This is a genomic window from Fodinibius roseus (genome assembly GCF_900129315.1).
GTDB classification, from domain to species: domain Bacteria; phylum Bacteroidota; class Rhodothermia; order Balneolales; family Balneolaceae; genus Fodinibius; species Fodinibius roseus.
Genome location: NZ_FQUS01000002.1, coordinates 115,343 through 230,685, shown reverse-complemented (window position 1 = coordinate 230,685; position 115,343 = coordinate 115,343). Strand labels below are relative to the sequence as shown.

At 49.4% G+C, this 115,343-nt stretch carries 93 protein-coding genes and 2 tRNA genes (2 of these 95 running past the window's edge); 36 read left to right on the top strand and 59 right to left on the bottom strand.

Annotated features, from left to right (window positions below):
* A protein-coding gene (locus BUB16_RS02845; protein ID WP_073059312.1) for a FecR family protein crosses the window boundary here: on the bottom strand, positions 1-262 show its start. 812 nt of this gene lie to the left of the window's left edge; the window shows 262 of its 1,074 coding nt (coding positions 1-262); its start codon is at positions 260-262; its stop codon lies off the left edge, out of view.
* A gap of 430 nt (positions 263-692) precedes the next feature.
* The gene (locus BUB16_RS02840; protein WP_073059311.1) at positions 693-1,268 is read right to left on the bottom strand and encodes an RNA polymerase sigma-70 factor; all 576 of its coding nucleotides are present in this window, start codon (positions 1,266-1,268) and stop codon (positions 693-695) included.
* Positions 1,269-1,746: 478 nt separating this feature from the next.
* Here BUB16_RS02840 and BUB16_RS02835 point away from each other — a divergent pair, with 478 nt between their 5' ends.
* From BUB16_RS02835 to BUB16_RS02825, 3 genes are all read left to right on the top strand, one after another.
* Positions 1,747-2,175: an Hsp20/alpha crystallin family protein gene (locus BUB16_RS02835; protein ID WP_073059310.1), complete on the top strand. Its 429-nt coding sequence runs from the start codon at positions 1,747-1,749 to the stop codon at positions 2,173-2,175.
* Positions 2,176-2,619: 444 nt separating this feature from the next.
* Complete coding sequence (locus tag BUB16_RS02830) at positions 2,620-4,107, top strand: Do family serine endopeptidase (protein ID WP_073059309.1); 1,488 nt, start codon at positions 2,620-2,622, stop codon at positions 4,105-4,107.
* A gap of 259 nt (positions 4,108-4,366) precedes the next feature.
* The gene (locus BUB16_RS02825) at positions 4,367-5,386 is read left to right on the top strand and encodes a DnaJ C-terminal domain-containing protein (protein ID WP_073059308.1); all 1,020 of its coding nucleotides are present in this window, start codon (positions 4,367-4,369) and stop codon (positions 5,384-5,386) included.
* A 169-nt stretch (positions 5,387-5,555) separates the two neighbouring features.
* Here BUB16_RS02825 and BUB16_RS02820 read toward each other — a convergent pair whose 3' ends face one another.
* Complete coding sequence (locus tag BUB16_RS02820; RefSeq protein WP_084087986.1) at positions 5,556-5,915, bottom strand: DUF2784 domain-containing protein; 360 nt, start codon at positions 5,913-5,915, stop codon at positions 5,556-5,558.
* 230 nt (positions 5,916-6,145) lie between these two features.
* Between BUB16_RS02820 and BUB16_RS02815 the strand changes: the two genes are divergently transcribed.
* Complete coding sequence (locus tag BUB16_RS02815) at positions 6,146-6,922, top strand: S1/P1 nuclease (RefSeq protein WP_073059306.1); 777 nt, start codon at positions 6,146-6,148, stop codon at positions 6,920-6,922.
* A 234-nt stretch (positions 6,923-7,156) separates the two neighbouring features.
* Here the strand turns inward: BUB16_RS02815 and BUB16_RS02810 are convergent, their stop codons facing one another.
* Positions 7,157-7,693, bottom strand: a complete 537-nt coding sequence (locus BUB16_RS02810) for a macro domain-containing protein (protein ID WP_073059305.1) — start codon at positions 7,691-7,693, stop codon at positions 7,157-7,159.
* Between the two features lie 550 nt (positions 7,694-8,243).
* Between BUB16_RS02810 and clpB the strand changes: the two genes are divergently transcribed.
* Positions 8,244-10,877, top strand: coding sequence for an ATP-dependent chaperone ClpB (gene clpB, locus BUB16_RS02805; RefSeq protein ID WP_073059304.1), 2,634 nt, complete (start codon positions 8,244-8,246; stop codon positions 10,875-10,877).
* Positions 10,878-11,112: 235 nt separating this feature from the next.
* Here clpB and alr read toward each other — a convergent pair whose 3' ends face one another.
* From alr to BUB16_RS02760, 9 genes are all read right to left on the bottom strand, one after another.
* Positions 11,113-12,270 (bottom strand): alanine racemase, encoded by a 1,158-nt coding sequence (gene alr, locus BUB16_RS02800; RefSeq protein ID WP_073059303.1) that lies wholly within the window; start codon positions 12,268-12,270, stop codon positions 11,113-11,115.
* Positions 12,271-12,285: 15 nt separating this feature from the next.
* Positions 12,286-14,274: a hypothetical protein gene (locus BUB16_RS02795; protein WP_073059302.1), complete on the bottom strand. Its 1,989-nt coding sequence runs from the start codon at positions 14,272-14,274 to the stop codon at positions 12,286-12,288.
* A gap of 37 nt (positions 14,275-14,311) precedes the next feature.
* The gene (locus tag BUB16_RS02790; protein ID WP_073059301.1) at positions 14,312-15,526 is read right to left on the bottom strand and encodes an ATP-grasp domain-containing protein; all 1,215 of its coding nucleotides are present in this window, start codon (positions 15,524-15,526) and stop codon (positions 14,312-14,314) included.
* A 224-nt stretch (positions 15,527-15,750) separates the two neighbouring features.
* Positions 15,751-16,692 carry an ABC transporter permease gene (locus BUB16_RS02785; RefSeq protein ID WP_073059300.1) on the bottom strand — a complete coding sequence of 314 codons (942 nt, stop codon included), beginning with the start codon at positions 16,690-16,692 and terminating at the stop codon, positions 15,751-15,753.
* Positions 16,689-17,636: an ABC transporter ATP-binding protein gene (locus tag BUB16_RS02780; RefSeq protein ID WP_073059299.1), complete on the bottom strand. Its 948-nt coding sequence runs from the start codon at positions 17,634-17,636 to the stop codon at positions 16,689-16,691. Before BUB16_RS02780 ends, BUB16_RS02785 begins: the two co-directional genes overlap by 4 nt.
* Before the next feature lie 2 nt (positions 17,637-17,638).
* The gene (locus BUB16_RS02775) at positions 17,639-18,820 is read right to left on the bottom strand and encodes a COG1470 family protein (protein WP_073059298.1); all 1,182 of its coding nucleotides are present in this window, start codon (positions 18,818-18,820) and stop codon (positions 17,639-17,641) included.
* Between the two features lie 212 nt (positions 18,821-19,032).
* On the bottom strand, positions 19,033-20,136 hold the full coding sequence (locus BUB16_RS02770) for an aminopeptidase (RefSeq protein ID WP_073059297.1): 1,104 nt from the start codon (positions 20,134-20,136) through the stop codon (positions 19,033-19,035).
* Between the two features lie 322 nt (positions 20,137-20,458).
* The gene (locus BUB16_RS02765) at positions 20,459-24,955 is read right to left on the bottom strand and encodes a translocation/assembly module TamB domain-containing protein (RefSeq protein ID WP_073059296.1); all 4,497 of its coding nucleotides are present in this window, start codon (positions 24,953-24,955) and stop codon (positions 20,459-20,461) included.
* Positions 24,955-26,895 (bottom strand): BamA/OMP85 family outer membrane protein, encoded by a 1,941-nt coding sequence (locus tag BUB16_RS02760; RefSeq protein ID WP_170864261.1) that lies wholly within the window; start codon positions 26,893-26,895, stop codon positions 24,955-24,957. Before BUB16_RS02760 ends, BUB16_RS02765 begins: the two co-directional genes overlap by 1 nt.
* 460 nt (positions 26,896-27,355) lie before the next feature.
* Here BUB16_RS02760 and BUB16_RS02755 point away from each other — a divergent pair, with 460 nt between their 5' ends.
* The 7 genes from BUB16_RS02755 to crcB all read left to right on the top strand — a co-directional run bounded on the left by BUB16_RS02755 (position 27,356) and on the right by crcB (position 33,733).
* A complete protein-coding gene (locus tag BUB16_RS02755) occupies positions 27,356-28,615 on the top strand; it encodes a M14 family metallopeptidase (protein WP_073059294.1) in 1,260 nt (419 codons plus the stop codon).
* Between the two features lie 122 nt (positions 28,616-28,737).
* Positions 28,738-28,893: a DUF3309 family protein gene (locus BUB16_RS02750; protein ID WP_073059293.1), complete on the top strand. Its 156-nt coding sequence runs from the start codon at positions 28,738-28,740 to the stop codon at positions 28,891-28,893.
* A 189-nt stretch (positions 28,894-29,082) separates the two neighbouring features.
* Entirely contained in the window at positions 29,083-29,463 is a 381-nt protein-coding gene (locus tag BUB16_RS21140) for a hypothetical protein (protein ID WP_139240166.1), read from the top strand.
* A 306-nt stretch (positions 29,464-29,769) separates the two neighbouring features.
* On the top strand, positions 29,770-32,070 hold the full coding sequence (locus BUB16_RS02740) for a TonB-dependent receptor (RefSeq protein ID WP_084087985.1): 2,301 nt from the start codon (positions 29,770-29,772) through the stop codon (positions 32,068-32,070).
* 30 nt (positions 32,071-32,100) lie between these two features.
* A complete protein-coding gene (locus BUB16_RS02735) occupies positions 32,101-32,691 on the top strand; it encodes an SCO family protein (protein ID WP_084087984.1) in 591 nt (196 codons plus the stop codon).
* A 2-nt stretch (positions 32,692-32,693) separates the two neighbouring features.
* Positions 32,694-33,161, top strand: coding sequence for a copper chaperone PCu(A)C (locus BUB16_RS02730; protein ID WP_073059289.1), 468 nt, complete (start codon positions 32,694-32,696; stop codon positions 33,159-33,161).
* Positions 33,162-33,355: 194 nt separating this feature from the next.
* The gene (gene crcB, locus BUB16_RS02725; protein WP_073059288.1) at positions 33,356-33,733 is read left to right on the top strand and encodes a fluoride efflux transporter CrcB; all 378 of its coding nucleotides are present in this window, start codon (positions 33,356-33,358) and stop codon (positions 33,731-33,733) included.
* Positions 33,734-33,939: 206 nt separating this feature from the next.
* On the opposite strand, the gene pafA is transcribed toward crcB, so the two are convergent.
* From pafA to BUB16_RS02700, 5 genes are all read right to left on the bottom strand, one after another.
* Entirely contained in the window at positions 33,940-35,586 is a 1,647-nt protein-coding gene (gene pafA / locus BUB16_RS02720; RefSeq protein ID WP_084087983.1) for an alkaline phosphatase PafA, read from the bottom strand.
* Between the two features lie 280 nt (positions 35,587-35,866).
* Positions 35,867-37,600 carry a SulP family inorganic anion transporter gene (locus BUB16_RS02715; protein WP_211483069.1) on the bottom strand — a complete coding sequence of 578 codons (1,734 nt, stop codon included), beginning with the start codon at positions 37,598-37,600 and terminating at the stop codon, positions 35,867-35,869.
* A 267-nt stretch (positions 37,601-37,867) separates the two neighbouring features.
* Complete coding sequence (locus BUB16_RS02710; protein ID WP_073059286.1) at positions 37,868-39,271, bottom strand: MBL fold metallo-hydrolase; 1,404 nt, start codon at positions 39,269-39,271, stop codon at positions 37,868-37,870.
* A gap of 33 nt (positions 39,272-39,304) precedes the next feature.
* Positions 39,305-39,730, bottom strand: coding sequence for a DUF6691 family protein (locus tag BUB16_RS02705; RefSeq protein WP_073059374.1), 426 nt, complete (start codon positions 39,728-39,730; stop codon positions 39,305-39,307).
* Positions 39,731-39,748: 18 nt separating this feature from the next.
* Positions 39,749-40,309 (bottom strand): YeeE/YedE family protein, encoded by a 561-nt coding sequence (locus BUB16_RS02700; protein WP_073059285.1) that lies wholly within the window; start codon positions 40,307-40,309, stop codon positions 39,749-39,751.
* A gap of 652 nt (positions 40,310-40,961) precedes the next feature.
* On the opposite strand from BUB16_RS02700, the gene BUB16_RS02695 reads away from it, so the two are divergent.
* Together BUB16_RS02695 and BUB16_RS02690 are read left to right on the top strand one after the other, a co-directional pair.
* Entirely contained in the window at positions 40,962-41,765 is an 804-nt protein-coding gene (locus BUB16_RS02695; protein ID WP_073059284.1) for a GntR family transcriptional regulator, read from the top strand.
* 372 nt (positions 41,766-42,137) lie between these two features.
* Positions 42,138-43,178 (top strand): zinc-dependent alcohol dehydrogenase family protein, encoded by a 1,041-nt coding sequence (locus BUB16_RS02690; RefSeq protein ID WP_073059283.1) that lies wholly within the window; start codon positions 42,138-42,140, stop codon positions 43,176-43,178.
* 434 nt (positions 43,179-43,612) lie between these two features.
* Here the strand turns inward: BUB16_RS02690 and BUB16_RS02685 are convergent, their stop codons facing one another.
* The 9 genes from BUB16_RS02685 to BUB16_RS21700 form a co-directional block, all read right to left on the bottom strand.
* The gene (locus tag BUB16_RS02685) at positions 43,613-43,951 is read right to left on the bottom strand and encodes a P-II family nitrogen regulator (protein WP_073059282.1); all 339 of its coding nucleotides are present in this window, start codon (positions 43,949-43,951) and stop codon (positions 43,613-43,615) included.
* 28 nt (positions 43,952-43,979) lie between these two features.
* On the bottom strand, positions 43,980-45,812 hold the full coding sequence (locus BUB16_RS02680) for an efflux RND transporter periplasmic adaptor subunit (protein WP_073059281.1): 1,833 nt from the start codon (positions 45,810-45,812) through the stop codon (positions 43,980-43,982).
* Between the two features lie 101 nt (positions 45,813-45,913).
* Positions 45,914-47,392: a TolC family protein gene (locus BUB16_RS02675; RefSeq protein ID WP_073059280.1), complete on the bottom strand. Its 1,479-nt coding sequence runs from the start codon at positions 47,390-47,392 to the stop codon at positions 45,914-45,916.
* On the bottom strand, positions 47,392-51,201 hold the full coding sequence (locus BUB16_RS02670) for an efflux RND transporter permease subunit (RefSeq protein ID WP_073059279.1): 3,810 nt from the start codon (positions 51,199-51,201) through the stop codon (positions 47,392-47,394). Before BUB16_RS02670 ends, BUB16_RS02675 begins: the two co-directional genes overlap by 1 nt.
* A 141-nt stretch (positions 51,202-51,342) precedes the next feature.
* The gene (locus tag BUB16_RS02665) at positions 51,343-51,765 is read right to left on the bottom strand and encodes a hypothetical protein (RefSeq protein ID WP_073059278.1); all 423 of its coding nucleotides are present in this window, start codon (positions 51,763-51,765) and stop codon (positions 51,343-51,345) included.
* Positions 51,766-51,850: 85 nt separating this feature from the next.
* A complete protein-coding gene (locus BUB16_RS02660; RefSeq protein WP_073059277.1) occupies positions 51,851-54,370 on the bottom strand; it encodes a heavy metal translocating P-type ATPase in 2,520 nt (839 codons plus the stop codon).
* Positions 54,371-54,570: 200 nt separating this feature from the next.
* Positions 54,571-54,816: a heavy-metal-associated domain-containing protein gene (locus BUB16_RS02655; RefSeq protein ID WP_073059276.1), complete on the bottom strand. Its 246-nt coding sequence runs from the start codon at positions 54,814-54,816 to the stop codon at positions 54,571-54,573.
* A 305-nt stretch (positions 54,817-55,121) separates the two neighbouring features.
* Complete coding sequence (locus BUB16_RS02650) at positions 55,122-55,712, bottom strand: AraC family transcriptional regulator (protein ID WP_073059275.1); 591 nt, start codon at positions 55,710-55,712, stop codon at positions 55,122-55,124.
* Positions 55,713-55,983: 271 nt separating this feature from the next.
* Positions 55,984-56,124, bottom strand: coding sequence for a hypothetical protein (locus BUB16_RS21700; RefSeq protein ID WP_211483068.1), 141 nt, complete (start codon positions 56,122-56,124; stop codon positions 55,984-55,986).
* A gap of 160 nt (positions 56,125-56,284) precedes the next feature.
* Here BUB16_RS21700 and BUB16_RS21365 point away from each other — a divergent pair, with 160 nt between their 5' ends.
* Positions 56,285-56,458 carry a hypothetical protein gene (locus BUB16_RS21365; RefSeq protein ID WP_170864260.1) on the top strand — a complete coding sequence of 58 codons (174 nt, stop codon included), beginning with the start codon at positions 56,285-56,287 and terminating at the stop codon, positions 56,456-56,458.
* Positions 56,459-56,627: 169 nt separating this feature from the next.
* Positions 56,628-59,993: a PVC-type heme-binding CxxCH protein gene (locus tag BUB16_RS02645; protein ID WP_211483067.1), complete on the top strand. Its 3,366-nt coding sequence runs from the start codon at positions 56,628-56,630 to the stop codon at positions 59,991-59,993.
* Positions 59,994-60,304: 311 nt separating this feature from the next.
* Here the strand turns inward: BUB16_RS02645 and BUB16_RS02640 are convergent, their stop codons facing one another.
* On the bottom strand, positions 60,305-60,910 hold the full coding sequence (locus BUB16_RS02640; protein WP_073059273.1) for a hypothetical protein: 606 nt from the start codon (positions 60,908-60,910) through the stop codon (positions 60,305-60,307).
* A gap of 232 nt (positions 60,911-61,142) precedes the next feature.
* Here BUB16_RS02640 and BUB16_RS02635 point away from each other — a divergent pair, with 232 nt between their 5' ends.
* From BUB16_RS02635 to BUB16_RS02605, 7 genes are all read left to right on the top strand, one after another.
* Entirely contained in the window at positions 61,143-63,392 is a 2,250-nt protein-coding gene (locus BUB16_RS02635) for a TonB-dependent receptor (RefSeq protein WP_073059272.1), read from the top strand.
* 30 nt (positions 63,393-63,422) lie between these two features.
* Positions 63,423-64,082: an HmuY family protein gene (locus BUB16_RS02630; protein ID WP_170864259.1), complete on the top strand. Its 660-nt coding sequence runs from the start codon at positions 63,423-63,425 to the stop codon at positions 64,080-64,082.
* A 123-nt stretch (positions 64,083-64,205) separates the two neighbouring features.
* Positions 64,206-65,168, top strand: coding sequence for a sirohydrochlorin chelatase (locus BUB16_RS02625; protein ID WP_170864258.1), 963 nt, complete (start codon positions 64,206-64,208; stop codon positions 65,166-65,168).
* A gap of 34 nt (positions 65,169-65,202) precedes the next feature.
* Positions 65,203-67,533 (top strand): TonB-dependent siderophore receptor, encoded by a 2,331-nt coding sequence (locus tag BUB16_RS02620; RefSeq protein ID WP_211483066.1) that lies wholly within the window; start codon positions 65,203-65,205, stop codon positions 67,531-67,533.
* A gap of 31 nt (positions 67,534-67,564) precedes the next feature.
* On the top strand, positions 67,565-68,332 hold the full coding sequence (locus BUB16_RS02615) for a DUF4198 domain-containing protein (protein ID WP_073059270.1): 768 nt from the start codon (positions 67,565-67,567) through the stop codon (positions 68,330-68,332).
* A gap of 10 nt (positions 68,333-68,342) precedes the next feature.
* Positions 68,343-68,528, top strand: a complete 186-nt coding sequence (locus BUB16_RS02610) for a DUF4374 domain-containing protein (protein WP_073059269.1) — start codon at positions 68,343-68,345, stop codon at positions 68,526-68,528.
* Positions 68,529-68,766: 238 nt separating this feature from the next.
* Positions 68,767-70,014, top strand: coding sequence for a PepSY-associated TM helix domain-containing protein (locus tag BUB16_RS02605; protein WP_073059268.1), 1,248 nt, complete (start codon positions 68,767-68,769; stop codon positions 70,012-70,014).
* A 35-nt stretch (positions 70,015-70,049) separates the two neighbouring features.
* Here the strand turns inward: BUB16_RS02605 and BUB16_RS02600 are convergent, their stop codons facing one another.
* The 4 genes from BUB16_RS02600 to BUB16_RS02590 all read right to left on the bottom strand — a co-directional run bounded on the left by BUB16_RS02600 (position 70,050) and on the right by BUB16_RS02590 (position 71,800).
* Complete coding sequence (locus BUB16_RS02600) at positions 70,050-70,736, bottom strand: type 1 glutamine amidotransferase (protein ID WP_073059267.1); 687 nt, start codon at positions 70,734-70,736, stop codon at positions 70,050-70,052.
* A gap of 38 nt (positions 70,737-70,774) precedes the next feature.
* The gene (locus BUB16_RS21360) at positions 70,775-70,921 is read right to left on the bottom strand and encodes a hypothetical protein (protein ID WP_170864257.1); all 147 of its coding nucleotides are present in this window, start codon (positions 70,919-70,921) and stop codon (positions 70,775-70,777) included.
* Between the two features lie 30 nt (positions 70,922-70,951).
* A tRNA-Cys gene (locus tag BUB16_RS02595) sits at positions 70,952-71,021 on the bottom strand.
* Between the two features lie 29 nt (positions 71,022-71,050).
* The gene (locus BUB16_RS02590; RefSeq protein ID WP_073059266.1) at positions 71,051-71,800 is read right to left on the bottom strand and encodes a hypothetical protein; all 750 of its coding nucleotides are present in this window, start codon (positions 71,798-71,800) and stop codon (positions 71,051-71,053) included.
* A gap of 108 nt (positions 71,801-71,908) precedes the next feature.
* Here BUB16_RS02590 and BUB16_RS02585 point away from each other — a divergent pair, with 108 nt between their 5' ends.
* The 5 genes from BUB16_RS02585 (at position 71,909) to BUB16_RS02565 (ending at position 78,116) form a co-directional block, all read left to right on the top strand.
* Positions 71,909-72,805: a LysR substrate-binding domain-containing protein gene (locus BUB16_RS02585; RefSeq protein ID WP_073059265.1), complete on the top strand. Its 897-nt coding sequence runs from the start codon at positions 71,909-71,911 to the stop codon at positions 72,803-72,805.
* Positions 72,806-73,280: 475 nt separating this feature from the next.
* A complete protein-coding gene (locus tag BUB16_RS02580; RefSeq protein ID WP_084087980.1) occupies positions 73,281-73,745 on the top strand; it encodes a carboxypeptidase-like regulatory domain-containing protein in 465 nt (154 codons plus the stop codon).
* A complete protein-coding gene (locus BUB16_RS02575) occupies positions 73,742-74,896 on the top strand; it encodes a PepSY-associated TM helix domain-containing protein (protein WP_073059263.1) in 1,155 nt (384 codons plus the stop codon). The genes BUB16_RS02580 and BUB16_RS02575 overlap by 4 nt, the downstream gene beginning before the upstream one ends.
* A gap of 374 nt (positions 74,897-75,270) precedes the next feature.
* Complete coding sequence (locus tag BUB16_RS22010; RefSeq protein ID WP_073059262.1) at positions 75,271-77,490, top strand: TonB-dependent receptor; 2,220 nt, start codon at positions 75,271-75,273, stop codon at positions 77,488-77,490.
* A 71-nt stretch (positions 77,491-77,561) separates the two neighbouring features.
* A complete protein-coding gene (locus tag BUB16_RS02565; RefSeq protein ID WP_084087979.1) occupies positions 77,562-78,116 on the top strand; it encodes a thioredoxin family protein in 555 nt (184 codons plus the stop codon).
* 194 nt (positions 78,117-78,310) lie between these two features.
* Here BUB16_RS02565 and BUB16_RS02560 read toward each other — a convergent pair whose 3' ends face one another.
* Together BUB16_RS02560 and BUB16_RS02555 are read right to left on the bottom strand one after the other, a co-directional pair.
* A complete protein-coding gene (locus BUB16_RS02560) occupies positions 78,311-78,967 on the bottom strand; it encodes a metal-dependent transcriptional regulator (RefSeq protein WP_073059260.1) in 657 nt (218 codons plus the stop codon).
* Between the two features lie 223 nt (positions 78,968-79,190).
* Positions 79,191-81,725 carry a PP2C family protein-serine/threonine phosphatase gene (locus BUB16_RS02555; protein ID WP_170864256.1) on the bottom strand — a complete coding sequence of 845 codons (2,535 nt, stop codon included), beginning with the start codon at positions 81,723-81,725 and terminating at the stop codon, positions 79,191-79,193.
* Positions 81,726-81,979: 254 nt separating this feature from the next.
* On the opposite strand from BUB16_RS02555, the gene BUB16_RS02550 reads away from it, so the two are divergent.
* Positions 81,980-82,756, top strand: coding sequence for an NRDE family protein (locus BUB16_RS02550; RefSeq protein WP_073059258.1), 777 nt, complete (start codon positions 81,980-81,982; stop codon positions 82,754-82,756).
* Between the two features lie 30 nt (positions 82,757-82,786).
* Here the strand turns inward: BUB16_RS02550 and BUB16_RS02545 are convergent, their stop codons facing one another.
* The gene (locus tag BUB16_RS02545; RefSeq protein WP_073059257.1) at positions 82,787-84,520 is read right to left on the bottom strand and encodes a Na+/H+ antiporter NhaC family protein; all 1,734 of its coding nucleotides are present in this window, start codon (positions 84,518-84,520) and stop codon (positions 82,787-82,789) included.
* A 154-nt stretch (positions 84,521-84,674) separates the two neighbouring features.
* Positions 84,675-86,162 carry a glutamate--tRNA ligase gene (gene gltX / locus BUB16_RS02540; protein WP_073059256.1) on the bottom strand — a complete coding sequence of 496 codons (1,488 nt, stop codon included), beginning with the start codon at positions 86,160-86,162 and terminating at the stop codon, positions 84,675-84,677.
* Positions 86,163-86,449: 287 nt separating this feature from the next.
* Here gltX and BUB16_RS02535 point away from each other — a divergent pair, with 287 nt between their 5' ends.
* The 3 genes from BUB16_RS02535 (at position 86,450) to BUB16_RS02525 (ending at position 90,133) form a co-directional block, all read left to right on the top strand.
* Positions 86,450-87,754: a M23 family metallopeptidase gene (locus BUB16_RS02535; RefSeq protein WP_170864255.1), complete on the top strand. Its 1,305-nt coding sequence runs from the start codon at positions 86,450-86,452 to the stop codon at positions 87,752-87,754.
* Between the two features lie 325 nt (positions 87,755-88,079).
* Complete coding sequence (locus tag BUB16_RS02530) at positions 88,080-88,745, top strand: WbqC family protein (protein WP_073059254.1); 666 nt, start codon at positions 88,080-88,082, stop codon at positions 88,743-88,745.
* A 239-nt stretch (positions 88,746-88,984) separates the two neighbouring features.
* Positions 88,985-90,133 (top strand): aminotransferase class V-fold PLP-dependent enzyme, encoded by a 1,149-nt coding sequence (locus tag BUB16_RS02525; RefSeq protein ID WP_073059253.1) that lies wholly within the window; start codon positions 88,985-88,987, stop codon positions 90,131-90,133.
* Between the two features lie 167 nt (positions 90,134-90,300).
* On the opposite strand, the gene BUB16_RS02520 is transcribed toward BUB16_RS02525, so the two are convergent.
* Positions 90,301-92,805, bottom strand: a complete 2,505-nt coding sequence (locus BUB16_RS02520) for a zinc-dependent metalloprotease (RefSeq protein WP_073059252.1) — start codon at positions 92,803-92,805, stop codon at positions 90,301-90,303.
* Between the two features lie 262 nt (positions 92,806-93,067).
* On the opposite strand from BUB16_RS02520, the gene BUB16_RS02510 reads away from it, so the two are divergent.
* A complete protein-coding gene (locus BUB16_RS02510) occupies positions 93,068-93,676 on the top strand; it encodes a class I SAM-dependent methyltransferase (protein ID WP_170864254.1) in 609 nt (202 codons plus the stop codon).
* 311 nt (positions 93,677-93,987) lie between these two features.
* Here BUB16_RS02510 and BUB16_RS02505 read toward each other — a convergent pair whose 3' ends face one another.
* Both BUB16_RS02505 and glmS read right to left on the bottom strand, forming a co-directional pair.
* Entirely contained in the window at positions 93,988-94,305 is a 318-nt protein-coding gene (locus BUB16_RS02505) for a phage holin family protein (RefSeq protein WP_073059249.1), read from the bottom strand.
* 408 nt (positions 94,306-94,713) lie between these two features.
* On the bottom strand, positions 94,714-96,552 hold the full coding sequence (gene glmS / locus BUB16_RS02500) for a glutamine--fructose-6-phosphate transaminase (isomerizing) (protein ID WP_073059248.1): 1,839 nt from the start codon (positions 96,550-96,552) through the stop codon (positions 94,714-94,716).
* 131 nt (positions 96,553-96,683) lie between these two features.
* Here glmS and BUB16_RS02495 point away from each other — a divergent pair, with 131 nt between their 5' ends.
* Entirely contained in the window at positions 96,684-97,889 is a 1,206-nt protein-coding gene (locus BUB16_RS02495) for a putative sugar nucleotidyl transferase (protein ID WP_073059247.1), read from the top strand.
* 13 nt (positions 97,890-97,902) lie between these two features.
* On the opposite strand, the gene BUB16_RS02490 is transcribed toward BUB16_RS02495, so the two are convergent.
* From BUB16_RS02490 to BUB16_RS02480, 3 genes are all read right to left on the bottom strand, one after another.
* Entirely contained in the window at positions 97,903-99,417 is a 1,515-nt protein-coding gene (locus BUB16_RS02490; protein ID WP_073059246.1) for an SLC13 family permease, read from the bottom strand.
* 63 nt (positions 99,418-99,480) lie between these two features.
* Positions 99,481-99,897, bottom strand: coding sequence for a PIN domain-containing protein (locus tag BUB16_RS02485; protein WP_073059245.1), 417 nt, complete (start codon positions 99,895-99,897; stop codon positions 99,481-99,483).
* On the bottom strand, positions 99,894-100,142 hold the full coding sequence (locus BUB16_RS02480; protein ID WP_073059244.1) for a DUF6364 family protein: 249 nt from the start codon (positions 100,140-100,142) through the stop codon (positions 99,894-99,896). Before BUB16_RS02480 ends, BUB16_RS02485 begins: the two co-directional genes overlap by 4 nt.
* A gap of 300 nt (positions 100,143-100,442) precedes the next feature.
* On the opposite strand from BUB16_RS02480, the gene BUB16_RS02475 reads away from it, so the two are divergent.
* A tRNA-Leu gene (locus BUB16_RS02475) sits at positions 100,443-100,526 on the top strand.
* Positions 100,527-100,675: 149 nt separating this feature from the next.
* Here the strand turns inward: BUB16_RS02475 and BUB16_RS02470 are convergent.
* The 13 genes from BUB16_RS02470 to BUB16_RS02410 form a co-directional block, all read right to left on the bottom strand.
* The gene (locus BUB16_RS02470; protein WP_073059243.1) at positions 100,676-101,356 is read right to left on the bottom strand and encodes a protein kinase domain-containing protein; all 681 of its coding nucleotides are present in this window, start codon (positions 101,354-101,356) and stop codon (positions 100,676-100,678) included.
* A gap of 292 nt (positions 101,357-101,648) precedes the next feature.
* Positions 101,649-102,368, bottom strand: a complete 720-nt coding sequence (locus BUB16_RS02465; RefSeq protein ID WP_073059242.1) for a head maturation protease, ClpP-related — start codon at positions 102,366-102,368, stop codon at positions 101,649-101,651.
* 79 nt (positions 102,369-102,447) lie between these two features.
* The gene (locus BUB16_RS02460; RefSeq protein WP_073059241.1) at positions 102,448-103,758 is read right to left on the bottom strand and encodes a phage major capsid protein; all 1,311 of its coding nucleotides are present in this window, start codon (positions 103,756-103,758) and stop codon (positions 102,448-102,450) included.
* Between the two features lie 86 nt (positions 103,759-103,844).
* Positions 103,845-104,261 (bottom strand): hypothetical protein, encoded by a 417-nt coding sequence (locus BUB16_RS02455; RefSeq protein WP_073059240.1) that lies wholly within the window; start codon positions 104,259-104,261, stop codon positions 103,845-103,847.
* Between the two features lie 2 nt (positions 104,262-104,263).
* Entirely contained in the window at positions 104,264-104,731 is a 468-nt protein-coding gene (locus tag BUB16_RS02450; RefSeq protein WP_084087977.1) for a phage terminase small subunit P27 family, read from the bottom strand.
* Between the two features lie 124 nt (positions 104,732-104,855).
* Positions 104,856-105,071 (bottom strand): hypothetical protein, encoded by a 216-nt coding sequence (locus BUB16_RS02445; RefSeq protein WP_073059239.1) that lies wholly within the window; start codon positions 105,069-105,071, stop codon positions 104,856-104,858.
* 204 nt (positions 105,072-105,275) lie between these two features.
* On the bottom strand, positions 105,276-105,986 hold the full coding sequence (locus BUB16_RS02440; protein ID WP_139240164.1) for a hypothetical protein: 711 nt from the start codon (positions 105,984-105,986) through the stop codon (positions 105,276-105,278).
* 209 nt (positions 105,987-106,195) lie between these two features.
* On the bottom strand, positions 106,196-106,486 hold the full coding sequence (locus BUB16_RS02435) for a helix-turn-helix domain-containing protein (protein ID WP_073059237.1): 291 nt from the start codon (positions 106,484-106,486) through the stop codon (positions 106,196-106,198).
* A gap of 99 nt (positions 106,487-106,585) precedes the next feature.
* A complete protein-coding gene (locus BUB16_RS02430; RefSeq protein ID WP_073059236.1) occupies positions 106,586-107,203 on the bottom strand; it encodes a hypothetical protein in 618 nt (205 codons plus the stop codon).
* 44 nt (positions 107,204-107,247) lie between these two features.
* A complete protein-coding gene (locus BUB16_RS02425; protein ID WP_170864252.1) occupies positions 107,248-107,493 on the bottom strand; it encodes a MerR family transcriptional regulator in 246 nt (81 codons plus the stop codon).
* Positions 107,494-107,505: 12 nt separating this feature from the next.
* The gene (locus BUB16_RS02420; RefSeq protein WP_073059234.1) at positions 107,506-107,703 is read right to left on the bottom strand and encodes a hypothetical protein; all 198 of its coding nucleotides are present in this window, start codon (positions 107,701-107,703) and stop codon (positions 107,506-107,508) included.
* An 11-nt stretch (positions 107,704-107,714) separates the two neighbouring features.
* Complete coding sequence (locus tag BUB16_RS02415; protein ID WP_139240163.1) at positions 107,715-107,981, bottom strand: hypothetical protein; 267 nt, start codon at positions 107,979-107,981, stop codon at positions 107,715-107,717.
* A 77-nt stretch (positions 107,982-108,058) separates the two neighbouring features.
* On the bottom strand, positions 108,059-109,258 hold the full coding sequence (locus tag BUB16_RS02410) for a site-specific integrase (protein ID WP_073059232.1): 1,200 nt from the start codon (positions 109,256-109,258) through the stop codon (positions 108,059-108,061).
* Between the two features lie 634 nt (positions 109,259-109,892).
* Between BUB16_RS02410 and BUB16_RS02405 the strand changes: the two genes are divergently transcribed.
* The gene (locus BUB16_RS02405) at positions 109,893-111,179 is read left to right on the top strand and encodes a glucuronyl esterase domain-containing protein (RefSeq protein ID WP_073059370.1); all 1,287 of its coding nucleotides are present in this window, start codon (positions 109,893-109,895) and stop codon (positions 111,177-111,179) included.
* Between the two features lie 160 nt (positions 111,180-111,339).
* Here BUB16_RS02405 and BUB16_RS02400 read toward each other — a convergent pair whose 3' ends face one another.
* The 4 genes from BUB16_RS02400 to BUB16_RS02385 all read right to left on the bottom strand — a co-directional run.
* On the bottom strand, positions 111,340-111,993 hold the full coding sequence (locus tag BUB16_RS02400) for a hypothetical protein (RefSeq protein WP_073059231.1): 654 nt from the start codon (positions 111,991-111,993) through the stop codon (positions 111,340-111,342).
* A gap of 22 nt (positions 111,994-112,015) precedes the next feature.
* On the bottom strand, positions 112,016-113,359 hold the full coding sequence (locus BUB16_RS02395; RefSeq protein WP_170864251.1) for a Gfo/Idh/MocA family oxidoreductase: 1,344 nt from the start codon (positions 113,357-113,359) through the stop codon (positions 112,016-112,018).
* 70 nt (positions 113,360-113,429) lie between these two features.
* Entirely contained in the window at positions 113,430-115,094 is a 1,665-nt protein-coding gene (locus BUB16_RS02390) for a RagB/SusD family nutrient uptake outer membrane protein (protein ID WP_073059230.1), read from the bottom strand.
* Between the two features lie 32 nt (positions 115,095-115,126).
* Positions 115,127-115,343, bottom strand: the 3' end of a protein-coding gene (locus BUB16_RS02385) for a SusC/RagA family TonB-linked outer membrane protein (RefSeq protein ID WP_084087974.1). The gene runs 3,164 nt beyond the window's last position; 217 of the gene's 3,381 nt are visible here — the last part of the coding sequence; its start codon lies beyond the right edge, outside the window; the stop codon is at positions 115,127-115,129.

Here is a 115,343-nt window from a genome sequence, read left to right as displayed (position 1 = left end):
ACGATTTCCATCCAGGATCGCCTGCACCGTCCCGGAGGTTCATCTGCGTATGCCGGTTCTGTCGTAACCGTTTTTTAACCTGCTCATATCCTGCGGATATTTCAGGCTGAAATTCATCCCTGGGCTCAACATCCCATATTTTTTTCATGTTGCGCAACAAATTCCGGTTCTCCTCACTTTCGGAAATCCAGGATCGTACCTTTCTCTTTTCTTCTTCCGTGCACTCCCCGGAAAGATATTTAGACAGCAGTGAAGCCTCCATCGTGTGATCTATTGATTGTTATTATTTTCCGGCCTGCATATCGGACCATAGCGCAAGACAAGCGCTGACCCGATTTCTCACTCCCGGGCATTCGCGAATTCTCAATGCAACACATAGAACCATTTCACGGCCCGGTTTTTTCGGAGCGTATGATGCGTGCTAAAATCGCTCGATAACACATCAATACGAATGAAAACCCCGACCCCCTAAATATTTTTATAAATAATTTTTCAGAATATACGGGCACGTATTTTCCATACAATAGGAAGAGGGGGGTGCAGGCTTCTTGAATGGCTCTGCGAGTGGTTGGCTGCAGGAAAGGCGGGACAAGCTACCCCATAGTGCTTACGGCAACCATCTATACGGAATATTCAGGCAGCGAGAATGGAGGAATACATAGCAAGGGGCAAGTAGTATACAATCCCGTTTCTCATAAATAAAGGGCTGAAAGACTGTTTTCGAGTTCCTGACGCAACATTTCAAGCGCTTTCGTGATATGATACTCCACGGTTTTAGGTGAAATATCCAGCACATCAGCGATCTCATTATACGTCAACCCATCTTTGCGGCTGAGTTTATAAATACGACGGGTTTTTGGAGGCAGGTTTTCTATCTGCTCCTGGACAAGAGACCAAAATTTTTGTTTATCAAGGGAAGAGTTCTCAGGGTGGGTCACCGTATCACGGGTAACTTTGAGACGAGAGAGCTTGTCACGCACGATTTTTTTATGTTCGATGTAATCCAGGGCCTCGTTGCGAACCGACTGATACAGGAAAGAGCGTATGTTCCGGCCGGGATCCAGCTGATCCCGCTGCTTCCATACGTTGACAAACACCTCCTGCGTCAGGCTCTCAGCAACCGTTTCGGATTGAACATAGCGATAGGCAAAACGCGAGAGTCTGCTATAATATTTGGCAAATAATTGCTCGAAAGCCGATGAATCTCCATGGTTAAGAGCCTCTACCCATTTTGAATCATCACCATCCATTTTTTCCTCAGAACCCATCAGGCACCTTTTAGTACGAACTCCAGCGTATTGTTTTACTTAACATCCATCGAAAGCTTTGCAAAACCGTTCTTTTGGCTAATATACTTAATTTATCAAGCGTTATTTAGTTTATTTCAACCATACAATGTACTTTTTTGCCCTTTTTTGTCAGCATCTGTTGGTTAAATGCATATAAAAATTTTATCTCTCTGTTCCCCCGGAGGTGAACGCTACCACTCGATGATTCATATCCTGTTGTGGTAGTATACGGACGACCGGATTCACTGTCACAAAAACAGCCTCCTGTCGCTTTGACGAGCAGTGAATGACAACTTTTCCATCCTCTTGTCTTTTTCTGTAAAAACCGCAGTTCATCACTGGCTGAATGTCAGCCTCATTCCCTGAGACAGGTCTTGGCACAGCTGTTGCTTCTATAAAAGTGAGTTTGATTCAATCAAGTAACTTTTTTTAACAAAACGTTCAGGAGGTATTTATTATGACACTCGCAAGATATAATCGATCCAGTGATGACCTGATGTCAAAACGGTTTTCCGATATCATGGACGAGTTCTTCAATGAAGCCGTAAGTGCGCGGCGCAACAATTTTACCCCCAGCATTGATATTTCCGAAACGGATAATCAGTTCCTGATTTCCGCTGAACTGCCGGGCATGAAAAAAGAAGATATCAACATCAATCTTGAAAACAGCCGGTTAACGATCAGCGGTGAGCGCAGCTTCAAAAAAGAAGAAGAAGGCAAAAAGTTTCATCGCGTAGAAACACGATACGGTTCTTTCAACCGTTCGTTTCAACTGCCGGACAATGTGGATGAAGAGAGCATCGAGGCTTCCTATGAAGACGGTTTGCTGAACATCAGTATCGACAAGGATGAGGAAAAGGTGAAAAAACAAATTGAAATCAGCTAACGAAACAGGTGTAGACCCTTAGCTCCCTAAGACGGAAACTCCTGTGACAGGGAGTTTCCGTTTTTAATTTTATTGAGAGAAACCCGCTGTGCGGTTGGATTCCAAACAAGCCCCGGCACCCGTAAGAGCTGCAGCTCTTGCTTAGATATAAGACGCTGGGAGGGATAAACCCCCGTTAGCATGCTGTCAACACAGTTAACCGCACAACGCATGAAAAGAGGCTTTGAAAATTAAGGAATTGCCCAATGCCAAGGCCAGAGGGAGGTTGAAGACGTAGTAAACAGTCCGTATGAGAGGATTACAAGCGATATGGTCAAAAGACTGATTTTATAACCTCTTCAAAAATCAAGTTGCGGTAACCATACAATAATTACTCTCAAAAACGGTTTATTGAACTATCAGAACTTATAAAATTTATTAATTTTACTTAAAAATGGTGTTGTTATGAAAAATATACGTTCGTCTTACCTTCTTTGGGCGCTGGTGGCGATACTGCTTGTAGGTTTTTATACCATCGATCTCGATTCGGGACAGGCATCTGTGTTTACGATGCCCGACTTTAGTCCCACTACCGAGGTTGAGAAAGCCGACCAGCAGTCCGTCCCCACCCTCAAAGACTTTAATGATGCGATTGTGAATATAGCCGAGGAAACCAGTCCCACGGTCGTAACCGTTACCGTGACCAAAACGATAGAGCGGCAAAACCCGCTCATGCGCTTCTTTGGCAATCCGCAGGGAGAGCCTGAGCGGTACCAGCGACAGGGACTCGGTTCCGGGGTGATTGTCTCGCAGGATGGTTATATCCTGACGAATAATCATGTGGTGGCCAATGCCGACGAGGTCGAAGTCCAGTTTTACAATGATGAACGGGCCACTGCCAAGGTGGTGGGGACCGATCCCCAGACCGATATTGCGGTGTTAAAAGTGGACAAAGAGGATCTGAATGTTATTGAGCTGGGAAACAGCGAGCAGATCCGCGTGGGAGAGATGGTCCTCGCTATCGGGAGCCCGCTTCAAGCCGATCTGGCGCACTCCGTATCCAAGGGGATCGTCTCGGCCAAAAACCGGAACATCGGCATTCTCGCAGAGCAGGGAGGCTATGAGCGATTTATCCAGACCGATGCCGCTATTAACCCCGGCAACTCCGGCGGGGCGCTGGTCAATATGGATGGCGAGCTGATTGGCATCAATACCGCTATCGCTTCGCGCTCTGGCGGCAATGACGGCATCGGCTTTGCAGTGCCCATCGATATCGCTAAAAGCGTTATGAAATCGATTATCGAACACGGCCACGTGGTGAGGGCCTATCTCGGCATCTCAATGGGCGGCGAAGTCGATGCTACCATGGCGAAGGCCCTGGACCTTGGTAAGCCCTATGGAGTTATTATAGGAAGCGTTGCGGAAGATGGTCCCGCCGAAGAAGCCGGCCTGCAGGAAGATGATGTCATTCAGGCCATTGACGGCGAAGCGGTGCGAAGCTGGCCCGCATTCCGGACGGCTATCGGTACCGCTTCGCCCGGAGATGAGGTAACCCTGACGATCAACAGGGATGGCGAAACGAGGGACATTACCGTTACCCTGGGCGAAATGCCCGAGGAGATGATGGCACAACAGAACAGGCCGGCGAATGACCAGTCGATGGACGACCAACTCGGCTTCAGCGTTCGCGAGCTCACGGCGGATATCGCCCGGCAGCTGCAGCTCGATCCGGGACAACAGGGCGTGGTCGTCACGGAAGTTACCGACGGAAGTAATGCGCAGCGCCAGGGACTTCAGCGGGGCGATGTGATCACAGAAGTCGGTCGCAATAACCCCGTAACTTCTGTTGCGGAATTCAGGGAGGCGATCAGCGCGATCGCAGAGGATGACGGAGTCGTGCTCCTGCGGGTACTTCGACAAGGCAACAAACAATATATCGCTTTTGAACTCTGATGCGTTTGAACAGCAGCGGTTAACCTGCAAAGGCCCCTCTGGATGAGCGTTCGGAGGGGCTTTTCTTATGGACGCACGGAACCCCGCCTATTTGATAGATAAGGTGAAATTATGACACCGTATGGACCGTAGGTATTGTTTTTGCATATTTATTATTTGAAAGGCGAATGAATGTGCGATTAATGGTTGTCTATTTGTTACTTTAATGATATCCGATATTCGTTAAGTAACTGATATTTAACGAGTTACAACAAACGAAATGGAATACAAAAACTATTACGACATACTGGGTGTTTCCAAGAACGCTTCGCAGGATGAGATAAAAAAAGCCTACAGGAAGAAGGCGGCCAAATATCATCCGGACAAAAATCCCGATGATGCCTCCGCCGAAGACAAGTTCAAGGAGGTCGGGGAGGCCTATGAAGTACTGAGTGATCCCGAAAAGCGTGATCTCTATGACAAAGTGGGCAAAGACTGGAAAAAGTACCAGCGGGCCGGCGGCAATGGCGGGGGCGGCTTCGACTGGTCGCAGTATGCCCGGCAGCAACAGCAGCAGGGGCGGGGCTTCGGCGGTGGAAGACGGCAATCATACCGGGTGAACATGGATGACTTTTTTGACGGGGAAACCTCCTCCGGGGGAGGAAGTCCCTTTTCCAGCTTTTTTGAGACCCTGTTCGGAGGCGGCGGAAATCCGTTCGGGCAAACCCAGGCCCGGGGACAACAGCAACGAACCGCCCACTCGTCCCGCCGCCGGCAAAAGCAAAAGACATCCAGAGATATCAAGGCGGAGGTCACTATTTCACTGCAAGAAGCCTATGAGGGGACCTCCCGAACCGTTCGGGTGGGCGGTGAAAAAATGAAAGTTAAGATACCGGCGGGCATCAGCGACGGACAGCGACTCAAGCTTAAAGGAAAAGGAGCTTCCCAACGCCGCGGCGCTGCGCGCGGGGACCTGTACCTCACGGTTCGAATAACCATGCCGGAGGGCTATGAGCGAAAAGGTGACAACCTGTATATCGACCATGCGGTGGATTTGTACACGGCCGTGCTCGGGGGAGAGACGATCGTACAGACCCTGGGCGGAAAAGCAAAAATCAAGATCCCGGCCGGCAGCTCGGGCGGCAAGCAGTTTCGCCTGAATGGAATGGGCATGCCCAAGTTTAAATCTCCTTCCAAAAAAGGAGACCTGTTGGTCCGACTGCAAATCCAGGTGCCCGAGAAATTATCGGCGGAAGAGAAAGAACTGTTTGAACAATTATCCGGAAAACAGTCAGCGTAGCCGACAGTCTCCCGGACGTAGCAGATCGTGTGAAAAGCGAGGCAAGGATTTGGGCCCTTTTTTGGAATCTTTTGAGTCGACCCGGCGGATCTGTTTAACGAAAAAAATGGGCTGAAAGATAGCCCCATTCGACCCCCTCGCAGTAGATTTTGTTACCTGCCCCCGGCTCCTATTTCCTGACGTTGACAGCAATAGAAACGGCCAGGGCCATGAAAAAACAGACCGCCGTGCCGGTATCTACCAAGGCAGCACTGAAATCCAGGCCCGTCAGCTCCCGTATCAGGAACTTGATGTAGGAGTCAGGCATATCGGAATAACCCAGCTCCCGCTGCACCAGCCAGTGCCAGTGGGTACTGGGACAGTATCCGAATCCATACCAAATTCCCAGTATGAACCATGAAAAAGCGGTAGCTGTCAGCGTCAAAAGATTCCACCGACGCGTGCGCTTCCAGATCCATCCGAAAAGGTTGAACAGTATCAGTGCCGTATGGAAGACGATAAAAGCTATATTTAAAAATTCATACATCATATATCCAAAAAAATAGTGCGGTCGTTATATTAAGAAAGTTTAAATCTATTTTTTTAGCCTTTCAATCCATATTTTCTGGTCGCCCGGGCTTGCTTACTGCAAGGCGCTCAGGGAAGACCCTCACGACTGACTCACAGGCGAGTCCCGGTGCCTTCTCCATAATCTTTTGTGAACTGTTTTGGTAAGGGTTCTGACCTGAGCATTAAAACTACCGAATAATCTCTGTTTATATGAAACACATCCTTGTTCTCCTTACGCTTCTGTTTACGTTTTCTGCCACCCATCTCGAAGATAACAGGTGGGGAAAGACCGGCCATCGCATCACCGGCGATATTGCCGCGGATTATTTGAACGAAGAGGCCCAAACGGCCGTGAAGAACATCCTTGGCTTCGAATCCATGGCTATCGCCAGCACCTGGATGGATAAGATACGATCGGATTCCCGCTACGATTACACTCATGACTGGCATTGGGTGACCATTCCCGATGGAAAGAGATATGAAGCAACCGAAAAAAATCCCAATGGCGATCTGATAAACGCCCTGCACTCGATTATTGAGGAGCTGAAAGGAGGCTACCTGTCGGATAAAGAAGAAGCGGAAAAGTTAAAAATGCTCATTCACCTGGTCGGCGACCTCCATCAGCCGATGCATATCGGAACGGGCGAGGACCGCGGCGGAAATGATACCCGCGTCGAGTGGTTTTATGAGCCGTCGAATCTCCATCGCGTGTGGGACTCCGAAATGATCGACGAGACGAAATTAAGCTACTCGGAATTCTCGGAGGCGATCAATCACCCCACCAAAGAACAGCTCTCCAAGTGGCAGCAGGGCAAGGTGCTGGATTGGGCTCATGAGACGATGGAGCTGCGGGAAAAGGTTTATGAACTGCCCGACGACCGGCAGCTCGGCTACCGCTACCAGTACGTCCATCGTCCGACGATCGACCGGCAATTGCTAAAAGCAGGCGTCCGGCTGGCCTACCTGCTCAACCGGATTTACGGGTAGTTTATCAAACGCCCTGTCTATGCAGCATGACAACAGAAACCGCTGCTCATTTAACTCGGATCATCACCAAGGCCATTCCCGATCTCCCGCTAGAATGTAACGGAGCGACAGGGATGGTTGGCAGGTCTTTAATTATATCGTATGGCTATGATCCATGCCTTCTGCGAGGGACAGAACATTTTTTCCTTATACATATAATTTAATTTTATGTACAGCATCAACCGGGGACAACCGTCAGCTGAAAACCTCATCCATCACGTCTTGATGGATCCTCATCGCGTCTTCTCCCCACAGCACAAAGCGTAGGAGTTTCACCGACTGTAGCTGGGGAATTTCGTTTTGGATCGTTGTAAAAGCCACATGTGCGGCATCCCGGGGCGGATAGCCAAATGCGCCGGTGGAGATGGCGGGAAAAGCGATGCGCTCTATGCCGTGATCCTCCGCAACCTTTAGGGCATTCTTATAACAAAATCCGAGCAATTTATCCTCCGGTTTATCCCGACCGTAGACCGGACCCAGGCAATGGATGATATATTCATTGGGCAGCTGGTGTCCCCCCGAAATCACGGCCTCTCCCGGCTTTATCGGGGCCATGGAACACGTCTCTTCCGAGAGTTCAGGTCCCGCCGCCCGGTGAATAGCCCCGGCTACTCCGCCCCCCGTTCGGAGCTGGGCATTGGCCGCATTGACCACCGCATCCATATCCGGTTGATTGGCGATATCCCCGCGCCTGAGTTCCAGTTGTACCTCATCCACTCGTATTTCTTTCATAACGTATCTCTCTTTTTTTCTAATTCCAATGGAATTAGTATAAACGCGTTGTGCGGCTGACTTTTAAACAACCTGTCAGCATCTGTAGAACCTGAAAGCGTTGAGACGTTAACAGGAACCAGCATTCGTTGGCACACTGTCAGGTCTTTTGTTATTTTTATTTCTAACCTCTCAACGGTTAGTATAACAAAAAAACAGGTTGAATAATTCTTATTATATTCCTTACCAAAAGTAAGAGATACAAAATCATTCAGTATGCCAAAAGAAAAAACTGGTGGGCATCCGGCTCTCTTCGTTCTCCTTACTGAAGTAATACTTTGATGCCCTTGCTTATCGCCATTCTTTATTTTACTGAAGAAAAGGCACTACTGTGACATCCTTTTGGGCACCTGTCCTGCCCTTTTGATGCATTCCGAATTCCACAATGTCAAATTGGAAAATTTCGGTTCTACAGCCTGTAAAATCGGCAGTTTACCGGTTTCGGTACGATATTGGCACCAATTATTAACAGAAAACAAAAACAGAATGATGATCTTAATCTTCAACCATTATGAATTTAGACAAATTCACGCTCAAAGCCCAGAAAGCCGTCCAGGCAGCGGTTGATGTAGCCTCCGGCAACAACCACCAGGCGGTAGCCCCGACCCATATTCTTATGGCACTGCTTACCGACACCGATAATGTGGTCCATACCATCCTCAATAAAGTGGGGGTGCGAGCGCCACAGCTGAAATCGGAGCTGGAGAAACGTATCGACAAGCTTCCGGTTGTCAAGGGCGCTTCCGTCTCCGGACAGTATCTTGCAAATGATTCCAAGGAATTGTTTGACCAGGCCCAGTCGTCGGCCAATGAAATGGGAGACGAGTATATCAGCTCGGAGCATATTCTGATCGGAATGCTCAAAACCCAAAGCGAAGCGGGACGGCTTCTGAAGCAGCACGGCGTAACCAGGGACAATGTCCTGCAGGTCATGCAGGATGTCCGCGGCTCGCAAAAAGTCGACGATCCCAATGCGGAAAGTCGCTATAACGCCCTTAAAAAATATGCCCGCGATCTCAATGAAGAGGCCGAAAAGAATAAGCTGGATCCGGTTATCGGGCGCGACCAGGAGATCCGGCGCGTCATGCAGATTCTCTCCCGGCGTACCAAGAATAACCCGGTATTAATCGGAGAGGCCGGAGTAGGAAAAACGGCCATTGCAGAAGGAATGGCCTTGCGTATCAACCGCGGGGATGTGCCTGAAAGCCTAAAATCCAAGCGCATTGTAGCTCTTGATATGGGGGCCCTGATGGCGGGAACAAAGTTCCGGGGCGAGTTTGAGGAACGCCTGAAAGCGGTGGTCAATGAAGTGCAGGATTCAGAGGGAGAAATTATTCTATTTATCGATGAAATCCATACGCTTGTTGGAGCCGGTGCTTCGGAAGGCTCCATGGATGCCGCCAACATCCTCAAGCCCTCGCTGGCCCGCGGAGAACTCCACGCTATCGGGGCCACAACCCTCGATGAGTACCGCAAGTATATCGAAAAGGACCGCGCCCTTGAGCGCCGTATGCAGAAAGTGCTGATCAATGAACCCAGCGTGGAAGATACGGTTTCAATTTTACGCGGGCTTCAGGAACGCTATGAGCTCCATCACGGGGTGAAAATCCGGGATGAAGCCCTGGTGGCTGCTGCGGAACTGTCGCACCGGTACATCAGCGAACGGTTTCTGCCCGACAAGGCGATCGACCTGATTGACGAGGCCGCTTCCCGCCTGCGGCTGGAGATTGACTCCATGCCGGAAGAACTGGACCAGGTAGAGCGGCAAATACGTCAGCTGGAAATCGAGCGCGAGGGCCTGAAACGGGAACAAAACGAGGAAAAAATTGAAAATATTGAAAAAGAACTGGCCGACCTGGAAGAAAAGCGGTCGACCATGCGCAACCAGTGGGATACCGAACGGGACCTGATCAAGAAAACACGCGACCTCAAGCAGGCGATAGAAACCTCCCGCAACGAGGCCGAAAAGGCCGAGCGCGAAGGAAAGTATGAAAAGGTGGCCGAGCTGCGATACGGCACCATCAACCAGCTGGAAAAAGATCTCGAAGAAACCAAAGAACAGCTGGAGGAAGTGCAGGAAGGCCGCGCCATGCTCAAAGAGGAGGTCGAGTACGAAGATATCGCCGATATTGTATCGCGGTGGACCGGCATCCCGGTGCGCAAGATGCTGCAGAGCGAGCGGGAGAAACTGGTTCATTTGGAAGAAGAGCTGCATAAACGGGTAGTGGGACAGGATCCCGCCGTTGAAACCGTTTCCAATGCCGTGCGGCGTTCGCGCGCCGGCCTGCAGGATGCCCAGCGTCCCATCGGGTCGTTCTTCTTCCTGGGATCAACAGGGGTCGGTAAAACCGAGCTTGCCCGTTCGCTGGCCGACTTCCTCTTTAACGACGAAGACGCAATGGTCCGTATTGACATGAGTGAGTACATGGAGCGACACAGCGTAAGCCGACTGGTGGGGGCTCCTCCGGGCTATGTAGGATATGACGAAGGGGGACAGCTTACCGAAGCTGTGCGACGCAAGCCGTACTCGGTCATTCTGCTGGATGAGATCGAAAAGGCGCATGCCGATGTATTCAACATGCTCCTGCAGGTGCTGGACGAAGGACGCCTTACGGACAACAAAGGGGTAACGGTGGATTTCACCAATACCATTATCATCATGACCAGCAACATCGGTTCGCACCTTATCTCCGATAAAATCGAAGAGACCGGCGGGGAGTTCACGGATGACGTGTATAACAAGCTGCAGGATCAGCTGATGGAGCAGCTCAGGAAGCAAATTCGTCCGGAGTTCCTCAACCGCGTGGATGATGTCATCGTATTCCACCCGCTGGAGAAAGAGCATATCCGGGACATTGTGGATATCCAGCTTCGACGGGTACACAAGATGCTCGACAAGAAAGATATCAAGCTGTCAATCTCAGACAACGTCAAGGACTGGCTGGCCGAACGCGGCTACGATCCCGTCTACGGGGCGCGACCGCTCAAGCGGCTGATACAGACCCAGATTATCGATAAGCTTGCTACCGAACTGATTAAACGCGAGGAGGACAAGCGGGTTGAATTTGAAGCGACCCTCGGCAAAGAAGGAGAAACCATCGAGTTTGCCGAGGTCTTCAATGACGCCGAAGCCTGGGCGGGCTAATAACGATAAAAACACAGGAGAATAGCAGTAGAAGCCCTTCTATTTCTAATGAAGGGCTTCTTTTAGTTAATTCATCCTTCCATCTCTTGCTCAACTACCAGGACATACCCATTGCAATTGCCACCATATTCCTTACCGGGAAGCCATATCCGGTTCATCATCTAAAGCTGTACCTGCCTGAGCTTTCATTGTTGAGATTCGTCTGCATGTGAAGGAGTTTCATGAACTCCCCGTATTATGGTACTACCTGCCGGTTTATGGCTGCAGGCAAGCGGCTTATAAATTCATTATTTATAGCATCGGCAACTTCAGTGAAGGATTTAATAGTAATGGCATTTTTTTCCTGGTGTCCAACCATTACGACTTCATCCCGGATCTGCACGTTTTCGATATCCGTCACATCTACCATAAAAACATTCATATTGACAGCTCCCACAATAGGAGCTTGCTTTCCGCGGATGAGTACATGTCCCCGGTTCGAGAGGCTGCGGGTATAACCATTTCCATATCCCACCGGGATCACCGCTATCTGCATATCACGAGATGCACAGTAGGCTGTCCCATACCCGATAAACTCGCCCTTCGCTACTTCCTTGAGATGCATAATATCGGTCTTCCAGCTTAATACCTGTTGAAGAGGGTTATCAGACACCTTGTTTTCCTCCAGCAGGTGCAGGTTGTAGATGTCAGGACTGGGCCACAGTCCGTACTGCGCCGTACCTATTCTAACTAAATCCATAACGGTTTCCGGAAAAGCAAGAGCTGCCGCTGAACAGGCCGTATGCTGCATTTTTGGGTTAATACCCGATGATTTGATACAATCGACCATTTCCCCAAACTGCTTTCGCTGCTGCTGGATACGAGGCTGATTGGAAAGTGATTCTATTCCCGCGTAATGGGTGCAAACTCCTTCCAGTATAAGTTGGTCTGCATGCTTTTTAATCTGTTTGATCACCGCATCCAACTGCCCCGTTTCCAAACCGGTACGATTGCCCCCGGTCTCCAACTCCAGATGAATACGAGCTTTCTTATCTATTTTTTCAGCTACTTCTATCACACGTTTTAACCGGTTGTAATCATAGACGAAAAACTCAACCTGCTGCTCAATAACCCAAGACAGATCCTCAGGATACAATATCCCCATGATCATAACATCTGCATCGGTCGTGCGGGCTTCCAACACTTCCTCCGCTTCATAGCTTGATGCTACCGCAAAATGGCGAATGCCACACTTTTCGGCCATAGGGACAAACTCTGGTATACCGTGTCCATAGGCATTGGCCTTTACCACGGAAGATATAATCGCATCCTCGCCGGTTTTTCTACGGATAAAATCAAGGTTGTTTTGCAGCGCTGACTGACTTAATTCAATTCGGGATGAATGACGTTGCATAACAGATAAATTTATTTAACCCAGTTGACCAGACCACGTATAGGAATGGCCCCAACTGCTGCGTGCCATGTCAATAATTCGGTTTACTTCGTTATCCGGAACAATCTGTGGATCAACCAGATCAGCCTTAAGATAATGGAACGCATATATCCGCGAGGCAAATTGATAAAAGGGAAGAGAGGATTCCCCATACCGCTCACCTTTCCCGACCACGGTAGGTTCCAGTCCTGGTCCCCATGTCTGCCGACCTTCGTTATTGGGATTTAGAAAATAAACACGCACCTCTCCCGCATGTTCGGCGACGCGGAGAATAGAAACTGCATGAAACCCCAAAAGCTTACCGCTTGATGAGGTGATAAAGATTCCTACCGGATTTGGATAGGCAAGGTCGTGGCCACCGTTATAGGATGGGTGATGGGTAGCATAAAACGTTCGAATAAACTCCTCGTAGTTGGTAATAGCATCAGTCGTTACATTATAGGCCGACAGAAATCCATTCGGGATCCAGTGCCCGTACATTGCAGGATTCACCCACTTGTGACCATCCTCGGGACGAAGTGCACAGCGTCTCATCATTTCATTATACAGGCGGTCCAGGTGGGGTACCAGTACAATGGAAACCATATCCAAATGGTAATCCAGCTCCTTGGCCAGCCCCTCCAGCAATTCAGAAGAATTCAATTCGGTTCCTTCGAAACGCATGGAGAGATTATTCTCAGTGGCAGCGGAAATAATCATATTTAGCAGCTTCCCTGGAGCATGACTGCTCCATAAACTAATCCCCCGGGCTGACTGACAGGTAGGATTCCATCCCTGTCCGACGCCAAGCGGCTGGCCCAGCACACTTAGGGTATCGGCCGTAAGTAGTGCTTCCGGTGCCGGATTATCCGACTTAAGGGCAAGGGTTGACTGAAGGATCTTTTCGCTGACGGAAGGATCCATCTTCAAATCCAGAAGTCGCTTTAATCCGGTTTCCACCGGTTGGTGTGACAACAGGTTCCTTTCCAAAAGTCGACCCAGCCCATAAATACAACGATGGGTAGCCGGGTTTATAACACGGGTGATCAGCTCCTTAACAAATGCTTTATGTTTCATTAGCTCTGCCTTTCCGGATTGATTCAAAGCAAGAGCCTGGTGGATTCGTATCGGTTGCTCTACAATCTTGTTAAGTAAAACACTACTCCAAGGACTGGTTAGACCGGTTGAACTCATTGACTGCCCCATTTGAAGGCATTCTGACTTAAGCTGTTCATCATCGGCCTGATCGAGATATTCACCGTAGGCTTCCGGTGATAACTCCGGGTTATCATGCAAATAAAAGGTAGGGCTGTACAGGCAGTCCACGTATTCACGAAGACTGTGATCTGTGGTCAATTCTGAATTGAGGTTTAGCTCTTCTTTGACAAACTGAAGAATACGCTGTGCGCGATCGGTTACAATCGGGCGCTGGGCACAGATCATTTCTACTTCTTCCAGAAGATTTTCCTTTATTCCTTCCAGTGGAATTTCCTCTACCAGCAGTTCAAACAACTGCCTGATCTTTCTCCACTGTTCTTCCGATGTCTTGCGGGCTTCTTCCGTACTCTCCGGGAAAAGAAATTCCAAATTATTGGCCAACACTTTCTGCAGAAAGCCTCCTGCTTCAGCAGCAGTGATATCTTCATCTTCGATACGGCCATTGGCAATGGCAAGAAGACGCAACTCACTCAATATCTCAAAGTCTGCTGCTTCGCCTCCTGCCTTTAATGTGCCCCCTACCAGGGTGGGTACCAGCGAATGGGGGTCCTCCCAGGCGGATCCCTGAAAAATATGAACATCATGAAGCTCTTCAATACGACTATGAAGAAACTGAAGACCTTTCGGGCTCTCCAACAAGCGATGAACGGCACTCATAAGCCGGGGTTTATACTGTTCTATACCAAATGATTTCGCTTCTCTCAGATTTTCAAGTGCCTTATCAAATTGAACAATAATCTTTTTAGGAGCGTCAACAGATATCGCCATTAAATAGGGATCAAACTTAAATTCATATTGCTATTGTTTATACGTAAAAATCAACCTCCCGGTAATGACGCAATAATTCCTGCATTCGTTTAGGTTCTTCACCCTTAAAAAAGATAGTGCCATAATGGTTCCCGAATCCTTCGCGGTCGCTCACTTTATGCGGACTTGGCGGATAAAGCGTATGCTCTTCAAAGTACGAGTCTTCTTCCAGCTCCTTCGGAACTTCCAGCTTGGTAATATGGCCTCGTTTTGGATACACCATCAGACTGCCGTGATAGACATCAGTTGTTGTATCGTTGGGGAAAAATTCGTCCAGTTCCTCCGAAGTTGTACCGGGATCGCTGCTTAGAATAAGAGCCTGAATGGCATCAAATCCATACGATTTGCTTACCAGTTCCAGAATATGCCCCCCCGGTATGCGACAGGCTACCTCCCCAAAGCTCAACTCATCATTTTCCGTGAGAAACCATTCCGGATGAATCATTCCGTATTCTATACCAAACGAATCTACCAACTTTTGCATCGCCTTTTTGATTGCCGGGCGTTTTTCCTGCAATTCTGGTCCCGCCGGTACAAAATTGGAGTATCCGAGGCGAACATATTCAGTAATATTCAGAAATTTAATCTCGCCTTCATGGACAAAAGCTTCGCAGGAAAATTCCTTCCCGGGCAGATGACTCTCCACCAGACAGGGAAAATCCTTATCAACAACTTTATCCTGTATATCACTACGGGAGCGCAGCAGCTTATGACCCACGGTCCCGGCTGCTGCAAAAGGCTTCAGATGTATCCATGCATCCTCTTCCCCCTCCAGCTGAAGATTTGCTTCATTGAGACGGTCCATAAATTGATGGATTTGCGAGGTATTGTAAACTTCATCAAATAAACCGACACGCAAACCGGCCAAAAGCGCCTTCCGCTTCATCATCGCTTTATTTCGGAACAGGTAAGACCGGTTCATTAGCCTGGGATCATCCCGTAGAATCGAATTTAATGCTCCGGCCCACTCTACCGTTTCCTCAAAAAGAGGCACTGCATAGCCCACATCAAAGGCTTTTAGTTTTTCAGCAAGCTGCAGAGAGTTTTGTGTTTCATCCCAGTGATTAAAATCCCAGCTTACAAAAGGAATGTCATGTTCGTTGGCATAATTTTCAAAATCGGAAAAACTGACAACGACATAAGGTTTGTCCAGTTTTTCTACGCTTTCAATGGCAGGGAGACTCCATCCAAGCAGGGCAACACAATTTGACATAAGCAATAATTTGATTTGATTTAAATATCCCGCGATCAGGTAATAGAACTAATTTTATGTACTTATCGTTTATGCCCTTTCATTAAGCAATGCCGAAAATTTCTGCCTCTGATAGACAGGCAAAAGCTATAATCAGGTTTCTGGGGATTAAAACTTACTACTGGATGATAAGAGTACAACCCTATGTGTTTACGACAAGCCGCCACTCCCCAACGCTACGCCCTTCACGCCCTGATCTCCTGATTCATGAACAACATATAGGAGATACCGAAACAGATTAATGTACCCGCCACCAAAGCAGTGATATTCGGCCAGACCAGGAGCATACTTTGTCCCAGCGGCAAAGTCGAAGGAATCGTACCGGATACCTGTTCGAAACTCAATCCCCCGAGGCTCCTGATGGAGGGGGTAAGCAGGATGGTCGTCAGTTCGTTAAACAAAAATTCCGGCGATATCCTGGACAGCATCACCGTAAGAGTCCGGGCCGCATAATTGCTATAGGTGGTGGCACCGACCAGAAAATTGACCAGCATCGAATAAAAAACGCTGAAAAAAAGCCAGATGGCCAGCGTACAGAGTGCGGAGGTTGATGACTGGCGAAACACAATGGAAAAGGTGATGCCAAGATTTAGCCAGAAAGCTACGTATACGCAGGTAAAAACCAGGAATGCGATAATGCGCAGCAGTTCTTCGGCGGCAGGCGGGAGACCGACATACAGGATACCCAGACCCAGCACCAGAAAACCCAGGGCAAAAATGAGGGCGAAGATTACGATCAGAGCCCCCACGAACTTGCTGTTGATAAAATAATCCCTGGGAATAGGTTGGGAGATAACCCGGCTCAAGGTCCCTTTGTCCCGCTCCGCGTTCACGGCATCAAATCCCAGGGCGATCCCGACCAGCGGTCCCAGGAAGCCGATAAGCGTTATAAACGGGGGCAGGTTATTGATCGATTCCGTAAATATCTTTAAATAGAGAAACGTAGTGTCCGCACTGAGCTGGGCCGGGTTATCCTGAATAACCGATAAGATCGTGTATATGGATCCGCTGGTCGTCAACACAATCAGGGCGACGAGGATTACAAACCGCCAGCTCCTGACGTGATCCGAAATTTCCTTTTGAACCATCACCCAGAACGGTCTCACGGTATCGCTATCCACGGTCATTGTTTTACTCCACCTCCTTCGAAATAATATTGATAGATTTCATCCAGTCCATATTCTTTATACGAAAGCCGGTATAAATCCCCGCCGTTGCGCACAATCGTTTGCGAAATCAGGGGGGCCGCCTCCCGCTTTCCCCTTATCCTGATGGTCTCTCCATCCCTTTCAACGGTTCGTATCGATTCCGTTTGCTTCAATTCTCTGATCAAGCTATCGGTCACGGGATCAACTTCCGCCGTAATGGAGGCCTCCCGGTCGCCAAACAGCTCATCGGCCAGCTCGTGGATATCCCCCTCCGCCAGCAGCTGTCCCTCTACCAGTATGCCTACCCGGTCACATATCTTCTGGACCTGGTGCAACAGGTGGGAGCACAAGAGCACGGTAATCCCCTGTTCTTTGCTCCAGCTCCTGATCATGTCCAAAAACTCATTAATGCCCTTGGGATCGATGCCGATGGTGGGCTCGTCAAGCACGATGATTTCCGGCTCCGTAATAAGCACATCAGCCAGTCCCAGCCGCTGGATCATTCCCTTGGAATACGTCTTTGTTTTCTGGTCTCCGACCGCTCCCAGGCCCACAATATCCAGCAATTCTTTTGCGGATTCGATTGCTTCCTCCCGTGGAACCCGGTTTAACATCGCCGTATAAACCAGGCTTTCCAGTCCCGTACTACTTCCGGAAAATCCCACCTCGTCGGGCAGGTAGCTGGTGACGGTTTTTACCCTGATCGGTTCCGAGGTCGCATTGTAACCTTTGACCGTAACTCTGCCCGCTGTCGGTTCCGTAAGTCCCAGCAGCGTCAGGATAACGGTCGTTTTTCCAGCTCCGTTGGGACCAAGCAGCCCATAGATCTCTCCCTTTTCAATCTCCAGGTCCAGGTGATCCACGGCCCTGGTATCCCGGTAATCCTTTACCAGATTTTCAATCCTGATGATGGGATCGCTCATGGCTATCTCCTCCCGTACTTTTTAAACAGGTAAGCAATTCCGCCGGATACCAGCAGGATGATAAAAATTCCCGCTGATCCCCAGGCAATGGATTTGCTGACGGTTACCCGGAAGGTGGCCTCCGACGAAGCCTCCGGGGTGCTGGCGTCCATCTGCAGCCGGTAATCACCGGCTATGGCTTTGCTGCTGGCGGCTATGGTCGCATCCACCGTGGTGGTCTCTCCCGGGTCCAGCCGGGTTACCTCGTCGTTCTCAAAATTGACCTTCCACTCAGCAGGAGTCGATGCATCCAGCGAGATATCCCGCAGCGGGACCGTGCCGCTGTTTTCCAGCAACAGTTCGATCGTTTGCTCACCCCCGGCCGTCACCTCCGTGCTCAGCCGGCTGGAGGGAGTTGTCAAATTCAGATCATATTTCCCTTTTATAACCGCTTCCAGCGTATCCCGGGCCGAAGTGCTGCCGGAAGTGGCCCGGATGACAACCTCACTCGTATCGGCCTCTGTCTGCTCAGGTGGGGTTACCTGCACCGATATATTCTCGCTCTCGTTGGTGCCGATGCTAACAGAGGTGGCGTAGTTGCCTCCCACCCGAAAGCGGACATCCCAGCCCGGCGGTGCTGCGGAAGAGAGGGCATAGTTCTGCTCCCGGGCAGTCTGATTATTCAGCGTGAAATTATAATTAAAATCGGAATCTGCGTATCCCTCCATATTGGCCTGATCGATCTGCATTTCGGTCCGGAACACCCCCTGCTCGGTAACCTGAATGCTCAGGGGCAGCAGGTATTCCATACCGCTGTCTGTTTCGGCAAATAATTCGAAGGTGTAATATCCTTTACTGATTTTTAGTGGAACATTCAGCTTGAGGTCAACCTCTTTGGCATTCTCCGATTCAACCCCCTTTGGTTTTACCGCGATCTTTTGGATGCTGTTGGTTCCGGCCGTCAGGGAGGGTGCCCAACTGTTGGGGACACCCCGTAGCGAAAGATTTACATTTTGTATCCCTTCTGTTTGATTGATGACTTCAATATTGTAGGTCACCGTTTTGCCCGGCGTTACAGACTGACTCGTATAGGCCGTATACAGCAGAATACCCTGATCGGGGGGAGCGGCAAGAATCAGCAACGGGGACAGGCAAAAGGTGAGCGATAAGACGAGTTTTCTAAATACAGAAGCTTTTTTTTCCATATCTAAAACAGATCTTCTTATTATTTAATAAGTAAATATGTTCCCAACTTTAACTATATAAATACGAACATCTGAACTATTTATTATGTGAGGCCTTGAAATCCAAATTCCCTGGTGGACAGTCCGGGCTACATACCGTTTTTGGGCAATCAAAAATAGAGAGTATGACAACCCCTTAAAAGAAAGGAGTTATCATTATTACAATGTATTGCCTACTGCATCAGATTTTCCGGATTCAGTCCCTTTAAATCATCTGTGATAAAGGTGCGGCCCTCTCTCACTTTTTCGCCATCCAGATACACATCGGCGCCGATACAAACCAGGTCCCAGTGAATGTTGCTTTCATTGCCGTTTGGGGCTATCTCATAGTCGTTGCCAAGCGTCAGGTGATTGGAGCCGTAGATTTTTTCGTCAAACAGAATATCATGCATCGGCTCTTCAATTACGGGATTGAGTCCGAAGCTGAACTCGCCGAACTGGCGAGCACCGGCATCGGTATCCAGAATCTCCTCAAGAGCCTCATTATTGGATGAGTCGAAATCGACCACAACCCCGTCGCGCACGTCCAGCTTTACAAAATCAAAAGGCTTGCCCTGGTACACCGAGGGAGCATAGCTGATATAACCGTTTACGGAGGATCGTATGGGCGAGGAAAAAAGCTCTCCGTCAGGGATATTGCGCTTGCCGAAGCAGGGAATCCAGGTCTGATCTTCGACCGAAAAATCGATGTCGGTCCCCTCTCCCTTCAATCGAATGTGTTCCGTTTGTTCCAGCCGGTCCTGCAGCGGTTTCATGGCCCCGGCCAGCTCCTCGTAGTCCAGCAGGCACGCTTTGTAATAGAAATCCCGAAATCTCTGCGTCGGCATCCGGGCGTTCATGGCAAAAGCTTCCGAGGGATAGCGGAGCACCACCCAGCTGGTATTATTCACGCGCTCCTTGAAGTGGACCGGATCGACAAAATAATCGGCATACGCTTTATTTGCTTCCCTGCTGACATCCGCCTGCTCGTAAATATTCAGTGAGGCGCGAATACCCACAAAGGCATCCATCTTCTTCATTAAGGGAAGCTGGTCTGCCTCCGCCTGGTTTTTCCAAAAATTCTTGTCGCCGGTTTCAGAAAGGATACGACGAATCTCAGTATCTTCTATCCGGATAAACGGGTTTGCGTTCATGGCGCGGGCCTCTTCTACGAGGGCCCGCAAGAGGCCGATTCCATTGAGTCCCACCAGCTGAAGCATCACATTTTGTCCCTCTTCCAGCTCACAGCTGAAGGTTAATATTTTTTGAGCTAACTGCTTGTCTTTTCTGTTATACATATTTGCAATTATGGGGATTAGCAATTCGTTTTTTCCATTTCACAAAATAACAAGCTATTCCACAAAATCCACCACAGATTAGCGAGAAGTAGATGTTGAAAAATCGTCAAATAGTTCATTTTGTCCACCGATTAATACTTCAGTCCTTACGACCACAGCGCGAATACTCGGACGGTATTACAGGAGCCTTTGAAGACCCAGGGATTTTGGTCAAGGTCACGACCAGAGGAAGGTAGCCCTCGCAGCATATAGCTCATATGCGAGGATTTCAACCGACCGATATCGCCGACATTGGGCAGAAGAGCGATTTTGCAAAAGGCTTTTAATAGTCATACTCCCACTGCATATCGATCCCCTGGCGGTTGTCGACCCCCTGGCTCAAAATAAGCCTCAGATTCTCTTTTAAATAATATTCAAGGTAAAAGCCGGTCGTCGGTGTTGAGCCGGTAATCACGTTCTGAATCGCAAAAAACACCCTGGGGTTGATATACCAACCGGTGCTGATCGAGGTACCGCTCTCCCCGCCTACACGGGTATTTTCAATACGCACCACATCGATGCCGAGGTGACGCGTTGCCAGCGACTCCACCCGGTCCATCAGCACATCCAGGGCAAAATCAGCGGCTGTATTACTGCTGCTGGTACGCGCTACGCTCTGCTCTGCGGGATTAAGCTTATAGAAAGGCTGTCCAAACAGCGTATAGCTGATAATGCCCGCCAGGTCCATCGGGGGACTGCTTTCATATTTGAACTGGGGGGCTTCTACTGTACCCTCAATAATGTACCATATCTTGATCTCCTGATCGGTCTGTGGCGGCTCATATAAAGTCCGTATGTTGACCTCCGGGTTATCAACCGGACCGGAAAAGGCCAGGGCTCCCTCCTCGAGCTCAAAGCGTTTCCCCAGAGGCTCCGCATAACCATCGGCCGTGGTCAGGTTTCCAAACATTTGCAAGTCGTCGCCGGGATCCTTTAACAGGTCAATTTGTCCCTCCAGTTCCAGCTCCATCTCCAGGTAGCGCTGGTTACGCACAAAAAACCGGCGATTAAATCCGACATCCATATCCAGGCTCAGCGAATCGTACAGGCTGATCTCGGGTTCCGGTGCCATGGCTGTGTCAAGGCTCACCTCTTCGACCGATTTTTCTCCAAAATTGTCCAACTCCACAAAGCCGTTAATCACATCCAGGGTTCCACTTAATCTCGGTTGCGACAGGCTGCCCCCCACATCCACATTGAGATTAATAATCCCGTTATATTCATCCGTATTGGCCACCTTAAAATTTTTGGCGCTGATATTCATCTTTACAGCCCCCGGAACCAGTTCATTGAGCGACACCGTTCCCCTCGCATTCAGGGTTCCGCTCCCGCTTCTCATGCTCAGTTTAGTCAGCTCAATCTCATCGGGTTTGAACCGGATGGTTGAGCCGATATTATCCAGCCGTATATTCGCCGGAACCACCCTTACCCCCCCATTTTGCAAACTGAATTCCCCTGATGTTTGCAAACTGTTGCGGGGACCTTCTATGTTAACCATACCGTTTATACGTCCTTGCAAATTACGTACCATATCCCGGCCCAAAAAATCATTCAGGGCTTTCAGGTTAAACTGGTTGGTCAGTACCGCCACCGAAAGGCTGTCCCCGGGCCCGGGCAATCCAACCTCCCAGCTGCGTAAATTGACATCCAGCGGCATCCGGGCGTCCACCTGCAGCGCTTTCTGATTAAGAGAGGTGAGCGTGGCATTCAGGTTGAGATTCGATTGCGTGTGCTGGTATTCCAGGGAAGCGACGAGAGAATCAATCGGCACTCCCGAGAGCATTGCCTCGCTGAGATGAAAAGTGGCGTCCATTTTCGGCTCCCCGGCTTCTCCTTCCAGCGTCCCCTCGAATTGCAGGATCCCCTTTGTGTTTTCATATCCGGCCTGCTTCAGCAGGGTTTCAAAACGCCCTAATGTTATTGCATGCAGTACCAACTTGCCGCTTACCGGCTGTTCAAAAAAACGTTCCTCCAAAAGCTCCGGGTTCTCTGCCCTAAACGGGATATCCAGATCCCCCTCGGCGATGAGCTCCCCTCCCTGGTGCAGTTCCATCATACCTTCAAGTCGTTTATTGTCAATGTCAGTCTGAAGCTTGAACGTATCCAGCACCGTTTCTTCGTAGTGAACATTTGACATCGACAGATGCCCGGAGGCCACCAGGCTCGTATCCGTCCGGTCGGCACGGAACTCACCCATAAGCACTCCGTCAAGGTAGGAATTGCCCAGTATCGCATCCTGAATGGCCTTCAGATTCAATTTTTGTGCTCTGAAATACCCCTTTTGATGCAGCGAATCGGCATGAGGAACCGCCAGCTCCATATAAGAAGATCCATCGCTGGAACGGATGTGCAGGGTATCCGTCTGCAAGGTACTGTTGGACCATGTGATATGAAACGGCTTTTGCAATGACAGCGTACGCAAGCTACTCGTCAGGTCGAAAGTGGACATTTCCACCATCAATGAATCTTCGCTCACCCGGTATGCACCGGCCTGGTCAATGCGATTTTGGTGCTGGCCGGCGAGCTCAAGTTCATACGTGCCGTTGGCTGTGTTGCCCGAACGCTGTCCTTCTGTTTTCAGCCTGATATTTTGCAAGTCAACAGACGCAATGACAGGACGAACGATTTCGAAATCAGCCACATATTCCGGTTCTTCAGTCAGCCCCAGGCGAAGTGCACCGGATACTCGCGGAGCTGTAAACCGGTTATCGTAATTTACCTCTTCGAGATCGGCTTTTCCCTCGAATACAATCAGATCCTGTCCATTTGGCGTCAGTTTACCGTTTATGCTGCCGGCAGCCCGCAGTACGTCAACTCCGGCAACAGATGCAAACGATGAGAGATCCTTGAGTTCTATTCCCATGTTCAGGGAATTACTTACATCATAGGGATCGTCCAGGTGAAAACGCCCGCTGAAATGGCCGTCAGCGATATCACTTTCCAGCATCCCGTTTTGGACCGTCATTACCGTGTCGCTTACCTGCAGGTCCACGTCAAGACTACGGATAGCCTCTCCCAGGAAGATCGATGAGTCCACGCGCACCCTGCTTTGCAGCTCCAGGTTTTGAAGCCTGCCGCCCTTCCCTTTTCCTTCGACAGTAGCCGAAACAGAAGAAGGATATTCCTCCATGCCGGCAACATCAGCAACATTGAGATCGGAGGCGGTCAGACTATAGGAGAAAGCGGGCCTGGTCCGGAACTGACGGATATCTGCCTGCAGGTGCAGCTGGCTTTTGTTAATCGCAAGCCGGGATTCATTGGTTATCGCATCCTGGTTCAACCTTCCCGCAAAGGTCGCACGGTCCACCTGCTGGTCCATCAGCCGGCTATTGCGAACCGTAAGCCGGTAATTCCAGAACGCTTGTCCCGACCCGGGATACCAGCCGTTCCCGCTCATCCGGCCGTTAAAGGTAAGGTTCCCGGTATACGCTTCATCCCGCAGCCAGCTGGCGGGATTGATACTTGTCCCCCGAACCGCAACACCAACCGATGGTTTTTCACTCCAAATGTTCGACATCTCCACATCAGCCATGAGCTTTTCACGGCCAACAGCAGGTTCCAGATGCAGATGGGCCTGTGCGTCCCCGAGGGTAAATTCGCCCCGCAGTGCATCCAGCCGGTATGGGCCCTGCCGGAGGTTGTCGGCCGACAGCGTCCCTTCCAGCCGCGCGTTGCGGTAGCCACCCAGCGGCACTGTTCCCGTCCCCCGTACCATCATATTCTGAAGGGCCGGCATGGTCGTATCGCCCGTGAATACCGCCAAATCCAGCCGGTCTGCCGATACGTCAAATGAAGAAAGCTCGAGGGTTGAATCGCGATGGAAATGACTATTCATCCTGAACTGTTCTATGCCATCCGCCCGGGCGTTCAGGCGGACCCTGACATCGGTTGCCGTGGCTTCGAATCCGAGCGAGATATCCACATCTTCCCGCACGGGCATATTCTCATCCTCCATATACACCGCCAGGTCGTGCCAGCCCAGCGGTGATGCTTCTGCCTGAAGTTCGGCTGTTGAGTCGCTCAGGTTAGCGCGTCCCGCTGCGGTTACCATACTATAGCCGGTCGCAACAGCCAGTTTTTCAAGCGTAACGGATGTCTCATCTGCGTTGCCGGAAGTTGTAAAGGAAACAGGCGTATCGAGACGCGTATTCATGATTTTAAAGCTGAAATCATCCACCGTTGCATCATAGCCGGAGGACAGAAAACCGATGCGGCAGGAAAAATTCATATTATCAACCACAAAAGAGGAATCTGCTCCCAGCGACGGCATGGAAACATCGACCTGACCCTGTTCCATCGATAAATCAGAAAGCAAAAAATGGAAATCAGCGGCCGTGGTATCTCCGGCAGAGGTATCGCCGTCCAACCAGTGCCCGGCATTCCAGCTGCTGTCCGGCTGCTGACTCAGTTTGATAAAAGGGCGGCTTAGCCGCATCTTCTCAATGACGAGGGCGTCACTAAAATAGCTTAACGGGCGGTATTCAATCTGCAGGGTATCGATGGAAGCGACGACCGTATTATTCTCGTCGGTTAGCGCGATACCGGTCAGCGTGACCCCATGCCACAGATCCCCCGACAGCGTTTCGATAGAAAGCCGTGGGACTAACTGCTGATTCGCTGCATCCACAATCATATTTCGGGCCCAGTTCCCGGCTCCCCCCGTCATCAGGGCCAGCCGTGCCCCCCCTATAACCACGAGAACACAAAGCGGGATTACCCACGGCCATTTTCGCCGCGACGTCTTATCCTTTGATTGATCTGTTTTATTATTCGTACTCATCAAAATGCCTGTCCAACACTAATATGAATTCCTATGCGATCCCATGCATTTCCAAAATCACGTCCCCGGTATCTGTTGAGATCCGCATCGGATGGGTTTACCTTGTAACCTACATCAAGCCGGACCGGGCCGATGGGAGAATTATAGCGAACGCCGCCGCCGACACTAAATTGCAGGGGCCTGTCCTCAATATCCGGATCCTTGCGCCAAACCTGTCCCCCGTCCAGAAAGGCAGTAAGCCCGAAACCGTTAATCAGCGCGTCGATATCCTGTCTTAATTCCAGGTTAAACGCAAAAAATGTACGTCCCCCCGCGGGTATGTAGCGGCTAAAGGCGGTAGTGTCGGATACGATTTCTCCGCTGTCATTTTTAAGGGTGTCGGTCACCGCCCGTTTCGGTCCCAGTTGATAACGTCCCCAGCCCCGAATGGAACTGGTCCCCCCGAGATAATAGCGTATGTTGTTGGGCAATGAATCTTCCTGGGTCGCAAACAGCTTCCCCGCCTGCAGGCGTGTGGCCAGGGTTGTGGTTGTTGTCAGCGGGGTATACCGGCGAACATCGAGCGAAAATTTCTGGAATTTAAAGGTTGACGACCCTAAAAATCCGGATATCTCGATATAGGGCTGGATGGCCCATCCTTCCTGCCCTCGCCGGCCTAATGACTGATTATAATAACCGCTTAACTGGATAGAAGAAAGATCGTAGTTTTGGGTCGTATCGGGCAGGTTTTCATCCAGCTGCTGTGAGAGCTCGCTGTTCCTGGTAAACTGGTACGATACGGAGCCGGTCATATTTTGGCTATAGCGATAAATAAAACTGTTCGTGACGCCCAGCCGGTAAAGCTCGTAGTTGTCTTCCAACAAATGCTGGGCAAAAGGAGAAATGACGACGCTGCTTTTCGTATTGTAAACATACGGAATCAGATAATCAAAGTTGAGCGTCTGTTCAATAAATGATGCTCTCGCCGTGCTGGTAAATTGATGTCCGTATCCAAAGGCGTTGCGGTGGATCCATCTTACCTGTCCCCGCAGGTACTCGTCCGTTCCGAAGCCAGCCAGCATTTGCACAGTACGCAGGGAATTCTCGCGAATCTGCATCTCCAAATTCAGCGTCGAATCCCGGGGCTGATCAGGGATATTAATAGTAGCAAATCGAAAAAGATGATGGTTGAAAATCTCACGCTGCGCATCCTGCAATGCATTGATGCTGTATTGCTGCCCTTTTTTTAGTCCCGACTCGCGAATGATATAATCGTCACTGACCGTGCTGTCTCCGGCAACCGAGATCGTATCAAAATAGGTCATGGGTCCCAGCGAGCAGTGGATCGTCAAATCGGCGGTGAGCCGTGTGGTATCGACCTCTGACCCGACAGCAACTTCGGCATATGAAAAACCCATATTTTTGAGCAACTGTTCATAACTGCCCACTACTTCCGGCTCTTTTATGGTTTCGTATCGCTCTCCCCCCCGGAATTCACTTTGCCGGCGGACCCGGGCAAAGGCAGGGCTGTCCAATACCATTTCACGGTGACGGTCATCACCGGTAAATTCATAGTTAATTTCGCCAATTCGGATGGGAGCCTGTTCGTTGATGATAAAAACCACGTGTTTTTTCCAGGGCTTGTTTCCATCTTCTATGCGGTATTCTACCTGCACATCTGGAAAACCCCGCCTGTTGTAATAATTGCGAATACGGACGACATCCTTTTGAATGGTTATTTCACTAAGATTGTGTCCCCCGTGCCTCCAGAACTTCAGTTTGTCCCAAAAAGTAACCGCTTCCGTTGCAATCTGATCCCTGATAATGATATCTGAAAAACTATCATTACCCTCTACATCCAAATCCCACACCTGCGGGGACCTCTCATCATCATAAGAAGGTGAACCACCCCTCTGTTGTGCCTCCACAGAATAACACCAGCTGCACAGCAGCAATCCCATAAAAAATAATGCTCGCAAATTTAACACCTGTGCAGTTCCTTTTTGTGATCGTTAACCCATCACTTCCCGCTTCACTTCTGCGTGTATACGCTTAACCGATGTAACAATATAACAAGAAGTGAGGCAATGAATGAAAAACCCGGAAACCGGCTTCCAGAGGCTATCGATTATTTCTTGTACAGCAAATCCTTCCACTACGTTATGAGCTGTAATTTACAAGTGATTAATGATACTATTTAAAGGCGAAGCAAAAAAGACAGATATTATGTACCGTAATCGGTTCATAACATAGTGGTATCTTATACCCTCAAACCGGTTGTCCCCTGAGCGCCGTATTTTTTCGCCGGGGGGAGGTCAAATTAGTGATCCCGGGTAGAAAGTTTGAGATTGGAAACAAGAAGTGTAACTTTTAACGAATGATTCCATATCACTCATGAATAATTCCGACGTAAAGTAACGTATGCCCTCTTCCCGATTTTTTTGGTTTCTCCTGCTCGTGTTCCTCATGTTCCAAAGTTGCAAGAGCAGCGAAGAGTTTACCGGCTACTCTTACGATCCCGAAGGAGTAACCAATACTGCTGATAAAGAAATCCAGTTCCAGTACAGCCGTACGATTGGTGTCGCAGCCGAAGGAATATGGATAAGCAATGAATTCGAAGGAGCACGGATGAATGACTTTTACCGGGTCAGTGATTCCCTGTACCGTGCAGTCATCGAACCTGAAAATCATCCAATTAACAACAGTCCCTGGTATTCCTTTAAGATGCACAGTAATTCCCCCACTACGATTAACCTCCAACTCTCCTATAAGCACGGTAAACACCGCTACCTGCCTAAGCTGAGCAGGGATGGGAAGAGGTGGACAAGGATCGATTCTTCCGACATCCGGGAAGACACCTCCGGCACGGCTACCCTGACCCTTGATCTGAATAAAAATCCCCTATGGATTTCAGCTCAGGAACTGCTTACCTACCGTGATATGGTAGCGTGGATGGACTCCATCAGCACCGCCACCCCGACGCAGCTGGATACCGTCGGCTACTCGCACCAGCAACGACCTGTCATAAAAATGACGATCGGCAGCGCTCCCCCGGACCACAAACAGGGCGTACTCGTAATCACCGGTCGGCAGCATCCGCCCGAAGTTACCGGGGGACTGGCGAGCCGGGCGTTCATCGAGGCGCTGACAGCAGATACGGAACTTGCCGGCACCTTCCGAAAAGAATTTGAAATATGGAGCTATCCGCTGGTCAATCCGGACGGGGTGGCGGAGGGACACTGGCGTCACAATGGGGCGGGTATCGACTTGAACCGCGACTGGAAAAACTTCAACCAGCCGGAAACCCGGGCTATCCGTGACGACCTGCTGCCGATTAACGAACGTCCGGAGCGGCGGGTGTATTACGGGATTGACTTTCATTCTACAAAATCGAATATCTTTTATCCCATAAAACGGGATATATCCACCTTCCCGGAAGATTTTACCTACCGCTGGATAGAACCGCTGCAGGAACAATTCCCGGAGACCCCCTTCAACGTGGAGCCCTTCGACACCAATTCTCCCATTGCGAAAAACTGGATATACCAAACCTTTGGAGCGGACGCTGTTACCTATGAGGTGGATGACCGGGCCGACCGCCAGAAACTGAAAGAGGTATCGCGGCAAGCGGCTCAAATAATCATGCGGCACTTACTTGCGGAAAAGAAAAAAAGGCCATAGCCAGCCTTCTTTATCATAATTTTGCCAACCCCGCCGGGAACATTTCAGGTTTACAGCCCTTTAAAGAGGGACCAATACAGATTTACCGGTGATTCACTCATCTTAATTCATTGAGGTCTGTTATGTTAGGTACTATTCTTGTTATCGTCGTTCTCCTGATGCTTATTGGTTCTCTGCCCAGCTGGCGCTATAGCCGTGGTTGGGGATATGGTCCCAGCGGTATTCTCAGCACGATACTCATTATCATTCTTATTTTTTGGCTGCTGGGCCACATTTAAAAAGGGCTTGGCAAAATAATAGACGGGCAGTTTTTTACACCCAAGAATGCTTTTACATACAGCTTTATTAGTTTCTCAGCTGTCCCGATCCACGGGATCCTGCAGGCTGTATTTCAATGTCCTTACAGCAAAGGGATTTCCTAAAAGGGGTGTAGATTAGGTTGAGGGATTTCCTTACCTTAACGGGTGATGAAGAAAGGAATTTCTCTCATATTGATTTGCGCTCACCTAACGGCCGTATTTCATTTTACTGTGCCTTACCTGAGCTATTACGCGAATTTTACCTATTTTGCTACGGAAGCGTGTATCAACCGGGATAACCCGGAGATAGCGTGTAACGGCAGCTGCAAGCTCGACGAGATGGTGCAACAGGAGCATCAGAGAGACAGGCATTCGAGCACGGCTCACCATGTCGATCGCGCCCCTAAAATTCATTTCTATTTTCAGCACAGCTATCGTTCTCTTCATCTGATACATCATCATGCCGGGCAAACTTTTCTTATAGAATCCGAAGAGTTTGATTCTCTCTGGCAGGCTGAACCCTTCCCTCCCCCACCACAGGTTGTATAGCTATCGGGACAGTCTTTGTGGAGGAAGCCCTCTTATGATTTCGCCGCCAGGCGGCCTCTTTCTCTCACTGTCCCCCTAAAGTGATTAGGATCTGCAGGCCGCAGCGTAAATAAAACGCTTTACTATAAGCGTCTGCGCATGCCCCTTCTACCCTACTGACGGGAAAAACGTGCTTGCGTACCGTACAGCCTGAATCAGTCGTTCGGATCCGGACTATAACTTCGGGCAAAACCCCGGCTTGGCTTAATCATTTAGGTGCTTGCATTAACCATTCTCCAGCTATTCAAAATTTAATAATGAACTATCATGAACAAGATGATGCGTTATCTCTTATTATTAGTATGTACTCTTGCCGTAACCGCCGGTCCGACCACCGCCCAGCAACACAAGATTCTTACAGGCACCGTACTGGACCGGGAAACAGGGCAGCCTATCTCGGGCGTAAATGTCTTTTTTGTCCAAACGACCATCGGTACAACCACCGACGAAGAGGGATTCTTTATCCTGGAAAAAATTCCGGAGGACACCCGGGAGCTGGTCTTTTCCGTTGTCGGATACCGGACATATACGAAACAGCTACCGGCCGAAACTTCGCAGTTCGGCCCGCTTCGCATTGAGCTGCAACCCCGGATATTGTTGCTGCAGGGCATCCAGGTTACGGCGCTGCAGCCCGATTTAAAAAGATCGCAATTGGCCCGGGAAGAAATCCAAAAGGCAAATCCCCGTGATTCGGGTGAACTGTTGCGCGACATTGATGGGGTGGACGCCGTACGCCGCGGTGCGGTGGGACTTGATCCGGTGATTCGCGGCCTCAGGGAGACTGAAGTCGGCACCTTCCTGGACGGCACCCGCATTTTCCCCGGCGGTCCCGCTCGCATGGACTCCCCCCTGAGTCACCTCGATCCTTCCTCCATCAAAACCATTGACGTGGTTAAGGGACCGTATGCCCTGACCTGGGGCGCCGGTACCATGAGCGCCGTCCGCGTTCAAACCCAGCCGCTCACGGACCTTCGGAAACCTTTTGGCGGGACGATCTCCAGCGGGTATGACTCCAACTACAATGCGGTGGAAGAATCCGCCTCGGCCTTTGGCAACACGGGGAAAGCAGGCTACTGGATCCACGGAGCGTGGCGTAAAGGAAACAATTACAGATCCGGAAACGGGACCACCATACCCGCTGATTTTCTCTCTCGCGAGGTGCGGGGTAAGCTGGGGTATGCGATAACGGGAAACGCCTACCTAAATGTCTCACTGGGCTATCAGAACCAAAAAAATATCGACTACCCCGGGCGGCTTCTGGATGCGGAATACTTTGACACGTATAATATGTCCGCCCGCTGGCAGTGGTCCCCGGACCATGAAACCATCGAAACAATGAAAGCCTCTGTCTACCGCAACACGGTGGATCACGGAATGACCAACGACGGCAAACCCACCGCGCAACCCGATCCCGACCGCATGCCTCCCTTCGGGCTGGATGTAGGGGTCGATGCCCATATGTATGTGACGGGAGGCGCCTTTTCCTCGAGCTTCTCTGGCGGTGAGTCGTGGGACTGGAAAATAGGCGGCGACTATTACAGCGCGAACCGCAAGGCAGTGCGCACCATCGAGCGGCGTGATAACGGCATGCAGATGTTTGAGGATCTGATGTGGCCCGGTGCCACCATCCGGGACGGAGGGGGCTACCTGCAGGCCGATTACACTTTTTCCGATCAGCTGAATGCGCAGGGCACGCTCCGCCTCGATTTTGTCAGCGCCGACGCAGATACGGCAAGTGATTTTTTCAGGGAAAACATAAGTTCCGACCTGCGCTCCTCAGAGACCAACGTCAGCGGATCGGCCACCATGAGCTATATTCCCTCCGACCACTGGACCCTGGGGGCCGGAATCGGATCCGTAGTACGCACTGCTGACGCCACGGAGCGCTACTCCGACCGCACCCCCGCCAGTAAAGCCCAAACCAGTGCCGAGTTCGCAGGCAACCCGGCCCTCCGTCCCGAGCGAAGCACCCAGGCCGACCTATGGATCAGCGCCGCCTATCCCAAATGGAATTTTTCCTTCAATGCCTTTATACGCCGGATGGATAATTATATCACCATAACCTCCACGTCCCTGCCGAAACGCCTGCCTTTGAGCCCCGACACCGTTTTCCAGTATATTAACGGCTCGGCCCTGTTCCGTGGATTCGATGCGGCCGCTTCTTACAGCCTGCTGGACGCTTTACAATGGAAAGGGGGACTCAGCTACCTCTGGGGCGAAGACCGTGAACTCGACCAGCCCGCGCTCGGAATCTCCCCGCTGACCGTCAATACCGGTTTCCGCTATGAATCTCCGCAGCGACCCTTTTTCGTAGAGGGAACGGTTCATTTTGTGGGGAAGCAAGACCGGATTGCTGCTCTAAAAGGCGAGACATCCACCGACGGGTACACCACGGCTGATCTTCAAATGGGTGCTACCATACTGCGACAGCTATCCCTGCAGGCCGGAGTCAAGAATATTATCGGGACGCAGTATGTTAACCACCTGAACGCCAGGAACCCGTTTTCCGGCCGGCCGATCCCTGAACCGGGGCGCGTCTTTTTTGCCGATCTGCAATTTACTTTTTAACCACGCGGCAGAGTGCTATATTTACCTGTTATGAAACCAATCAATCTGATGCTTTGGACTTTTGCAGCCCTGGGGATATCGCTATCACTGGCTGCCTGTAACAATCCCGATACGATCATTGATTTGAATAATCATTCCTACGAGCTGCTCAATGAGGACAGTTCTGCGGTACGCTTTCCCGGCGATTACAGCGGAAAGACCACCCTCATTACCTTCATCTACACCCACTGCCCGGATGTATGCCCCGTCATCACGGCAAATATGAAGAATATCCAGAGCGAGCTGGCGGATACCAGTGGTATTCGTTTTGTGGAAATCACTTTTGACCCCGAACGCGACACGCCCTCCGTGCTTGCGGAATACAAAGATGTCTACAGCCTGAATCACCAGTTTTCACTGCTTACGGGTCAGCCTCCCGAGATCGACTCGCTACTCTCAAAACTCAATATCGTTGCCGAGAAAGCGCGGATCGATTCCCTGCAGCAAGATAGCAGCGATTATTTTATGAGGCACTCCAATACGATCTATATTATGGATAAACAGGGACGGATCAGGACCGAATATCCGGCAAATGTCGTCCCCCCTGAAAATGTGATCGAAGACCTTCAAAAAATACGCTGATTATGCCTGTTTATCGTTATTGTCTGTTGACCTTAGTCTGTCCACTGCTGCTCTTTTGGGGATGCGGTTCCGGCGAAAACCATCAGAAAGAAGTGGTCGCTTCCGGTACCATTGAGCTGACCGATGGGTGGGCGCGTCCCGGCGCAAAAGGCATGATGAGTGCTGTTTACCTGACGATCCGCAACAAAACAGCCTACCCGGATACCCTGGCAGGAGTATCCAGCGATGTCGCCCGGGAAGCCGAGGTCCATGAATCATACAAAGGAGAAAACGGCATGTCGGCTATGCGTCCCGCACCCGACCGCGTTATAAAATCCGGTGACAACCTGTATCTTCAGCCGGGCGGACTGCATATTATGTTGATAAAACTGAAAGATGACCTGGCAGCGGGGGACTCGGTGAATGTGCTGATGGAATTCAGGCACTCCGGAGCCCGGAACGTTCGCCTCCCGGTTCAGGCTCAAAGATAATGTGATAAGGGAATGAATTCACTCTCAACTGCTCCGAGGATGATGTCTCCTTCCCATCACGCTGCAATGCCTGTTTATACACCCATTGCTTTGAATAGTCCGACAGGAATGAAATGTTCTGCAAATAACAAGGCCAGCGGTCAGCGACTGTTGTAGGCGCTAATAAACTGTTAATAACTGACCTGTTACGAATAATGACGTTGCAATCTATTTTTATAGTGGGTATCGGGGGATTTGTCGGAAGCGCACTTCGCTACGTGATATCCTACTACATGAATATAAGCTGGTCTATCCTCTATCCCCTGGGGACTTTCACCGTGAATCTAGCCGGCTCCTTTCTTATAGGCATTATTATCGCCGCTACTTTGACCGAAGATCTGAACCAGCAGGCACGTCTGCTCCTGGCCACGGGATTTTGCGGGGGGTTTACCACTTTTTCTACGTTCTCCTTTGAGTTTTTCTCGCTGCTGCAAAACGGGCATACCGGCTACGCTTTTTTGTACGCCCTTGGCAGCCTGGCGCTGGGATTATTTTTTGTGTGGTTCGGATTCAGCCTGGGCAGGCTTCTATAAATTTAGCCGTATACTGAGAGAAGTACGCCCAAAAAACGTTTGTAACGCACCGGAACCGGTTACTTTCCCCGGTAATAATGAACAGGCCGGGTTTTGCCTGGGATATTTTCCTCTTTTTGGCCACGCTAAAAGGCGTACCACGCAGTGCCTGTTTTTCTGTCCCGGAAATCGTGAACTTGCCAGGGATTAAAAGCCCTGATCCGACCTTATTTGAAATCGAGAACCTGAGCCGGAGAGCCGGTGGGAAAACCGATATCCAGCATCATCGAGAGGGTCGGTGCAATTTGCGGGATGACCGTTCTCTCGGTTGTTTCTCCCCGGGGCACTCCCCACCCGTAAAAAAGAAGCGGCACATGGGTATCATAATTATACGGCGAGCCGTGCGAGGTGCCCGTATCGGAACGACTATCCAGCCAGCCCGGCTTCAACTGTATATAAACGTCCCCCGACCGGTTATGCTGAAAACCCCGCTGGTACATCGCCTGGTAGCCATCAGCATAATATTTGTTCCGGAAATTGTAGGCCGTATTCGTAGAGGCCACGGCCTTGAACTGCAGTAAAAAATCTGCTATCTCCTGCTGCATTTTTTTCAGCAAGTGTTTCCTGCTCCGCACCAGCTCACGGTTCAGGTATACCTGCTGGTTGGCATAGGCCTCCACCCATTCGCCTTCGCCGTATTTTCCATCCAGATATCGCTCAAGGACCTCAATGACGCCGTTGCTATTGAAATAACCGCCCGGCAATTTTTTGTCCATTAATTCGGCGGGGACATCCACCGCCCCGTGGTCGGACGTCAGCATAACCAGGTAGTTGCCCTCTCCGACTTTTTGGTCCAGGTACTCCAGCAGGTCCGCCAGATCACGGTCAAGCCGCAGATACGTATCCTGCAGTTCGACAGAATGAGGGCCGAACTTATGTCCCACATAATCGGTGGATGAAAAGCTGACGCTTAAAAAATCAGTGGCCTCATCTGCTCCCAGCTTTTCAGCCTCCAGGGCCTGCTTGGCCAATTCTTTTACGAGCGTATTGCCGAACGGCGTGGAATTGATAATACCGTAAGCGTCCCCCCTGTTTTCGGCCAGATTATGGGGGAAAACAGGCTTTTTTTCCTTTTCAAAGCTTCCTTCATACGGCGTATTATCGGGATTACTCTCCGTATACTCTTCTATCGGCAGCAAGGTGGCCCAGATTTTATTGCTAAGTTCTTTAGCGAGTCCCTCTTCGTTGAATTGCCGGACCCAGTCCGGCAATGCATCGGCATACCAGGAACTGGTAATAAAATTCCCCGAAGCTCCTTCGTACCAGTAGGCCCCGTCGCCCAAATGTCCCGCCGGTAGCACAGCCCCGCGATCTTTCGTTGATACCGCTACTACCTTGCTTTCCTGATCGGCGGACTTGAGCTCATCGGTTATCGTGGTGCTCATCAGGTTGGCCGGGGACATTTTTCCCGTCTCTCCATCCGTCCCCACGGGCCGGGCGGTCGAATCGGAAACCACATACATATCCTTCCCGATCGATCGATCGTACCAGGAATTTCCCACAATACCGTTCACCGAAGGTGTGGTTCCGGTATAAATAGCTGCGTGGCCGGGTCCGGTGTAGGTTGGAAAATAATTATAGTGATGATTTCTAAAATTATATCCCTCGCCGACCAATCGCTTAAAGCCCCCCTCCTCAAACTTATCCCAGTACCGGGGCAAATAATCGTATCGCATCTGATCTACTACAATGCCCACCACCAGCTTGGGCCTGTCTTCTTCAGATCCGTATCCGTTATGATCCTGGGCCCATCCTCCCTGCAGCGCAGCAAAGAACAGCAGCAAGCTAATTCCAATTGTTTTAATTGTCTTCATATCTCGGGATTTACTGAGTGAAAATTTCCACAGGGAAAATAACTTCTTTTGGGTAAGAATCGAATTGCGATTCTGTAAAAATTACCTCCCCTTTCAATCTTCTCCGGAACCAAATTCATCCAATTCGATGCGCAACGTCTTACGTGGATTATGGAGCCGAAAAGTTTGCCCGATACGATGTTGGAACAAAACATCACGCTGTAACTTGTGTCTGTTTCCGGCTGACTCCGGAAGCGGCGGCGGACTTTATACATAGCCGGTGTCATTATGAACATAGCCATCAGCAGTTGGTCTGCAGCGGGGAGTATTCAACATCCGGATCCAAATTCCTCTCCTCGTGGTAGGCCGACATTGCATCATTCACATCAAAGAAAAAGTTATGCTGCCCCATTCTGCTTACCACCTCGGAGGTCTTAAGCTTATCGCGGACCGGGCCTATCGCCCCGGCTATGAAAAACGTTATCCCCTTGGCCTTCAAATCTTCAATTAACTCTTTTAAGGTATGGATTCCGGTTGAATCTATATCATGAATGGCGGAGGCATCTAAAATAAGCAGTTCCAGCTTATCCCTCCGGGCGGCAATCATATCTTCGAGACGATCCTGAAAATACGTTACATTTGCGAAGTAGAGCTGTGAGTCAAACCGGTAAACAAGCACGCTGTCTTCTGTTTTCGCTTCCGGGTACCGGTTTATATTCCGGAAATTTTTGGTGTCGCCCAGACGTCCCAACTCTGTACTGTGCGGCTTCGTAGAGCTGTATATAACGACCACCAGCGAGAGCACGACCCCCACTAAAATACCTTCTTCGATACCCAGGACCAGGGTTGCCAAAAAGGTCGTGGCAAGCATTGCCAGATCTTTGCGATCGGTTTTCCAAAGGGATTTCATCTCCTTAAGATCAAACAAACCCGCTACCGCCACAATAATTATTGCGGCCAGTACCGCCATGGGCAGGTAATAGAAAAGCGGTGTCAGCAAAAGTACCGTCAGTGCAATAATTGCAGCGCTGATGATGGAAGCCATTCCTGTTTGAGCTCCCGCCTGGTCATTGACCGCCGTGCGAGAGAACCCGCCGGTCGTAGGATATGATTGAAATAAGGCCCCGCCGATATTGGCGACGCCCAGTCCGATAAGCTCCTGGTTGGGATCTACTTTATAGCCGTGTTTGTTAGCGATGGCTTTGGCGACCGCAATGGATTCCATATATCCCACAAGCGAAATCACCAGGATGGTAGGCAGCAGCTGCTGAAGAGCTCCCGGGTCAAAGGAAAGAACTTCCAGCGACGGAAGTCCTCGTGGAATTTCTCCCACGACAGCCACCCCCCGCTGATCAAGTCCGAATACGGCCGTAACTGATATTCCGATAACGACGACCGCGAGCGCCGAGGGAAAGGTCCGGTTCCATTGTCGTATCATCGCAATCAGGACAATCGATCCCAAACCGATAGCGGCGGTATAGGGATCAATATTGCCCGCCTTATCGATGACCCCGGCCATAATTTCGTGGATGTAATTGGTACGCGGCAGATCAATACCCAGCAGGTTTTTAAGCTGACTGGCACCGATGATCAACGCGGCAGCCGACGTAAAACCGCTGAGTACGGGATGGGAAAGAAAATTTACCAGAAAACCCATCCGGAATACGCCCATCAGCAGCTGAAACACGCCCACACCCATGGCTGTCATAATGGCCAGCTGGATGAACCGGTCACTGCCTATCTCGGCAAACTCACCCACCCCGGCGACCACCAGCAGGGAAACCATGGCCACAGGTCCCACTGCCAGCTGGCGGGAAGTCCCGAAGACAGCGTACAGAACCAGAGGTACAATGGAAGCGTACAACCCATAAACAGGCGGCAAGCCGGCCAGCACGGCATACGCCATCCCCTGCGGAATAAGCATAATACCGACGGTCAGCCCGGCATTCAGATCCCCCTTGAAATGATCGGAGGAATAGTTTCGGATCCACTCCAGCATCGGTATGAACTGCGATATGTTAAAGGAATGTTTCACTGGTAATCGTTTTTATATCCTTTGCCGTTTTCAGTTACACTTGCCCGTAAACGTTAAATTACGCATGTATATAACTCCCTGTTTTGAATCCCGCCGGAAAATCCTGGCCGACTTCTTCCTTATCCCTTTCGGGTGATCGGGAAGGTTCCACGCAGCGGCCGACCAGGCTCTGCCTTCCCATTCAACGTTCCGGGAGCCTGTCGGGCTCCCCGGCGGAGCAATACGGGTTACGGGGGGACACCGGTTTTACCGCCGGGGACCGAATCGTCAGTCAGACTCAACATTTTCGTAGTCGTCATCAATAAATATGACATCGTAGCCGTTGCCGGCCAGGAAGGCCGAAGCCACCGAAGAACGTCCCCCGGTCTGACAATGGACCAGCAGTGTTTTGTCCGCGGGTATCTTATCCAAGTTTTCCGCCAGACGCGTATGGGCGAAATTCAAGGCTCCCTCTATATGACCTTCCTCATATTCAGAGGCCTTGCGAACGTCCAGCACTATGTAGTCCGGATTATTTTTCTTTTCGCGGACCGTCTCGAACGTACCTACTTCCAGCTTCTCCAGCGCTCCCCGCTGCTCTGCGTACATCTGCAGGTCGGCCGGCGTTACATATCCGCCGATATTATCCAGTCCGATGCGGATCAAATCGAGCACCGCTTCCCGCACATTGTGTTCATCAACCACCAGGTAGATGGTCTCCTCCTCAGTTATATAGGATCCGGCCACCGTATTGAACTGCCTGTTAAGCGTGGAAAGCAGCGAACCAGGCAGGTGTCCCCCGGAATAAGCCTCTCGGGATCGTGTATCAAGCAAGGTGCCCCGATTTTCCGCCACAATAGTGTTCAACTGGCCCAGGGTCAGCCGGTCGGGCTGAGGGATGCCATCGAGCAGCTTTGGACCCATTTTGTTATCGCGCTTCATGCGTGCAAAATAGAGTGGTGGTTCCGGCTGACCATCGAGGATAAAACGCACAAACTCCTCTTCCGAGGTAGCGGACTTCAGGGAGTTGTTGTACCGGAGTTCATACCCTACGGTGCTTTCGGGAATGGCCCCCAAAGCCTTACCGCAGGCGCTTCCGGCGCCGTGTCCCGGCCATACCTGCAGGTATTCAGTCTCCTTTTTAAACTCTTCTACCGACTTGTAAAGCGTGCGGGCGGAGGGCTCCATCACATCCTTCATGCCCGCCGCCGATTCAAGCAGGTCGGGCCGCCCCACATCCCCCACAAAGATAAAGTCCCCGGTGGCGATGCCTATCGGTTCACCGGCAGCGGCTCCATCGGTGATATAGTAACTCAGGTGTTCGGGGGTGTGTCCCGGTGTATGCCAGGCTTTAAAGGTGATGTTTCCGATGGCAAAGGTATCGCCGTCGTGAAGCAATTCATATTCGTACCTGCTGTTGTTAAGCCACTCATATTTCCAGTCTTCATCGCCTTCGTCCGACGCATAGACCTTCACGCCCCGCTCGGCAAACTCGCGCAGCCCGGAAATATAGTCCGCATGAATATGCGTATCGGCTGCCGCCACAATGGTCAGGTTTTCTTTGGCCGCCGCATTAATATACTGGTCAATATCCCGCATCGGGTCGATAACCACGGCTGTTCCATTAGCCTGACAGCCGACCAGATAGGCGTATTGCGCTAATTTTTCATCAAAAAATTGTTTGAAATACATAATCGTTCTCCTTTTTGGTTAATAAATACTCTTTTAATGGGGTAATTTAGGTCGCAGTACCCCGTAAACATAGGTTCCGAGCAGGGCCGCAGCGATCGGTACGATCATTACGGTAAGGCCGCTGCCGAGCAGGGCGAACATCGGTCCGGGACATGCACCCAGCAAGGCCCAGCCCAGGCCGAAAATACTCCCTCCGACCATGTAACGGGTAACCTGCGATGAATCTTTGGCCGGTATGGAAATGAGATTCCCGTTCACGTCCGTCATATTATACCGCTTTATTAATTGCACAGAAATCATGCCAACGATTACTGCAAGACCGATGATTCCGTACATATGAATGGAATCAAACCGGAACATCTCCTGAATACGAAACCAGGATACAACTTCCGACTTGACTAATACGAAGCCGAAGCCGATACCTATAGACAAGTACTTCAGATATTCTGTGAGTTTCATGGTGTTCTTCATTTCAGATTATAGGATCAATGGATAAATGAGATACGTCATGAGCAGTCCGCCAATAAAAAATCCGAAAACGGCCAGCAGCGACGCCAGCTGCAGATCCGAAAGACCCGAGATTGCATGTCCGGAGGTGCATCCCCCGGCATACCGCGCACCGAAGCCCACCAGGAAACCACCGAGTCCCAGTACCGTCAGTCCCGTTGCCGTCCCGAGTGAACTCCAGACAAACAGGTCATCCGGTACAAGACCGTCAAAGTCCCGGATTCCCAAAGCCTGTAAATCAGCTATCGTTGCGGAAGACAGGTTAATGGGATCGGGATTGGCAAACACGTGTCCCGCCAAAAAGCCGCCAATTACGGAACCGGCCAAAAAAGTAAAATTCCATCTGCCGGCCGTTTTCCAGTCGTAGTTAAAGAAATCGACCTTCCCGAAGGTGCAGGCCGCACAGGTGTGACGAAGATTGGCCGAAACGCCGAACATTTTGCCGCCTGCCAACAACAGAAGGGGGACTGTCAAACCGATAACAGGTCCCGCTATATACCATGGCCAAGGTTCATATAATAGATCCATCATATTGTTTTATTTTTTGGAAAGCCTTGCAAAACCGTTCGTTTGACCAATTATTGCATTTCGCGTATTCAATATCCCCGAAGTTCCATTATACATGCTGCGGTTTTGGATTTGCTCCGGTTTTGATATTGATCAAAATTCCTGGTTTGACAGAGCCCTCTTTTAGTTGTCATTGTATCAATAACCGTTGATTCTCATACGCCATTGATCTGTTTTCTTATCTCTTATTAAAGTAAGTGTTTATATCCAACTTGTCAATACAAGTAAATACAAATAAATGCATTTATTCTTTATCAACCGGATAGATTCTGTTTATGCCCCCCGCTGCACGGACGGGGATACTGACCGAATATAGACATTATATCGTTATGTATCGGTATAGCGCCCATTATCATGCGTATTATAGCTGACAGGAGCCTGTCAAAGGTAGGGGACGCGGGGATAATCAGACAGTTTGAGTCAGATTGAGGGCAGCTTTTGAGGCGAATAGTGGACCTGTTTTACGAAGAAAAGTCCGAAATCCGACGGAATCGCAGTACATTTTGCTAAGCCAGCAGGCTCACAGGATCAAATAATAAGAACAGTTAATATTACTTGTTATTACATGTATAAAATGGTACTTTGAAAATAGTCAGACATCACTAATCACAACTCCATGCTGAAAGAAGGAATCCCCAGACATACCCAAATTTCGGAGTGGCTGCGCAGCCGGATTGATGAGAGTCACTATGAGGCGGACGAAAAACTTCCCTCTGAAAATGAGCTGTGTGACAAGTTTGATGTGAGCCGTGTCACCGTCAGGCGTGCCCTCCAGACCCTGGAAAATGAAGATCTTATCTACCGCTGCCAGGGACTCGGTTCTTTTGTGACGGACCACCGGTCCCATCACTCCTTTTCCACGCTCAACGATTTTTCTGAAGAGTTGGCTGAATCGGGGATGAAAGCAAGCTCAGAGGTAGTGTCTTTTACCCAGAAGGATATTGCCGGTCAACATGATATTCTCTCCTCCCTTGAAATGCAAAACAAGAGTCTGGCTGTTGAAATTGAGCGCATCAGGCTCGGTGACGGTCAGCCTATCGCATTTGACAGTACATGGCTGCCCATCTTTTACGGGCAGCTCATAGAAGGCTATGATCTCCGGCATCAAACGATTTTCACTATCCTGGAAGAAGAATTTGAAATACCGATAGAGAGGGGCTGTTACAGAATTGAGGCGGCTCTTGCCAACAAGAAACTGGCCACTCACCTGCAAATCAATATCCATGCTCCCGTTCTATTGATCACACGGATTTCATATACGGTGGGAAACAAGCCGGTGTATTATCAACAGCGGTATTACCGGAACGATAAAATGGTTTTTGAGATGATGGCCGATCGTACCTCTGCCTCTTCTTCGACCCAAAAGGAAAACAATATCACCCTGAAGGAATTTACGCCGGTCTTTAAGGAAGAAAAATAATATATCCGGCGGCTGTACCATCGAATTTTTTCTTTCCAGCTGCTGTCTATATTCAATCATTTTTTACAGGTTATCATTGCAGCCCTGCAAATTAAAAGCTCCCCACCGTTGCAATCCTGCAAGCTTCCCGGCAAGACAGCACATCCCACCGATAATTTACTCTCCTTTATCACTGCCTGAAGAGGGCCGGCAGCCCTTAAATAAGCACCTGCTAACAAAACGGTGGTACCGGTCACATGTGGTACAACAATTGCATTAATACAACCTATAGCAGATGCTGCCGAAAATATCCGGCGACCGGGTGCAGGCAGCACATAAATAGTAATAACAATATTTACACAGCCCATTTAACTTATCTGAGAGGTACCTATTATGAAAGCACTTGTCTATCATGGTCCGAATAATCGCGCATACGAGGAAAAGCCCAAACCCGAAATACAGGAATCAACAGACGCCGTCGTTAAAATTACTAAGACGACGATTTGCGGCACGGACCTCCATATTATGAAGGGAGATGTGCCCACGGTGACTGACGGACGCACCCTCGGTCACGAAGGAGTGGGCATTATTGATGAAGCAGGAGAAGGAGTCTCCAACTTCAAAAAGGGAGATCCTGTCCTGATAAGCTGTATCACCGCTTGTGGAAAATGCCCGAACTGCAAGAAACAGATGTATTCCCATTGCGAAAACGGGGGATGGATTCTCGGAAATACCATTGACGGTACCCAGGCCGAGTATGTTCGCATTCCCCATGCCGACACGAGTCTTTATCACATACCCGAAGGGGCTGATGAGGAAGCTCTGGTGATGCTCAGCGATATCTTGCCGACAGGTTTCGAGGTGGGGGTGCTCAACGGGAAAGTAAAACCGGGCGATGTCGTTGCGATTGTGGGAGCCGGACCCATCGGTCTCGCCGCACTGCTGACGGCCCAGTTCTATTCCCCGGCTGAAATTATTATGGTGGACCTGGACGACAACCGGCTGGAGGTATCCCGGGAATTTGGCGCTACCCAAACGGTCAACAGCAGCGACGGCAACGCCGTTGACAGTATCATGGGGCTCACCGGCGACCAGGGAGTTGATGTTGCTATCGAAGCGGTAGGAATCCCGGCTACTTTTGATATCTGCCAGGATATCGTTAAAGCCGGGGGACATGTTGCCAATGTAGGCGTTCACGGCAAGAGCGTAGATCTCAAACTTGAAAAGCTATGGGTTCAAAATATCACGCTGACGACCGGGCTGGTCGATACCTACACCATCCCGATGCTGATGAAAACCGTGGGATCCGGAAAACTGCAACCCGATCAGCTCATAACACACCACTTTAAACTGGATGAGATCATGGAAGCTTATGACACGTTCGGCAATGCGTCTGAAGAGAAAGCACTGAAAGTAATCCTGGAGAATGAATAAAAGCTGAATTAGTAGTGTGGAAATTAATCCTCCACGCAAAATATAGATAAGCTTGACTTTGGAAATTAACCATTCCTCGTTCACATTTATTTATCTGATTAGTCAGCAACTAAAATCAATTAAAAAGCCTGCAGGAATATTTCGGCAGGCTTTTTTAATGTTTAATGCTAAACTTTCTGCCAATAGATAGATACTCAGACCAGCCTTCCTTTGGCCAGCTGACTTTCTGCTTCAGTTTCCTTATTCTTTCCATCAGAGTCCATGGCAATGATGGTTTAGTTATGATTTTAAGCGATCAATTAAACATAGCCATGGCCTTTCTTTTTCCCACTCACCTATTTTTACAGAAACTAGTATACACAGCGTCTACGGGCATCAGACTCTCGAATTCCAGTAAAATACCTGAACAAATAATTATTCACTGAAGGAATAAATTAAACCGTGTATCTCCGCTCCTCCCCATCCCGGACACGAATACTCCGTTCCACCGGCAGTACCACCATCAGGCCGTCTCCGGGATGTCCCGTACTGGCATTTTCATGGATAACCTGAACGATGTCATCTACATGTTCAGCTTCCGAGATCATTTCCAGCTTCACCACTTTGGAATGCAGCGCCGGAAATTTCAGGGAGCTATGCTGATCTTTCGGATCACTATAGCTGCCCATTCCTTCGGCCTCCATTACCGTCATGCTTGTATATCCTTCTTTGTTTAGAGCCCTATGTACTGTCTCAAACATATCGATACGAATATAGGCTTTAATTAATTTCATAATGACAGAGTATATTTGATGACTAATGCTAAATTGTTATTTCTTCGATAATTTCACCGCACGATGGCATTTTCTTCCCTAAATAGGGATTGCTAATTTCCTTCTCTTCGCTAAGCCAGTAGGCGCCTTCCTCCCCAAAAGCCATCGGACAGAACTGGTAGTATAAAATACCATCAATACTGAATTCGCGGACACTTTCCACCAGTACTTCTGACAACAGGAAAAAAGCTTTTCGTTGAGTTTTGAGGGCATTATATCCGGCAATTTGTTCGGCCCCTCGACGTAATTTTTCGTGCAACTCCATCCAGCGATCGTGCGGCTTCTTTTTCGACAGCGACATATCAGCATGGTCCAGTTGGCTAAGGAAACGTTCGGCCTGGTTCGAAACTTCTCCTGGATTGGAGTCTTCCACCAAAGCATCTTTAAGATCCAGATATTCGCTAACAATCTGTCGTAACTGGTTGCGAAATTCTTGCGGTACTTCGGCGTTGACTCCACGTATCTCCGACCGATTATCAGTATGCTCGCTATGGTCTTCTTCCTGTTGTATCCTCCGTTCTTCCATTCCGCTGTGATCATGGCCCGCACGATTTGCTCCACTCCCCGGCTCACGGTTCATCATACTAAGATTATCCGCCAGCTGAGCAGCGCTGTCGAGCTTGAAATTGCCGTGAGTAACCACTTCTTCGCCCTCTTCAACTCCTTCCTCAATCACGTAGTAATCTCCCGCACGCTGTCCCAGCGTTACCAATCGCGGTTCAAAAGAGGGAACTTCACTATCCGGCTGTTTAACAAAAACAATCGAACGCTTACCGGTCCACATAACGGCTGATTGCGGGACCATGAGCTTTTCACCATGATCAGCTGTTCCGCTTACTATGCCCCGTGCAAGCATATCCGGCATTAACGTGCCACCCGTATTATCAACTTCCCCCCGTACACGGGCCGTCCGTGTTTGCGGATCTATAAATGGATCGACATACGTTATTTCTGCTTCAAAGGATTTGCCGGGATAACTGCGGACGGTAAAATTGACTGTATCTCCCTGATCGATGGCTCCGATATCCGTTTCATAGGCATCGAACAGTACCCAAAGCGTTGAGAAATCAGCAACTTTGTACATTACGGATCCTTCATCCACATAATCCCTTGCATCAACATTTTTCTGGGTCACATACCCACTGCGTGTCGCCACAATGGGAAGCGTATCAGATACTTCTCCGGATGATTCAATACGCTGAATTTCACTTTCCGGAAGTCCCCAAAAGCGTAATTTTCTGAGTGTTGATTCATACAATCCCGGATTAGTTTGCTTGTTCCTGGCCGCTTCAAGCAGTTCCTGTTGTGCAGAGATCAGTTCCGGAGAGTAAATAGTAGCCAGCTTTTCACCCTCTTCGACGTACGTCCCTTTGAAATCGACAAAGAGTTCTTCAATGCGCCCCGGAAATTGTGCAGTAATGGAGGATACCCGTCGCTCGTCGGCAGCCACACGACCCGGCAGACGAATTTCCATTTCAGGAATGCGTCGTTCAACGGTCGACGTTTGAATTTGCGCCAACTTAACGGCGGCCTCAGTCATGGTAAAGACTGTTTCTGCCTGCTCTTCTGCCTGGTCCACGGGGATAAGCTCCATCCCGCAGATGGGACAATTGCCCGGCTCATTTTGTCGGATCCGGGGATGCATGCTGCAGGTGTACACGATATTACCCTCCTCGTCGGTATGCGTTTCTTCCACATGCTGTTCTACATTTGTCGCCTTTTCTCCGGCAGAGCCGCCAAAGAACAGCCAACCCAGGAAAAAACCCACCAACAAAATCCCGGCTATTTTCCCGGTCTGTTTATAATTGAATTCTTTTTTCATGATAGTATGGTATTTTAGCTTTTAATCAGCCATTAGCTGAATGCCGACAGCTGATAACTTTTAATCAGGATTAATATGTATCGTACGTTCTAACTACTCTATTACTCTATTTCCATCTCTTCCGGTGTTGCATTATATTCCCCCGCCAGCGCCTCTATTTCAGCTATAGCAATATTTTGCTCCACGTAAGCGGTGTTTAGCATCATTTCATATTTTAGCAGCTGCTGCTGTAACTGAATGATCTGTTCAAAGTCGCCGCGTCCCCCGGCATATTCAGACAATGCTATTCTGAGCGCCTGGCGGGTCTGCGGAATCAACCGCTCTTCATGGAGAGCAATTCTGCGATCGGCATCACGGTACTGCTGCAACAGGGATTCTGTCTCGGCGGTCAAACGGTCCGTAACCTCCTGCTGCTCTTCGCGTGCGATCCGGGCTTCAATGCGAGCTTCTTGCCGTTGAGCGCGATATTTGGAGCGCGATAGTGGAAGACGTATGGTCAGGGATCCGGTTAATCCCGCTCGTTCGCCGGACATCAGGGGCATATACATGAAGTTCTTATTCATAACCATCAGCCCCAGGCCGAACGACGGGCGACCCTCCAGGCGCGCCTGTTCTTCGGCAACCAGGGCGGCTTCTTCCTGAAGCTCTCTTCCGCGGAGCTCCGGATTGCGATTGTAGATCACCTGCCGCAGGCGTTCCTCACTCCTTGCCAGCTGTGAACTGTACATTACATCCGGTATATACACCTCTGCCTCAGCCGGTCGGTTCAGCAATGAATTAAAGTGAACTTTCATCGCCTCCAGCTCCTCTTCGGTATTAACAATCCTCGTTTCCAGGTTGTCCTGTTCAATTTGAATTCGAAGCAGATCCACCTGGCTGACATCCCCGCTTTCATACCGCCTTTGCACCTGCCGTTTCAGCTGGCCCAGCAAATCCATGTTCTGGCGGAAGATCATTAAATGATGGTGTAATTCATGTATTCGATACCAGCGCTTTTTTACTCTCTGCACAATTTCATTGCGCGCCTCTTCAAAAGCCGTCCACTCCACATCGGCTACCTTTTTCACCCGTTCCTCTCGCTTATTGAGCGTTCCAAACCACGGAAACCGTTGTGTGGCACTGACCGTAGTTCGGGTCAGGGGATTACTCTGCTCCATCGGATTAATATGATATTGAAACATAATTTCGGGATCCGGCAGGGCCCCAACCTGCGGAACCTGCTCCATCCGGGCATAATATTGCTGAAACAATCCTTCAATTTGTGGATTATTGGCCAAGGCTTCTTGTATGTACCTGTGTAGGACCAGGCTGTCTTCAACCGCATCCCCGGATCCCGGTGAAGGGGGATCCTGTGCCCGGGTATTTTGTGCTATTCCCAAAACGAATACGGAAGCAAACAGAATGATTGTCCAGCCAAGACAGCGTAAAAAAGTTTGCATCATTTCCCTTGATCCCTGCCCTGTCGCTATAGCTGTGAGGCGCCGGCGACCTTCGAAAGGGGACTTTTCACGGTATTTTTCCGGTAGATTGAGGGAAAAGTTTGATTCCGTTGATGTTATAATTTCTGATGACATATCCATTAGTTTATTCCATTATTAGTATTTTCTGTCAGCGGCATCTGCTCCATTTTATCTTTGATCTTCCATTTGGATTCATGCCAGACCGCATAGAGTACGGGCACCACGAAAAGCGTGACAATAGCAACCATCATGCCGCCGAAGGTGGGGATGGCCATGGGGATCATAATATCGGCTCCCCGACCGCTTGAAGTAAGAATCGGCAATAGTGCCAGCGTAGTGGTAGCGGTGGTCATCAGGGTGGGACGAATACGTAAACTCCCGGCTTTTATGATAATTTCATGGAGTTCCCCGACACTTTCAGGTTTATGCCGGTCCATCAGCTGGTGGATATAAGTGGCAATAACAACAGCGCCGTCGGCTGCAATGCCGAATAGAGCAATAAACCCAACCCATACGGCAACACTGAGGTTTACGACCCCCATCTGGAACAGATCGCGCATATTGGTGCCGAACAGTTCGAAATTCATAAACCAGGGCTGTCCGTACAGCCAAAGCATGATAAAGCCCCCCGCCCAGGCCACAAATATGCTGCTGAAGATCATGGCCGTAGTGGAGATAGATCGGAACTGAAAGTAGAGAATAAGAAAGATGATGAGCAAGGTAACAGGCATTACGACCGAAAGGCGTTTCTCGGCCCGTACCTGGTTTTCATAATTCCCGGCAAATTCGAAGCTGAGTCCCGAAGGCACCGAGAGCTCTCCCTTGTCAATCTTTTCATTGATAACCTTCCGGGCCGCTTCCACAACCTCTACTTCAGAAAACCCATCCCGCTTGTCGAAGGTCACATAACCCGTCAAAAAGGTATCTTCACTTTTAACGACCTGCGGACCCTGCCGGTACTTGACTTCTCCGAGCATACCCAGCGGGATGTTTGTCCCCGACGCTGTAGCTACGAACATCCGCTCGATCTCTTCCGGGCTGTCCCGGTACTCCCGGGCATATCTGACCCGGACGGGGTACCGCTCGCGGCCCTCCACTGTTTGGGTCAACGCCATTCCGCCCATAGCAACTTCCAGGTACTGCTGGACGTCCGCAATTTTTAACCCGTACCGAGCCAGAGCTTCCCTGTCCCATTCAATTTCCAGATAGGGTTTGCCCACAATGCGATCGGCGAAAACAGTCTGGCTTTGCACCCCGGGCACTTCCCGAAGCACTTCCTCCATCTCAAGTCCAAACGATTCAATGGTTCCAAGATCGGGGCCTTTAACCTTGATGCCCATGGGAGCACGCATCCCGGACTGCAGCATAATCTGCCTGGTTTCAATCGGCTGCAATTTGGGGGCTGAAGTCAAGCCCGGCACACGACTGGCATCAACGATTTCATTCCAGATATCATCCGGACTTTGGATATGATCGCGCCACTGCCGGTAATACTTCCCGCCTAAGTCGGGGATTAATTCCCCGGATTCATTGCGCACATATTCTCCCTCTTCATTGACCGCAAAGCGAATGCGCCGCCCGTCTTCATCTCGTTTATACTCACTTTTATACTGGATTATATTTTCATACATCGAAATCGGAGCGGGATCCAGCGCAGTTTCCGCCCTTCCGAGCTTTCCTACGACCATATCCACTTCAGGAATCGATGTGACCGCCATATCAATTTTTTGCATATAATCTTTTGCCTCTTCGACGCCCACGTGTGGCATGGTAGTGGGCATCAGCAGAAAAGTGCCTTCATCCAGCGGCGGCATAAATTCTTCCCCGAGCCCGGGAAAGGTTTCTTCCATGGCAGTCCAGGCCGCTGTTTCCCCCACCGTTACCCCTGCCGAGTCTAATCCTTTTTCCATCCACCCGAACATGGTACCGTATCCCAGCCAGATGGTAACGCCCAGGAGCACCAGCACCAGTGGAAGGGAAAGAAAGGTTTTCCGGTAGTACAGCGCCCACTGTAGAATGGGACGGAAATAGCGGATAAAGAGGAAAAAGATCCCGATCAAAACCGCAGCGATACCGCCTACAAAAATGAAATTTGCAAACAGGGATACTTCCGGGCCCAGTGGCAGCCAGGCTTTTGTCAGCAGCCATGTGACGACGATGGCGGCTATAACATTGTTAATCCGAACAGCCTGCCGCTCGTCGTATGCTTCTCCATATAGGGATGCAAGCGTATTGGCTCCGAATAACAGCAACAGCCATCCGGCCCAGGGAAGTACGGAGAAAATGATGCTTATTAATCCCAGTACAACGACCAGTCCGTTCCAGGCGATTTTCAGCGGACGCTTTTTGATGCGTACCGAAAAGAACCAGTGGGCAAAGGGCGGTATAATGATCAGGGAAATAATAATAGAAGCAATCAGCGCAAACGTCTTGGTGTAGGCCAGCGGAATAAACAGCTTGCCCTCGGCGGCCACCATCGTAAAGACCGGCAAGAAACTGATAACAGTAGTTGAAACAGCGGTAACCACCGCCGAAGCAACCTCACTCGTTGCTCTGAAAATCACCTCCAGCAATGGCTCCTCATCGCCGGCCTCGTCGATATGCCGGATCATATTTTCGGTGAGAATCACCGCCATATCCACCATGGTACCGATAGCAATAGCAATACCCGTCAGCGCCACGATATTGGCGTCCACGCCGCCGTATTTCATGGAGATGAAGGTCATTAACACGGCTATGGGAAGTAAGCCGGAAATCAACACCGATGATCGCAGGTTCATCACCATGACAATAACCACAATAATGGTTACCAGGATCTGTAAAAACAGGGCCTCTTCCAGGGTACCCAGCGTCTCCATGATGAGTTTAGTGCGATCGTAAAACGGCACAATGGTAACCTTTGATTCCGTGCCGTCCTCCAGCGTTTTGGAGGGCAAACCCGCAGAAATTTCGCTAATCTGCTCTTTGACATTCTGGATCACCTGCAGCGGGTTCTCCCCCTGTCGTGCCACAACCACGCCACCGACCGCTTCGGCGCCGGACTTGTCGAGAGCACCTCTCTGCATGGCCGGACCATAAGTAACATGGGCTATATCCTGAATACGGACAGGCGTATTATCTCTGCTTACCACCACCGCCTTTTCCAGATCCTCGAGGCTCTTGATGTAGCCCAGTCCCCGCACCAGATACTCCACATTATTCATCTCTACCGTTCGTGCACCCACATCAACATTACTGCCGCGAACCGCCTCAAAAATCTGCTGCATGGTGATACCGTACACCTGCATTGCTTCCGGATCAACGTCCACCTGGTATTCCCTGACATATCCTCCAACGGGAGCTACCTCGGCTACCCCCTGGGCTGAAGTCAGAGCGTAATCCACCGTATAATCCTGGATGGTACGCAGTTCCTGCGGATCCCATCCGCCGGCCGGGTCGCCGTTTTCATCCCGTCCCTCCAGGGTATACCAGAATATCTGTCCGAGCCCGGTGGCATCAGGTCCGAGTGATGGTTGTACGTCCCCGGGCAAGGTGCCAGAGGGAAGCGCGTTAAGCTTTTCCAGGATACGGGACCGGCTCCAGTAAAATTCAATATCCTCCTCAAAAATCACATAGATGGTGGAAAGACCGATCATAGAACTGCTTCGTACACTTTTAACTCCGGGAAGCCCCAGCAACTCTGTGGTCAGCGGATAGGTTATCTGATCTTCAATGTCCTGTGGCGAACGTCCCGGCCATTCCGTATGAACGATCTGCTGGTTTTCACCCAGATCCGGGATGGCATCCACCGGCACCGGATCGCGGGGAAAGATTTCGTCAAGCTGCCAGTTAAAGGGAGCCACGGCCATTCCCCATCCTACAAAAAGAAGCAGCAGGAGTACTGAAATGAGCTTATTCTCAAGGAAAAAACGTATAATTTTGTCAAGCATGGGCGTTCTGAATTAGCAAACAATAGTCAAAGTGGGTGATAAGAAATACGAAATACGATCAACGCTTTCTTATCAGCATTAACTGTTTCGTATTACGTACCTGTCAGGCAATAAAAAAGAAGGGCCTGTTGGCGGGAATCGCTAATTCAGAAAAACGCTGTTTAACAAAAAGATAGGCAGATTGGAGCTTGCTGTATTCGATTCTGGCGGTGAAAACTTCAACCCGGAGTACACGGACATATGAACAAAACTACCGGTCTGACCAAGTACGGCCGCAACGCCCTGGCTTAGCTGGGGAATGGCCTCTGTTTCATCCTTTCGAATGGTTACGGCTTCTTGACAGATCTGCTGGTAGCTGCATACCTCATTATCCGACAACATATCGCCTGAATGATCAGAGGATTGAACGCCGAAACAAGTGTGTACTCCGCTCCGGCCGGTCCCCATTTCCATATTACAAAACAGGCCGGCCGCAGACAGGCCGACAGGCAGAATAAGACTGTTAAGAAACAGGATCAGCACAAAGGCTGAAAGGCAGCGATATGTCTTGTTGATAATTTTCATCTGATCAGCTTGATAATATCAAAATAAACGGTTTTCTCAAAGGTCAATAGATGACACGGTTGAAGAATCATTAACAAGCTTCGTCTTATAATTGGATATTTTTCCTGTTCAGCCGGCGGGAGTTCGCGATCACATTCACCGAACTGAAGGCCATGGCCGCTTCGGCCAGCAGCGGATGCAGCATGCCAAAGATCGCCAGCGGTATCATCACGACGTTGTAAAAGAAAGCCCAGAACAGGTTTTGCTTGATTTTGGTGAACGTAGCCCGGCTTAATTTCACGGATTTCACCACCGCGCTCAGGTCCCCTTTCACCAGCACAATATCGCCGGATTCAATGGCCACGTCTGTCCCGGTACCGATGGCGATGCCGACGTGAGCGCGGGTCAGCGCCGGGGCGTCGTTAATCCCGTCGCCCACCATCGCAACGATCTTGCCACGTTGCTGCAGTCGCTCGATTTCACCGGACTTCTGATCGGGCAGTACGCCCGCAATCACCTCGTCGATGCCGACCTCGGCAGCTACCGCCCGGGCGGTTCGCTCGTTGTCTCCGGTCATCATCACCGGGGTGAGGCCGAATTCCCTGAGCAGTGAAATAGCCTTCCTGCTGTCCTCCTTCACGGGATCCGCCACCGCAATAATGCCGGCCGTCTTCCCATCGACGGCAACCAGCACAGCCGTTTTGGCCTGCTTCTCCAGGCGATTCAGTTGTTCCTCCGTCTCGCTATCCAGCACGACATCCGATTCCCTGAGCAGATCTCTTGTCCCCACTAAAACACTCTTCACTTCCGCACCGGCAGCTTCAATGACGGCCTCAATGCCTTTCCCCGTGACCGCTTCAAAATTTTTCAGCGTATCAAGCGGGATATTCCGATCCCCGGCATAGCTCACAATCGCCTGTCCCAGTGGATGTTCCGAACCACTCTCCGCCGAAGCCGCAAGCCGGACCATCTCCTCTTCCGACGTCCCGTTGAGTCCGATGACGTCCGTAACGCCCGGTTTACCTTCGGTGATGGTCCCGGTTTTATCCAGCACAATCGTATCCACATCCTTCATTATCTGGATTGCTTCTCCATTTCGGATAAGTACACCGTTCTCAGCCCCCATGCCGGATCCGACCATCAGCGCGGTCGGGGTTGCCAGTCCCAGTGCACAGGGACACGCAATCACCAGCACCGCGATGGCGGCGTAAAAGGCCAGGGCAACATTACCCATACCCGGATTAATCCACGGCAGAAAACCCGAAGCCCAGACCGCAATACCCCCGAAAAACCCGGGGAACAGCGTCCAAAGTCCCAATGTAGCAACCGCTACGCCCAATACCACCGGAACAAAAACCGCCGTAATGCGATCGGCGAACTCCTGGATGGGCACCTTGGATCCCTGGGCTTCCTCCACCATCCTGATTACCTGGCTCAAAAAGGTATCCTCCCCTACCCTGGTGGCTCTGACTTTCAGCATTCCGTTTTTGTTGAGTGTAGCGCCGATCACTTCATCCCCCGGCTCTTTCTCCACAGGCATCGATTCGCCGGTGGCAATGGACTCATCCACGCTGCTTCTCCCATCCGTTACCTCGCCATCGGTGGGAATTTTTTCGCCGGGACGAACGACCATCAGATCACCGGCCCGCAGCTCCCGCACCGGGATTTTAATCTCTTCTCCATCGCGTTCTATGGTCGCTTCTTTAGCCTCTAAGGTCAACAGCTTCCGGATGGCATCAGATGCGCGACCCTTCGCCTTGGTTTCGATATACCGGCCGGTCAGGTGAAAGGCCATAATCATACCGGCGATACCGGCAAAGCTGTGAAAAGGCGGCGCCACTCCAAATTGATGAAGTAACGCTACAATACCCGTCGAAAGAGCCGCCAGCCCACCCATGGCGATCAGCACATCCATGTTGGGCGTCCTGTTTTTCGCGGATTTCCAGGCACTTAAGACCGTTTCCCAGCCGGGCACAAAAATCACGGCGGCCGAAAGAGCGATCAACCCGACTTCAAAACCGACTTCGCCGAGGAAGGCATAGTCCCAGATCATTTCCGGGATCATCCACAACATAATGGGGATCGTCAGTGCCCAGGACCACCACATATTGGACCTGGCCTTGCTCATCTTTTCCTGCTCCCGTTGTTGGCGGGCCTCACCTTGCGACTGACCGGATTCCGATTCTTCCCGCAGCAGCGAATAACCAGCCTGTTCGACCGCTTCCCCAAAGTCATCCAGCGACAGATCACCGCTGTAACGCACCGTTGCCGTTTCAGCAGCGAGGTTGACCGAAGCCTCCCGTACCCCATCCAGCTTTTCGAGCATTTTCCGGACCGAATTCACGCAGCTGGCGCAATGCATGCCTTCGATTTTGAGCGTACGGCTTTGTACCTGCTCGTTGGCTATCGTATATCCCGCTGCCTCAACCGCCTCCACCAGCTCCTCTTCGGTGACCTGTTGCTCATCGTAAGCAACAGAAGCCGACTCGGTTGCAAGGTTCACGGAGGCCTCTTCCACACCCTTTTTGTTACGGAGCGATTTTTCGACCGCCGACACACAGCTTGCACAGTGCATGCCCTCAATCTTAAGTGCCTTCTTTCTTAGTTGCGTTGTTTGCTGGTCCATAATAATATAAATAAGGCTTAGCCTTAAAATTGTTGTTGTATGAAGGTTGTAACTTTAAAGCTGAAGATGAAGGTCGCAGGTTACAAAGTCACAGGCTATAAAAGCTGCTTAAAATCAGCTGGGTCAGCTTCGCCATTCTGAGTTCAACCTTTGACAGGTATTTGCACAACAATAAGCTATTGCCCACTGCCCCCTCTTCATTACCGTCTCGCGCCTTTAAATCCATATCCCGCCCCCTGTACAGCCCGCTCAAAGTCATCCTCCGTAATCGCATTCGGATTATAAGTTACGGACGCCGAGTTATTCTCAAGATCCACGGCTGCCTCTTTCACCCCGTCAATATTATCAAGGGCCTGCTGAACAGAAGCGGCACAGCCACTACAGGACATTCCGCTGATATTTATATCTATTGTCGTCGTTTTTGTCGCACCTGATTGCTTATCCATTATATATTGATTTAGAGCGCTGTTTATTTTTCATTCCAAAGTTATGGAAGAGGAACAGAGAATCTGTTACGGAATTGTTGGTGATTGTTGTGGAATTTTTGTCAGTGTTACAGACTCCGGAATTCTAAATTCCTCCACCTGCAACCTGCCTCCCACTTCTATCCTTCAAATTGAATGGGCAGCTATATGAATATTGAATATGAAATAAACGCTGAGCCTGAAAAGAATTTTATTATCCCTCCATGCTTAGCCCCGGCGAGAGTCAGGGATGCAGGCGCGGGTTGGGCCGGCCCCAAAAATTCGAATCACTCCTCAATCCCATCCAGGTGCTTGCGGAACGAATCGCGGGCTTTTTTATAGTCGGTCACCGACATCCCGGTAACCTGTTTAAACTGGTTCGAAAGATAGGCTACGCTGCTGTAATTCAGGCGATAGGCGATCTCGCTCAGCGTCATCTCTCCATAGGAAAGCAGTTCCTTGACCCGCTCAATTTTGAGGTGGATCAAATATTTTTCAATCGTCGTATCCTGGCTTTCGGAAAAAGCAGAACTCAGCGAAGAATAGTTTTGATGCAGCTCTCCGGCAAGATATTCCGAAAGCTTCGGACTTTCCTCCGACTGTTCGGACTCCTGTACATAACGTATCAGCAGCGTTTTAATCTGCTCTACAAGCTGCCGGTTCCTGCCCCGAATCAGTTCAAAGCCGTATTCTCTGAGTTTTTCTTCCGTTCGATCCAGTGGGACCGGTTCACCGGCCTGAACAACAGCTTGTCCCAGTTCCACCTCCAGTACCTCGAACCCAAGTTCTTCGAGGGTCTGCCGCACCACCATCACGCAGCGGGGACACACCATGTTTTTTATATGCAGGGTCGTGGGTTCAGAAGCAGGCGTATTCATTTTTAGAAATTCTATTCTTTTAAAATCGTTGTGGGTTGACTTTTAAACAACCTGTCAGCATCTGTTAGGACCTGAAAGCGTTGAGACGCTGACAGGAATCAACATCCGTTGTTGGTACACTATCAGATCTTTTTTTATTAATCGCACAACGGCTTTTTATATAAGATGTTATCAACAACTATATAAAATACCATTAAAATGGACTCGGCAAAATAATCGTTACACGAAAAAATTACTTATCATCCTGTTAATCTTTGATGGCTATTCTTCTTTATGTTCCATTTTTGGAACGACGAAAATCCCGACGGTAGTACCGGACCAGCAGAGCTGGAACCATCAAACCCAAAAACGTCGCCGGAAGGATGGTTATCCTTTTCTCAAAATCATGTCCGTACTCAAAAGAGATCTTCATAGTAGGATTAGGACAGATCATTATTAAAAGAGTAAACACGGCCTTGAACATAGGACGAGCCGCTTAGGCAGAGGAGGTGCGAAGAATCGGGTAAAAGAAAAACTGTCTGAGGCGCCTCCGGCGGTGAGTTTTTTTCTTTTATTCGGAGTACCTCCGGCGCATGGCCGTTCCTATTTTCTCAGCCTTGATCTTTTTCACACCTTTTGGATCAAGCCAAAAAGGTGTAAAAGATTTTTTAGCAAAGGCGCAGGAATCGCCAGCACCATTTATTCAGCAGGTGATTTTTTTGATTACTTTTTCCATCAATGAAAAAAGTAATGAGAACCTTCGATGACAAAAAAGACAAGTACCATATTAACAAAAACAGTTAATTGCTAAGAATCGGAAATTGTTATTTATTATATCAATTAAGTGTGAGTTTAACTTTTAACAAAGCAAAAATGCGTCTGCCCCACCGATCAAAGAAGATCTTCTTCCCATATAGCATATGTTGCCTACCGGCCTTGTTTATCGTTATTCTGGCAGGCTGTGGCAATGAAGAACTTTCAACTAAAGAAATCAATACGCTTGACCCTCAAAAGTCGGCGGAACTCGCAGCCAATATTGAAGAAGAGGTGCCTGTAGAACTGGCAGAAGGATTTGAATTGAATCTATGGGCCTCGGAGGAGCTGATTAGCGACCCTGTCGGACTGGATGTAGATAACAAGGGTCGCCTTTTTGTGACGAATACGACCCGGAGCTGGAGCTCCGAATTTGATATCCGGGATCACCGCAACTGGATGGATGAAGCCATGACGTGGAGCAGTGTTGAGGACCGCCGAGATTTTTTGCATCGCGAGCTCGCTCCGGAGCGAAGTGATGAAAACGAAAGCTGGCTCCCGGATCGCAATGAAGATGGTTCTCACGACTGGAAAGACCTGACCGTTCAGAAAGAAAAGGTGTACCGGGTAGACGATCGGGACGGGGATGGCGTGGCGGACCGGTCTCAATTGTTCATCGAGGATTTTCATTCCGAAGTGACGGACGTCGCCGGGGCGATCCTTTCTTTTCACGATACCATCTACCTGGGCGTAGCTCCCGATATGTGGCGGTTAAAAGATACGGATGGCGACGGGATGGCGAACGAAAAGGAATCCATCAGTCACGGCTACGGAGTGCATATCGGGTTCAGCGGACACGGGATGTCGGGGGCTACGTATGGTCCAGACGGACGCATTTACTGGGGCATCGGGGATATCGGCTTCAACGGAAAATCGGACGGACGGCACTGGAAGTACCCAAATCGCGGCGTCATTGCCCGCAGTGATCCCGACGGAAGCAATTTTGAAATCTTTGCCATGGGCGTACGGAATACGTTTGAGTTCTCCTTTGATAAATACGGCAACCTGATCAGCGTAGATAATGACGGTGATCATGCCGGGGAATCGGAACGACTGGTGTACCTCGTGAAGGGATCGGATACGGGCTGGCGGCATAACTGGCAGTTCGGCAAATATGATGATCCGAACAATAATTCGTACAAAGTCTGGATGGATGAGGAGATGTATAAACCCCGGCAAGAGGGACAAGCGGCCTACTTCATCCCCCCTGTCGCCAATTATCATAACGGTCCCGCCGGCATGGCCTATAACCCGGGTACAGCACTCAGCGAAAAATGGAACGATCATTTCTTTGTAGCGGAATATACCGGTTCGACGGCCCGCTCCCGCATTCATGCGTTTACCCTGGAGCAAAGCGGGGCGGGGTTTGAGCTGGAAACAGACCAGGTAGTGGAACAGGGCATACTGGCAACAGGCATGGACTTTGGTCCCGACGGCGCCCTCTATTTTGCCGACTGGATCGAAGGATGGCAAACCAACAGCAAAGGGCGTATCTGGAAACTCGACACCCCGGCAGCGGCAGATTCCGCCATCCGCAAAGAGACCCAACAGATCTTAGGCGAAGAGTTCGACTCCCGCCCGGAAGAGGAACTGCTGACATTGCTGGGGCACCGGGATATGCGGGTCCGCATGAAAGCCCAGTTTGAACTGGCCGAACGGGAAGAGGCCGGAGCCCAGGCCCTTCAAAAAGCTATTGATTCGGATCATCAGCTGACGCGGCTGCACGGTATCTGGGGGATTGGGCAGTTGGCACGTGATGAGGCTTATTTTGCGAAGCCGCTTATTGCTGTCCTTAAGGACAACGATCCCGAAGTGAGGGCACAGGCGGCCAAAGTATTGGGTGATGTTCAGTATGAACCGGCAGGCGATCAACTCATTCCTCTTTTGAAAGATGATGAAGCACGTCCCCAATTCTTTGCAGCCCAGGCGCTGGGAGAGTTAGCATACGAGCCGGCCGTAGATCCCATTATTGAGATGCTCGAAGCGAATAATGACGAAGATGTCTACCTGCGTCATGCGGGGACGCTCGCCCTGGCTCAAATCGGACAAGCGGAGCCTATTCTCGCATTGGAAGACAGTCCTTCACGAGCCTTGCGTATTGCCGCGGTCGTAGCCCTGCGGCGAATGGAACACCCGGGCATAGCTCGCTTTTTAGACGACGAAGATGAATATATCGTAACGGAAGCGGCCCGGGCGATCAATGATGATTGGTCCATTGAAGAAGCTTTGCCGGCTCTGGCGGCGGTTCTGGAGCACAATCGTTTTGACAGTGAAGCGCTCCTCCGGCGTGCTATAAATGCCAATCTCAGGATCGGGGGTCCGGAAGCAACAAAACGATTAGCTGACTATGCGGTTCAGGAAGGAGCTCCCGATTCCATGCGGGTTGAAGCTATCTCAACGCTGGGCGTATGGTCAAATCCCCCGGAGCTGGACCGGGTTACCGGACGATACCGGGGCCAGCCGGATTTGAATCCCGACCACGCTCGAGAGGCGCTCGCCACCATTATCGACCCCCTGCTGGAGGCCTCAAACGAACAGCTCAGAATAGCATCCCTCCAGAGCATCGGTAACCTTAATTATCAGCCCGCCATTAAAAAAATCTTTACTCACCTTCAGAATGACACCTCTCCCGAGGTGCGGGTAGCTGCTCTAAAGGGACTACAGGCCATGGACTTTAACCAGATTGAAAAAGCTATTCAGATAGCTCTGAATGATCAAAGCCAGCAGGTGCGAATGACCGCATTGGGACTGACTCCCACCCTTGATCTTTCTGATCAACAGATTGTTGATTTGTTATCCTCGGTATTGGGTAAAGGAGAGAACCGAGAGCAACAGGTAGTGCTGGAGACCTTGGGAGAAATGAGATCTCAGCCGGCCAACGAAGTACTGGTAGAGGAGCTGGATAAACTCCTTGCCGGTAATTATCCAAATGAGCTACAGCTTGATCTCATTATGGCTGCCAGGACAAGCCATGCGGACTCCCTCGTAACCATGCTTGAGCAGTATAAATCTTCTAAATCATCCGATGATGTGGTCGCTGCCAATCGGGAACTCCTGTATGGAGGAAATGCTGAAACCGGACGTGAATTGGTATTCGGCCATGAGGCCGCCCAGTGCATGCGTTGTCACGCTGTTGGGGGAGATGGGGCGAGCGTGGGACCGGACCTGGCTAATATCGGTACCACTTTAAGTCGCGAACAACTCCTGGAGTCCCTTCTCGCCCCGAATGCGCGCATCGCTCCGGGATATGGTACCGTTGCCGTAACGCTGGAGGATGGGGAAAAAGTAAGCGGCGTCGTTCGGGAAGAAACCGATACCCAGCTGGTTCTACAATCGGCAGATGGCAGCAGCCATGAAATTGAAAAAAATAGTATTGCAGAACGCCAATCCGCCCCGTCGAGCATGCCTCCGATGGGAACTCTCCTGGAAAAGCGTGAAATCCGCGATATGGTCGAGTTTTTGTCCACGCTAAAAGGCCGGGGACAGTAACCCAGATACGTTTAAACAAGCCTGTTTACGGACAATCGTTATAACATCCTGTGTTTGTCTTTGTTTGCCATTAAAATGGTTGTTCCGTTTTTTTCAACGACGCAAAAACGGAACGCCGCCCAACGGGCTGACTTTTCAAGGCCGGTGAGTTTTTTCCTCTCCCGGGTAATAGAGACCGGTCCCGCCAGTGCGCGATCAGGAACTCAACAATCAAATATTCAGAACAATAATTATAGTTGATCTGATTAATAATCCGACCTGATAGTCATGAAAATTATTTTTTTTGATCTGTTATTACACTTCGGGCTTGACTAAAAGAGCGGGTGTTTGCGAATGATCTTCAGGATCAGATGATACAACTCTTCCTGGTCGTTGTTATATCGAAATTCCGATTCCTTGAGATGCAGAAAGTACGTGTGAGAATGGATGCCCTTAAACTTCTCCATCCGGGTTTTTGCATATCCCCAGAAACCGTCGATGCGATTTATCTTAGCTTGGTCATTTTTTTGTAACCGTCCCCGGTCTCCTGTCCATATTTTCTGATCTTTTTTGAGATCGATGATCACATCCATTTCTTTTGACTGGGGATCCATAAGATCATTTTTCTCCCCAACTTCGGTATTTCTATTCATAAGCTGGACACAGATCACCCCTTCCTTTTCGATGATTCCAAGATACCTGATATCTCCCTCTACCCTTTGATTCGGAGAGCTGGCATAGCCTGTAACAGGACCGGTTATTTCACAATACTCAGCCAGGCGCTTCCTGATCTCCTTGATATATCGATTGACGGTATTTCGGTTAAGTCCCGACAGTTTAGCTATCTGGGTGGCCGTCAGATCCAGGGCAAATAACTTCACCAGCTCCCGAAATTTCGCCTCTGATATCTTTGAACGATTTACATACTTGTTATCCATTGTGTATCAAAGAGTTATACAATTTTAAGAATTCTCGTTTTAGTCAAGACCAGCCCATTTATCCATCCGGGTTAAACCAAATTTCGAAAATCGATTACCTTTGGCCTTTCTATTTAGAATGAATCTAAATTATATTCTGGTCCTTATTTAAAGATGGTTTAAATAAAAGTCAAATTTTAAAACAAGAATGAAAGTTGTCCAACCCCTTTGTCTCCTATTCCTGGGACTAACCATGGCTGCTCAAGCCAACGCTCAAAGCAGAGCTACCGTCCGGGGCAAAGTCCTCACTCAACAAGGAGAGCCGCTGGCAAAGGCTCACCTGACCTTTCGGGATCTCCCGGTGCATACGGTTACAAATGACAATGGTGAGTTTACCTTTACTCAACAACTTCCGGCGGGCACATACAACCTGAAAATCAGCCATGTCGGCTACCGGACCCTGCAACAAACCATAGAAGTTGACGATTCATCAAGAGAGACGCTCACTTTTAAACTCAGGCCAAAGCGATATGTATCGCCCTCCGTTGTGGTGACAGCCACCCGAAGCCGCCGGGATATCGAGGATGTCCCGGAACCGGTAACCGTCATTTCCGACCAGGAGATCCAAACGTCCGGCAGCACCCGGCTCAGCGAAATTCTGGCCGAACAGACGGGACTAACGCTTACCTCTGACCACGGGACCGGCATCCAGGTGCAGGGGTTTGCCTCCGATTACACAAAAATCATGATTGACGGTCAGCCACTCATCGGTCGCACCGCCGGTACCCTCAACCTCGACCGCATTTCGGTGGGAAATGTACGGCAGATAGAGATGATCAAGGGTCCCTCTTCGGCACTCTGGGGGAGCGATGCCCTGGCCGGCGTTATCAATATTATTACCCGGAAGGGAGAGCGGCCTTTTGAGCTGGGCATCAACTCACGGTACGGCAGCAATCAGACCGTGGATCTGGGTGTGGATCTTTCCGCTCAAAAAAACGGCTGGCAAAATAATCTTTTTCTCAATCGCAACAGCTCGCAGGGATACCACCTGCGGCCGGACGCTATTTCCCAGACCGTCCCCGAGTATCAGAACTATACGGCTTCTTACAAAACCACCATACCCCTTTCGGATCCCGTAAAAATTGAATTCCAGGGGAGATACTATCGTGAAGATCAGTCCAGCACCGATTATCTGGGATCCCGGGAAAATCCTATCCTTCTCGACGGGGAGGCCCTCCAGGAAGACTACAGCCTGTCGCCGTCACTGCATGCCGAGCTGGGAGCCGGACTCAGTGCTGAACTTTCCCACTACTACAGCCGCTATCGCACCGACACCCGCTATCATTACGTGGAGGGGGACAGCCTGTATGAGCATTCCGAATTTGATCAGCACTATAACAAATCGGAATTCCAGCTTAACAAGCGTTGGAATACCGAACATATTTCGACGCTGGGCAGCGGCTATATGCATGAACAACTAAAAGCAGAGCGTTACGCCAGCGATCCTGCTTTTGAGAGCTACTTCGTGTTTGTCCAGCACGAATGGAGGCCCGCTGAAAAATGGAATGTTATCGGGGGACTGCGTTATGATGGTCACAGCGAGTATACCTCGCAACTGAGTCCCAAGCTTTCGGCCCGCTACAAACTATCCTCCTGGCTGCACCTTCGCGCTTCGGCCGGCAGCGGGTTCAAGGCGCCCGACTTTCGTCAGCTGTTTCTGAACTTTACCAATCCCACAGTCGGCTATACCGTGGTCGGTTCCAGCAATGCAAAAGAACAAATTCAGCAACTTCAGGATCAGGGACAAATTGACCAGGTTTTAATACCACTCGATCAGCTCCGGGAGATCAGGGCCGAGCAGTCGTGGGCCTATAATACAGGAATTGATTTCTTCCCCATAAATGATATGGAACTGCGACTCAATCTCTTTTATAACGATGTCAGCGACCTGATCGAATCTGCTCCTGTGGCCACCAAAAATAACGGGCAGTCGGTTTACACCTACTTCAACCTGGAAGAAGTGTACACCCGTGGTATTGAAACACAACTCCGCTGGGAGCTGTCTGACCGGTTTGAGGTAGCTGCCGGCTACCAGCTGCTGGATGCGCGCCGCAAGATTGAAGGCACACGCACGGTACAGGATGAAGATGGCGAGATCATTGAAAAAGAATTCAGCTCCTACGAGCTGATGTTCAACCGGTCCAAACACTCGGCGAATATCAAAATGTATTATTTCTGGGATGCCCTCAATGTGGATGCCAACCTGCGGGGCAGCTGGCACGGTAAATACGGACGCGCCGACGCTAACGGGAATAGCTATGTAGATCCCGGTGAATATGAAGATGGATATATGGTATGGGATGCTTCGATTGCCAAGACCGTAAATGAGCGGTACACGCTGCGTTTGGGGGTCGACAATATACTGGATTTCACACGACCTTCGGGCCTTTCATATCTGCCCGGACGACTATTTTACGGGCAACTTTCACTGCAACTTTATTAGTCATAAACCCCAAAAAATAAAATGGAAGCTATGTTACGAACAACAAAAAAACTACACTCACTTACGCTCATAGCTGCGGCTCTTGCTTTTGTCTTCACCGCCTGCAGCGACGATACCACCGGTCCCGACGGGGAAGAAGAATTCCAGCTTGAAACGCATACTGTGGAAAATCTCGATACCGGATATGGCGGACGAACGGCCCCTAATGATACCGCCTATTACAGCCTTAGAGAAAATAACAGGATAGAAAAGAGCGATTCCGCCTCTACCCAATGGGATATAGCCTTTTCGGGCACTACCATTTATATCAACAGCGGCAGCAGTGGACCAGGGGATGGCGGAGCCATCGTACTGGACCAGTCGTTTGACGCTACGGTTATCGCCCCATCCGAAGGCTATGCCATAGATACAACTGCTACCAGCCTAGCCATCCCAACGGGGAGTGATAACGGCTGGTACCATTATACAGGGGATGAGGGCACTCCACCCCATACAATTATTCCTTTAGAAAACACCACGCTCATTGTTAGAACAGCCGATGGCGAACGCTACGCCAAAATGAAGATTATCAGCTGGTATAGAGGTAATCCTGACTTGTCAAATGAGGATTTTAATACTGAGGATCATCCCTCGGGACATTACACCTTCGAATATGCCATCCAGCTCAATGGATCAAGAGAACTGAACTAAACAGGATCCCTGCGATCCTCTGTCCGTCCCCCCATGCCGGAGGGGAGTCTTCTTACCCTGCTCCCCTCCCGGCGAAGGGGCGGATTAATCGAAATTCAAAGCACAATCCCTAAACGCATTACCATGACGAACCACAACCGATTTTTCCTCGTCCTTACCCTGTTACTCTTCTTCCAAATTTCCGCCGTCTCTTCCCAGGATACGGGCGTTCTCGTCCTGGCCCACGGAGGCAGCGAAGAATGGAATGAAGCGGTTATAGAGGCCGCAGAACCGCTTAAAAAAGATCACAAAGTCGAAGTGGCCTTCGGGATGGCCAACTACGTGACGATGCATAACGGCATCAAAAAGCTGGAGAAACAGGATGTTTCCAGGATTGCCGTGGTGCAGCTTTTTATCTCCAGCTACAGTCCGATTATCCGCCAGAATCGGTACCTGCTTGGCAAACGCGACTCGCTGCCGGAGCGCCCGATGCCGCTGATGCACCATATCGACGAGTATAAGGAAATGATGAATATTGAAGACGATTCGGCGGGACATTCCTCCGGCGACCACCGCTTCTACATGCCGGAGAACCTGCAGCCGATTCCCACTGAAGCCGAGATCACGCTGGCCCCGGCCCTGGACGACCATCCCGTGGTGGCCGAAATACTCAACAAGCGAATCCGGGAGCTCAGCACCGATCCCGCCCATGAAACCGTGCTGCTGGTAGCCCACGGACCCAATGCCGAAGATGACAACGAAAAATGGATTGATACCATGGAGAGCCTGTCCCAAAAAATTCAGTCCGCTCAAAAAGAAGACGGGACTCCCTACAAACAGATTTTTGCTACTACGGTGCGTGATGATGCTTCTGATGAAATCTTCAATCAGGCCAAAGCGAACCTGCGTGCCCTGGTTCGACAGGCCGGCCAGTTTGGCGATGTCGTTGTCGTTCCGCTCTTCCTCTCTTCAGGGGGACGCGAGCAGGCGGTGGCCGAGCGGCTCGAGGGACTTGATTACAAGTGGAGCGGCAAAACCCTGCTGCCCGATCCGCTCATCACCGATTTCCTGCGGCAGTCGGTGGAAAAGGCTTTCTCTCAACAATAAAACTACTAACCTAATTAATCATCATTCTGATACAATGCATTTCAACATATCCATTCCCCGTATTACCGGTTTAATTTTCTTTGTACTAAGTCTCTCATTTAGTCAGGCCCAGGCTCAAACAGGCACCGTAAAAGGACAGGTAACCCATGAACAGGACCGGTCGCCCTTGTCAGACATCAACATTGCCCTTGAAGGGACCCATTACGGGACGGCCACCGGCAGCGATGGCACCTATACGCTGGATGAGATCCCCGCGGGTGACTACTCCGTGGTGGCTTCCGGCGTGGGATATGTCAGAAGCAGTGAAACGATAACCATTGAAGCCGGTGAAAGCGTCGTATTGAACTTTAGTATGACTGTTTCAACACAAGAGCTCTCGGAGGTAACTGTCACAGGACAGGGGGGCTACAACACCTCCATCTCCTCATCCTCGCTCAAAATTCGAGGCTCTCTCCTGGAAACACCTCAAAATATCCAGGTCATAACCGGCGATCTCATCCGCGACCAGCAGATCTTTAATATGGTGGAGGGGATCGCCCGCAATGTAAGCGGCGTTCATCGCGAAGAGCACTGGGATAACATGTATGCCCGCATTTATATGCGCGGGTCCAAGATTCCCGCTTTCCGCAACGGCATGAATGTGGAGATGCCCTGGGGACCGCTGGCCGAAGATATGTCGATGGTCGAGCGGATAGAATTTGTCAAAGGTCCGGCCGGTTTTATGATGGCGAATGGCGAACCCGCCGGTTTTTATAACGTGGTCACCGACAAGCCCACCGGCCAAACGCGCGCTTCTGCGTCTCTTACGACCGGGAGCTTCAACACCTTAAGAGCCACGGCCGACTTTGACGGAAAGCTGACCTCTGACAACACCCTGTTGTACCGCCTGAACGTGATGGGACAGCAGAAAGACTCCCACCGCAAGTTTGACTATACCAATCGCTATGCGGTCGCGCCGGTTTTGCAATACAACTTTGATTCCCATACCTCACTGACGGCCGAATATACCTATCAGTCCTCCGAATTCCACCAGCCCGGCGGCTACGTGGCCTCACTCGATGGGTATGGAACGCTTCCGAGAGACTTTACGGTATCGGATCCCAAAATCGGTCCCTCTGAGATCAAGGATCACAGCTTGTTCCTGACGCTCGAACACCGGCTCAGCGAGCAGTGGAGCCTGACTGCCAAGATGGCCTATTTCGATTACAGCGCTATCGGACAGTATGTATATCCCGGCGGGGAGATTGACGAGCAGGGCAACCTGGCGCGCACTGTTTCGGTTTGGGATGGTCATTCCGAGAATAAACTGGGACAGGTGTTCGTAAACGGAAATATCAAGACAGGCGCTGCAAGGCACGAAATCCTGGGCGGACTGGATCTGAGCGATAAGCAGTACATAGCCGTATTCGCAACCACGGGACAGATTCCGGACCTGAATATCTATGAGCCTGAATACAATATTTCCGCGGATACCATCCCCGAATATAATCCCGCCAAAAGCCTCAACAACCGGGCGGGCTGGCGCGACAATCTCTCGCATCGCGCAATCTATATCCAGGATGAAATCCATCTTTTTGATGATAACCTGCGACTGACCCTGGCCGGACGCTTTACCGATTCCCGGTCCGATGAGACTGAAGAGCAGGTGTTTACCCCGCGAGCGGGACTCAGTGTCAATCTTGACGACAATACGTCCGTTTACGCTCTCTACGACCAGGCCTACCTGCCGCAAGGGGGACAAAATTTTGAGGGGGAGAGTTTTGATCCCGTTACCGGTCATAATATCGAAGCCGGTCTGAAGCGGCAATGGTTCGGCAGCCGGTGGAACTCGACCGTTTCAGCGTATCGCATCACCAAAGAAAACGTGCTTACGACCGACCCGGACCATCCCGACTTCTCGGTTCAACTGGGACAAATACAAACCCAGGGAGTGGAAGTGGACGTGAGGGGTCGCCTGGCAAGAGGACTGAACCTGGTGGTGAACTATGCTTTCACCGACTCGAAAGTAACCGAAGACACGAATGAAGAGGTGGAGGGAGAGCCGACGCCCGGCGCCATTCGTCACCTCAACAATGCTTGGCTTTCCTACCATGTCCCGGGCGGTGCGCTTGAGGGAGTAGGGCTTTCCCTGGGGTACATGTGGAAAATCGGGCGTACCTCCTGGTTCTCCGAACAGAATTCGCTGCCGGATTACTTCAAGCTCGACGGGGGGATATCCTGGGAGAACGACCGGTTCAATCTCTCCCTCAACGTCAACAACCTGCTGGATGAGTACCTGTACTCCGGCTTCCCCTCCGGTGAGAAATATATCTGGATAAGCGAGCCGCCCCGGAATTTCCGTCTGAGTGTCGGATATAAGTTTTAACATCTAAATCTAACTATCAAATTGACATATTATGCATACTAAACAGTTATCTCAAATAGCCATCCTATTATTCGCTCTCACCCTGTTCACCCTCCCGGCTTCCGCCCATAACCTGTGGATTGAAACCAGTCCCAACGCTGAAGTCGGACAAGTCCAGGAAGCTTATATCTATCTCGGAGAATATGCGTATGGCGTGCGCGAGGATGTTTCTACCCAAGATCATCAGGAAATGCTTGGGGAGATATCCGTTTTTCTGATCAAGCCGAATGGCGAAGTGGAGGAGCTGGAAACTACCATCGGGACCAACCGGTTTGTAGCCGAATTTACCCCCGAACAGCAGGGTCACTACCGGCTGGCACTCAATGTGACCAACGCCCCGGTGGTCGACTGGCGGGAATATGACCTGGGCATTCTGAAGACGAATTTCTTTGCTTTGGCTACGGTCAGTGTAGGATCGCCCGGCCAAACCGAACTTTCGGCGGAGCCGCTTGCAGAGACCAATGAATTGATTATTCAGTCAACGAAAACCACCTCTTTTCAACGACAGTCTCCCGTCCGGTTTCAGGTAATGTTTAACGGCAAGCCGCTGGCAGAACAGGAAGTAAATGTGGGGTACAAGGATCAATGGTTCAAAACCCTCTATACCGATGAAGAAGGCCGGATAAGTGTGTCCCTGCCCTGGGACGGACAATATGTAATCGAAACGGTGTACACCGAAGATCATTCCGGAACCTTTGAGGGAGATGATTACGAGGCTATCCGGCATACGGCCACGCTTACTATTCCGCCGGCAGAATAGATAAAGAGAGATGGGATCCATCGCGGCATTCCTCTCGGAACCATGGCGGGAATACCGGACAAATGATCGCGGGCAACTTCCGCAGGATGGCAGTTATGTGTACGCCATTGATATAGCATCGGCTACCGCTACACGGGGGCTTGAAGTCGAAGGCGGGAGCATTACCTCTATTAAAAAGCTGGAACCTGTAGAATAATTTACCCTTTGCGCAGTCTCGTTTGACCGCGGGACTGTGCTTTTTTAGTACCCAAACTAACCGAATAACCGCCGACATGTATTCTGAGAAGACCATACTAAACTGCATGACTTTGGCTATCTGCCGGCTAATTTTCCCGCTGATTTCGCAGATAGCATCTTCTCCTACATCATAAAATCTGCGTCGTCTGTCTATATGAAAATAACTGGAAAAAAGTCATCCTAACTAAATAACGGTCATGTTCAGCTTCAAACCAAAGAAAAAGAAAAACCGCTCGCTTCTGTATAAAATATCAGCCTGGCTGCACTTGTGGCTCGGACTGATTTCCGGTATTGTCGTATTTATCGTGAGTATTACCGGGGCTATCTATACTTTTAAGGATGAAATCCAGCTGCTGATCGAACCTTTCCAAACGGTAGCAGTCGAAGAGAATGCCACTATGCTTCCGCCCTCCGAACTAAAAAATGCCGTCCGGGAAGCCTATGACTACCCTTCTGTCTGGAGTGTAAACTATCGCGGGGAAGGTAAAAGTGCGATAGTCCCCTATTATTCCGATCCTTCCAATTACCAGGTGGGGTACGTTAATCCATACACGGCGAAGCCGCTGTACAATCGACACCTGGATGGAGATTTTTTTAGATTTATCCTTATGGGGCACTACCAGCTGTGGCTGCCCCGCTGGATCGGCAAGCCGATTGTGGCATATGGCACGCTCCTATTTGTAATCCTGCTGATCAGCGGACTGGTACTATGGTGGCCCAAACGCTGGTCGAAGCGCTACCTTAAAAAAAGCCTGACCATGAGCTGGAAGTCCAACTGGCGACGTATTAACTACGATCTGCACAATGTAGTCGGATTTTATACGCTCTTGATTGCGCTGATCCTCGCCCTTACCGGCATGGTCTACGGCATGAGCTGGTTTAAGGATGCCGTGTACTGGACCGCCTCGGGGGGACAGCAGCCCGAGACGGAGCAGGTCACCTCCGATACGACACTGGCAGCCAATAGTTCTCAGGAAGAGGAAGATATTTTGTTCAACGACTTGGTGCAGTCGGGCGTCAATCCTTCGGAGAATCAGATTAATATTAGGTACCCCCGTGGTGAAGAGGGCGTCTGGAATGTCAGTGTAAATCCGGTTCTGCATAACAGGTATCTCAGCAGGAGCACCTATTATGAGCAGCATTCGCTGCGGCAGCTAAAAAAAGAAAAAGCATTTTCCGAAGTTAATGGAGGCGAACAGCTCAGCCGCCTCAACTACGACCTGCATATCGGCGCCATCGGCGGCATATGGACCAAAATCATTGCCTTTATCGCCTGCCTGGTCTCGGCCAGCCTGCCGGTTACCGGCTTTATTTTCTGGTGGGATCGAGAGCGACGGCAGCAGCAAGCCCGGCAAAGGCGAGCGGCAAGAGCCAGGAAAAAATCGTTAAAAACAAACGGGGAGAAAACCGCCAGGAAGAACAAGTCAGCAGAACAGGTAACCTGATACTCAGCATTCAAAAGAAAATGCAGCAGCTATTGCTACTGTATGAACCGATCAAGCAATTGCCCCATTGTGTCATGATTCTGCTCAAAATATCCCTCGTTAAGCATCTGTTCAGCATTTTGCACAAATTGACCATTGTTTATTTCATTCCGGCAATTTTCAATCAACTCTGACAAGCCCTCTTGGGTCATTTCCAGATGAAATTGCAGGCCAAGTACATAATCACCAAGCATAAAGCCCTGGTTTTCGCAGCCCTCACTACATCCTAAATTGATAGCACCGTCCGGACGGTAAAACATATCTCCATGCCAGTGAACAACTATTTGTTGAGGAGGAAGAAAATCCAACGCAGGATGATTACGTGCAGATGGGGTCCACTGTATTGGAAACCAACCAATCTCTTTTTCAAAGAGAGTCACTACCTCTGCCCCTAAAGCGTCAGCGATAAGTTGTGCTCCCAAACAAACGCCCAACACTTTTTTCTTGCGATTAATACACTCCTTTATGAACGTTTTTTCTTTTTTCAGCCAGGGGTAATCCTGCTCGTCATAGACTCCCATCGGACCACCCATTATAACCAAGGCTTGGATATCCCCGGGTGCAGGTAGCGTTTCAGAATTAAATAGGTGCGTACCCGTTAGCTCGTGGCCCCGCTGTTTGGCCCAGGTTTCAATATAGCCTGGTCCTTCGAAAGAGACATGTTGCAGATAATGTATTTTCATTTCAATCTAATTTCGATGTATCTATAATTTAGGCTGCTTTATTCGGACAGGCGACTGGGTGAATATGATGCTGAGTTAATGCCCGGCCAGTAATAGGGATCAGGGGGATCGCGTCCCACTCGCCGACAGGCCTGAATAATGCGATTTTCAACCTGTTGAATATGCTGTTTGATGGTATTCCTCATATTAAGATATATAACTTTCAAAATAAATAGAGGCGATGGGTGGATTCGAACCACCGTAAGAAGCGTTGCAAACTCCCACCTGCCACTCGGTCACATCGCCCTCCTGATAAAATTATTACCAGTTAACTATTACTGTTGTACCGAATAAGGCAAGCTCAAATCACCCGATGATACCTTAAATACTTTGTAAACACCCAACATAGGCTGGCCCTTCTCGGTTGAAACTTCCATATAAGCAGTTGCTCCGTCATAATTGAATGACGTCTCATTGCTTACGCGTTGCGCCGGTACAACAACGCTCAACATATTATCATCAAAGACTACGGGGAAACCCGGTGAATCAAGGTACATCGGCATACCGGGATTAGTGGGCGGAAGTATCACGCTCTGATCTTCCTTTTTGAACTCCCTTACGGAAAGCCCGCCTTCAACACGATTATCTTCCCCAAGCACCACCCAGTGCGTATGATAGCATTTCCCGTCATTTTCGTAATTGTGGTCCCCGTTTTCATCCCAAAGCGGCGTATCATCAAAATCCGGGTGAGAGGTTATGGCAAGAGCCAATATTCCTTTCACGTCCCCAAACCCGACCACTGTTGGGCTAAGGGTCGTCGGAAACACGTAACCAAGGACAGGCGCACCATTGAGCTGTCCGGCCGGTTCGGGTTTAGTCTCTCCGGCTATACCATCGACTGCCATCCGGAAGATAAGTTGATCTTGTGTTCCCTGGTAGACAACCCGGGCTTCCGTAATATTCATATCTGTTGTATTCAGCTGTTCAATCTGTTGGCCGGTAGCTTTCTGGGCATACACAACGACTGAGGAGAACAGGATAATTGCAAAGATCAAAAGGACAAAGGGTACATTTCGTGGTTTCATAGCTGGATTTGCAGGTTTAATTTTTATTAAGCCTAAAGATGGCTGGATTTTGGATATAAGTCTATCGATATTTACTTCTGTTTATCATAAGTAATACTTATATCAATAATGGAGTTACGGCAATTCAAATATTTACTTTCGATTGCTGAAGAGGGTACCTTCACTGCAGCGGCAGATAAGCTTTATATTTCACAATCAGCATTATCCCAGCAGGTGAAAAAGATGGAGCAGGAACTGGGCGTACCGCTATTCGATCGTTCCGGCAACAGGTTACAATTTACAGAGGCCGGTCGGTTGCTACACCAGCGCGCTAAATATATTGTTAAGGAAGTAGAAAAAACTAAAACGGCTATCGATGAACTGGAAAAACTATACCGGGGCAGCCTCACTATCGGGGTGGTGCAAACGGTCAACGCTTATCTGATGCCTCGGGTAGTTTCGTTGTTTTCTTCCCGCTTTCCTCAAATAACTATTAAAGTCAAGGAGCTTTCCGCTCCTCAGTTAGAAGAACAGCTATACCATCATGAGCTGGATCTGGGAATAAGCTTTAAACCAGAAGCCTATCCCAGGCTTGTTTTTGAAGATCTTTTTAAAGAAGAACTGATCCTTATTGTTAACAAAGAGCATCCTTTGGCCGGGGAATCCGAACTCCGCATTAATAAGCTGGATGAACAAAAATTAATTTTGTTACCTGAGGAATATTGCACCCGGCGCATCTGGGAACGCTGCGTAGAGAAGTCAGACATCTATCCTAAAGTCCAAATCGAGATGAATACCATTGCTGCTTTGCTGACTGCTGTTCAAACCAACAGCTCGGCAGGAACCGTATTGCCGGCACTGACTATGGAGATGGAAGCGGCAAAAAACCTAATCCCGGTCAAATTGCATAAGCCGACGCCCTGCCGAACAGTCGGCATTCTTTGGAGAAACGGCAAATACCAAAGTTCCGCTTCCGAGAAATTCTCGGAAATTATACGGGATACATATGGAAATCTTAATTCATAATGTTGCTACCCGGCTGATAATACAATTTGGATAACAGAACCTTCACAGAAATATTTTACATCCGGTTCCTCCCCTGATTACCTATTCCCCGTCAAAATTTATTGTCTCACCAATTAAGTTAAGAGCCGAGGGATCCCTGCTTATCTTGTTTGACGCTTATCCTGTCGTATGTTGAAGGCGCATCCTGATTTAAAAACATCTCTGCCAATATGACCAATACCCGGGTCCCCTCTCACTCCCCGGGGTCATCCATCCTTCTTATATCAATATTATACGGGCTGTAAGCTGTTCGCGAACAATCTAAGTCAAACTCAACCCAGGCAGGATAATTATTTGCTTTCAACATTGTTATTTAGATTAAATCTACATACTATTGACCCCTATTTATAATTGGTTTAAATAGATCGGTAGGTAATGCAAAACCTCCTATCATTAAAACGCTAATACATTTGGATTCTTAAATTTTCATCGCGCTATGAACCTCATCGCACGTATTCCAAAAAGATTACTTTTGGCAGCTGGAATCTTTTTAAGCGTAGCAACGGCCGCCCTTGCACAGGGACAACTTGAGGGGACCGTCACGGAATCCGAAAGCGAGTCAGCCCTGCCCGGTATCAATATCGGTATTGAAGGCACTACCCTGGGCGCGGCAACGGACGCTGACGGAACATTTTTGATTGAGCGCATTCCCGCCGGATCTCACACCATCCGGGTTTCGGGGATCGGTTACCGGGAAACAGAACGGGACATTACGATTCGGGATGGAGCTACCACGAATATCACTGTTGAACTCGAAAAGGATATTCTGGGTATGAACGAAGTTATCGTTTCCGCCATCCGCAGCGCCGAAACAATTGATGAAGTTCCGGCTTCCGTAAGCGTAATCAACTCCCGCCAGATCGACCCAGGAATTGGTTCGGCAGCTTTTATCTGTCTATGAATAAACGATTTCTTCTTTCCATCCATAAGTGGCTCGGTCTGATAGCCGGCATCTTTATTCTCATCATGGGGTTAACCGGCTCCATACTGGTTTTTGACGATGAAATCGAACACTTCATCCAGCGCGATATCATCTACCAGCCGGATTCCGACCAGCCGGTATCCCTCGACAACGCCTATGCTTCGATTATGCGGAAACACCCCAACTGGGATGTCCGGTTTACGGCTGTTCCCGACAAGGCGGACCGGGCTATCGAGGCGGAAATCCGCCGGCCCGATGACCGGCGATACTTGTACCTGCACCCGGTGACGGGGGACATCATGCGGGACCTCGACAGTGAGAGCACCTTCTCCTACTGGATGCTCAAGCTCCACTACCAGCTGCACTCCGGCTTTGCAGGCGAAGTTATTCTGCTTATCGCCGGACTCATGTTTATCTGCTCCCTCATTACCGGTTTTTGGTTTTACCGCAAGGCCATTAGAAAAGTACTTACCTTTAAAATACGACCCCGTTTCCGGAACCTGCAGTCTACTTCTTCAGAACTTCACCGGTCCGTGGGCGTTTGGGCTCTCATCTTTAACCTGATAACGGCTATAACGGGCGTTGTCATTTTACTGATTATCGTCCTGACCCATGTGCAGTCAGATGGCGAGCCCCCTCCCCTTCCCGATCCCCCCGCGGTGGAAGCCTCCCTGGACAACATGATGGAAACGGCCCGGGAATCTTATCCCGGTTTTGATCCTTCTTACGTTCGCATGCCGGCCCAACCGGATCGCCAGATTACGCTCTATGGTCACATGGATACCGACCTGCCCATCCACTACGAGTTTTCGAATTATGTGCAATATGATCCCCGTACCGGGATGGAAAGCAATGCCTTCTTTGTCCGGAATCAGCCGGTTACCACGCATCTTCTGAGCTTTACCTACCCGCTTCATTTCGGGGACTGGGGAGGGCTTACCATCAAAATCCTTTACTGCTTCTTTGGCTTAGCGCCCGCGATCTTGTCGATTACCGGTTTTATTATCTGGCGGCAGCGGGAACGGAAAAAACGGCAACTGCAAAGGCAAAGGAGGCCTGCGCGTGACCCTTTCCAGCCTCAGGAAAGAAGCAACAGTATCGATGAGACTCTTGATGAGACCGTGGTCTAACAATAAATGTTGTTACGGCCTGATACCCGCTCTCCTGGCATTTTATGTTGAACAAGTATCTGTTGATTTTGACTGAAGAACCTCCTTTCAGGCGTTAATGACTCCCGGGTATCACACATTGACTACCCGGACAGGCCGCAGGGAGATATAAAGAAATATGAGAGAAGTTAAGCATAATCACATCTCGTGTGACCCGTGCCTTGCCCCTGTTTCCTTTCAGCTTATCCGTGTTAAAAAGCAACAATACGGGAATTCCCGGCCCATCATCTCATTCACAGTATTGAATAACTTAATATTTAGCCTTGGCTAAATAACTTGTAACCCTTATATTAAAATTAGGTTATGCTAAGAATTTAATTAACCGAGGTAATACCATGTTGCGGCTTTTAGGTTTATTGTTTTTTCTATTGTTCACAAGCAGCGCTCAGGCTCAGAACGGGACGATCCGGGGAACCGTCAGCAGTGAAGGCGAAGCTGTAGCCGGTGCCAACGTAACCCTTGTCGAAACGCAGAAAGGAACCTCCACGGATGCAAACGGCCGGTTTTTGCTCACAAATATCGAACCGGGAGCATATCGGCTGGTAGTCTCAGCCGTGGGATTTGCCCGGCATCAAAAAAAAATAACGGTTACAAAAGATACCCAACAGACACTCGCGATCCGCCTGAAACGAAAGGTGGAGGAACTGGACCAGGTGGTCGTTACGGGGACGATGCGGGAGACTTATGTCAAGGAATCGCCGGTCAAGGTTTCGGTCATCAATGCCCGGCGGCTGCAGCAGGGTAAAACAAGCTCCAATATCATGGATCTCATTGGAAGCGTAAACGGACTTTCGACCCAGTTGAATTGCGGTGTCTGCGGTACGAACGCCATCCGGATCAACGGGGTGGAAGGTCCAAATACAGCGGTCCTCATCGATGGCATGCCCCTCATGGGAGCCCTCGCCTCGGTCTATGGCCTCAACGGCATCAGTCCCTCTGTTATCGACCGGGTGGAAGTCATCAAAGGTCCCCAGTCTACGCTGTATGGCACCCAGGCGCTCGGCGGAGTGGTCAATATTATTACCAAAAATCCCGCCAACACCCCCTCTTTTACGGCAGATATGTATGGAAAAAGTACCAGAGAGGGAAATCTTAACCTGGCCGCCTCTCCGCAATCGGAACGATTCAGGGGGTTTGTCAGCGGGGATATACTCCGCATGCAGCACTACTTCGATAAAAATAACGACGGCTTTAATGACGTGCCCAAACGCTCACGTGTGGCGCTCTTCGGGAAAGGAGTTGTAACCGGAAAAAAAGGCGAACAGATATGGAGCATAGCGACTAAACTGTATGATGAAGAGCGTACGGGCGGGGTACAGGCATACTCCGGGGACCTGCGGGGATCCGGCGAAATTTACGGTGAGTCGATTTATACGCGCCGCGTAGAACTCCTGACTGAATACCGTCCCCGGGGCTTGAACCAGCAGCTTCGTATCAGCGGGGCCCTCACCTACCACGATCAGGACAGCTACTACGGAACCGAACACTACGATGCCCGGCAGGGTATTGTATATGGACAAGCTACATGGGACCGGCAACTTACCGGTACATGGAAGCTGCTGGCGGGAACTACCGTTCGTTATCAAATCTACAATGACAATACGCCCGCGACCTCAGAGGGGACAGACCGGCGTTTTATTCCCGGCGTATTTGCCCAGAGTGAACTTTCGATGGGAGTTGTAACGCTGTTGGGCGGACTGCGATTAGACCACCATACCGAACACGGTCTCGTCACCTCCCCGCGGCTGTCGGCGAAATACCGTCCCTCTGAACGGACCACAGTGCGGGTAAGCGGCGGAACCGGCTTCCGGGTTGTGAATGTCTTTACCGAAGATCATGCGGCCCTTACCGGTTCGCGCGAGGTGGTCTTTACGGAGGACCTCGAACCGGAGCGCTCGCGGAGCATTACCGCCAGCGTGGAGCATATTATCTACTTCGGCAGCAATCCCATGACCATAGGCATGGACGGATTTTATACCCGCTTCTCTAATAAGATTATTCCCGACTACGACCAGGATCCCAATTTAATCGTCTATGAGAACCTCGATGGTCATTCTGTAACGCAGGGAGCCTCGATTAGCATCGAACAAAATTTTACCTCAATCCCGCTCAACTATAATGCCGGTTTCACGCTGATGGATGTATTTACCAGCGAGAACAATGAGCGCAAGGCGCTTACCTATGCCCCGGGTTATATGGGGAACCTGGGGGTGACCTACCGGTTCCAGTGGGGATTATCCCTCGATTACACGGCAAACCTGTTGGGCCCCAAGCGAATGCCGGACAATTATGTGGAGGATTTCGAGCGTGACCGGTGGTCCCCCACTTATGCGACCCACAATCTCAAACTCACAAAAGAGTTTACGGACGTAAACAGCACGCGCGGGGTGGGACTGGAGGCCTATTTTTCGGTAGAAAACCTTTTCGACTATACCCAGGGCAGTCCGCTGGTGGATGCAGCAACGCCCTTCAGTCCTGATTTTGATACGATTTACACCTGGGGACCTATTGTGGGGCGAACCCTGGCGCTCGGGGCTCGGCTTAATCTTCGATAACCCCGGTGAACCTACGGTTAGCCAGAAAACTTTAACCCGTGCAGCAGTGAAGGCTGCCGAAGTACGATGCAATGACAGTACCGTCAACCGAACAACCGATCATGCAGCATACAGCTACAGGAATACGCAGTGCGTACGGGATTATCCTGCTTGCGGTATACCTATCTATATCTCTGCTTTTGGTCGGCCTCCGTCCGGCCCATTCCCAGGAACTCCAATGGCTTCCCTTTGAAAAAGCGCTTGCCACGGCAGACAGCAGCAACCGTCCCGTGCTTGTGGATATCTGGGCGCCCTGGTGCGGCTGGTGCCGCAAATTGAAAAAAGAAGTATATCCCGCACTGGCCCCTGAGTGGTCCGGCCAGTTTGTTCTAACACGCGTCAATCGTGACGACAGGGAAGCGGTTCATCACTACCGGGGACAAAAGCTCAGCTCGCTGAGGCTCGCTCAAAAGCTCGGGGCCCGGCAAGTACCGTCCATCGTATTCCTGAATGCCCGGGGTAAGTACCTCCTCCATGTAACGGGCTTCCTGGATGCAAAATCACTGGAACCCCTGCTGGCGTATATCGCAACCGGGGCCTACCACCGCCAGTCGTTTGAGACCTTTCAAAAAGAGAGCGGTTTTTAGCCCCGATTGCTCCACAAAAGCGTAAATGAAATCATTTCTATCCGGCCTGAGAACGATTTTCTATCAGCGCTATACAGAACCACAGGAATCTCTGCGTAATGAACGGTGCATCTTCTTTGCGTGATTTTGGCGGTCGATCTGACCGGAGAATTTACAGGAACTGAAAAATCGTTTTTGTTAAATCAGCCCGGCTTCTACATCTCCGCGATAAAAATATTGCGGGCCACTTCATTTCCGATGACCTGTTCCTCATGTTCTACCCGGAGGGTAATGGGTCCTTTGAACGGTGCTTTTTCTTTTACGCTGATCTTTACCCCCGGCAGCAAGCCGATTTTCTCGAGGTAGCGCAGTACTTCCGGGTCCTGGTCTTTTACCCTGCTCACGAGATAGTGTTGATCGGCTTCTGCCTCGACAAGGGGACGAGCATCCATCTCGGGCATCAGTCCCTCTTTCGTGGGAATCGGATCGCCGTGCGGATCATGCGTCGGATCATCCAGCAGGTTGGCAATTTTGTCTTCAAACTGCTCGGAAATGTGATGCTCCAGTTTCTCCGCCTCATCGTGCACTTCATCCCATGAGTACCCCATCACTTCCAGCAGGTAAAGCTCCAGCAGGCGGTGATGGCGAATAATTTCAAGGGCAATCTTTTTACCCGAACTTGTAAGCACCGATCCTTTATAGGACTGGTAATCCACCAGGCCCATTTTGGCCAGGCGCTTGATCATATTCGTAGCCGAAGCCGAGGAGACCTCCAGGGATTTTGCAATTTGGGTCGTTGAGGCACGATTTCCCTCGGATTGCAGCGTATAAATGGTTTTCAGGTAATCTTCAATAGCTTGACTCAATACCATAACAGGGGTCGATAGTCACTAATTTTACATCTCTGCCAATATATTAATCTCAACAACAGATTACAGCTAAAATAAGGATAATTCTGTTCCCATTCCCCCGGGCGCCCACTATTCACCGAAGGATAGGATACGTACCGTTCCTTTCCCGCACGGGCCGGGCTTCATCCGGATAATAGCACCTTCCTGGTCTGCGAAAACCGTGAAAAAGGTTATATCGCTATGGTTACTTTTTCATTTTCATGACAACCATGGTCATATCATCGTGCTGTTTGGCGTGACCGATGTATGAATTTACATCCTTTGCCACGGTATCTAAAATATCAGCTGCCGAGACATTCTCCTGCCGGGCCAGTAAGTTATTAAAGCGATGGCTGCCATAAAACGTATGGTTTTCGTTCAGCGCCTCCACAATGCCATCCGTATAAAGAATAAGCAGATCATCACTGCTGAGCTTCAATGTTATCTCCTCGATACTATCGTCGAAAGGACTCCCCGTAGCAAGCCCGATCCCCAGACCCGATGGGCGGAGCTCGTTAACTTTTCCCGTCCGTGTATCGACATGAAGGATGGGATTATGTCCCGCCCGTGCAAAATAAAACTCCTGCTTATCCAGATCGATGATTCCGTACACCAGGGAGATAAAAACGCCGCGGTTCGCATTCTCACAAAAGATTCGGTTCGTTTTCTTGAGGAGCTCTGCCGGAGATTCTATTTCGCGGCACAAACTGTGCAATATTCCTTTGACGAACGTCATATAAAAAGCAGCCTGGATGCCCTTTCCACTGACGTCACCGATGGTCACCGCTATCCGGTTATCATCCAGCCTGATAACATCATAATAATCGCCGCCGGTCTCATAGGCAGGTTTACACAAAGCTGCCAGTTCAAGATGCTCAAATTCCGGTGTTTTAACCGGCAAAAAGGATTCCTGGACTTCACGGGCAATCTGCAGCTCCTGCCTGATACGTTCTTCCTGGGCCAGCTCTTCTACATAATCAGGTATGAAGCCGGAGAGTGCCTGGGCCTCTTTGCCCCGCTGGGATGCCCATATCCCGAACAGGAAGAGTAATCCCATCACCACCATGAAAAAGGCGAAGATGTACCCGTCCATGGTCCCCTCCACGATCCAGCCGGTACTGGTGCGAATGAGCCCGAGGAAAAGAAAATAGCTTACCAGCAATGTAACAGCATCCCACCGGAGATAGATAAAGACCAGGGTCATCCCGATAACCACAGCTATCAGTACCTCCTGGGCCACGGGACCGTAGCTGCCCACAATCGGGGCTATGATCGTGCATGCAAATACCATGATGGCCGAGGAAATAACCTTGTTCTTCGTCTGCGCGTACGCTTGTCCCCCCAATACTAAAAAAATACCCAAAACGATACTCAGCGCCGCCCAGCCGTTGTATAACATAAGGTAGAAGGGAGGCCATAAAGCCTGTTCATGTAGAAAAACCTGGGATATGTCGATATATAAATGAGGAATAAGCCATAGCATAAATGACAATACGCCTGCCAATATAAAGGCGAGAATTATCGATCGTATCATCATATAGCCAATAGGCTTGTTAAAGATCATCCCCTGCCGCAAGTAATCGTACAGATTGAGTTTCTCGGGCCAGTGCTGGCGGGTGATGGAATCACCGATGGCTGAAAAGACAAAGAAAGCCAGGGAGGCAGCTGCTCCCGATATTCCCACCCCTATCAGAATCATAATACTGGTGGTCCACCCGTCGGGATCCGTAATTAAATTGACTTGAGGAAGAATGGACAAAAGCATAGCTACGGCTGCCGCACTCCCGCCCAGAATAGCTACAATCAAAGCCGGTTTGGTATCAATGGCACGGGCACGAATTCGGAAAAAGAAAATGATGATCCCGGCCAGGCAAAACAGGAAGATCAGTGCATTACGCAAGACCGGCCATATTTGACGGTAACTGGTGCCCTCCCTGCTGCCGAGGCTGTATGCGGAACTGACATCGATCAGTCCCCCGGTCGCCATAAGACGAACATCGATCTTCTGTTGCTTGCCAAAAACAGGATTCGTCCATTCATACCGGACGGTGGCAGTACTTATATTGCTATTGCCAAGCCGCCCCGTGCGAATGGTGTCGCTGCGCAGGAGTGAGGTCTCCCAGCCTGTCTGCGACAGGTAATAGGAAGCCATTTTAAAAATATCTTTTTCCAACAGCCTAAAGGGGCGTTTCTGCTTAAGACTGTTTTCCAGCCGGGATAAAGCTGTGCCTTCCCGGCTCTGCATCCTTCGGCTGCTTCGGTGCACATCAATAATAACCTGCTGGGTCAACAGAGAGTCTGTTAACGTTGAGAGACGTTTCTCTGCCGTCCCCTCTCCCGTATCAAATATAGAGGCCAGGGCCGGGCGGTTTACCACCTGCAGGGGTACTATGGAACGAGGATTCAACATCTCCATAAACCGGCCCTGCATATCAAGACGCATTTCAATCTCCTCATCATCGCTCCCGGGCTGTTCCTCCCCCTCAGACATGCCGGAACCGGAGGCTTCCTGCCGGTCAATAGTCGGACTAAAGGTAACCTGCCAGTAAAAGGGAGAAGTATTTTTGATTCCTCCCGCTTTCATTTGCCTGATCAGTTCGGGGCGGCCTATTTGTTGCTGGAGAGTATCCAAAAACTCGCTGTTTACCCCGAACGTGACTTCCGGCTCAAACTGTTGTACGGCATACCCAAAGCTTTCCAGTCGTTGTTCGGCCTTCTCGCGGATCTCATTTTTTTCCATAGCGAGATCTATCGCACTGCGCGGATCTTGCGAGGGATATATCACAAAGAACCAAACCGCACCTAACAGTCCGGTTAGCAAAAGGCCGTATTCTCGAATTGTAAAATTCACGTACAGATTTTATGTAACACTTATTTATCTATTTATCTCACGTTGAATATGTGAAAATGTTTTGAGAATTAATATTTATCGAATATTGTTTTATATGATTGATTAAAACATAAAGCAATAAAAAAACAATTTTTTTAAAATATATGTGCCTGATTGTCTTTGCATACCATAAGCATCCCCGCCATAAGCTAATCGTAGCAGCCAACCGGGATGAAGATTACCGGCGACCCACCCGCGGTGCCCGGTTTTGGGATACCAAAAGCAATATCCTGGCCGGAAAAGACTTAAAAGCCGGGGGGACGTGGATGGGGATCACCCGCAGCGGAAGATTTTCTGCCATTACCAATTACAGGGATGCCGGTATATCCAAAGAAGATCCCCCCAGCCGGGGACATCTGGTGCTTGACTTTCTAAAACAATCCGACCCTCCCGAAGCATATCTTGAGCATGTGGATCAAAAAGCGGATCGATACGTCGGCTTCAATCTCCTGGTGGGGAGCGCCGGCGATCTATTCTACTATTCAAACCAGCAACAATCGAAGCAACAGCTCTCTGCGGGTATCTACGGACTCAGCAATCATCTTTTGGATACCCCGTGGCCCAAAGTAAAACGGGCCAAAAGTCAGCTGCAACATATTGTTCAGCAGCCTGATATCTCTGAAACGGCACTTTTTGACCTTCTGGCTGACGACGTCGAAGCCCCTGACGATCAGCTTCCCGATACGGGCATCCCCAAAGATATCGAAAAAAAAATCTCTCCCGTTTTTATCAAGAGTGACAACTATGGCACCCGGTGTTCTACCGTTCTTCTTGTCAGCCGGGAGGATGAGGTTACCTTTATCGAACGCCGCTTTAAAGCCGGCACGCAGGAGGTCAAAGAAGAAAAAAAATTTAAATTTTCACTTGACCGGAATCAATGATGATTTCCAACATCGTATGGTTACTAACAACTAATCCAGTACGGTAACCGCGGCTTCTTCTCCCTCGGGGGCGTATTCTTCCGGATCGGGAACTTTGCCGAATTTATAGATGATAGCCGCAATAATGGCTATTCCCGCGGGATAGATAATCCACCAGGAAATCCCTGCCACCAGCACTCCGGCCATGGCGATAATGCTGATGGTTCCTACAATCATGGCATAGGGCAGCTGCGTGTTCACATGCTCTACATGATCGCACTGGGTGGCAATCGAGCTGAGAATAGTCGTGTCGGAAATGGGCGAGCAGTGGTCTCCCCAGACCGAACCGCCCAACACGGCGCTTACACTTGCATAAATGATCTCGTGGGTCATCGCATCAGCCAGGCCGCTGCTGGTGCCGATTTCCCAGGCCAGCGGCACCACCAGCGGCATAAGAATACCCATCGTACCCCAGCTGGATCCCGTGGCAAACGACGTTAAGGCCGAGAGCAGCAGCACAAGGGCAGGCAGCCAGTATGGGTTCAGGGTCTCCCCGAATACCGACATCAGGTAGTCAGCAGTGCCCAACTCTATGGTGATAGCGCTCAGCGCCCATGCCATCACCAGGATCAGCAGACCGTCAAACATGGTATGCATCCCCTCCATCATGCCCTCCAGCATTTCATCCACCGCCAGCAGTTTTTTTCCGAGCGTCATGGCCACCGCTACCGCAATAGAGATAAGCGATCCCCAAAGCAGCGCTTTATAGGAATCGGCCGTCTCAATAACAGACTGGACGCTGCTGCCCTCTCCCGTCAGGAAAAGTCCCCCCACCGTCCCGAAAATAAGGGTCAGAATGGGCACGGCCGCATTGCTCCAGTGCGAGGTCACCTTCTTCTTTTCATCGTCTGCAATCTTATCTTTCCACAGGTTATAGGTATCGAGCGCGGGATTGTGCTTGGCTTTATACAGAGTGATGCGGGCTTTCAGCATGGAAGCAAAATCACGGCCCGATCCGGCAATCACCAATACAAAACAGATTGTAAAAAAAGCATAGAAGTTATAGGGCAGGGAACTGATAAAAACGGCATAGGCCGATTCGTTGAAATTGGGCATCTTTTCCTCGGCATCGGCGATAAACCCCACCATGGCGCCGATCCAGGTACTGACAAGAGCGATGGTTGCGACGGGGGCCGCGGTAGCATCCACCAGGTAAGCCAGCTTGGCACGCGAAATGCGCAGCCTGTCGGTCAGGGGACGCATGGTATTGCCCACGACCATGGTATTCGCATAATCATCAAAAAAGACGACAAATCCCATCAGGGCGGTCACAAGCTGCCCGTGTACTTTGGTGCGCACAAACTTCGTGATTTTCCTGATAATGCCCCGCGTCCCCCCGTTATCGGTAATGATGCCGACCATTCCCCCGATGAGCAAGGTAAAGATAATGATGCTCATGTGACTGGCATCGGCCGTAGCCGGTACGATATAGCCGCTGAGTGCCGTAAAGAAGCTGGTGAATGCCCCCGGGATCGAAAGGTCCCCGGCCAGAAAAGCCCCGCACCAGATCCCCAGGAAGAGGGCGAAAAGCACCTGGCGAAACACGAGAGCTATTCCGATAGCAACCAGGGGCGGGAGGATGCTGAGCCAGGAACCGGCAACACCGCTTTCACTTGCGGATTGCTGGATTGCCGTGGAGAATGCCGGCTCCGCATATCCTGTAACAGCGTATGTCAACCAGATAAAAAGGCCGGCCGCTGCAAAAAAAAGTGCTTTTCGCTTCATCCAACTCTGTTTTATTTAATGATTTAACCCATGCTACTGACCAAAAAATCGGGTCCCATGCAGGGCGAAGTTCAATATAGCACGGCGACATGCTCCCTCTACCTGAAAAAACGGTCCGATGTTCAGTGTCCGCCGTACAGTGACTTCGTTACCGCTATCCCAGCCGCTTGATGGCCGTCTCAATACGGCGGATGGTGGTCTCTTTGCCCAGCAACTCGATGGTCGGGGTCAGGTCCGGCCCGTAACCCATCCCCGATACGGCTACGCGCAGCGGCATCATCAGGGGTCCGAATCCGACATCATACTCGCCGATCACTTCCTTGATTTTATCTTTCAGCTTGCCGGCCTCGAACTCCTCTTCATCCATTTCCTTGAGCTTCCCGACATAGGCCCCGAGTAGCTCTGCGCTGTTGTCTTTCCATTTTTTCAGCGCTTGCTCCTCGTATTCTTCGGGATCTTCAAAGAAAAAGCGCCCCATTGTTACAAAATCCTCGATCTTGCTCACCCGATCTTTCATCAGCGGGATAATCTCTTTCAAATAGGCCTCGTCGGGGGAAAGGCCATGCTCTTCGGCGATAGCTTTGACGCGGGGATACAGCTGCTCTGCCGGTTTCTCCCTCAAATAATGCTCATTATACCAGATCAGCTTTTTGTAGTCAAACACCGCACCGCCCTTGCTCACGCGGTCCAGGGCAAACAGCTCAATCAGCTCATCCATCGTATGCAGCTCCGAATCATCCCCCGGACTCCATCCCAGATACGCCAGGAAGTTTACCAACGCCTCGGGCTCGAACTCCTGTTCGATATAATCGCGGGTGTTAATGGGAATGCCCTCGCTTTCCGCCTTCCGCTTGGAAAGCTTGCCCCCGCTGGGCGACATGATCAGCGGCAGGTGGGCCATCCGGGGGGGCTCCCATCCAAAATACTCGTACATCAGGATATGTTTGGGCGCGCTGCTGAGCCACTCCTCCCCCCGTATGACATCTGTAATTTCCATCAGGTGATCATCCACGACATTGGCCAAGTGATAGGTGGGCATGCCGTCGGACTTCAGCAGTACCTGGTCATCCAGTCCCTTGCTCTCAAATGAAACAAAGCCACGAATTTCATCTTCAAAACGAATGGTCTCGCGCCGCGGCACTTTCAGCCGTATCACATATTCTTCTCCCTCTTCCAGTATCCGGTCTACTTCTTCCCGGGGAAGCGTAAGGCTGTTTTTCATCGACATGCGCGTGATCGCATCATATTTGGGGGACGGATTGCCGGATTTTTTCAGCCGTTCCCGCATGTCCTCCAGCTCTACGGGCGTATCAAAGGCGTAATAGGCGTGTCCCTGCTCCACCAGCTGCTCGGCATATTGTTCATATCTTTCCTTGCGTTCGCTCTGTCGGTAGGGACCAAATTCACCGCCCTTGCCGGGACCTTCATCAACATTCAGCCCCGCCCATTCCAGTGATTCCACTATATCATTTTCCGCCCCTTCCACGTAGCGAGCCTGATCGGTATCTTCGATGCGAAGTACAAACACCCCGTCCCGGTGTCCCTTTGCGAATAAATAATTATACAACGCTGTGCGCAGTCCACCAATATGCAACAGGCCGGTGGGCGACGGTGCAAATCGTACTCGTACGGATCCTTCCATAAAATTTTTTCTTATTTTGTTTGGGCTTTAGCTGTAGCGCTCAAAATAAAGCTTATAAAGCATTAATTACAGAGCAATTAATATATCCTGTTTTCTGTTTAAAACAATGGATGAGGATCCTTAAGAACGATAAGAGTGTGAAATAACCGTAGACTGCTTAATTGCGGGGAATGCTGTGTATGTGAGAACGTTACGTTAGACTTGACCCCATGCTGCAACGGGTCATAGCCGGGACATCCCGGTTACCAAAAAAATGAGAAACATCCTGAATGTACATCAACCTGGAAATGAAAAAGACAACCGTTTTGATCGTCGGACTCATTGCCGGCGCAGCCTTGCTCGTGCAGAGCTGCAGGACCGTTAAACGGACTTTTGAACCCGACAGTCCCCGCGAGATCTACAAAAAAGCACTGCTGGACAGCAAATTGGCGGATAAGCCGATGATCCGCGAATGGATTCAGGCCGGTGATTCGGCGCTCTACCGGCCGGTGGAAACCGCTATTCCACACAAGGCTACCGTAACCTATTTTAAAGACGAACCTGTCGCCTATTCCTGGAAAATAGAGATGAAAGAAGGACGGATCCTACATGCCCGCATGTCCCGAACGGATACCACGCACCAGGTTTTTCTGGATTTGTTTGCCCTGGATGATGGTGAAGAGCGAACCCGCATCACATCCGCGAAAGATTCGCTGCTCCACTATAAAAGCGATCGCACCCATACGGTCCTCCTGCGCATGCAGCCCGAGCTCCTGGTCAGCGGATCGCTAACCCTCTCACTCACCGATCAGCCATCCATGGACTTCCCGGTTGCCGGGGCGGGTGTGGGCGACATCAAAAGTTTCTGGGGGGCGCCCCGCGACGGGGGAGCGCGCCGGCATGAAGGCGTTGATATTTTTGCGGACCGGGGAACGCCTGTTGTTGCGGCGGCAGAGGGACGAGTGTCACGAACCGGTACCAGTAATCTCGGCGGAAATATCGTGTGGCTCCGCGCCAGCGGCCGGTCGCTTTACTATGCCCACCTGGATTCCATCATAGCCGGGCAGAGACAGCGCGTTCAGGTGGGCGATACGCTTGGTTTGGTAGGCAACTCCGGCAATGCCCGCACCACCCCTCCTCATCTCCATTTTGGCATATATGACCATGGAGCGGTGAATCCCTTCCCCTTTATCGATGCCCCCAGTGCCACTGCCGACAATCCCAGTGTGGATCCCTCCCTGCTCGGGGCGTGGGGTCGGGTTCAAAATGCAAAAGCGAATATCCGTCCCCTGCCATCCACCCAGGATCCCCCCGTTACCAGCCTGAATCGTTACGCAGCCGTTCGAATTTTGGGAGCCACCGGAGCATGGTACCAGGTCGAACTCCCGGACAAACGAAGGGGCTTTGTGCACGGCAGCCTCCTGGAGCCGGCTGACCGGCCCCTGGCAACCGTTACCACGGCTTCCGGGGATTCTCTTTTTGAACATTTTTCCACCCGGCACCCCCTGCTTGTGACCGCACCCCCGGCGGATCTGTCCACCGTTGCAAACTATGGAAACAAGCAGCTGGTGCGGTACAGGAACCGGCTGCTTTGGATGGTTAGCAGTAGATAACAGAAGGTAGATAGTAGAAGGTAGAAGGTAGAAGGTAGAATGGTCTTCTCCTACACTAAGTTAACAGATTATTGTTTAACGATCCGGCCCGATGGAAGGGCAAAGGGACTGTGCTCATCTCTTTCGGAGCTTCCTGATTTTTATTTTATTATATGTCGCTTGTAGAAGGGGAAAGCTCTTCATAGCTTCCCAAAAATCCCGGTGCGGTTTCCTGTATTCATTATACAGCTTTGCGCTGCTATTTTAAACTCCAGGCACAGAATACCAGCGTCGGGGAACGATTAACCGTGCAATGGCTGCTAACCTTTTAAATAGCTGTTAGAAATTGAATTTAGCCCTGCTTTTACCCCAGTTTGCTCCCAACCTGTATGATCTGTCCGTCATGCTCCGGGCCGACCGCCTGATCCTGCAGGATGTCGAACGGTGGTCACGCAAAAGCCGGGTGCACCGGGCCAAAATCCGTGTGCCGGACGGTACGCAGTGGATCAACATCCCGGTCCGCACCGAAGACCGGAAAAAAGCCATAAAGGAGGTCCGCATGGACCACTGCGAAGACTGGGTGACGCCTCTGCTGCGCAGCATCGAATATAACTACCGCAACAGCATCTATTACGACTTTTACGAACCGGAAATTAAAGCCGATTTCCAATCGTCCACCGACTATACCTTTTTGATCGATTTTGTACTTTACATCCAGCGGCGGCTGCTTCGCTTCATGGACATTAATATTCGCTATGAACTGGCCAGCGACGTGGACGAATACAGCTCTGATCCCGACCTGCTGGCCAAGCGGCTCGGAGCGCAGGCGCTGTACCAGGAACACGGCAGCCGTCACTACCAGCGCCAGGGCCGGCTGAAAAACGATCTTGATTTTGATCATCCCCGCTATCACCAGCATTTTGAAGGATTTGAACCCTGGTGCTGCCTGCTGGACGTATTGTTCCAGTTCGGACCGGAAAGCTTCCGTATTACTGACCAGTTACAAAAATAGCAGGCTTTGCAAAACCGTTCTTTTGTCCAATATCTGTATTTTCGTGATTTCATAATCCTCAGCCGTAGTTTTTATATACACTACCGCCGTATTGAAATCGCCCTGGGGTTGGTATGGGACACCCCCCTGGTTATTCAAAACCCTCTATATGTCAAAACTTAGCGATTGAAGGTTTAACACATAAGGTTTAACCTTAACAAAGCTGAACCTCTAAACGTGAATCCGTTCAACAGGAAAAAATGGACTGTCAGAAAAAACTCTTTTCGCTCCCCGATAATCATCATTACCTCAATTGCGCCTACATGTCTCCCCTGTTGAAATCCGTGGAGGAGGCCGGTATACAAGGCATCCAAATCAAACGCAGGCCCTGGAACATCACCCCGGAACATTTTTTTGAGGACAGCAGCCGGCTCCGTAACCTTTTTAGCCGGCTGATCAACGCCGGCAGCGCCCGGGACATCGCCATACTGCCGGCAACCTCCTACGGTCTGTCCACGGTCGCCAAAAACATGGACCCTTCAAGAGGCAAGACCATCATCACGGCCGGACAACAGTTTCCCAGCAACGTCTATGCCTGGAAACGATTTTGCAGGACGCACAACTGCCGGATTAAAGCAATCAAAGCGCCGACCGGGTTCAAAGACAGGGGCGAAAGGTGGAATGAGCGGATCTTAGAGGCCATCGATTCCGACACCCTGCTGGTGACCCTGGGGCATGTGCACTGGACCGACGGCACCCTTTTTAAGCTGCAGGAGATAGGCGAGCAAGCGCGTATGGCCGGAGCATACTTCGTTGTCGATGGCACGCAATCGGTCGGGGCCCTGCCTTTTGATGTGCAGGATATTCAGCCGGATGCCCTGATCTGCTCGGGCTATAAATGGTTGATGGGTCCCTACTCCATCGCCCTCGGCTATTTCGGCAAGCGCTTTAAAGGTGGCCTGCCCCTGGAGGAGGGATGGATCACGCGAAAGGACAGTGAGAACTTTTCAGGCCTGGTGCAATACACCGACAAGTATCAGTCAGGCGCCGTGCGATTCGATGTCGGTGAACGAAGCAACTTTGTCTTGGTGCCCATGATGATCGAAGCGCTGCAGCAGCTGATCCGGTGGGGACCCCAACACATAGGGGACTATTGCAGGGAATTAACGGCCGACATCGTGCAGGAACTGCCTCACCTGGGGTACCGAATCGAACAGCCGGCATGGCGGGCAGATCATCTATTCGGCATCCGGCTGCCCGAACATCTGGACCCCGCCGAACTGGAACAGGAGCTCAGCCGGAGAAACATCCACGTTTCGCTTCGCGGTTCCGCCCTTCGTATCTCACCGAATGTCTATAACAGCCAACAGGATACGGACGCTTTGCTCGATGTTCTGTCGCAGCAATAATGGGTGTTAAGGCAATCTTCGCAGCTGTCATCACATCTGTAACCAGCCCGTATGTTTCACAAATATTTATGGTGTACTGTCGTAATCTTATGATACCGATAAACTTACATCGATTTTTGAGAAAAAATTATGACAGCGTCTAACACACAGCAAAATCCGGCTTAGCTCTACTCATTCGGATCCAGGATATGTTCAATGCGACTTTGGACATCCGACAGGTGCGCCCGTGTGGCACGATCGTTTACCTGGTTCCGGGACTGGCGGACCTCAGCCAGCAGCAGTTCAAGCTGGTTGCGGACGAGGGGACGAATATCCGACTGGCTGACATCGACGTCGGTCCACCCGTAGTATTCTTTCATTTCCCCCGATATGTCTGAAAGCTCTTCGGTCATCAGGTATTCCATACGTTCGATATAGGCACGCTGTAAATTGCGCCGGGGGATATCAATGGCTGTACTGCGATTAAGCTCGCTCCAAATACTTTCGCGCAGGTCGTCCATCATTTCAAAGGCGTCGTAGGGTTCGCCGGCGCTTCGGACTTCCATCTCGATTAACCGGGCAAGGCGCTGCGGGTTGGTAAGATCGTTCAGTACCCCCGCCTGCGCGCTGCGCACGTTCTCTACCACCGTAGATTGATTGATCCGGCCCAGTATTTCTTCATTGAGCATCCATTCGGGGGTAACGAAAGCGTGCTCTTCCAGGAAGTCAACGGCCCGCTTCTGGGTGTCCCGCGATACGAACTCATACACCGCTCCCTCCTGGTTATAGGTTTTAAAATTTTCATAAACACCCCCCACATTTTTGGTTACGTGTCCCATATAGCGGCTCCACTGGGTTAACACATTGTCATAGAGCTCCTCCAGCTCTTCAAAGTTTGCCCCCTCGCGCTGCGTCCATTCCAGCAAATTATCAGTAACTCGCTCCAGGTTGGCCAGACCCAAGCGGCTCGCTTTCATCGCATCATGGCCGAGATCTTCATTCTGGGACCGGGGATCAATTTTACCGGCTGTCTGACGGCCGTAAAAATAAAGCGGATCACCTGCCCGCTCACGTGTCCACCCGTTAAGCTGCGCCTCCCGCTCCCGGTCACTCATTGAATCCGGGAACCAGCTGTAGCCCCACTTGATCGACCACTTATCGTATTCGCCGATGGCGGGGTGAAAATTGTCAACGCCGTCCCCGGGCTGTGCGATATAGTTAAATCGTGCATAATCCATGATCGAGGGGGCTGTCCCGTGCGTGGCCGTAAAGGAGGGCGAACGCAGCGAATCGACCGGGAAGGCATGACTCGCTCCCCAGTTATGAGGCAGCCCCAGGGTATGCCCCACTTCATGCGAGGAAACAAATCGGATGAGCTCGCCCATTACCTCATCCTCAAACTGTATGGAGCGCGCTTCGGGATTGGCGGCGGCCGTCTGCACGAAATACCAGTTACGCAGCAGGTTCATCACATTATGATACCACAGGATATCGCTCTCCAGAATCTGGCCTGTCCTCGGATCGTGCACATGGGGGCCCATGGCATTGGGAATATCGTTGGCGATGTATCGAATGACCGAATAACGGACATCTTCAGGGGAAAAATCCGGATCTTCCTCTTCGTCAGGCGGGTCTTTGGCGATAATGGCATTCTTAAAGCCCGCCGCTTCAAACGCTTCCTGCCAGTCTTCCACGCCCTGCTTGATATAGGATCGCCATCTCTGGGGGGTCGCCGGATCGATATAATAGACAATGGGTTCGACCGGCTCAACCAGCTCGCCATCCAGGTAGGCTTCCTTGTCTTCGGGCACCAGCTCATAGCGCGTAATAAATTGTTTTTTATCCGCTTTGTGGCGCTCTCCGCCATATTGCGTCTGGTCAATCGAAAAATATCCCACTCGCTTGTCCAGAGACCGTTTCTTCATTGGGGTTTCGGGCAAAAGGATCATCGATTGATTCATTTCCAGGGAGATCGTGCTTGTAGAGGGATCATCCGGCGGATTATTGGAGTCGTAGGTAAGGATATGACGGGTCTCCACATTCCTTGGGTAGGCTCGAATGCTGTCGATGAAGCTCCGGCTCTGATCCAGCCGGCGAACCTGAAACTCTTTGCGCTGGGCTTTGCTTAATCCACTGATCAGGGGGATATCCGATGTGTAAAAGTCCGTAACGTCGATGACCTTGGTTCCGGTTCCGGATGTGGAGTCCTCCCCGAGGGCTTCAATGTCAAAACTGTGAACAACCGGCTCGTAATTATTATTTCGAACCGATTTGTAGATTGGATTATTCTCATCCGCAATATTTTCATACGAGACGTGCCGCAATAAAATTTTGCTGTTCTTTTTTTGCCAGCGCACGACCTGCTGGGATCGCGCCTTCATGCCGGCCCCGCCGAAGCTCAAGTCATTTTGCGTCCCGGCTATTCGGCTGACCAGCAAAATCTCCTGATTCAGCAGCGAATCGGGGATTTCGTAATAGTATTTATCCTCAACTTTATGAACGGTGAAGAGGCCTTCGTCGCTTTCGGCCCCGGCGGTAATGACGTTATCATACGGCTTATACTTGCTTTCGTCGGCTTTAGCCGCAGTACCGGGCTCTTCTGCTGATGGCTGAAGGGACGCACAACCGGCGAAAAGGAGCATTGCAGTTAAAACGGTTCCTCCTTTCAGACGTTTCCAAACGGGACATTTCATATCAAACGATCATATATCTTTGGGTTATTTTTAGCTGTTGAAAGGTTAAGGTTGTAACGGAATGATTCAAGAGCAGGCTTTGATACAGATGTAAAAAAATATAATTTGGAGTTTATTACGCCGTTATTTAAAATAAACAGGCCTGCTTTGACGGTAACCAGCGTAACATTATATTCAGGAATCATCTAAAAAGTAAGAATTAGCCAATTTGCGTCAGCTTTATTACCTTTAATTTCTTATGGCGAAATCCACTGCTAAACCATTGAAACATCTACTCTACTTTTTTAAGGATTTAAAGCAAACCGGGGCTATAGCTCCCAGTTCCAAATTCCTGGCCAAGGATCTGGTCACCAAGCTCAAAAAAGAAGTGGTTTGCGATACGTGCCGTCCTCTCAAAATCCTGGAATTAGGTCCGGGTACCGGTCCGCTGACCAAGGAAATAGTGAAATATTTGCGTCCCCAGGATATGCTCGATATCGTGGAGATCCACAAAAAGTTTTATCAGATCGTTAAAAGCCGGTACCGGCAGCCCAACCTTCAGGTTCATCATGCCGACATTTTACAGTTTCAGCCCGACTATACATATGATTTCATCTTTTCCAGTCTCCCGTACGAAAATATGCCGGAAGAAATCAGCCAGGAGATCTGGAAAAAAAAGCTGAAGCTCTGCTCCTCGGACGCCTGTATCAGCTACTTTAAATATGTGAAATTTCGAAACTTTAAAAATGATTTCGAGGAAGAGATCGTCAACAAATACGGCCAGAATAAAAAGATTGTACTCCGCAACCTCCCGCCGGCCAAAGTCTATACCCTCGAAATCAATGATAACGGCGAAAGAGTTCCCCTGACAGAGAATACAAACGTGGCCTAAGTGAGAGTAAAGCGTACTTTGCAATGGCCGCTTTATTGTCCATATCAGCCGTTTTGGGCATCCAGCATTCTCACAAGAGGGCTTTGCAAAACTGTTTTTTCGCCCGATCGCTACATTTTCACAGTTTCAACCTTATGTATAATGTATAGTCTATGCACTGCGGCTTTGAAGGCGCTCGAGCTTTAATAATGATCAAACAGCCCCGGTTTTCAAAGCGCGCTCTCACATATCCTTCTGTATGTGCAGCGCTTTCGAATGTGCTCGGGCTTTTATTTGATAGTGATCAAATCCATTGAATTTGCAAATGTCAGCTAAAAGAAAATTACGTTCAGCAGAGAGAGCAGGATACTGAAGACCAGCGCCCACCAGAAGTTTTCGATTTCCAGTCCATCCACCACCGCCGCTATCAACAGGACCATAAGAGCGTTGATAACCAACAAAAACAATCCGAGGGTAAGAATGGTAATGGGCAGCGTCAGAAAAATAACCACCGGTTTTACAAAGGCATTCACCAGCGCAAGCAGAATGGCCGACCAGAGCGCTGTCCAGTAGTTTTTGACGTGAATCCCCCTTAAAAGATAGCCAATCGCCAGGACGCCAAGACTGTTGACAAGTATTTTCGTAATCATAGGTATCTGATTTATTCCTGTTTAATGTGGATTATTCACAATGAAATTTGGTTTTGGGCAAGGCGGAATATAAATGGAGGCGGAGAGGTACCTTTGTACCTTGAGCATCCATTTGCATTCCAACGCAGCACAGGAGCAAATTTCGCAGTCACCATTTTAATAGTTCAAAAAAAAAGACCTTATTAAATTCTAAGGCTTTAACAAATAATAGGATAACTAATACTTCCATATTATTCATGAATAATCCAGGTTTAAAAAGTATACGGACATTCCGCCAATATGTTTTGACAAACTCATTCCCGGCTTAAAAATGCCTCTCCCGTTATCCACATAGTTTTCCACAATTCACGTTCATCCTGTGGACAGATGTGGATAAACTGCATGAGAAACTTTTCCCTGCCAGGAGGACTATTCGACCGTCACGCTTTTAGCCAGATTCCGCGGCTGGTCGACGTCACAGCCGCGATTGACCGCAATATAATACGACAGCAACTGCAGCGGGATCGCGGTCAGCAGGGGCGAAAGGCAGTCTTCGGTTTCCGGAATGGGACAATTGAATTCCGCCAGGTCGATCACCTCGCTGTTTTCTTCGCCGGTAATCGCGATAATGCGTCCCCCGCGGGCCTTCACTTCCTCAATGTTGCTGATCATCTTGTCGTTCGTATGGTCTGTCGCGGCAATGACAACCACCGGCATCATTTTATCGATCAGTGCGATGGGACCGTGTTTCATCTCCGCCGCCGGGTATCCTTCGGCATGGATATAGGAAATTTCCTTGAGCTTCAGGGCCCCCTCCAGGGCCACCGGAAAGTTGTAGGTCCGCCCCAGGTACAGGAAGTTGGGAGCATAGGTAAACAGCTCCGCCATATTTTTTACCGACTCGCTGTGGTCGAGTATCTTCTCAATCTTTTCCGGTATGCCGTTGAGCTCCCGGATCAGCCGCGCAGCATACGCACTGTCAATCGTATTTCTCTTTTGTCCCAGCAAAATAGCCATCATTGTCAGAACCGCCACCTGGGTGGTAAACGCCTTGGTAGACGCCACCCCGATTTCCGGTCCCGCATGCGTGTACACGCCGGCGTCGGTATCCCGGGCGATGGTTGAACCGACGACATTGCAGATCCCCAGGGCAAGGGCCCCGCGCTCTCTGGCCGTACGGAGCGCGGCCAGCGTATCAGCGGTTTCGCCGCTTTGCGAGATAACAAGCATCACGTCGTCCTCGGAGATAAGCGGCTCGCGGTAGCGAAATTCAGAGGCGTATTCCACCTCTACCGGGAGTTTGGCCAGGTGCTCAAAGAGATATTCTCCCACCAATCCCGAGTGCCAGCTGGTGCCGCAGGCCGCTATGATCAGCCGTTCAGCCCCCTCCAGCCGATCCATAATATCCGTGAGTCCCCCGAGCTGTACCGAACTGTTCTCCACGTTCAGGCGTCCCCGCAGGCAGTCGGCCAGGGCCCTCGGCTGCTCGAAAATCTCTTTCAGCATAAAGTGCGGGTAGCCCCCCTTCTCTATTTCATCCAGGCTCAGCGCCAGCTCATGTACTTTCTTCGTAAGCGGCACATCTTCGATTGTTTTGACTTCATACCCCTCCTTGGTGACGATCGCCATCTCCCCGTCGTCCAGGTAGACGACCTTGTTCGTGTGCCCCACGATCGGGGAGGCGTCCGATGCGATAAACATCTCCCCGTCGCCAATGCCCAGCAGCAGCGGAGATCCCTTGCGGGCCACAATAATACGGTCGGGCTCATCAATATGAAGGATCGCCAGTCCGTAGGTACCGACCACCTGCTTCAGGGCCAGGCGGACCGCCTTCTCGAAGCTGACACCCTCGCCATCTTCATAGACCTCTTCTATCAGCTGGGCAATAACTTCGGTATCCGTATCCGTATGGAACGTCCGGCCCTTGTTTTTAAGCTCCTTCTTAAGAGAATTATAGTTTTCAATAATGCCGTTGTGGACGAGGGCGATATTTCCGGACTGGCTTACATGCGGGTGCGAATTAATGTCGTTGGGCGCCCCGTGGGTGGCCCATCGCGTATGCCCGATCCCGGTATCCCCTTCCGACGGATCAGCCTCCAGTTTATTTTTAAGTGTCTCGACTTTGCCTTTTCCCTTCTTGATATCCAGCTGACCATTCATCAAAGCAATACCGGCCGAATCGTAGCCGCGGTATTCCAGCCGTTCAAGTCCCTTTACAATGATGTCGCTGGCTTGTCTATTCCCTATATATCCTACTATTCCACACATAAAAACGATCTAAAATTCGTGATGATTATTTATTATACTATCTCTCTGTCTCAGCTAAATGAGATCTCAATTTATCATTCTAACAGGGATTTTAAAATAATAGAATAAAAATTTTCTAAGGGGGACCACAAATGAATTTATGTTTTTATGAGGATGAAAAACTTACGGACTTTCATCCTCTCACGCTCAGCCGTCCGATAGATGACCTGCGCATCGGTATTTTTACGATCAGGCAAAAATGGCTGCATTCGCTGCAGGCGGACTCCTTTGCCCGGATTGTCCGTCCCGACCTCCGGGGGGTTTTCGGGTCCGGCAACCTGGCCGGGGAAGAGGATTGTCTCTGGATTAATGCCCGATACCTCCCCTCCGAGGACCTCGTCCGGGAAGTCCAAGCACTGAACAGGGGCACCTGCCTCCGGGTTAACTCCACCGTTATAGCTGCGCGGGTGGACGCTCAAACCTCCCAAAACTGGATCGACAACGGGAGTCCCGCTTTCAACAACCTGCTGGTCGTAGAGTCGCAACCCTTCCCCTGTCTCCGCTTTTTGTGGGATTTCATCCGGCTTAACGGCCGGGAGATTATACGCGATTTCCAGTTCGTACGTTCCGGAAATGCCGGCGCCGCGAGCATTTCAGAGCGGGTCACGTTTGAGCGCAGAGAGCATATCACCATAGAAAAGGGAGCCACCATCGAAGCCGGGTGCGTACTCGACGCCCGGGAAGGCCCCATCTACATCGGGAAAGAGGCCACTCTTATGGCCGGGGCCCTTCTTCGCGGACCCATTGCCGTATGCGAGGGGGCCACCGTCAAGGCCGGGGCCAAAATGTATGGAGACACGACCGTCGGACCGGTCTGCAAGGTGGGCGGGGAAGTCGATAGCACGATTTTCCACTCCTACTCCAATAAAGCCCATCACGGCTATATCGGTCATTCTGTAGTGGGACAGTGGTGCAATTTCGGGGCGGGAACCACCGTCTCCAATTTAAAGACCAACTACAGCAATGTGCGGGTCCACCACTGGGAGAATGGAGAGGAACAGGACACCGGGCTGCAGTTTGTGGGTATTATCATGGGCGATCACTCCAAAACGGCCATTAATGCGGTCATTAATTCCGGTACCGTGACCGGCGTCTGCTGTAATATTCTCTCCCGTGATTTTCCGCCCAAATATATTCACTCGTTCAGCTGGGTCGGGTCCAATGTCATCCAGCCCTACAAAATTGACAAGGCGCTCGACACCATGGAGCTCATGATGGCGCGCCGGGAGGTCGAGTTGTCGGAGGACTACAAAGAGATGATGCGGCGTATTTTTAACCAGAGCCGACAAGCCGGTTAAAAGGCTTTGGGGCTCATAGCTGGCTAAGCAGGAGCGCCTGTGAAGCCCACGGGGGAAGAACGCCCGGTTCAACTCCAAAAACCAGATTGATCAGGGTGAAAGCGCCGGCCGTCAACAGCACGATAAATATCAGGTTCAGCCAGAGCCCGGCATTGGACATCTCCGGTATCGTAATTTTGCCACTGCCATAGACAATAGCGTTCGGGGGCGTAGCCACCGGCAGCATGAAGGCGCAGCTGGCCCCCAGGGCGGCAGGGACCGCCAAAAGCAGGGGATTTTCCCCCAGTCCGACAGCCACGGAGGCCAGGATAGGCAGAAAAGCAGCGGTCGTAGCGGTATTGCTGGTCATTTCGGTTAGGAAGATAATCAGCGTAATAACCGCGCCTATGAGCAAGACAATAGGCCAGCCGCCCAACACCCCAACGCCCTGACCGATCCATTCGGCCAGGCCGGTGTCACTGATGGCCGAAGCCAGGCTCAGTCCCCCTCCGAACAGAATCAGCACGCCCCACGGGAGCTCTTCGGCGTCGGACCAGGACAGAAGGAACTGCCTGTTTTTGAGATCCACCGGGATAATAAACAGCGAGACCGCCGCCCCGATCGCAATGCCCGCATCCGACAATCCCGGCAGAATGCCGGTCAGCAGCGGGCGAATAATCCACATCAGTGCGGTGATGAAGAAGACCAGGGCCACCTTTTTCTCGGCGCTGCTTATCCTGCCCAGTCCGGTCAGCTGGTTTTGAATAAGCTTTTTACCTCCCGGCAGCTCCCGGAGATTAATCGGGTATATCACCTTGGTCAGCAGCAGATAAAGAAGGGGCAGCGATACCAGCATAAGCGGCACGCCCAGCATCATCCACTGGGCGAAACCGATCTCAACGCCGTAGTTTTCGCTCATAAAACCCGCCAGCAGGGCGTTGGGCGGCGTCCCTATAATGGTCCCCATCCCCCCGATATTGCAGGCGTAAGCAATGCTCAGCAGCAGTACGATTTCAAAATTCAGCTTCCCCTCCTCCCCCGCCATCTCCTCGCGTCGATCCTCGACAAGCTGTAAGATGGAGAGCGCGATGGGCAGCATCATCAGGGCGGTAGCCGTATTGCTGACCCACATGCTTAAAAAGGCGGAAGCCAGAATAAAACCCATAACAATGGAGGAGGGCTTGACGCCCACATAGCTGACGATATTAAGAGCGATTCTCCGGTGCAGGTCCCACCGCTGCATCGCCACCGCAATAATGAACCCTCCCATAAAAAGAAATATCAGGGGATTCGCATAGGGAGTCGTCGCATCGCTGATAGACACGATATTCAGCAGGGGCAGCAACACCACAGGCAAAAGTGCGGTAACGGCAATAGGCAGCGCTTCGGTAATCCACCAAACCGCCATTAAGGAGGCAACCGCTGCGGTACGCCATCCCTCCCGGGAGAGTCCCTCCGGGACCGGCAGGTAAAGCAGCACAACGAAAATCACTATTCCGGCGGCAAAACCCAGCCGTGTTCTAAGCCAAGACGATGTTTCCTTCACCATACTATTTGACAACTTATATTCTCCTTCTTCAAGATCGTACGTTTAAAGGAGGATAAGGGATTATTACAAAACATCGGTCGCATGTAAGAATTCAGAAGGACTATAAACCGGGAGCGTGCTTTTAGTAAAATCTTTTTGATTTCTGGTAATAATAGCTTCTAAATTAGCATGGATGGCCGACTGATAGAGCACACCATCTTCATAATCTCTGAAACCATTTGTCAATGCGCCTTCCAATATCACCCGATTTACATTAGCAACATGGTAAATTTTGAGTAATTTCCCGACGTTTTTTTCTGCCTCCGTGCGCGACAGTGCTTTTTCCAGCAAATAAAAAATGGTCGTCACCGTTGTGCCGCAAATCCATCCATCTATTTTGCCCTGTTCGGCCAACCCAACAACCTGTGATGAGTTCTCAAAAAAAGGCTCCCTTTCCAAAAACAGATCTAATAACACGTTCGTATCGCAAAGCACCTTCATGTTAGAAATTTATCTTCCAAATGTTTTTTATAGTCTTCTTCTCCAATATTTTTGTTCTTTAAAATACCGGCCAGGGAAGCAGTGACAGGAGGCAGTTCTTGAATAGCAGAAGAGGGCTCTTCTGTTTCAATAAGAGCAAAATAATCAGCCACCATCTGGGACACCGACGTACCTTTTCGTTTTGCATGTCTTTTGGCTCGCTTAATCAGCGAATCATCTAACCGGAGCGTTAATTTACTTTTCATAACAAGACGTATTACATTTACTTTAATATACGTCACTCAAACGAAAAGAAGCAAAAAAATTATATTTGTCCAAAGGACTCTTAAATGACCGATTGTTCCTCTTGATTTTTATCCGCCCTGAATTCCCAGGGTCTGTCCCACTTCCACGGCCGGCGGGAAAGCGAAAAACAGAGAAAATAATATGCCCGGGAACCAGAGAAGTAATACAGCACCCGGAATAATTTCAGAAATTAAGTTGAATTTTCTCCCCAAAGCTCCCTATATTTCAATTCCTCAAAAAAGGGCTGTGTTACATTTCATGCCCAAGTGGCGGAATTGGTAGACGCGCATGCTTCAGGAGCATGTGGCCTTATGGCCGTGGAGGTTCGAGTCCTCTCTTGGGTACTTTTGAACCTTTAAGTAGTTGGCGCCCATCCTTTTATATATTATGGTACAAAGATAAGTACAAACAATATTTACCTACGGGGAGCTTGTAAATACCACGCTCCCTTAAAAAATTAATCCACTCTCTCTTTTATTTACTGTGCGAACGTCTACTCTTTTACCAGCCGGCGGGGTGCGCTGGGCTGGGCTTGCCTGTGAGCTTCTTCAACTTCCCTTTGGCGGCCTAACTCCTTCCGTTTTTGTATTCGGGCAGCTTCGATAAACCCTTTAAATGTCATCAACTGGTGAACCATAATTAGCATGTCTTTGGACGTATCCAGGTGATGGTTATCCCAAATTTTGCAAAACTCAAAATCACCAATCACAAAATTATCGTCCTCATCCAGATATATTTCAATATCTGCATTCAACAATATTCCCTTGCTGTGCAGATACCCACATGCTTTAATAAGATCATTTATTTTAGAATCGATATAGTCAGGTTCTAACCGCTCCAATGGCCAGTCGCGGAAAATATGATTATTAAATATCCCAGGCTTTATCCTTTCGGTTACATGCCATGGGTATTCAGCCTCCAAATTATAATCAATCATATTAATTATGTTCGGATGATCCGTAACCCGCCGCAATGCTCTTATCTCTTTTCGCATTAACCTTATGGATCTTATTTCAGGGTCTTCGTGTTTACTCACCAATCTGATATGGCCTCTATCAGGTGCTTTTTTTAGAACATATTCTCCCTCATAGTCTGGATGGGATACTACAAAAACACGATCCTGTTTAATGATTTCTTCTACTTCCCAGGCTCCAAATTGCTGTTTTTGTCTCATAGCTAAAAATATACGTTTACTGCCTAAAAACGGCTTTCATATTTCGATTGTGAGCGGCGATCTTTTGGCCGGCAATACCAAACCATTCACCTTATTTTAAAAAAGGCATCCCCGGCCACAGGGATGCCTCACTTGTAGTAGGCAAGACCTGTCGGCCTTGCTTATTGGCTGAGAGAATACCCGGACTGTTATGCGCCTGGGAAAAATACAATAAAAACCAGCCACCAGTCCGGGAACAAAGCGCGCCGGTAGAAACCTGTTAAAACAACCGGCGCGCCACGAGGTAAACCTCTTAAAGTTTCATTTTTCTAATCGCTCGGGCACGCTTTTGATCTTCAGTTACCGGAGTAACATTTAAAGAGCTATCCTCCGGAAGGGTTATACCCATTGCATTTAATATATTGCTGTTTATACTTGCTGCTGCTTTCATCGGTTCAAACTCGCTATCAATAAGTCCGAACTCCTTGGCCTCGATGCTATCCAGGAACCGGCCGCCGCCGTCGTTTTCATTCATCAAATCCAGAAAGTAATCCGATTCTCTGCCGGCGCGCCGGGCGTAAATACCAGCAATACGGTTATCAATCTTATCCAGCGTCTCAATCATGTCCCGCATATCGTTCTGATTGCCTAAAGCCATACCCCAGGCGCGGTGGATCAAATAAAGGGCGTTACGGCTCATTTCCCGCTCATCTCCGGCTTGTGCTATAATAGTTGCAGCGGATGCCGTCATCCCATACACTTTGGTAACGATCCGGGCGGGATGTTGCGCTAAGGCATCGTGAATTGCTAATCCGTCATTCACAAAACCGCCGGGGCTGTTGATATTGACAATGATTTTTCCAGCATCAACATCTGATATCTCCCGCAGCTTCTTTTTTACGGCCGGAGTGGTGTTAAAGCTGTATTCTTCTCCGTCGTATTTGGCCCCGCCAATTTCGCCATCAATATCAATAACAGCGTTCCCTTTTCGGTTGCGGTTGATACTTAATTTTAACCTTGGTATCTGTTTCATGCCTTAAAATGGTTATCCCAAAATTTGGGGCCAAACCCTCAATGAAGAGGGCAAGGCCCCTGGCCTCAGAAATGTTATATTAGGCTGATGCCTCTTCGATCCGTACAAGGGCCGCCGGCCGGAAGGTCGCTATATCAAGTCGAGCCGCTGCAACCCAAAGAGATCCATATTTTTTAGCAGATGCGCCGCCTCTGAATTGTTCTATTGTGATTTGAAGACGGAAACCATAAACCACATTTGAAAAGTCGCCAGCGTAAGCGGTACCATCCGCAAGGCCAGAAGTTACATAATTAGGAATATCTCGAATAAAGCTCGGGGCATCCTGGTAACGTCCGTTGTTATCCGTAGTCAATGCCAGGGACTGCCAAACGTTGGGATCGTGAATGAAGCTACGGTTATCTTCCGGAACGTTATTGTCATAAAGCGTTTTAGACGCATTGACGAAATTGCTCCAGTCGGGATCCCCGCCGTTGGTGTATTCTTCGGTCTGGGTAATAACACTGGAAAGGCCTTCAGGCTCATCAGCGGTTCCCGCACCGGTGAATGTGGCATTTAAAATTCCCTCATTGAGTGATCCTACAAACGCGTTGGTCAGAGCCTCTTCAATATTCTGCGAATCCTGTAAGGTCTCCCGGCCAATCTCGGTCATACTCAAAATGGTCTTCGGATCCATGCTTACCGGGGTAAAGCTGGGATCAGTAGGCGTTTCTTCGGCCATTTCAGAGTGCCACACCGCGTCCGGATCAGAAGATGTTTTTACGAATTTTGTTTCCCCTCCTTCCAGTTCGATCGTTCGGGCTCCGGCTCCATTTTCTTTCAGTAATGGATTCGTTGCTCTCAATCGGTCTACGAGCTCCGCAGCGATATGAACCGGTAATTCGTAGTTATCCGATGTTACCGAATTTTGGATAACTTGCCGCTCGGCATTATTGCGGGGACCTTGCACAACGGCACGCAGATAGCTGCCTAAATCTACATCACTATACTCTCGATCAGGTTGATGATCTGCTTTCAGGCTTTGCCCTGGGTGATAAAGTCGAATCTTACCCTCTTCATCAAGAGCGCGGCCGCCTTCAGGTTGGACACCGCCAGTGGCAGCCCCTGGCAAAAACTTTGAAAGATCATTGTTTGAGGCAATACTTAAATCATCGGTAAGCGTTTCCAGCTCTGCAAAGGCATCATCAATCAAGCTGTTTTTCATTTCAATTTTTCCATCAATTTTGCTGATTTGACCCTTGATGTTTTTAAACTTCTCGTTCCATTCATTTTGGGGTAAATCATCATCAATCTGATCAGCCCTTTGCGTTAGGTCCCTTTTTTCCGTCCGCAAGTTATGAATCTCTTTGCGGGCGGTTCCGATTTGTTCTTTTAGCTGTCTTACGCGGTCCATAAGTCGTAAATTCTTTTCTTTAAAATTTATCTCGCCAATAGTTACTAAAATGCCAGTCCAATTTCATTGGAACATTGTTCCATTTGTTAATTATTAACAAAATTTTTGCAAGTATTCCGGAATGAATCGTATCCAGTGTATTTTGTTTTGTTGAAAGTTTTATGGTATTCAAGTTCAACGGCCTGATATGCCTGATCATAAGTTTCATACTCTGGTATCAACTCAATAAACCGTTTGTGAAATTCTCTTGGATCTGCCAGGTATATGTAATCAGTTGTTTGTTCCTCCCCGTCGGTCAGCTCCGAGGCCTCCGGCTTTAGCTCCAGTTCTTCAATCAACTTCTTTTTTTCGGCCATGATCCGGGCCAGTCGGTTTATCTTTTCTATTGGCTTATCCTTAATCTTTTGTTTTGCAAGAAGCGTATTCACAATATCAAACCATGCCAGCATTCCATCTTTTGACAAGTCATTAGGCGGTGTTATTTCGCTTAAATCGTTATTCATAGTTACCAGTTTTTAGCTTTTCCGTCCCCATAGCTCTTTGTTTTAACCTCGTCAACCATAGATTCGGGGTTGTTAGCTTCTATTTTTGATCGGCTTGCTGGTGTCGCTCCGAACTCGGAAAGCATAGAACGAACGCGGTTCCAGGCATCCGATCGGCGGGCGTTGGCCGGGTGGGGACGCTTAATTGTGTTGCCCTGATTGGTTTCAGTTTCGTAAAACATGCCTTCACGCTCTATAATTAGCCGGGCCTGCATAAACTCCTCCCAGGCATCACATAAAAGGATCAAAGCATGTCTATCTGATTCAGTAAGTATGCCTAAATCAGTGAAAAGAGTACGCAACTGCTTAAAAGCCGTCCGCGCACGTGCCGGCAACCAGTGCGGACACTTAACATCACTTGGACTGGGCCCGGATGGGCCCTTGCCAGAGCCTGGATCGTATAATGATAATGGTTTGTTCTTACGTGCCATAAAATGTGCTTTTTGGTTTGAGTTATCGCTTCTGAGAAAAAAAATATATTAGGCGAACGGTTTAGACGGATCAGCCCAAAACCTCGACTGCCCCCCCCTTTAAAGGAAATGAGGGCACTTTATGTTAATTCATTCTTGTGCTGCGGTCCGTTAATGCATCACCGATCGAAGCAATACCATAATCCAGTATGTTCATCGCAGCCTCCTCAAATGATAGTCCGGTGCGCTGCTGCCACAGTTTAATTACATTCTTTTGCTCCGGATACATCTTTATTTCTTCGGTCTGAATCTTGTCTCCCAGCATCTCAATGTACTGCTGGTACTCACTTATATCTGCCATAGCTTTTGAAATTAATTAATCATTAAATTTTGACCGGCGGCTGCTCTTCACTCCCTGCGGGGCTGGCTGGTACCGGACTGTTGGTCTACAATCAATTGGAAGTTAAAAAGAAAGCGCGGGTATGAGAGGCCGGAAGCCTCGAATACTCGTTTGTATATATGTAATGTTCTATATGTGTTCTATATGTTCATTATATAGATTCGCTCATTTTGTCATATCCATGATTTGCCCATTTGAGCAGGCGATTTGCTCATTTGCGCGAATCGGATTTTTAACCTGGTATCGCGGTTCATTTATGCTGTACCACAACCTATGGTCAGTGGGTCCTTTTTTGTAGTACTTCTTTGCGATTAAGACACCCTGTTCAATAAGTTTTTCAAGCCGATATCGGATCTGTCGGGTACTCAAATAGGGATGGTAACGGGATAAGGCCTCCCGGGAATTGTAGGTCCACACCCGGCCGTCTCTGATATTCCTTTCCGCCGCCAAATTAAGATCCAAGTACGTTCTAAGATTCTGCAAAATTACTGCTGCTTTGATGCCATATAATTCAGCATCGGCAACAGAAAAGAAGTGCATCCTCGAGCGCGCCGGATGGCCAATAATTTGGTTGATCCACTTAATAGCCTCCGTCCTATTTTTAAAACCTTTCGCAATACGAACGAGTTTCACAATATCGCCTTTGGGATTATAGTCGATATCCTCATCGTATTTATTCGATCCCACATCAAAGTGCGGAACGTACCCGCCGGTACGAATATTCACTGATAGCGAACGGGCAATGTTCGGATTTTCTACATTATTCACCCAGTCGCCGTTTTTGGGTTTATCCCTCCAGCGTATACCCAGCTCACTAAATATTTTATGGACCTGGTCCGGGCTTAATTGATCTGCAAAATTGTTGTGTTTCCCCATCTCAACACCTCGGCCGCGCCGTTTTGGTATTACCGTCAAGGAAAACCCGTCCCGGGCATACATGCCGGATCTCCAATGTCATAGGAGCCAAAAAGAAGACCTCATATAACGAAGAGTTCCTGGATGCCAGGAAGCGATAAACTTCATCCTTAATGTCAGTTTCAAATATTTTGCGCGCCGATGTTGTATCTCTAACCTGGTATAGCATATCATTCCCCCGCAGGATTTACCATGTTCTCATGTAAATAATCTTCGATCCCATCGGTGGGAAATAAGATTCGGTGATTCTCCTGGGAATATGGGATCCGGTCCTGGGACTTCAGGTAATATATTGTCCTTTTAGACCAGCCGGTAAGCTCTGCCAGCTCCGAAACGGTTAACCACTCTTTGCGCTGGGCTTTCCGGAGTATTTTAGGCAGCTGCTGTTCAAATAGGGAAGCAACCGACTCTTTAACAGTCTGCTCCAGTTCTTCTTTTGACGTGATATATGCTTTGGGCATGATGCAAGAATTTTTGTTTCGTATTATAATTCTTGCATAAGTTACTCCATAATCATGGCAACTCTTTAAACTTCAAGTTTAATTATCGGTTTAAAGAGTTTAAAAAATCCTTTCTGAATTGTTTTTGAAATTGTTTAACCACCTATAAAGAGTGGTTTTACTCGGTAGGTCGGAAATTTCCTCCAAGTGTTCCTTAATGAAATCCGCATTAGTAGTGTTAGAGTTTGCTGAATGAAGCCCCTCTGAATATGCTTTATTCAGCACTATTTCCCCTTTGTGATGATTCTCTTTTTTGATCCCGGAGTCTTTACTCGATACAAATTTTTTGATTTTTTCCTCTGGAGTTAATCCTAAACTCTCCCCCTCAATAAAAGTAAGTTGTGATTTATCATAGGCTGGAAATCGATCAGTTTGCTCAACATATTCTTTTATTCGGGCCTGGATGTCTTTTGCACTCTCGATCCCATTTTTAGCCCAGGGGATATCCTCTATGATTTCATTAAGCATTGATTCATCATACCAATCAGGCATTGAGTTTTTTATATGATGCCCATCGGCTTGTTCAAGCTCCACGATCCTATCTCGTACATTTTGTCTGAGATTGGATATAATTTCATCGGCATGATCGTACAACTCTTGAATTTCAGTGATATCCAGTTTTACGATGTAGACAAACCGCTTTTTTACCTTTGAATAATTCTCGTTGTAAGTATCCATAATAAAGATACCCCGGCACTGGGGCCGGGGCGCTTAATTAACGATTATCTGCGTTTTTGACGATCAAGAACATCAATCATCTTTTTGCTTTTGAGGCGGCCGTCATTCAGCATACGCCAAACGGTCGTTGTGCTGCATCCCAGGAACTCTGCGATATCACACACGCGCATTCTCACGTCCAGGCGCTGGCGCTCGGCCTTCAGGTGCTCTATTTCCTCCCGCTGGGCCTGGATGACCTGGCTGGCTTTATCTAAATGGTATTTTGCCTCACTTAGTTTTGTATGGCTCATCTTATTACACATTTAATTCAGGTTTGGAATATCCTTCAGCTTATCCTGTTTCCGATTCCTATGCTTTACCGCTTGCCATTTTTTAGAAATGTTTAACATCATTTCCATACCAACCCTTTCGGCAAGTTCCGGATCCTCTTCCTCAATTTTATCTAAAAGGTTATGTGTGTCTTTAAGCTGATTGTTGACGAACTTTTTTAAATAACTCATAATTCGAATTTTTAGGATTCTATATTATTAGATTCGTTTTTCAACATTTGAACCCTTTGCTTTAGACTACGGGATATCCCTCCCATCGTAATGAGCATCCTGCAAAGGATCCCAAGAGTTTCATTGTTATTTGCTTCGAATGCCTTGGCAACTTTTAATAGATTTCTTTTGTAGCGCTCCGGTTCGGTTTCCCGTATTTTTTCTAATTCGTCAAGAAAGCTTTTTAAAAGCTCATCATTTGACATTTCCTTTAAACTCTGATTATTCGTATTTTTCATAACAGGCTCCATTTTTGGAGTTAGTGAAAGCCTCCGACCTCATCTTTGCGGATATGCCGGGGGCTTTCGTGTTTTAGTTAAAAAAGTGTACTCATATCGCTGTCCAGCTTATCCTCATCAAAAGTCTCCAAATACTCCTGGGTAGTTTCCAAATCTTTATGGCCTAAAGCCTTACTGATAGAATATAGACTCATCCCTTTGGTAAGCGCGTGGTGAGCGAACGAATGCCGGGAAACATGAAAGCTGATTTTAGTTTCGATCTCTGCTTTCTTCCGGATCTTACCCAGCCATTTATTAACCAATACATTTTTACTACCAATTTTCCGCCGCAGTTCGGCCGGATCCGCATAGAGTTTATCCAGGATTGGAAATATCAGGTCCTTATCGGTTGCATCATCGCGCCGGTAATATTCCAGTATCTCGAGCATGGGCTCTTGCTGTTTAATATTTTTGAGCCCACCGGTTTTCATCATCTTGTATTTCAGCCTTCCATCTTTCAGGTTTTTCCACTGAAGGCAGCAAAGATCACCAAAACGGATACCGGCATTGTAAAAGCTGAAAAGGAAATAATTCCGGGTATGCCATTGGTTGGATCCCGGCTCTAAATCTACATCCTTAATGGCTTTTATTTGCTTGATAGACAGGCGCGTTTTTTCAACTTCGTTACGTTCCACCTTTTCTACCTGCAGGAAAGGATCATGGTTAATAGTTCCCGCTTTAAGCAGGTGGTTAAACAACCCTTTAAAGCTGGTTAATTTGCGGCGCGTAGTATTCGGATTATTTCCAACCTCTTCCAATAGGTATTGTTGGAAGTCCTCAATGAAGGCAGCATCCACTTGGTTTACATCCATACGGGTATCCCCCAGGAAGGCTTCCAGGTTATTAATCAACACCCCCACTTTCTTCCATTCATGATGCCGCTCTGTCCCTTCCAGGCTGTCATGATACCGCCTGGCCACCTTTATGAGTGAGTTATAATCATTCTCCTTAATCTCGGCTTTGAGGGTATTTATATCTAATTTACCTTTGCGCTGAAGCTCATTCCTTTTATCCTCTGCATTATATCGCAATTCCCGGAGCCTATAATTCAATACGTTGCTTCGGGGATGGGTCCCGCGAACCTTTTGTTTGGTGGAGTTCCAATATTTTGGTAAAATGGAAACGCCGGTGGACAGGTAACGTGATTTTCTGTTTTCAGTCAGCCGAATATAGATCGGAATGGTACCATCGTTACGCTTTTTCCGCTTCCACTGGGTGAGGTTAATAGTTAGTCCCATAGCAGACGTTTATTTTGGTGGTACAAACATAGGTACAAACAATGTTTATAATCTTGTGCAAGTCTCTATTGCACAAGCTACCAAAATATACGTTTAAAGCAAATAGATGCAGTTTTATTATTTTGTGGTATGATAGGCACCACAATAAATAAGTCCTCTCTTGGGTACTTTTACATACCCTGAGTGATTTTATTGATTAAAGTTACAGTTCGTACTGTTTTATTGAATAATCATTTCTTTTTATGGTTTTTGTGAAGGTGTTACAGCCTTGCAATTATACCTGGGGACAACTGTAGGACAGCTCATTTCTTTTTAGGCAGGCATAATTATTTTCAAAAAATAACACTTAAATTGTGCGAACCAGTTCCTATAGTGCTCCCAGCCTTACCATGCCGGTTGTTGTCGAAAACAAAAGCCGGGAGCGGATAATCACAACACCAGCTCACTCAAAGGACTGCTTAATTCGTTTCCGGATGATGTAATTGATTTCCACCAGGTCGACCGGAAGGTTAGCGAAGACAGAATAATTCATCTACTTTAATAGTGGAGAAGGAATAAAAATATAGCCTGTCGATTATCAGTCGACAGGCTATCAGAATCCCATTTATTGATAATTGCAACTTCACATAATATTATGCTAAAACTCCTGAAGTATTGTATACTGACTTTAATTATAACATTCGTTTCGCTTCACATAACGAATGCACAGCAAAAATCCTGGCCGGCTGTCACAGAACTTCCTGCTTTACAGCAGTTTCCTGATCCATTAGAAATGTTTGATGGCACGCCTGTTAACACTATTGAACAGTGGCGCGAGGAACGCCGCCCGGAGATTATCTCTCTTTTTGAATATTATATGTATGGGCAAGCCCCCCCATCACCTGAAAACTTCCGTTATACCGTCGATAATATTGACAGAGAGGCCCTGGATGGTAAAGCTACACGTAAGCTTATAACATTGCGTTTTGGTCCTGATGGGACTCCACCCGTTTCACTTTTATTGATTATTCCAAACAACCGTGAGGGACCTGTCCCGGTATTTTTTGGCTTAAACGCTGCAGGCAATCATTCTCTGATGGATGATCCGGCTATACCACTTACCAAGGCATGGATTAAAAACAGTTACTATGAAAATACAGATGATAATCAGGCCCATGACAAGCAGAGAGGTACGCGTAGCGATAACTGGCCATTCGAAAAAATTGTAAATCGCGGATATGGAGTGGCAACGATGTATGCCGGAGAAATTAGCCCTGATTATGATGGAGGATGGATGGAAGGAGTTCATAAAGGGTATTTTAAGAAAGGGCAAACACATCCTGAACCTGATGAATGGGCCGTTTTAGCTGCCTGGGCATGGGGCCTTGAGCGAGGTGTGGATTATCTGGTGGAAGATAAAGAGGTAGATAACAGTGGGATCATTGTTATGGGGCATTCCCGACGGGGTAAAGCAGCATTACTTGCAGGGGCTTTAGATGAGCGCATTGATATAGTAATACCACATCAGGCAGGAACAGGTGGGACTGCACCCAGTCGTTCCTATATAGGGGAAAGTGTTAAAGCAATAAACAGAAACTTCCCTCACTGGTTTAATGACAATTTTAAAAAATTTAATAATAAAGTAGAGCGCTTGCCCTTCGACCAACACCATCTCTTTTCACTAGTAGCTCCACGAAACCTTTTGCTTACCAATGCTACGGAAGATATTCATGCTGATCCCCATGGCCAGTTTGATATGCTTGTAGCTGCTACTCCGGTATATGAGTTATTTGGTGCAGAGGGAATTAAAACAGATATATATCCTGAAGTGAATACATTGGTTGACTCTCCACTTGGTTATTTTGTCCGGCCGGGAAACCATTCTGTTATTGATAAAGATTGGGAAATATGGCTTGACTATTGTGATAGATACATCCAGTAACCTATTTAGGTTTCAGATAAGGATGTGCACGCATCAAGACCTGAAAATAACAGGCAGCTACTTATCCGACCATTCAAATACATTATAGGTCTTATGGAGTATCATTGTTGTCAGGGATAATATCAACGTACTTCCCACTAAATACCTGTCAGATTTCCAATCAATCAACGCTCTTCCCATGCACTTCTATCCAGTCCAATCGCGAAGAGGCCGCCGACCCTCCCCCTCTCATCAGATCCGTAACCCCGATCTCCATTACATCGGAAAGATCCGGCTCTTCGACCACCCTTCCTTCTATTACTTTTTCAATATCCAGCGATCGCCACGTGATATCATCAATATTTATTTGCTTGACCCGCCAGTCCGTGGACCATCCGTCGCACTGATCGCTCACCAACCATTGTCCGCCTGCAAGTTTTACGATAAGATACAGGCAGCGCATACCGCTCTGCTTAGCTCTCCAGGTAACATAGGCGCGTTCACTGAGGTCGACGTTAGCATCTTTTTTCTGAAGGGTCACAGCCCAGTTTCCCTCGCACTGGCCCGACCACATATAGAAGGGATCATCGGCCGGAACTTCGTGATGACTTTTCTTGATCTGATCCGCTCCGGGACCATACAAGCGTAACACCAGATCTTCATTGGCTACATGGTTCTGGTTAATCGGCGTTGCCGGGGGAGTCTCTGTCCAATCCTCTCGGAAAAACACCTCCGACTGGGTTTGCCCGTGCACTACCGTGAGGGGTAGCATCGTGAGGATACCCAACAGAAATATGGACAAGACATGTACGCCGTTGTATGTGCTCAATATCATAACTGGTGCGGTTCGCAGTTGATTATATTGTTTCAGGCATCAGATACGGAGCCCGATATTCCCGGTACAGATAGCCATTGGCTTCGGGATCATTTACAAATTTTTCGGTGTCCGGGTCAAACTGTAGCTTTCGACCCGTGCGGTGGGAAATATTGGCCAAATGGCAAAGCGCTGCCGAACGATGCCCCTCGATAATATTATTACGAAAAGAATCAATATTCCTGTATCTGATGCAATCGATAAACTCTTGCCATCCATTAATAGTCTCATCCTCAGGAACATCATCGGCAGACAAGCTGAAGGCCGGCTTCTCTTCCCGGCCGACGTAGGCCCGATACCCCCCTCCGTTAATCTCCATCCATCCTTCATCGGTATAAATAATGGTAGTTCGCGGAGAACCACCTTCATAATTGGTATACAAACTTCGTACTTCCGATTGCAGTAGCATACCGTCCTCGTACTCATAATGCGTAGTAAGAACATTAGGGGTCTCCCGGTCGCTGTCTCGTCCATACACCCCTCCCGAACTGTGCACGCTCACCGGATGAGTCTCTTTCTCTAAGGCCCATCGGGCCACATCAAGTTCATAAATTCCCAAATTGGCAATATCTCCATTGCCGGTATCCCACATCCAGTGCCAATTATAGAGAAACCGATTTTTATTGAAAGGCCGGTAAGGGGCAGGACCCAAAAATTTATCCCAGTGTACGCCCTCCGGGATGGAGCTGTCCGGAGTTTTCCCTATACTCTCGCGGTAGGCATAAATTATCGATTTAGCCATATAGGGGGTGCCCAACTTTCCCTTGTGAAGAAGTTGTACACCCTTATGGACCGCCCGGTCAAATCTGCGTGTCATGCCTGCCAGCACCACGCGTTCATACTTGTTCGCTGCCTGCACCATCTTTCGTCCCTCGGAAATATTATGGCTTACCGGTTTCTCGCAATACACATCTTTTCCGGCCTGACAGGCCCAGATCGTCTGAAGCGCGTGCCAGTGGTTGGGTGTAGCCAGGGAAACCACATCTATGTCACTGTCATCTAATAATTCGCGATAATCAATCACTGTCTTAGGAGATGTGCCATATAATTTTTCAGTTTCCTTCACAGCTGCAGGGAACAATCGCTCATCTACATCACATACCGCTGTCACCCGCACATTCGGACATTGGGCATAGCCCAGAATATGACGCATCCCCCTGCCCCTGGGAATACCCCGAACACGTGGGCGCTCCCCGCTTATCCCCACTACGGCTACGTTGATTCGCTCATTGGGACTATCACTGACTAAATTTCTGATAAAGGCGGGAGCAGCTATCATTCCTCCTGCTGCAGCCGTTCCTTTTTTTAAAAACGTTCGGCGGTTCATAGATCCCATCATTCACCTCTTGTCATCTTATTGTTTGTAATATTTTTTGGTTTCCATATTAAATTTCATCTTAATAACCAGGATTTTGGCTATCAATGGCAGAATTTTGATCAATCTCATCTAAAGGAATCGGGAACAATATCTCTTCAGAAGGATAATTCTCAAGTTCAGGATCATCATATTTCCAACTTTCATCCTCAGGTAAATAGTCGGAAAAGAAATGACATTTCACTGCTGTATCACTGTGAAATATATTTTTAAGTTCATTCCACCTTATAAGATCCCAGAGACGTTGACCTTCACCCGCCAGTTCGACTCGCCTTTCATGTCTTACGGCTCCAACAAGTCCCCCATATTTGGCTGGATCCTTGGGAGGCATATTGACTGAGGCTCGGGAACGCACGGCGTTAACCCACTCCATTGCTTCGTTATTACCTTGTTCGGCGAGAGCCTCGGCAAGAATAAGATAAAGATCCGCCATACGCATTTGTGGCTCATCCATTCCAGCTCTTCGAACATCCGCCAGATGACCAATATTATATATTAATTTTTTATAATTCATACCGGTTTCTGACCATCTGTAATCATATTCGATAGTATCTCCGGCAGTATACGTTTTATCGTAAGAGATTTGCTCCCCATTCTCATTATACGTTTGATGCGTATAGGTATAAGGCTCATCTCCTTGGTAAACTCCAAAATCGTCACCGGGAGTCCATAAGGTATAATCACGGCGGGGATCTTCCTCCTCATATGCATCATAAAGATCCCGTTGGGGTAAATTATAAGCTCTCCCTGACACACCAAATATATCAAATTCCGGCGGATTATTAGAAGGTATCCGATTTATTGTTGCACCGGTGTGCTGTCCGCTCGGCTCCTCAACAAAAGTGAAGTAAAACAACAACTCCGGATTTCCCTCATTATTTATATCAAATATAGATTCATAATCATCAACCAGATAATGTCCTGATTCCTCCGCAATATTAATCGCATCTCGAGCAGCGGTTTCAGCCGAACTGTAATCTTCTCTGTACAGATACGCTTTGGCCAAATATGCTGCAGCTGCGGCTTTAGTAGCACTACCTTGCAGAGAAGATGGCCATGAAAAAGGAAGATTTTCTTTAGCAAATTTAAGGTCTTCGATAACTTGACTAAAAACTTCTTCAGATGAAGCCCTTGGTTGTTCAAATTCATCGAAACTACTAAGTGTTTCGGTAATTAAAGGGACATCACCATAAAAGTTGACCAAAAAAAGGTAAGCAAATCCTCGAATAAAATGAGCTTCCCCAACATAATTATTAATTTTCTCCTGGGATACTCCGTGATCTATCAAAGCGGGTATTTCTTCGATCGCATAGTTTGCCGCATTAATAGTCCGATAAAAATTAGGCCAGTACGAACTCATATAGAGTTGATCCTCATCTATAATCCACTGCTCCTGAGAAATATATGAGGCGATATATGGTCTCCAGCCAGAATCATCGCTCATGGCATCAAGCATATTGGAAAGATCTCTCCGATACATCGTAAACGATCCACGCACAATCGGGCGATAGGCAGCTGCCACAGCCTGTTGTGCTGATTCTTCATTTACAAAGAATACTTCGGGGCTAGGAGTATCTTTTTCATGCCGGTCCAAGAATTCATCCCCGGTTATATGATCACATGAAGAAAAAGATAAAAATCCCATTGCAATAACAACGATTACTAAATAACATCTCAATTTTTCCATTTTTCTATATTCTTATATTTAATGCTCTTTTATTAGAAACTTACCTTAAGTCCAAGTGTCCATGTTCTTGGCTGAGGCACACCTGTTAACTCATCTGCATTTGTATCAACTTCCGGACCATACCAACTGGTAAAAGTATAAAGGTTATGTACACTCGTATAGACACCAAGTTTTCTGATTCCTATCGTCTGAGTAAAGGAAGTAGAAAAATCATAATTAACATTCAAGTTACTAATGCGCAGGTACGAA

What these genes read in the sequence shown, in the direction of transcription:
- BUB16_RS02840 (WP_073059311.1), bottom strand. Translation starts at nt 1,268, where the DNA reads ATGGGTTCTGAGGAAAAAATGGATGGTGATGATTCAAAATGGGTAGAG.
- BUB16_RS02835 (WP_073059310.1), top strand. Translation starts at nt 1,747, where the DNA reads ATGACACTCGCAAGATATAATCGATCCAGTGATGACCTGATGTCAAAA.
- BUB16_RS02830 (WP_073059309.1), top strand. Translation starts at nt 2,620, where the DNA reads ATGAAAAATATACGTTCGTCTTACCTTCTTTGGGCGCTGGTGGCGATA.
- BUB16_RS02825 (WP_073059308.1), top strand. Translation starts at nt 4,367, where the DNA reads ATGGAATACAAAAACTATTACGACATACTGGGTGTTTCCAAGAACGCT.
- BUB16_RS02820 (WP_084087986.1), bottom strand. Translation starts at nt 5,915, where the DNA reads ATGATGTATGAATTTTTAAATATAGCTTTTATCGTCTTCCATACGGCA.
- BUB16_RS02815 (WP_073059306.1), top strand. Translation starts at nt 6,146, where the DNA reads ATGAAACACATCCTTGTTCTCCTTACGCTTCTGTTTACGTTTTCTGCC.
- BUB16_RS02810 (WP_073059305.1), bottom strand. Translation starts at nt 7,693, where the DNA reads ATGAAAGAAATACGAGTGGATGAGGTACAACTGGAACTCAGGCGCGGG.
- clpB (WP_073059304.1), top strand. Translation starts at nt 8,244, where the DNA reads ATGAATTTAGACAAATTCACGCTCAAAGCCCAGAAAGCCGTCCAGGCA.
- alr (WP_073059303.1), bottom strand. Translation starts at nt 12,270, where the DNA reads ATGCAACGTCATTCATCCCGAATTGAATTAAGTCAGTCAGCGCTGCAA.
- BUB16_RS02795 (WP_073059302.1), bottom strand. Translation starts at nt 14,274, where the DNA reads ATGGCGATATCTGTTGACGCTCCTAAAAAGATTATTGTTCAATTTGAT.
- BUB16_RS02790 (WP_073059301.1), bottom strand. Translation starts at nt 15,526, where the DNA reads ATGTCAAATTGTGTTGCCCTGCTTGGATGGAGTCTCCCTGCCATTGAA.
- BUB16_RS02785 (WP_073059300.1), bottom strand. Translation starts at nt 16,692, where the DNA reads ATGACCGTGGATAGCGATACCGTGAGACCGTTCTGGGTGATGGTTCAA.
- BUB16_RS02780 (WP_073059299.1), bottom strand. Translation starts at nt 17,636, where the DNA reads ATGAGCGATCCCATCATCAGGATTGAAAATCTGGTAAAGGATTACCGG.
- BUB16_RS02775 (WP_073059298.1), bottom strand. Translation starts at nt 18,820, where the DNA reads ATGGAAAAAAAAGCTTCTGTATTTAGAAAACTCGTCTTATCGCTCACC.
- BUB16_RS02770 (WP_073059297.1), bottom strand. Translation starts at nt 20,136, where the DNA reads ATGTATAACAGAAAAGACAAGCAGTTAGCTCAAAAAATATTAACCTTC.
- BUB16_RS02765 (WP_073059296.1), bottom strand. Translation starts at nt 24,955, where the DNA reads ATGAGTACGAATAATAAAACAGATCAATCAAAGGATAAGACGTCGCGG.
- BUB16_RS02760 (WP_170864261.1), bottom strand. Translation starts at nt 26,895, where the DNA reads ATGGGATTGCTGCTGTGCAGCTGGTGTTATTCTGTGGAGGCACAACAG.
- BUB16_RS02755 (WP_073059294.1), top strand. Translation starts at nt 27,356, where the DNA reads ATGCCCTCTTCCCGATTTTTTTGGTTTCTCCTGCTCGTGTTCCTCATG.
- BUB16_RS02750 (WP_073059293.1), top strand. Translation starts at nt 28,738, where the DNA reads ATGTTAGGTACTATTCTTGTTATCGTCGTTCTCCTGATGCTTATTGGT.
- BUB16_RS21140 (WP_139240166.1), top strand. Translation starts at nt 29,083, where the DNA reads ATGAAGAAAGGAATTTCTCTCATATTGATTTGCGCTCACCTAACGGCC.
- BUB16_RS02740 (WP_084087985.1), top strand. Translation starts at nt 29,770, where the DNA reads ATGAACAAGATGATGCGTTATCTCTTATTATTAGTATGTACTCTTGCC.
- BUB16_RS02735 (WP_084087984.1), top strand. Translation starts at nt 32,101, where the DNA reads ATGAAACCAATCAATCTGATGCTTTGGACTTTTGCAGCCCTGGGGATA.
- BUB16_RS02730 (WP_073059289.1), top strand. Translation starts at nt 32,694, where the DNA reads ATGCCTGTTTATCGTTATTGTCTGTTGACCTTAGTCTGTCCACTGCTG.
- crcB (WP_073059288.1), top strand. Translation starts at nt 33,356, where the DNA reads ATGACGTTGCAATCTATTTTTATAGTGGGTATCGGGGGATTTGTCGGA.
- pafA (WP_084087983.1), bottom strand. Translation starts at nt 35,586, where the DNA reads ATGAAGACAATTAAAACAATTGGAATTAGCTTGCTGCTGTTCTTTGCT.
- BUB16_RS02710 (WP_073059286.1), bottom strand. Translation starts at nt 39,271, where the DNA reads ATGTATTTCAAACAATTTTTTGATGAAAAATTAGCGCAATACGCCTAT.
- BUB16_RS02705 (WP_073059374.1), bottom strand. Translation starts at nt 39,730, where the DNA reads ATGAAACTCACAGAATATCTGAAGTACTTGTCTATAGGTATCGGCTTC.
- BUB16_RS02700 (WP_073059285.1), bottom strand. Translation starts at nt 40,309, where the DNA reads ATGATGGATCTATTATATGAACCTTGGCCATGGTATATAGCGGGACCT.
- BUB16_RS02695 (WP_073059284.1), top strand. Translation starts at nt 40,962, where the DNA reads ATGCTGAAAGAAGGAATCCCCAGACATACCCAAATTTCGGAGTGGCTG.
- BUB16_RS02690 (WP_073059283.1), top strand. Translation starts at nt 42,138, where the DNA reads ATGAAAGCACTTGTCTATCATGGTCCGAATAATCGCGCATACGAGGAA.
- BUB16_RS02685 (WP_073059282.1), bottom strand. Translation starts at nt 43,951, where the DNA reads ATGAAATTAATTAAAGCCTATATTCGTATCGATATGTTTGAGACAGTA.
- BUB16_RS02680 (WP_073059281.1), bottom strand. Translation starts at nt 45,812, where the DNA reads ATGAAAAAAGAATTCAATTATAAACAGACCGGGAAAATAGCCGGGATT.
- BUB16_RS02675 (WP_073059280.1), bottom strand. Translation starts at nt 47,392, where the DNA reads ATGGATATGTCATCAGAAATTATAACATCAACGGAATCAAACTTTTCC.
- BUB16_RS02670 (WP_073059279.1), bottom strand. Translation starts at nt 51,201, where the DNA reads ATGCTTGACAAAATTATACGTTTTTTCCTTGAGAATAAGCTCATTTCA.
- BUB16_RS02665 (WP_073059278.1), bottom strand. Translation starts at nt 51,765, where the DNA reads ATGAAAATTATCAACAAGACATATCGCTGCCTTTCAGCCTTTGTGCTG.
- BUB16_RS02660 (WP_073059277.1), bottom strand. Translation starts at nt 54,370, where the DNA reads ATGGACCAGCAAACAACGCAACTAAGAAAGAAGGCACTTAAGATTGAG.
- BUB16_RS02655 (WP_073059276.1), bottom strand. Translation starts at nt 54,816, where the DNA reads ATGGATAAGCAATCAGGTGCGACAAAAACGACGACAATAGATATAAAT.
- BUB16_RS02650 (WP_073059275.1), bottom strand. Translation starts at nt 55,712, where the DNA reads ATGAATACGCCTGCTTCTGAACCCACGACCCTGCATATAAAAAACATG.
- BUB16_RS21700 (WP_211483068.1), bottom strand. Translation starts at nt 56,124, where the DNA reads ATGAAGATCTCTTTTGAGTACGGACATGATTTTGAGAAAAGGATAACC.
- BUB16_RS21365 (WP_170864260.1), top strand. Translation starts at nt 56,285, where the DNA reads ATGGCCGTTCCTATTTTCTCAGCCTTGATCTTTTTCACACCTTTTGGA.
- BUB16_RS02640 (WP_073059273.1), bottom strand. Translation starts at nt 60,910, where the DNA reads ATGGATAACAAGTATGTAAATCGTTCAAAGATATCAGAGGCGAAATTT.
- BUB16_RS02635 (WP_073059272.1), top strand. Translation starts at nt 61,143, where the DNA reads ATGGCTGCTCAAGCCAACGCTCAAAGCAGAGCTACCGTCCGGGGCAAA.
- BUB16_RS02630 (WP_170864259.1), top strand. Translation starts at nt 63,423, where the DNA reads ATGTTACGAACAACAAAAAAACTACACTCACTTACGCTCATAGCTGCG.
- BUB16_RS02625 (WP_170864258.1), top strand. Translation starts at nt 64,206, where the DNA reads ATGACGAACCACAACCGATTTTTCCTCGTCCTTACCCTGTTACTCTTC.
- BUB16_RS02620 (WP_211483066.1), top strand. Translation starts at nt 65,203, where the DNA reads ATGCATTTCAACATATCCATTCCCCGTATTACCGGTTTAATTTTCTTT.
- BUB16_RS02615 (WP_073059270.1), top strand. Translation starts at nt 67,565, where the DNA reads ATGCATACTAAACAGTTATCTCAAATAGCCATCCTATTATTCGCTCTC.
- BUB16_RS02610 (WP_073059269.1), top strand. Translation starts at nt 68,343, where the DNA reads ATGGGATCCATCGCGGCATTCCTCTCGGAACCATGGCGGGAATACCGG.
- BUB16_RS02605 (WP_073059268.1), top strand. Translation starts at nt 68,767, where the DNA reads ATGTTCAGCTTCAAACCAAAGAAAAAGAAAAACCGCTCGCTTCTGTAT.
- BUB16_RS02600 (WP_073059267.1), bottom strand. Translation starts at nt 70,736, where the DNA reads ATGAAAATACATTATCTGCAACATGTCTCTTTCGAAGGACCAGGCTAT.
- BUB16_RS21360 (WP_170864257.1), bottom strand. Translation starts at nt 70,921, where the DNA reads ATGAGGAATACCATCAAACAGCATATTCAACAGGTTGAAAATCGCATT.
- BUB16_RS02590 (WP_073059266.1), bottom strand. Translation starts at nt 71,800, where the DNA reads ATGAAACCACGAAATGTACCCTTTGTCCTTTTGATCTTTGCAATTATC.
- BUB16_RS02585 (WP_073059265.1), top strand. Translation starts at nt 71,909, where the DNA reads ATGGAGTTACGGCAATTCAAATATTTACTTTCGATTGCTGAAGAGGGT.
- BUB16_RS02580 (WP_084087980.1), top strand. Translation starts at nt 73,281, where the DNA reads ATGAACCTCATCGCACGTATTCCAAAAAGATTACTTTTGGCAGCTGGA.
- BUB16_RS02575 (WP_073059263.1), top strand. Translation starts at nt 73,742, where the DNA reads ATGAATAAACGATTTCTTCTTTCCATCCATAAGTGGCTCGGTCTGATA.
- BUB16_RS22010 (WP_073059262.1), top strand. Translation starts at nt 75,271, where the DNA reads ATGTTGCGGCTTTTAGGTTTATTGTTTTTTCTATTGTTCACAAGCAGC.
- BUB16_RS02565 (WP_084087979.1), top strand. Translation starts at nt 77,562, where the DNA reads ATGACAGTACCGTCAACCGAACAACCGATCATGCAGCATACAGCTACA.
- BUB16_RS02560 (WP_073059260.1), bottom strand. Translation starts at nt 78,967, where the DNA reads ATGGTATTGAGTCAAGCTATTGAAGATTACCTGAAAACCATTTATACG.
- BUB16_RS02555 (WP_170864256.1), bottom strand. Translation starts at nt 81,725, where the DNA reads ATGGAAAAAAATGAGATCCGCGAGAAGGCCGAACAACGACTGGAAAGC.
- BUB16_RS02550 (WP_073059258.1), top strand. Translation starts at nt 81,980, where the DNA reads ATGTGCCTGATTGTCTTTGCATACCATAAGCATCCCCGCCATAAGCTA.
- BUB16_RS02545 (WP_073059257.1), bottom strand. Translation starts at nt 84,520, where the DNA reads ATGAAGCGAAAAGCACTTTTTTTTGCAGCGGCCGGCCTTTTTATCTGG.
- gltX (WP_073059256.1), bottom strand. Translation starts at nt 86,162, where the DNA reads ATGGAAGGATCCGTACGAGTACGATTTGCACCGTCGCCCACCGGCCTG.
- BUB16_RS02535 (WP_170864255.1), top strand. Translation starts at nt 86,450, where the DNA reads ATGAAAAAGACAACCGTTTTGATCGTCGGACTCATTGCCGGCGCAGCC.
- BUB16_RS02525 (WP_073059253.1), top strand. Translation starts at nt 88,985, where the DNA reads ATGGACTGTCAGAAAAAACTCTTTTCGCTCCCCGATAATCATCATTAC.
- BUB16_RS02520 (WP_073059252.1), bottom strand. Translation starts at nt 92,805, where the DNA reads ATGAAATGTCCCGTTTGGAAACGTCTGAAAGGAGGAACCGTTTTAACT.
- BUB16_RS02505 (WP_073059249.1), bottom strand. Translation starts at nt 94,305, where the DNA reads ATGATTACGAAAATACTTGTCAACAGTCTTGGCGTCCTGGCGATTGGC.
- glmS (WP_073059248.1), bottom strand. Translation starts at nt 96,552, where the DNA reads ATGTGTGGAATAGTAGGATATATAGGGAATAGACAAGCCAGCGACATC.
- BUB16_RS02495 (WP_073059247.1), top strand. Translation starts at nt 96,684, where the DNA reads ATGAATTTATGTTTTTATGAGGATGAAAAACTTACGGACTTTCATCCT.
- BUB16_RS02490 (WP_073059246.1), bottom strand. Translation starts at nt 99,417, where the DNA reads ATGGTGAAGGAAACATCGTCTTGGCTTAGAACACGGCTGGGTTTTGCC.
- BUB16_RS02485 (WP_073059245.1), bottom strand. Translation starts at nt 99,897, where the DNA reads ATGAAGGTGCTTTGCGATACGAACGTGTTATTAGATCTGTTTTTGGAA.
- BUB16_RS02480 (WP_073059244.1), bottom strand. Translation starts at nt 100,142, where the DNA reads ATGAAAAGTAAATTAACGCTCCGGTTAGATGATTCGCTGATTAAGCGA.
- BUB16_RS02470 (WP_073059243.1), bottom strand. Translation starts at nt 101,356, where the DNA reads ATGAGACAAAAACAGCAATTTGGAGCCTGGGAAGTAGAAGAAATCATT.
- BUB16_RS02465 (WP_073059242.1), bottom strand. Translation starts at nt 102,368, where the DNA reads ATGAAACAGATACCAAGGTTAAAATTAAGTATCAACCGCAACCGAAAA.
- BUB16_RS02460 (WP_073059241.1), bottom strand. Translation starts at nt 103,758, where the DNA reads ATGGACCGCGTAAGACAGCTAAAAGAACAAATCGGAACCGCCCGCAAA.
- BUB16_RS02455 (WP_073059240.1), bottom strand. Translation starts at nt 104,261, where the DNA reads ATGAATAACGATTTAAGCGAAATAACACCGCCTAATGACTTGTCAAAA.
- BUB16_RS02450 (WP_084087977.1), bottom strand. Translation starts at nt 104,731, where the DNA reads ATGGCACGTAAGAACAAACCATTATCATTATACGATCCAGGCTCTGGC.
- BUB16_RS02445 (WP_073059239.1), bottom strand. Translation starts at nt 105,071, where the DNA reads ATGGCAGATATAAGTGAGTACCAGCAGTACATTGAGATGCTGGGAGAC.
- BUB16_RS02440 (WP_139240164.1), bottom strand. Translation starts at nt 105,986, where the DNA reads ATGGGGAAACACAACAATTTTGCAGATCAATTAAGCCCGGACCAGGTC.
- BUB16_RS02435 (WP_073059237.1), bottom strand. Translation starts at nt 106,486, where the DNA reads ATGCCCAAAGCATATATCACGTCAAAAGAAGAACTGGAGCAGACTGTT.
- BUB16_RS02430 (WP_073059236.1), bottom strand. Translation starts at nt 107,203, where the DNA reads ATGGATACTTACAACGAGAATTATTCAAAGGTAAAAAAGCGGTTTGTC.
- BUB16_RS02425 (WP_170864252.1), bottom strand. Translation starts at nt 107,493, where the DNA reads ATGAGCCATACAAAACTAAGTGAGGCAAAATACCATTTAGATAAAGCC.
- BUB16_RS02420 (WP_073059234.1), bottom strand. Translation starts at nt 107,703, where the DNA reads ATGAGTTATTTAAAAAAGTTCGTCAACAATCAGCTTAAAGACACACAT.
- BUB16_RS02415 (WP_139240163.1), bottom strand. Translation starts at nt 107,981, where the DNA reads ATGAAAAATACGAATAATCAGAGTTTAAAGGAAATGTCAAATGATGAG.
- BUB16_RS02410 (WP_073059232.1), bottom strand. Translation starts at nt 109,258, where the DNA reads ATGGGACTAACTATTAACCTCACCCAGTGGAAGCGGAAAAAGCGTAAC.
- BUB16_RS02405 (WP_073059370.1), top strand. Translation starts at nt 109,893, where the DNA reads ATGCTAAAACTCCTGAAGTATTGTATACTGACTTTAATTATAACATTC.
- BUB16_RS02400 (WP_073059231.1), bottom strand. Translation starts at nt 111,993, where the DNA reads ATGATATTGAGCACATACAACGGCGTACATGTCTTGTCCATATTTCTG.
- BUB16_RS02395 (WP_170864251.1), bottom strand. Translation starts at nt 113,359, where the DNA reads ATGAACCGCCGAACGTTTTTAAAAAAAGGAACGGCTGCAGCAGGAGGA.
- BUB16_RS02390 (WP_073059230.1), bottom strand. Translation starts at nt 115,094, where the DNA reads ATGGAAAAATTGAGATGTTATTTAGTAATCGTTGTTATTGCAATGGGA.